The organism is Acinetobacter sp. ACZLY 512, assembly GCF_023614015.1.
In the GTDB taxonomy this organism is placed as follows: domain Bacteria; phylum Pseudomonadota; class Gammaproteobacteria; order Pseudomonadales; family Moraxellaceae; genus Acinetobacter; species Acinetobacter soli.
Genome location: NZ_JAKIVI010000006.1, coordinates 1 through 115343 on the forward strand (window position 1 = coordinate 1; position 115343 = coordinate 115343).

General features: G+C 41.8%; 109 protein-coding genes, 6 tRNA genes and 1 pseudogene (1 of these 116 running past the window's edge). 73 read left to right on the forward strand and 43 right to left on the reverse strand.

All coding sequences use genetic code 11. The annotated features are described in order from the left end of the window. Positions 1–307: 307 nt before the first annotated feature. Positions 308–514 carry a KTSC domain-containing protein gene (locus L2096_RS08090; protein WP_004936538.1) on the forward strand — a complete coding sequence of 69 codons (207 nt, stop codon included), beginning with the start codon at positions 308–310 and terminating at the stop codon, positions 512–514. Positions 515–521: 7 nt separating this feature from the next. On the opposite strand, the gene L2096_RS08095 is transcribed toward L2096_RS08090, so the two are convergent. From L2096_RS08095 to L2096_RS08105, 3 genes are all read right to left on the reverse strand, one after another. Next, complete coding sequence (locus tag L2096_RS08095; protein ID WP_004936541.1) at positions 522–740, reverse strand: DUF1653 domain-containing protein; 219 nt, start codon at positions 738–740, stop codon at positions 522–524. Positions 741–908: 168 nt separating this feature from the next. Next, entirely contained in the window at positions 909–1352 is a 444-nt protein-coding gene (locus tag L2096_RS08100; RefSeq protein WP_149931348.1) for a universal stress protein, read from the reverse strand. Between the two features lie 408 nt (positions 1353–1760). After that, the gene (locus L2096_RS08105) at positions 1761–2030 is read right to left on the reverse strand and encodes a hypothetical protein (RefSeq protein WP_004936547.1); all 270 of its coding nucleotides are present in this window, start codon (positions 2028–2030) and stop codon (positions 1761–1763) included. A gap of 420 nt (positions 2031–2450) precedes the next feature. On the opposite strand from L2096_RS08105, the gene L2096_RS08110 reads away from it, so the two are divergent. Continuing rightward, positions 2451–4649 carry a TonB-dependent receptor gene (locus L2096_RS08110; protein WP_250365210.1) on the forward strand — a complete coding sequence of 733 codons (2199 nt, stop codon included), beginning with the start codon at positions 2451–2453 and terminating at the stop codon, positions 4647–4649. Between the two features lie 52 nt (positions 4650–4701). On the opposite strand, the gene L2096_RS08115 is transcribed toward L2096_RS08110, so the two are convergent. Then, positions 4702–6156, reverse strand: a complete 1455-nt coding sequence (locus tag L2096_RS08115) for a SulP family inorganic anion transporter (protein ID WP_250365211.1) — start codon at positions 6154–6156, stop codon at positions 4702–4704. Positions 6157–6737: 581 nt separating this feature from the next. Between L2096_RS08115 and L2096_RS08120 the strand changes: the two genes are divergently transcribed. The 3 genes from L2096_RS08120 to L2096_RS08130 all read left to right on the forward strand — a co-directional run bounded on the left by L2096_RS08120 (position 6738) and on the right by L2096_RS08130 (position 9716). Continuing rightward, entirely contained in the window at positions 6738–6941 is a 204-nt protein-coding gene (locus L2096_RS08120) for a hypothetical protein (RefSeq protein ID WP_004936555.1), read from the forward strand. Positions 6942–7335: 394 nt separating this feature from the next. Then, on the forward strand, positions 7336–8655 hold the full coding sequence (locus tag L2096_RS08125) for an NCS2 family permease (RefSeq protein ID WP_004936556.1): 1320 nt from the start codon (positions 7336–7338) through the stop codon (positions 8653–8655). 62 nt (positions 8656–8717) lie between these two features. Further along, complete coding sequence (locus L2096_RS08130) at positions 8718–9716, forward strand: adenosine deaminase (RefSeq protein WP_004936559.1); 999 nt, start codon at positions 8718–8720, stop codon at positions 9714–9716. A gap of 38 nt (positions 9717–9754) precedes the next feature. Here the strand turns inward: L2096_RS08130 and L2096_RS08135 are convergent, their stop codons facing one another. Then, positions 9755–10306, reverse strand: coding sequence for a cytochrome b (locus L2096_RS08135; protein ID WP_004946473.1), 552 nt, complete (start codon positions 10304–10306; stop codon positions 9755–9757). A 200-nt stretch (positions 10307–10506) separates the two neighbouring features. Between L2096_RS08135 and L2096_RS08140 the strand changes: the two genes are divergently transcribed. Together L2096_RS08140 and rnhB are read left to right on the forward strand one after the other, a co-directional pair. Next, positions 10507–10887, forward strand: a complete 381-nt coding sequence (locus L2096_RS08140; protein WP_104124812.1) for a hypothetical protein — start codon at positions 10507–10509, stop codon at positions 10885–10887. 23 nt (positions 10888–10910) lie between these two features. Then, complete coding sequence (gene rnhB / locus L2096_RS08145) at positions 10911–11498, forward strand: ribonuclease HII (RefSeq protein WP_004936567.1); 588 nt, start codon at positions 10911–10913, stop codon at positions 11496–11498. A 72-nt stretch (positions 11499–11570) separates the two neighbouring features. Here the strand turns inward: rnhB and csrA are convergent, their stop codons facing one another. The 3 genes from csrA to alaS all read right to left on the reverse strand — a co-directional run bounded on the left by csrA (position 11571) and on the right by alaS (position 16054). Then, positions 11571–11825, reverse strand: coding sequence for a carbon storage regulator CsrA (gene csrA, locus L2096_RS08150; RefSeq protein WP_004925987.1), 255 nt, complete (start codon positions 11823–11825; stop codon positions 11571–11573). A 246-nt stretch (positions 11826–12071) separates the two neighbouring features. Further along, positions 12072–13352: an aspartate kinase gene (locus L2096_RS08155; RefSeq protein ID WP_004936569.1), complete on the reverse strand. Its 1281-nt coding sequence runs from the start codon at positions 13350–13352 to the stop codon at positions 12072–12074. A 65-nt stretch (positions 13353–13417) separates the two neighbouring features. Then, positions 13418–16054, reverse strand: coding sequence for an alanine--tRNA ligase (gene alaS / locus L2096_RS08160; RefSeq protein WP_250365255.1), 2637 nt, complete (start codon positions 16052–16054; stop codon positions 13418–13420). A gap of 466 nt (positions 16055–16520) precedes the next feature. On the opposite strand from alaS, the gene L2096_RS08165 reads away from it, so the two are divergent. The 5 genes from L2096_RS08165 (at position 16521) to L2096_RS08185 (ending at position 21582) form a co-directional block, all read left to right on the forward strand. Next, complete coding sequence (locus tag L2096_RS08165; RefSeq protein ID WP_250365212.1) at positions 16521–17546, forward strand: type I glyceraldehyde-3-phosphate dehydrogenase; 1026 nt, start codon at positions 16521–16523, stop codon at positions 17544–17546. Positions 17547–17710: 164 nt separating this feature from the next. Then, positions 17711–18877, forward strand: coding sequence for an ATP phosphoribosyltransferase regulatory subunit (locus L2096_RS08170; RefSeq protein WP_250365213.1), 1167 nt, complete (start codon positions 17711–17713; stop codon positions 18875–18877). A 69-nt stretch (positions 18878–18946) separates the two neighbouring features. Further along, positions 18947–20266, forward strand: coding sequence for an adenylosuccinate synthase (locus L2096_RS08175; RefSeq protein WP_004936582.1), 1320 nt, complete (start codon positions 18947–18949; stop codon positions 20264–20266). A 109-nt stretch (positions 20267–20375) separates the two neighbouring features. Beyond that, positions 20376–20687 (forward strand): hypothetical protein, encoded by a 312-nt coding sequence (locus L2096_RS08180; protein ID WP_250365214.1) that lies wholly within the window; start codon positions 20376–20378, stop codon positions 20685–20687. A gap of 115 nt (positions 20688–20802) precedes the next feature. After that, complete coding sequence (locus tag L2096_RS08185; RefSeq protein WP_004936586.1) at positions 20803–21582, forward strand: M48 family metallopeptidase; 780 nt, start codon at positions 20803–20805, stop codon at positions 21580–21582. 53 nt (positions 21583–21635) lie between these two features. Here the strand turns inward: L2096_RS08185 and L2096_RS08190 are convergent, their stop codons facing one another. Next, positions 21636–22682: an NADP(H)-dependent aldo-keto reductase gene (locus L2096_RS08190; protein WP_048764015.1), complete on the reverse strand. Its 1047-nt coding sequence runs from the start codon at positions 22680–22682 to the stop codon at positions 21636–21638. 165 nt (positions 22683–22847) lie between these two features. After that, a complete protein-coding gene (crp, locus tag L2096_RS08195; protein WP_004936591.1) occupies positions 22848–23552 on the reverse strand; it encodes a cAMP-activated global transcriptional regulator CRP in 705 nt (234 codons plus the stop codon). A gap of 144 nt (positions 23553–23696) precedes the next feature. Here crp and L2096_RS08200 point away from each other — a divergent pair, with 144 nt between their 5' ends. Further along, a complete protein-coding gene (locus L2096_RS08200; protein WP_004936595.1) occupies positions 23697–24119 on the forward strand; it encodes an OsmC family protein in 423 nt (140 codons plus the stop codon). 91 nt (positions 24120–24210) lie between these two features. Here L2096_RS08200 and gigD read toward each other — a convergent pair whose 3' ends face one another. Continuing rightward, on the reverse strand, positions 24211–24663 hold the full coding sequence (gene gigD / locus L2096_RS08205; protein ID WP_088459513.1) for an Lrp/AsnC family transcriptional regulator GigD: 453 nt from the start codon (positions 24661–24663) through the stop codon (positions 24211–24213). A gap of 147 nt (positions 24664–24810) precedes the next feature. Between gigD and kynU the strand changes: the two genes are divergently transcribed. The 6 genes from kynU (at position 24811) to L2096_RS08235 (ending at position 33893) form a co-directional block, all read left to right on the forward strand. Next, positions 24811–26061, forward strand: coding sequence for a kynureninase (kynU, locus tag L2096_RS08210; RefSeq protein ID WP_104124736.1), 1251 nt, complete (start codon positions 24811–24813; stop codon positions 26059–26061). A 38-nt stretch (positions 26062–26099) separates the two neighbouring features. After that, positions 26100–27512, forward strand: a complete 1413-nt coding sequence (locus L2096_RS08215; RefSeq protein ID WP_250365215.1) for an amino acid permease — start codon at positions 26100–26102, stop codon at positions 27510–27512. Positions 27513–27520: 8 nt separating this feature from the next. After that, on the forward strand, positions 27521–28270 hold the full coding sequence (locus tag L2096_RS08220; RefSeq protein ID WP_250365216.1) for an alpha/beta hydrolase: 750 nt from the start codon (positions 27521–27523) through the stop codon (positions 28268–28270). Between the two features lie 348 nt (positions 28271–28618). Beyond that, positions 28619–31198, forward strand: a complete 2580-nt coding sequence (clpB, locus tag L2096_RS08225) for an ATP-dependent chaperone ClpB (RefSeq protein WP_055414585.1) — start codon at positions 28619–28621, stop codon at positions 31196–31198. A gap of 242 nt (positions 31199–31440) precedes the next feature. Further along, positions 31441–33270, forward strand: a complete 1830-nt coding sequence (ilvD, locus tag L2096_RS08230; RefSeq protein WP_025094824.1) for a dihydroxy-acid dehydratase — start codon at positions 31441–31443, stop codon at positions 33268–33270. Positions 33271–33464: 194 nt separating this feature from the next. Continuing rightward, entirely contained in the window at positions 33465–33893 is a 429-nt protein-coding gene (locus L2096_RS08235) for a hypothetical protein (protein WP_250365217.1), read from the forward strand. Positions 33894–33921: 28 nt separating this feature from the next. On the opposite strand, the gene rlmKL is transcribed toward L2096_RS08235, so the two are convergent. Then, positions 33922–36126 carry a bifunctional 23S rRNA (guanine(2069)-N(7))-methyltransferase RlmK/23S rRNA (guanine(2445)-N(2))-methyltransferase RlmL gene (gene rlmKL, locus L2096_RS08240; protein WP_004936607.1) on the reverse strand — a complete coding sequence of 735 codons (2205 nt, stop codon included), beginning with the start codon at positions 36124–36126 and terminating at the stop codon, positions 33922–33924. Between the two features lie 300 nt (positions 36127–36426). Here rlmKL and L2096_RS08245 point away from each other — a divergent pair, with 300 nt between their 5' ends. The 3 genes from L2096_RS08245 to L2096_RS08255 all read left to right on the forward strand — a co-directional run bounded on the left by L2096_RS08245 (position 36427) and on the right by L2096_RS08255 (position 39584). Then, the gene (locus tag L2096_RS08245) at positions 36427–37443 is read left to right on the forward strand and encodes an aspartate carbamoyltransferase catalytic subunit (protein WP_004936609.1); all 1017 of its coding nucleotides are present in this window, start codon (positions 36427–36429) and stop codon (positions 37441–37443) included. A 10-nt stretch (positions 37444–37453) separates the two neighbouring features. Next, positions 37454–38689, forward strand: a complete 1236-nt coding sequence (locus tag L2096_RS08250) for a dihydroorotase (RefSeq protein WP_250365218.1) — start codon at positions 37454–37456, stop codon at positions 38687–38689. 103 nt (positions 38690–38792) lie between these two features. Then, positions 38793–39584, forward strand: a complete 792-nt coding sequence (locus L2096_RS08255; RefSeq protein ID WP_250365219.1) for a Rossmann-like and DUF2520 domain-containing protein — start codon at positions 38793–38795, stop codon at positions 39582–39584. 113 nt (positions 39585–39697) lie between these two features. Here the strand turns inward: L2096_RS08255 and L2096_RS08260 are convergent. Further along, positions 39698–40550, reverse strand: a pseudogene (locus tag L2096_RS08260) (IS982 family transposase). A 105-nt stretch (positions 40551–40655) separates the two neighbouring features. Beyond that, positions 40656–41828: a hypothetical protein gene (locus L2096_RS08265; RefSeq protein WP_104124744.1), complete on the reverse strand. Its 1173-nt coding sequence runs from the start codon at positions 41826–41828 to the stop codon at positions 40656–40658. 461 nt (positions 41829–42289) lie between these two features. On the opposite strand from L2096_RS08265, the gene L2096_RS08270 reads away from it, so the two are divergent. Continuing rightward, complete coding sequence (locus tag L2096_RS08270) at positions 42290–43042, forward strand: class II aldolase/adducin family protein (protein ID WP_104124745.1); 753 nt, start codon at positions 42290–42292, stop codon at positions 43040–43042. A 3-nt stretch (positions 43043–43045) separates the two neighbouring features. On the opposite strand, the gene L2096_RS08275 is transcribed toward L2096_RS08270, so the two are convergent. Beyond that, positions 43046–43933: a LysR family transcriptional regulator gene (locus tag L2096_RS08275; RefSeq protein WP_171304796.1), complete on the reverse strand. Its 888-nt coding sequence runs from the start codon at positions 43931–43933 to the stop codon at positions 43046–43048. A gap of 431 nt (positions 43934–44364) precedes the next feature. Between L2096_RS08275 and L2096_RS08280 the strand changes: the two genes are divergently transcribed. From L2096_RS08280 to L2096_RS08310, 7 genes are all read left to right on the forward strand, one after another. Then, a complete protein-coding gene (locus L2096_RS08280; protein ID WP_250365220.1) occupies positions 44365–45306 on the forward strand; it encodes a sugar phosphate isomerase/epimerase family protein in 942 nt (313 codons plus the stop codon). Then, positions 45307–46383, forward strand: coding sequence for an isopenicillin N synthase family dioxygenase (locus tag L2096_RS08285; protein ID WP_250365221.1), 1077 nt, complete (start codon positions 45307–45309; stop codon positions 46381–46383). Between the two features lie 10 nt (positions 46384–46393). Further along, positions 46394–47197, forward strand: coding sequence for an ABC transporter substrate-binding protein (locus L2096_RS08290; protein ID WP_104124748.1), 804 nt, complete (start codon positions 46394–46396; stop codon positions 47195–47197). A gap of 22 nt (positions 47198–47219) precedes the next feature. Next, complete coding sequence (locus L2096_RS08295; RefSeq protein WP_250365222.1) at positions 47220–48749, forward strand: amino acid ABC transporter permease/ATP-binding protein; 1530 nt, start codon at positions 47220–47222, stop codon at positions 48747–48749. Positions 48750–49120: 371 nt separating this feature from the next. Next, positions 49121–50080 carry an agmatinase gene (speB, locus tag L2096_RS08300; protein ID WP_104124750.1) on the forward strand — a complete coding sequence of 320 codons (960 nt, stop codon included), beginning with the start codon at positions 49121–49123 and terminating at the stop codon, positions 50078–50080. Positions 50081–50285: 205 nt separating this feature from the next. Continuing rightward, the gene (locus L2096_RS08305) at positions 50286–51275 is read left to right on the forward strand and encodes a LysR family transcriptional regulator (RefSeq protein ID WP_228267699.1); all 990 of its coding nucleotides are present in this window, start codon (positions 50286–50288) and stop codon (positions 51273–51275) included. A gap of 74 nt (positions 51276–51349) precedes the next feature. After that, on the forward strand, positions 51350–52309 hold the full coding sequence (locus tag L2096_RS08310; protein ID WP_250365256.1) for a D-2-hydroxyacid dehydrogenase: 960 nt from the start codon (positions 51350–51352) through the stop codon (positions 52307–52309). Between the two features lie 154 nt (positions 52310–52463). Here L2096_RS08310 and trmB read toward each other — a convergent pair whose 3' ends face one another. Continuing rightward, positions 52464–53192 (reverse strand): tRNA (guanosine(46)-N7)-methyltransferase TrmB, encoded by a 729-nt coding sequence (gene trmB / locus L2096_RS08315; protein ID WP_250365223.1) that lies wholly within the window; start codon positions 53190–53192, stop codon positions 52464–52466. 459 nt (positions 53193–53651) lie between these two features. Here trmB and L2096_RS08320 point away from each other — a divergent pair, with 459 nt between their 5' ends. Then, the gene (locus tag L2096_RS08320) at positions 53652–54263 is read left to right on the forward strand and encodes a glutathione binding-like protein (protein WP_004936615.1); all 612 of its coding nucleotides are present in this window, start codon (positions 53652–53654) and stop codon (positions 54261–54263) included. 41 nt (positions 54264–54304) lie between these two features. Here the strand turns inward: L2096_RS08320 and L2096_RS08325 are convergent, their stop codons facing one another. The 6 genes from L2096_RS08325 to L2096_RS08350 form a co-directional block, all read right to left on the reverse strand. Next, entirely contained in the window at positions 54305–54994 is a 690-nt protein-coding gene (locus tag L2096_RS08325; protein WP_151746198.1) for a hypothetical protein, read from the reverse strand. An 80-nt stretch (positions 54995–55074) separates the two neighbouring features. Next, a complete protein-coding gene (locus L2096_RS08330) occupies positions 55075–55860 on the reverse strand; it encodes a thiazole synthase (RefSeq protein WP_025094830.1) in 786 nt (261 codons plus the stop codon). 14 nt (positions 55861–55874) lie between these two features. Continuing rightward, complete coding sequence (gene thiS / locus L2096_RS08335; RefSeq protein ID WP_004936622.1) at positions 55875–56072, reverse strand: sulfur carrier protein ThiS; 198 nt, start codon at positions 56070–56072, stop codon at positions 55875–55877. A gap of 12 nt (positions 56073–56084) precedes the next feature. Further along, positions 56085–56450, reverse strand: coding sequence for a DUF423 domain-containing protein (locus L2096_RS08340; RefSeq protein ID WP_004936625.1), 366 nt, complete (start codon positions 56448–56450; stop codon positions 56085–56087). A 116-nt stretch (positions 56451–56566) separates the two neighbouring features. Continuing rightward, positions 56567–57436, reverse strand: coding sequence for an RNA polymerase sigma factor RpoH (gene rpoH / locus L2096_RS08345; RefSeq protein WP_004936628.1), 870 nt, complete (start codon positions 57434–57436; stop codon positions 56567–56569). Positions 57437–57567: 131 nt separating this feature from the next. After that, positions 57568–57810 (reverse strand): sulfurtransferase TusA family protein, encoded by a 243-nt coding sequence (locus tag L2096_RS08350; RefSeq protein WP_081402570.1) that lies wholly within the window; start codon positions 57808–57810, stop codon positions 57568–57570. A gap of 372 nt (positions 57811–58182) precedes the next feature. Between L2096_RS08350 and L2096_RS08355 the strand changes: the two genes are divergently transcribed. Both L2096_RS08355 and rhlB read left to right on the forward strand, forming a co-directional pair. After that, positions 58183–58395, forward strand: coding sequence for a cold-shock protein (locus L2096_RS08355; RefSeq protein ID WP_004653893.1), 213 nt, complete (start codon positions 58183–58185; stop codon positions 58393–58395). A gap of 101 nt (positions 58396–58496) precedes the next feature. Further along, positions 58497–59648 carry an ATP-dependent RNA helicase RhlB gene (gene rhlB / locus L2096_RS08360; RefSeq protein WP_004936633.1) on the forward strand — a complete coding sequence of 384 codons (1152 nt, stop codon included), beginning with the start codon at positions 58497–58499 and terminating at the stop codon, positions 59646–59648. Positions 59649–59708: 60 nt separating this feature from the next. Here the strand turns inward: rhlB and L2096_RS08365 are convergent, their stop codons facing one another. Beyond that, entirely contained in the window at positions 59709–60086 is a 378-nt protein-coding gene (locus L2096_RS08365; RefSeq protein WP_004936637.1) for a hypothetical protein, read from the reverse strand. A gap of 207 nt (positions 60087–60293) precedes the next feature. On the opposite strand from L2096_RS08365, the gene L2096_RS08370 reads away from it, so the two are divergent. The 13 genes from L2096_RS08370 (at position 60294) to L2096_RS08430 (ending at position 73093) form a co-directional block, all read left to right on the forward strand. Continuing rightward, positions 60294–60872: a nitroreductase family protein gene (locus L2096_RS08370; protein WP_004946536.1), complete on the forward strand. Its 579-nt coding sequence runs from the start codon at positions 60294–60296 to the stop codon at positions 60870–60872. A gap of 21 nt (positions 60873–60893) precedes the next feature. After that, positions 60894–61967 (forward strand): NAD(P)H-dependent glycerol-3-phosphate dehydrogenase, encoded by a 1074-nt coding sequence (locus tag L2096_RS08375; RefSeq protein ID WP_004936643.1) that lies wholly within the window; start codon positions 60894–60896, stop codon positions 61965–61967. A 56-nt stretch (positions 61968–62023) separates the two neighbouring features. Then, on the forward strand, positions 62024–62479 hold the full coding sequence (gene sixA / locus L2096_RS08380; RefSeq protein WP_076032718.1) for a phosphohistidine phosphatase SixA: 456 nt from the start codon (positions 62024–62026) through the stop codon (positions 62477–62479). A gap of 27 nt (positions 62480–62506) precedes the next feature. Continuing rightward, positions 62507–63646 (forward strand): type II secretion system protein GspL, encoded by a 1140-nt coding sequence (gspL, locus tag L2096_RS08385; protein WP_250365224.1) that lies wholly within the window; start codon positions 62507–62509, stop codon positions 63644–63646. After that, a complete protein-coding gene (locus tag L2096_RS08390) occupies positions 63646–64125 on the forward strand; it encodes a type II secretion system protein GspM (RefSeq protein WP_004936651.1) in 480 nt (159 codons plus the stop codon). Before gspL ends, L2096_RS08390 begins: the two co-directional genes overlap by 1 nt. 92 nt (positions 64126–64217) lie before the next feature. Beyond that, on the forward strand, positions 64218–65222 hold the full coding sequence (locus L2096_RS08395; RefSeq protein ID WP_250365225.1) for a quinone-dependent dihydroorotate dehydrogenase: 1005 nt from the start codon (positions 64218–64220) through the stop codon (positions 65220–65222). Positions 65223–65225: 3 nt separating this feature from the next. Continuing rightward, positions 65226–65816 carry a CvpA family protein gene (locus tag L2096_RS08400; RefSeq protein ID WP_212515475.1) on the forward strand — a complete coding sequence of 197 codons (591 nt, stop codon included), beginning with the start codon at positions 65226–65228 and terminating at the stop codon, positions 65814–65816. A 24-nt stretch (positions 65817–65840) separates the two neighbouring features. Next, on the forward strand, positions 65841–67379 hold the full coding sequence (gene purF, locus L2096_RS08405; RefSeq protein WP_004936661.1) for an amidophosphoribosyltransferase: 1539 nt from the start codon (positions 65841–65843) through the stop codon (positions 67377–67379). Positions 67380–67460: 81 nt separating this feature from the next. Next, positions 67461–69350, forward strand: a complete 1890-nt coding sequence (locus L2096_RS08410; RefSeq protein ID WP_053469653.1) for a M48 family metallopeptidase — start codon at positions 67461–67463, stop codon at positions 69348–69350. 93 nt (positions 69351–69443) lie between these two features. After that, positions 69444–70085 carry a hypothetical protein gene (locus L2096_RS08415; RefSeq protein WP_250365226.1) on the forward strand — a complete coding sequence of 214 codons (642 nt, stop codon included), beginning with the start codon at positions 69444–69446 and terminating at the stop codon, positions 70083–70085. 10 nt (positions 70086–70095) lie between these two features. Next, on the forward strand, positions 70096–71064 hold the full coding sequence (locus L2096_RS08420) for a 2-hydroxyacid dehydrogenase (RefSeq protein ID WP_250365227.1): 969 nt from the start codon (positions 70096–70098) through the stop codon (positions 71062–71064). 138 nt (positions 71065–71202) lie between these two features. Beyond that, positions 71203–72633, forward strand: coding sequence for a M48 family metalloprotease (locus L2096_RS08425; RefSeq protein ID WP_502801294.1), 1431 nt, complete (start codon positions 71203–71205; stop codon positions 72631–72633). 97 nt (positions 72634–72730) lie between these two features. Then, positions 72731–73093: a hypothetical protein gene (locus tag L2096_RS08430; RefSeq protein ID WP_004936674.1), complete on the forward strand. Its 363-nt coding sequence runs from the start codon at positions 72731–72733 to the stop codon at positions 73091–73093. A 9-nt stretch (positions 73094–73102) separates the two neighbouring features. Here L2096_RS08430 and L2096_RS08435 read toward each other — a convergent pair whose 3' ends face one another. Both L2096_RS08435 and rpsU read right to left on the reverse strand, forming a co-directional pair. Continuing rightward, positions 73103–73546 carry a GatB/YqeY domain-containing protein gene (locus L2096_RS08435; protein WP_025094844.1) on the reverse strand — a complete coding sequence of 148 codons (444 nt, stop codon included), beginning with the start codon at positions 73544–73546 and terminating at the stop codon, positions 73103–73105. A gap of 36 nt (positions 73547–73582) precedes the next feature. Further along, a complete protein-coding gene (rpsU, locus tag L2096_RS08440) occupies positions 73583–73798 on the reverse strand; it encodes a 30S ribosomal protein S21 (RefSeq protein ID WP_001136722.1) in 216 nt (71 codons plus the stop codon). Positions 73799–73943: 145 nt separating this feature from the next. Between rpsU and tsaD the strand changes: the two genes are divergently transcribed. Next, positions 73944–74966, forward strand: coding sequence for a tRNA (adenosine(37)-N6)-threonylcarbamoyltransferase complex transferase subunit TsaD (tsaD, locus tag L2096_RS08445; protein WP_119026211.1), 1023 nt, complete (start codon positions 73944–73946; stop codon positions 74964–74966). 65 nt (positions 74967–75031) lie between these two features. Here tsaD and L2096_RS08450 read toward each other — a convergent pair whose 3' ends face one another. Together L2096_RS08450 and L2096_RS08455 are read right to left on the reverse strand one after the other, a co-directional pair. Continuing rightward, positions 75032–76174, reverse strand: coding sequence for a DUF6670 family protein (locus L2096_RS08450; RefSeq protein WP_250365228.1), 1143 nt, complete (start codon positions 76172–76174; stop codon positions 75032–75034). Between the two features lie 117 nt (positions 76175–76291). Next, positions 76292–77167: an ATP-binding protein gene (locus L2096_RS08455; protein WP_250365229.1), complete on the reverse strand. Its 876-nt coding sequence runs from the start codon at positions 77165–77167 to the stop codon at positions 76292–76294. Between the two features lie 166 nt (positions 77168–77333). Between L2096_RS08455 and L2096_RS08460 the strand changes: the two genes are divergently transcribed. The 7 genes from L2096_RS08460 (at position 77334) to L2096_RS08490 (ending at position 82243) form a co-directional block, all read left to right on the forward strand. After that, the gene (locus L2096_RS08460; RefSeq protein ID WP_250365230.1) at positions 77334–78839 is read left to right on the forward strand and encodes a DUF3336 domain-containing protein; all 1506 of its coding nucleotides are present in this window, start codon (positions 77334–77336) and stop codon (positions 78837–78839) included. 3 nt (positions 78840–78842) lie between these two features. Further along, complete coding sequence (locus L2096_RS08465; protein ID WP_250365231.1) at positions 78843–79631, forward strand: protein kinase domain-containing protein; 789 nt, start codon at positions 78843–78845, stop codon at positions 79629–79631. A 103-nt stretch (positions 79632–79734) separates the two neighbouring features. Continuing rightward, a tRNA-Leu gene (locus L2096_RS08470) sits at positions 79735–79819 on the forward strand. Positions 79820–79869: 50 nt separating this feature from the next. Next, positions 79870–79943: transfer RNA gene (locus L2096_RS08475), tRNA-Trp, on the forward strand. Positions 79944–79969: 26 nt separating this feature from the next. Then, positions 79970–80054: transfer RNA gene (locus L2096_RS08480), tRNA-Leu, on the forward strand. A gap of 548 nt (positions 80055–80602) precedes the next feature. Continuing rightward, complete coding sequence (locus tag L2096_RS08485) at positions 80603–81907, forward strand: dicarboxylate/amino acid:cation symporter (RefSeq protein ID WP_048763334.1); 1305 nt, start codon at positions 80603–80605, stop codon at positions 81905–81907. A gap of 150 nt (positions 81908–82057) precedes the next feature. Next, positions 82058–82243: a hypothetical protein gene (locus tag L2096_RS08490; protein WP_055414575.1), complete on the forward strand. Its 186-nt coding sequence runs from the start codon at positions 82058–82060 to the stop codon at positions 82241–82243. 23 nt (positions 82244–82266) lie between these two features. Here the strand turns inward: L2096_RS08490 and L2096_RS08495 are convergent, their stop codons facing one another. After that, positions 82267–82713 carry a DUF2726 domain-containing protein gene (locus L2096_RS08495; protein ID WP_004946574.1) on the reverse strand — a complete coding sequence of 149 codons (447 nt, stop codon included), beginning with the start codon at positions 82711–82713 and terminating at the stop codon, positions 82267–82269. A 54-nt stretch (positions 82714–82767) separates the two neighbouring features. Further along, positions 82768–82843 (reverse strand) — tRNA-Asn (locus tag L2096_RS08500). Between the two features lie 329 nt (positions 82844–83172). Here L2096_RS08500 and L2096_RS08505 point away from each other — a divergent pair. Genes L2096_RS08505 through L2096_RS08515 form a run of 3 tightly spaced genes read left to right on the forward strand, consistent with a single transcriptional unit; the run spans position 83173 to position 85683 of the window. After that, the gene (locus L2096_RS08505) at positions 83173–84549 is read left to right on the forward strand and encodes an amino acid permease (RefSeq protein WP_348886462.1); all 1377 of its coding nucleotides are present in this window, start codon (positions 83173–83175) and stop codon (positions 84547–84549) included. 35 nt (positions 84550–84584) lie between these two features. Then, positions 84585–85064 carry an Lrp/AsnC family transcriptional regulator gene (locus L2096_RS08510; protein WP_048763513.1) on the forward strand — a complete coding sequence of 160 codons (480 nt, stop codon included), beginning with the start codon at positions 84585–84587 and terminating at the stop codon, positions 85062–85064. Then, positions 85057–85683 (forward strand): YitT family protein, encoded by a 627-nt coding sequence (locus L2096_RS08515; protein WP_025094855.1) that lies wholly within the window; start codon positions 85057–85059, stop codon positions 85681–85683. The genes L2096_RS08510 and L2096_RS08515 overlap by 8 nt, the downstream gene beginning before the upstream one ends. A gap of 100 nt (positions 85684–85783) precedes the next feature. On the opposite strand, the gene L2096_RS08520 is transcribed toward L2096_RS08515, so the two are convergent. The 4 genes from L2096_RS08520 to L2096_RS08535 form a co-directional block, all read right to left on the reverse strand. Further along, a tRNA-Asn gene (locus L2096_RS08520) sits at positions 85784–85859 on the reverse strand. 7 nt (positions 85860–85866) lie between these two features. Next, positions 85867–85942 (reverse strand) — tRNA-Asn (locus L2096_RS08525). Positions 85943–86119: 177 nt separating this feature from the next. Beyond that, positions 86120–86746 carry a superoxide dismutase SodB gene (gene sodB, locus L2096_RS08530; RefSeq protein WP_004936712.1) on the reverse strand — a complete coding sequence of 209 codons (627 nt, stop codon included), beginning with the start codon at positions 86744–86746 and terminating at the stop codon, positions 86120–86122. A gap of 209 nt (positions 86747–86955) precedes the next feature. Further along, a complete protein-coding gene (locus L2096_RS08535) occupies positions 86956–87714 on the reverse strand; it encodes a Nif3-like dinuclear metal center hexameric protein (protein WP_025094856.1) in 759 nt (252 codons plus the stop codon). A gap of 174 nt (positions 87715–87888) precedes the next feature. Here L2096_RS08535 and L2096_RS08540 point away from each other — a divergent pair, with 174 nt between their 5' ends. Continuing rightward, positions 87889–89067, forward strand: coding sequence for a trypsin-like peptidase domain-containing protein (locus L2096_RS08540; protein WP_004936717.1), 1179 nt, complete (start codon positions 87889–87891; stop codon positions 89065–89067). A 71-nt stretch (positions 89068–89138) separates the two neighbouring features. Here L2096_RS08540 and L2096_RS08545 read toward each other — a convergent pair whose 3' ends face one another. The 3 genes from L2096_RS08545 to L2096_RS08555 are packed head-to-tail and all read right to left on the reverse strand — an operon-like array spanning position 89139 to position 91094. After that, positions 89139–89747, reverse strand: coding sequence for an OB-fold-containig protein (locus L2096_RS08545; protein WP_004936720.1), 609 nt, complete (start codon positions 89745–89747; stop codon positions 89139–89141). Between the two features lie 15 nt (positions 89748–89762). Then, positions 89763–90071 (reverse strand): Rieske (2Fe-2S) protein, encoded by a 309-nt coding sequence (locus L2096_RS08550; RefSeq protein ID WP_004936723.1) that lies wholly within the window; start codon positions 90069–90071, stop codon positions 89763–89765. Positions 90072–90089: 18 nt separating this feature from the next. Further along, positions 90090–91094, reverse strand: coding sequence for an adenosine kinase (locus tag L2096_RS08555; protein WP_250365233.1), 1005 nt, complete (start codon positions 91092–91094; stop codon positions 90090–90092). Positions 91095–91407: 313 nt separating this feature from the next. On the opposite strand from L2096_RS08555, the gene L2096_RS08560 reads away from it, so the two are divergent. Continuing rightward, positions 91408–94347, forward strand: coding sequence for an insulinase family protein (locus L2096_RS08560; RefSeq protein WP_250365234.1), 2940 nt, complete (start codon positions 91408–91410; stop codon positions 94345–94347). Positions 94348–94367: 20 nt separating this feature from the next. Then, positions 94368–95558, forward strand: coding sequence for a phospholipase A (locus L2096_RS08565; protein ID WP_250365235.1), 1191 nt, complete (start codon positions 94368–94370; stop codon positions 95556–95558). Between the two features lie 43 nt (positions 95559–95601). Here the strand turns inward: L2096_RS08565 and L2096_RS08570 are convergent, their stop codons facing one another. The 3 genes from L2096_RS08570 to ilvA all read right to left on the reverse strand — a co-directional run bounded on the left by L2096_RS08570 (position 95602) and on the right by ilvA (position 99289). Beyond that, positions 95602–96939, reverse strand: coding sequence for a TrkH family potassium uptake protein (locus L2096_RS08570; RefSeq protein ID WP_250365236.1), 1338 nt, complete (start codon positions 96937–96939; stop codon positions 95602–95604). Continuing rightward, the gene (locus L2096_RS08575; protein WP_004936738.1) at positions 96920–97591 is read right to left on the reverse strand and encodes a potassium channel family protein; all 672 of its coding nucleotides are present in this window, start codon (positions 97589–97591) and stop codon (positions 96920–96922) included. Before L2096_RS08575 ends, L2096_RS08570 begins: the two co-directional genes overlap by 20 nt. Positions 97592–97750: 159 nt before the next feature. After that, positions 97751–99289 carry a threonine ammonia-lyase, biosynthetic gene (ilvA, locus tag L2096_RS08580; RefSeq protein WP_004946591.1) on the reverse strand — a complete coding sequence of 513 codons (1539 nt, stop codon included), beginning with the start codon at positions 99287–99289 and terminating at the stop codon, positions 97751–97753. A gap of 105 nt (positions 99290–99394) precedes the next feature. Between ilvA and rpiA the strand changes: the two genes are divergently transcribed. The 7 genes from rpiA to L2096_RS08615 all read left to right on the forward strand — a co-directional run bounded on the left by rpiA (position 99395) and on the right by L2096_RS08615 (position 105841). Then, the gene (rpiA, locus tag L2096_RS08585; protein WP_004936744.1) at positions 99395–100066 is read left to right on the forward strand and encodes a ribose-5-phosphate isomerase RpiA; all 672 of its coding nucleotides are present in this window, start codon (positions 99395–99397) and stop codon (positions 100064–100066) included. Then, positions 100066–100743, forward strand: coding sequence for a YgjP family zinc-dependent metalloprotease (locus tag L2096_RS08590; RefSeq protein WP_250365237.1), 678 nt, complete (start codon positions 100066–100068; stop codon positions 100741–100743). The genes rpiA and L2096_RS08590 overlap by 1 nt, the downstream gene beginning before the upstream one ends. Before the next feature lie 149 nt (positions 100744–100892). After that, positions 100893–101942: an N-acetyl-gamma-glutamyl-phosphate reductase gene (gene argC / locus L2096_RS08595; protein WP_004936749.1), complete on the forward strand. Its 1050-nt coding sequence runs from the start codon at positions 100893–100895 to the stop codon at positions 101940–101942. Between the two features lie 77 nt (positions 101943–102019). Next, positions 102020–102772, forward strand: coding sequence for a DUF6776 family protein (locus tag L2096_RS08600; protein ID WP_004936753.1), 753 nt, complete (start codon positions 102020–102022; stop codon positions 102770–102772). Positions 102773–102790: 18 nt separating this feature from the next. Continuing rightward, positions 102791–103204: an ATP-dependent Clp protease adapter ClpS gene (gene clpS / locus L2096_RS08605; protein WP_004936756.1), complete on the forward strand. Its 414-nt coding sequence runs from the start codon at positions 102791–102793 to the stop codon at positions 103202–103204. Positions 103205–103213: 9 nt separating this feature from the next. Beyond that, on the forward strand, positions 103214–105490 hold the full coding sequence (clpA, locus tag L2096_RS08610) for an ATP-dependent Clp protease ATP-binding subunit ClpA (RefSeq protein WP_250365238.1): 2277 nt from the start codon (positions 103214–103216) through the stop codon (positions 105488–105490). Further along, the gene (locus tag L2096_RS08615; RefSeq protein WP_250365239.1) at positions 105491–105841 is read left to right on the forward strand and encodes a YnfA family protein; all 351 of its coding nucleotides are present in this window, start codon (positions 105491–105493) and stop codon (positions 105839–105841) included. It begins immediately after the preceding gene. Positions 105842–105908: 67 nt separating this feature from the next. Here L2096_RS08615 and argF read toward each other — a convergent pair whose 3' ends face one another. The 4 genes from argF to glnL all read right to left on the reverse strand — a co-directional run bounded on the left by argF (position 105909) and on the right by glnL (position 110288). Then, positions 105909–106829 carry an ornithine carbamoyltransferase gene (argF, locus tag L2096_RS08620; protein WP_004936766.1) on the reverse strand — a complete coding sequence of 307 codons (921 nt, stop codon included), beginning with the start codon at positions 106827–106829 and terminating at the stop codon, positions 105909–105911. A 100-nt stretch (positions 106830–106929) separates the two neighbouring features. After that, the gene (locus tag L2096_RS08625; protein ID WP_004936770.1) at positions 106930–107586 is read right to left on the reverse strand and encodes a TetR/AcrR family transcriptional regulator; all 657 of its coding nucleotides are present in this window, start codon (positions 107584–107586) and stop codon (positions 106930–106932) included. Between the two features lie 130 nt (positions 107587–107716). After that, positions 107717–109192, reverse strand: coding sequence for a nitrogen regulation protein NR(I) (gene glnG / locus L2096_RS08630; RefSeq protein ID WP_004936774.1), 1476 nt, complete (start codon positions 109190–109192; stop codon positions 107717–107719). Next, entirely contained in the window at positions 109179–110288 is a 1110-nt protein-coding gene (glnL, locus tag L2096_RS08635) for a nitrogen regulation protein NR(II) (protein WP_004936777.1), read from the reverse strand. The genes glnG and glnL overlap by 14 nt, the downstream gene beginning before the upstream one ends. A gap of 340 nt (positions 110289–110628) precedes the next feature. Between glnL and rimO the strand changes: the two genes are divergently transcribed. The 6 genes from rimO to ispC all read left to right on the forward strand — a co-directional run. Further along, positions 110629–111972 (forward strand): 30S ribosomal protein S12 methylthiotransferase RimO, encoded by a 1344-nt coding sequence (rimO, locus tag L2096_RS08640; RefSeq protein WP_004936780.1) that lies wholly within the window; start codon positions 110629–110631, stop codon positions 111970–111972. Between the two features lie 53 nt (positions 111973–112025). Next, complete coding sequence (gene pyrH / locus L2096_RS08645) at positions 112026–112757, forward strand: UMP kinase (protein WP_004936781.1); 732 nt, start codon at positions 112026–112028, stop codon at positions 112755–112757. Positions 112758–112834: 77 nt separating this feature from the next. Beyond that, entirely contained in the window at positions 112835–113389 is a 555-nt protein-coding gene (gene frr / locus L2096_RS08650; protein WP_004936784.1) for a ribosome recycling factor, read from the forward strand. A 6-nt stretch (positions 113390–113395) separates the two neighbouring features. Continuing rightward, on the forward strand, positions 113396–114145 hold the full coding sequence (uppS, locus tag L2096_RS08655; RefSeq protein WP_025094866.1) for a polyprenyl diphosphate synthase: 750 nt from the start codon (positions 113396–113398) through the stop codon (positions 114143–114145). Between the two features lie 2 nt (positions 114146–114147). Continuing rightward, complete coding sequence (locus L2096_RS08660) at positions 114148–114972, forward strand: phosphatidate cytidylyltransferase (RefSeq protein ID WP_216198465.1); 825 nt, start codon at positions 114148–114150, stop codon at positions 114970–114972. Beyond that, a protein-coding gene (ispC, locus tag L2096_RS08665; protein ID WP_111812336.1) for a 1-deoxy-D-xylulose-5-phosphate reductoisomerase crosses the window boundary here: on the forward strand, positions 114973–115343 show its 5' portion. The gene runs 826 nt beyond the window's last position; the window shows 371 of its 1197 coding nt (coding positions 1–371); its start codon is at positions 114973–114975; its stop codon lies off the right edge, out of view. It abuts the gene before it with no gap.

Genomic DNA, 115343 nt, shown 5'->3' on the forward strand with positions numbered 1-115343 from the left:
TTCTAAGCGTTCTAGGTAAGTTTTAAGTTGAGTCTTGATATTTTGGTCTAACATGCCTAACAGCTCCAAAGGAGTAAATAATTTAACTTGTTGAGAAGAATAAGATAAATGTATTGATAGGGGAAACGGTATGTTTTTATCAATACAATCGGTTTTTTGAATAAATGTGACTTTTAGTCAGCAAAATTTTATTTAACAGCTCATTCACTTTACAAATATTCTCTTTGTGCGCGATTCAGATTCTTGTAATGTCAAAAGAATAAAAGATGCCTAAAAAGTGATCTTTTTGTATGAAAAAGGAGCTTATATGCAGCAACTGGTGAGTGTTAAGTCATGGCAATACGATGCAATATCACGCCATCTTAAAATTTTTTATGAGAATGGTACAGGGGCCTTATACCATCCTGTACCTGTATTTATCTATGACAATTTATTACGTGCGACCGATAAAGCAGCTTTCATTCACAAGTATATTGAATTTGACTTACACTTTAATCGACTTTCGATTTTATAAGCCAGCGTTAGTCTACACAATGTAAAAACTGAAAGCGTGGTTTGATTTCGTTGTCGTGTTCTACGGTTTCAATAAACATGGTGAGCGGGCGCGCCCAAATGGAGTAATCTCCGTATAAACACTGATAAATCACCAATTCTTCTTCAGTCTCGCTGTGTTTTGCAACATGCAAAACTTGGTAAAGCTGACCTTTATAATGCTGGTATATGCCTTTACGAAGTGACATGATCGCTCGCCTTAAATACTAATGCTGTAGAAGCTACTATGTTATCGTATTCTTTGCAAAGCGGGTAATCGCAGCATTCAATCGTTTGATTGAAGTGCATTAAAATTAATTAATTCGAGTTAAAAATTCGGCTCTGACACATTAATGATGAGCAGAGCCAAATATAGTCTATTTTTTTACAATTAAAACAGGAAGTTCAGTGTTCCCTAGCACATCTTGAGCAAAGCTACCTAAGAAAAACTTTTGAACACCTTTACGACCGTGTGAGCCCATCACAATCAAATCAATCTTCAAATCTTCAGCAGCCTTAATGATACCTTCAGCAGACACTTCACCTTTTACGATCTGTGTTTCGACCTCAATACCATGCACAGTCGCAGTACTCTTTACATGTGCCAAGGTTTCTTGTGCTTTTGCCTGTGCTTCAATGAAGTAGTCTTTCATAATCGGGGATACATAGTAAAAATCGACACCGCTAAACGGATCCTCAGCCAATAAGCTAACTGCAGTCAATTTGCTACCAAAAGCTTTGGCGAGCGATGCAGCATGTTCGAAAGCTGCTAAAGAAATTTCAGAGCCGTCAACGGGAACTAAGATATGTTGGTAACTCATAATGTTTATTCCTATGTTATGCGTAATTGTTATGTAATGTGCGAAAGAGTGATTAAGCTCAGATGGACAATCCAAGCATCATCTCCCTTTAATTTTATAATAAAATCAAATACAAATAACCACAAGACCAATTACAATAAGATAAACTGAGAAAAATGATTTTAAATATCTTTTTGAATTTTTTTCATCTTCTTTCGTTTAACCTGAATGCTATCAGTTTTTTATTAAAATAATGACCAAATTCAAATTGTTAAGATAAGCAACGATAATATTTATAATCGTGTAGATACGCTGAAAAAATAACTTAAGTATCTAAAGTGTCTGCAATTTAGCATGCTCGTTATTGATGGTATCTTTGAAGATTTTTAAACTCAATGCGCAGTTTAATGCGCATTGGATTTTCTAGATTTAATTAAAGCATTTGTCCCATCTTTCTAGACTAAAGCTCTGACCGACAGAGAAACGCTGGCGAATTAATTCGGGAAGGTGGCCTAAATAGCGTACATAAACTTCGGGTGTACGATCTACTTTATGCACAATAGTTAAAATTTCGTAGATGGCGGAGCTCTTATCGTGATCTAGTTCAATCCATTCGCCTACTTGAGGAGAAATACCAATCGTTTTTAATCCCAAGTTTTTCGAGGGAGACTGGCTTAGATCGATCAAAATAATATTCATCTAAATAGGTTCCTTAAATCGTTAACCGTGTTTTAACTTTTAAATTAATTATCAAGTCATAAAGTTTTTAAGGCTTATATTTATAATAAAAATAGAAGAAAAGAAAATTGCAAAAAGCTTCTTTTTTTTATTTTTTTTAATTTAATTAAAATAAAAGATTTATTTGAAATATATTTTTTGATGTATTTGTATACATATATAAATCGAGATCTGTAATGAATGGATAGACTTTAAATATATATTTAAACAAATAAATGATATGTAAATGATTTAAATTCGAATTCTAGGTATAAAACCAAATAAATAATATGAGATTGGTTTGTAAGTAAAATTTAAGAAATTGTATAAAAAAAGTAATGCAAATGGGAATGTTTTTTATTAATATTTGCGCTTTGTATCCCCACTTTGGATATTGCGTCGATGATTCAGAAACGTTTTTTTAAACAACCAGGAACCGCAGCCTTCAGATTGAGCTTGCTTAGTCTTATGATTGTGCAAACACAATACGCTTTTGCCAATCAAAATGAAGATGTTAAAAATTCGACTGCCGTGATGCCAACTCTGACGTTGGAAGCGATGAGCGAGCTTGACCCGATCAAAAGCTATGTGGATTATGCTCAAGCCAATGTGACACGAAATGGTCTAGATAAGAAAGATATACCTCAGACCATTGATACCATTGATGTGCAAAAGTATAAGATTTATGGTGCCAATGATTTAAGTGTGATGTTACAAGGTACACCGGGTGTGACCACCAATTATGATACACGCGGTGATGGGATTGTGCTTAGAGGATTCAACGCCGACACCAGTGATATATATCGAGACGGTATCCGTGACAGCGGGCAAATTCGTCGTAGTACAGCCAATATTGAACGAATTGAAATTTTAAAAGGCCCAGCTTCGGTACTCTACGGTCGTAGTGGTGGAGGTGGTGTGATCAATATGGTCAGCAAATATGCCAACTTCGATTCGAAAAGTACGGTAGGTGGCTACCTCGGCTCTTGGAACAACCGCGGAACAACGATTGATTTAAATCATGCGATTAATCAAAACTGGGCGGTACGCCTAACCAGTGAATATGGCGAAACAGACAGCTTTAGGCGCGGAATTCAGCAACGGCAGGTGATGGCCTCACCTAGTGTGACTTATCGTAATGATGACCAGACAATCACTTGGACCACTCAATATACCTACGACAAATTGCATCGGATTCCAGACCGCGGCCCATCTTATTTTGATTTGGCAAAAAGTGGTGTGTATCCATCAATTAAGCAAGGTTTTGCGCACGATGGTGATTATATCGATGATGAATTACACTTGATTCGCACTGATTTGAAATATCAATATGCGACGAATTGGAACTTTCATTGGGCTTTAAGTTACCGCGAAGCGTCCCAAGATTTTGATAATTATTTTGGTGGAACTTACTGCGCCACAAAAAGCGCGACATGTTTGTATCCGGGCTACATTCGTCAAAGCTATGCATGGCAACAGACCACCAATAAAACCATCACCAATACTTTTGACTTAACAGGTGTGTTTAATACTGGGCGTTTCGAACATCGTGTACTTTTAGGGGCCGATGTTACTAAAGAGAGACGTGAGCCAAGACTGGGGAATTATTCGAGTGGCAGTACACAGTTATATGGGTATTTCAACCCGTACACGGGTGATACCATTGAAACTTTTGATCGTGCAAATGCTCAGATCACCACTCAGAATTATAGTGAAGCATTAAATTTAGGGTTTTTTGCCCAAGATTTGATTCGCTTAAACGCTTCGTTACAACTGATGCTCGGTGCCCGATACGATATCTATGATTCATCTACACAGGTCAAAATCAGAAACAAGCTGGCCGTAGATGAATACTATTCAAAATCTGAAGGCACGTTTAGTCCAAATATCGGTTTAGTTTGGCAGCCTCTCGATGCACATAGTATTTATACGTCGTATAGCCGTAGTTTTGCACCATTTGGTGGTTCAACAGGTGTGAACGCTGTTTCGAGTACTGTGGTCAATGCCGAGCCTCAATACAACGATCAATTTGAGGTTGGAATTAAAAGTGACTGGCTTGATCAGCGTTTGAGCACGCAATTTTCGGTTTATGATATTCGTAAACACAATATTCGCTATCAACCCGATGCCATTAACAACCCTGATCTGTGGGCTGTTGCAGGCGAGCATGAGGCACGTGGAGCAGAATTTAGCTTTATTGGCCGATTACGCGATAACGTGTTTATCCGCGGTGGTTATGGCTATACCGATGCAAAGGTAAAAGAAAATATTCAATATCCGCTGACAGAGAATAATCCTCTAGATAAAGTTTCTAAAAACACAGCAAATCTATTTGTTCGTTATTTGCCAACTGAAAAACTGTATTTTGAGACAGGAGTAACTTATCAAGGTTCGTTTTACGCTTACCAAAATGGTAATTTAAACAGCACGCCTGTACATATCAATGGCTTTGCACGACTCGATGCAGCAATTGGCTATAGCTTTGCACCTTGGAACGTGACGCTTGCAGTAAACAATGTAACCGACAAGCAGTACTGGCGCTCGGCTGAATTACCGGGTACGCCACGCAATGTTTTATTGCGCTTTGGTTATCAGTTTTAAATGAATAATCATCCATGCAGATTTAATCCTGCATGGGTGATCTTTGACGTATTTATATCTTCGAGTGGGTACCATATTGTTCAATCATGATCGAGCTGGCTTCGTTTAAACCTCTTACGCTCACCAAAACGCCATTTTTCTTGAATTTATCTACGATGCTGTCTAATGTTGCCACGGTGGTGACATCCCAGATATGTGCATGGGTCAAATCAATCACAACATGCATAACATCCTCAGAAAAATCAAATGCATGTGCAAAGCGCTCTGATGAACTAAAAAAGAGTTGACCGCGTACATCATAGTGGCGAATGTTGTCTGTATGGGAGGTTTCAATATGTACATCATTTTCAAGTTTTTGTGCCAAAAATAATGCCGACAGTAAAACACCCACCAATACGCCAATCGCCAAGTTATGGGTAGCCACTACCACTACCACGGTTGCCAGCATTACCACAGTACTTGTGGTTGGGTTGCGACGAATATTTTTGACTGATCCCCAATCGAAGGTACTGATCGAAACCATGATCATGACAGCAACCAAAGCTGCCATAGGGATGATCTTGAGCCAGTCACTAATAAACACCACTAAAATCAGCAAAAACACACCCGCAACTAGGGTAGAGAGTCGAGTGCGTGCACCAGATTTTACATTAATCATCGACTGTCCAATCATGGCGCAACCGGCCATACCACCCATCATCCCCGTAACGATATTGGCAATACCTTGACCTTTGCATTCTTGATGCTTGTTGCTGGCACTGTCGGTCAGTTCATCTACAATTGTGGCGGTCATCATCGACTCGAGTAAGCCGACTGCAGCCATTGCACAAGAATAGGGCAGAATGATCCATAATGTATCAAGATTCCAAGGGATATTAGGGATAAAAAAGTGCGGTAATTGATTGGGAAGATTCCCCATATCGCCAACGGTGCGTACATCTACACCCATTAAATAGGCGATGAGAGTAATTAAAACAATACATACCAATGGGGAGGGAACAAGCTTTCCGATCACGGGCAAGTAAGGAAACAAGTAAATAATGGCTAATCCAAGCGCAACGAACACATATACCCAAGATGAGACATGTATCAGTTCGGGGAGTTGAGCCATAAAAATTAAAATGGCCAGTGCGTTTACAAAACCGATTACAACCGACTTAGACACAAAGCGCATCAGCTTGGCCAGTTTTAGCTGCCCCGCAATAATTTGAATAATCCCGGTTAAAATTGTGGCTGCAAACAGATAGTCCAGTCCATGTTCTTTGACCAACGTCACCATGAGCAAAGCCATCGCGCCAGTGGCGGCTGAGATCATGGCCGGTCGACCACCTACAAATGCGATGATCACTGCCATCGAAAAAGAAGCGTAAAGGCCAACCTGTGGATCGACACCTGCAATGATAGAAAAAGCGATTGCTTCAGGAATCAGTGCAAGACCAACAACTAAACCAGCGAGAACATCTCCACGAATATTGGAGAGCCATTGCTGTTGAATTTGAGCAAACATAAAAAGCCTATAAAATTTTTTATTTCGTACAGGCTAGCGATGTGATATTTACACACGACTACACCACATCACCAGACAGTGATGATTTCAATTGATGAGAACTAAAAGAAGATCAATTAAGGTGGCGTAAGGATCATGTAAATAAATCGAGGAGGTGGGTTTTGAAGCGCGTAGATTAACACATGCAGGTATGAAAATACAGGTTGGGCGTGCATGCTGCCAAGAAGTGCTTGAGAGGAAGAGTAAAATAAAGGGCCATATTAAAGCCTAAGCTTGAAGGAAAAATCTATATATCTTAAAAATCTACAATGCGCTCTTTGTGATTTAATGTAATCAGAGTATGATCAACTAAGCATCGTATGATAGAGATAAAATGATGCCTTTAATGTCATGATATAAATGACAAAAATAAGACATTTGTACAGTAACAATGCGAATAAGTGTGAATTAAGTCACAAAAATGTAGTCAAAAAGTGTTGTTTTATAGTTTAATAGCGTGTCTATAAAATGGTAGGCACAAAGTGGCGTTTGCATCAGTCGAGCGCCTGAAAAATTCATTTTACTGATAAGATTTTTAAGGTATGAAAAAAATAGCTGCTGTGTCCGTTGTTGGGCTTGTATTGGTCTTGGGTTATGGGATCTATATAGATTCTCGTGCCAAAAAACGCCAAGAAATATTGCATATCATTAAAGATGCCGAAAAAGGTATAAAAATGATTGAAGCCAATCCGAATCATATTAATCACAAATTTCTAACTGAGCGTGCAACTCAAGAGCAGTTTTAACTTAAAAGTTGACCGCCGGGAAAAATAAGTAATTGATTTGTTGCACGATTAATTTAGAAAAACATGTATTTATAAAAAAATAAACAAAATAAAATCAATCTGTTATAATCCACCGTCAAGTATTAAGTGATTAAAAGACAGCAATTGGGGCTGAATTACTTAATCGTTAGGTTGAAAAAGCCGCATGCTCATGCGGCTTTTTTCTGTTGGGGGAGCCTTTGTCATTATCCAAAGCCAGCATACTGATTATTTTAAATAAATAATAATCAAGCTGATGGCATAGTATTTGCTCAGGCCTAAACAGATTTTTCATGTGCAATACAGTGCTTTTAACGTGGCCTGTAAACATGATCGCAGAATTACGAAATGCTCAATTTTCTCATAGGGCGATGATATGACCACTCCTAATCCTTCAGTAGGTTTGCTTGAGCGCTTGTTTAAGCTAAGCGAAAACAAGACAAACTTCAGAACTGAAGTACTTGCAGGTGTAACCACATTTTTGACCATGTGTTACATCATTATTGTAAACCCGATCATTCTTTCAGAAACGGGAATGAACTACGGTGCTGTCTTTGTTGCAACCTGTTTGGCTGCAGCAATTGGTTGTTTGGTCATGGGCTTGATTGCCAACTACCCAATCGCATTGGCACCGGGCATGGGCTTAAATGCATATTTCACCTATTCTGTATGTTTGGGTATGGGTGTGCCTTGGCAGACAGCTTTGGCTGCCGTTTTCATTTCTGGTCTTGTTTTCTTGGCGATTAGTTTCTTAAAAATCCGAGAAGCGATTGTCAATGCGATTCCAATGTCACTTAAGTTTGCTATTGGTGGCGGTATTGGTTTATTTTTGGCGCTGGTAGCACTCAAAAATGCCGGTATTATTGTAGATAATCCTGCCACACTGGTGGGGTTAGGTAATCTCAAATCTCCAACTGTCTTGTTGGCCTTTCTTGGTTTCATCATTATCGTAGTTTTGCACCAATTAAAAGTACGTGGTGCAATTATTATCAGTATTCTGGCGATTACTGGTCTTTCCACGCTACTCGGCTTAAATGAGCTAAAAGGTGTAGTCGGCGCCATCCCATCAATTGCACCAACATTTATGCAAATGGACTTCGAAGGCCTGTTTACAGCAACCATGATCGGTGTGATTTTTGTGTTTTTCTTGGTCGATTTGTTTGATAGTACCGGAACACTTGTTGGTGTTTCGCACCGTGCCGGATTGCTTAAAGATGGTAAGCTACCACGTTTGAAAAAGGCCTTGTTTGCCGACTCAACTGCAATTGTTGCGGGTGCAGCTTTGGGAACATCTTCAACAACACCATATATCGAATCGGCATCGGGCGTAGCAGCAGGTGGGCGTACGGGTTTAACCGCAGTGGTGGTGGCTGTGCTATTTCTAGCATGCTTGTTTTTATCACCGCTTGCTCAATCTGTTCCTGGTTTTGCGACTGCACCAGCGCTACTCTTTGTCGGTGTGCTCATGATTCACGGTATTACCAATATTGATTGGGACGACATTACAGAAGCGGTACCGGCTTTCCTCACGATTGTATTTATGCCATTTACTTATTCAATTGCCGATGGTATTGCAATGGGTTTTATCAGCTATGCGATTATTAAATTGCTGACTGGTAAGGCTAAAACCGTACCATACATGGTCTGGATTGTTGCTGTTCTTTGGGTTTTCAAATTTGCAGCATTTGGCGGTTAATTTTTGTTTTAAACTAAAGGGTGTAGTGACTTACACCCTTTTTTATTTTGTAAGGAGTTTGGATGAATCAAGCAGAACTAATTCGTGCCCTGCCGAAAGCAGAATTGCATGTGCATATTGAAGGAACTTTTGAACCTGAGCTAATGTTTGAAATTGCCCAGCGTAACCATATCGATATTCCGTACCAGTCGGTTGAGGAAATCAAACAGGCGTATAACTTTCACAATCTGCAATCTTTCTTAGATATCTACTACGCGGGTGCTAACGTTCTGGTCAATGAGCGTGATTTTTATGATCTTGCTTGGGCATATTTTAAAAAATGTGCGGAAGACCGCGTGGTTCATACAGAAATATTTTTCGATCCACAAACACATACTGAGCGTGGCGTTGCTTTTGAGATCGTATTAAACGGCTTAAAACGCGCTTGTGCAGATGCGAAGGAGCAACTGGGAATTAGCTCTGAGTTGATTATGTGCTTCTTGCGCCATTTAAGCGAAGAAGACGCATTTAAAACGCTCGAACAAGCTTTACCGTATAAATCAGATATTATTGCTGTGGGCTTAGATTCAAGTGAAGTCGGACACCCTCCTTCGAAGTTCGAGCGTGTTTTTGAAAAAGCGCGTGAAGAAGGCTTCTTGGTTGTCGCACATGCTGGTGAAGAAGGGCCACCTGAATATGTATGGGAAGCTTTAGATTTACTCAAAGTGAATCGTATTGATCATGGTGTTCGTTCTGAAGAAGATCCGGCACTCATGCAACGTCTGATTCAGGAAAAAATGCCACTCACGGTGTGTCCACTCAGTAACCTCAAGCTTTGCGTTGTCGATGACATGAAGCAGCACAACATTCGCCGTTTGCTTCAGCAAGGCGTGCAGGTTACGGTGAACTCTGATGATCCGTCTTATTTTGGCGGATATATGAATGATAACTTTGTTGCCATTCAAGAGGCTTTGGATTTAAGTCAAGATGAGTTAAAGCAACTTGCGATTAACTCGTTTGAAGCGTCATTTATTGCCGATGAGCAAAAGCAAAAATGGATTGAAGAAATCAAAGCCATTTAAAAGAAAAAAGCATCCTCTCGGGATGCTTTTTTTTGTGTCTAGCGTTGTCTTGTCATACTTCTGAGCACGTTATCTTTATCAATAAAATGATGTTTCAAAGCTGCCAGTAAATGCCCCACCACCAAGAATCCTGCAATCCATGAAATATAGATATGTAGAGGTTTTACAATGGCGGTGACTTCAGGATTTTCTCCAATCAATTGTGGGATATTAAATAAATAGAGTACAGGTGCAGGGTGGCCCGCACTCCAGCTGTACAAGCAGCCTGTAATCGGCATTGCAAGCAAAATAAGATACAGCGCTAAATGCCCGATATGAGCAAACGTTTTCATCGCAGGTGACATCGTCTCTGGTAACTGCGGAACAGGATGTGTATAGCGCCAAAAAAGACGTATTACCACCAGAAAAATAATCGTGGTTGCAATGTTTTTATGCAGCGTAATCACATCTCCTTTAAAGCTGCCATCGTTTTCGTAACTTAAAAAGTTGCCACTATAAAAGCCAATCATCCAAGCGGCAATAAAGATAATCGCCATAAGCCAGTGAAGTATTTGAGCAGTGCGCGTGTAATACTGAGGGGAAGAAGCCATTTTTTTAAATCCCAACAAGGTCATCATTCTTATATCACCATCATAAAAAGTCTTGATGCGATTAAAAACCAAGAACTTGTAACGATGTGTCTTTGAAACAGAACGATTTGATCTGGTTGTCGGATTAAAGCGCATCACGCTATTTCATAAATAGATGGAGTTGGGCACAATACGCTATTTGAATTTTGAAGGTGAAGCACTTGAAAAAGTTAGCGCTGATGGTATTGCCTGTATGTTTGATTTTTACTGCATGCACCACAATGAATACCACAGGAACAGCACAGACCTCTTCTGGTTCATCGCAACTTGGTATGGCAGCTTTAAAAGTTGCGGTCAATGTTCAGTGCCTGAATAAAATTGAAACCTTACCTGCTTGGAAAAGTGCGACCAAAGTGATGTCGAACGAGCAAAAGCAAAGCATTCAAACCGAAGTTTGCGGTTGTGTCAGTGAAAAAGCACCATATAGTGTGACCACGATGGACATTGCAACAGCCAGTCTTGACCCAGCTGCACGAGCAACTATTGTCAATCAGATTGTCACTAAAACCGTGAGTGAATGTGTGGTACAAACCTTAAATTAAACTAATCAATCTGGGGTTTTACTTTGGAACAAACCAACCTATTTGTTGCAGGAGTCGATGAGGCAGGGCGTGGCCCTTTAGTCGGCTCTGTGGTAGCGGCAGCCGTGATTTTAGATCCTGATCATCCCATTGCTGGATTGAATGATTCTAAAAAATTAACGGAAAAAAAACGTGAAAAGTTGTTTATTGAAATTCAGGAAAAAGCATTGGCTTGGTCGATTGCTGAAGCTACACATACTGAAATTGATGAGCTCAACATCCTGCAAGCTACTTTTTTAGCCATGCGACGCGCGGTTGATGGCTTGCAGCAGCAGCCCATGAAAGTGATTGTAGATGGCAATCAGATTCCAAAGGGAATGACAATTGCCTGTGAAGCGATTGTCGGTGGAGATGCAACGCATGCCGAAATTAGTGCTGCGAGTATTTTAGCCAAAGTGACTCGTGATCGCCAAATGGTTGAACTGGATCAAAAATATCCATTGTTTGGTTTTGCTAAACATAAAGGATATCCAACCAAGGTACATTTTGAGGCAATAGCTCAGTATGGTGTCATTGATGAGCACAGACGCAGTTATGCACCCGTTAAACGTGCCTTAAACCAAGACCAATAGAAAAGTGAAATTGCTAAAATGTTTAAAGCGGCTAAATTAGCCGCTTTAATTTGGGAGGGTATAAATAAAACTTTAGCGATTAAAGTTATTTTGAGAGTAGTTATCGTCTTCAAAAGAAGGCTGATAATCTTGATCTAGGTGCTGAAGATGTTCATGCATTGCGCGTTCATGTTGAATACGTTGATAAATTTCTTCACGGTGAACCGATACTTCTTTCGGTGCATTCACACCAATACGTACCTGATTCCCCTTAACACCAAGCACAGTTACACTGACTTGATCCCCAATCATTAATGTTTCCCCGACACGACGGGTAAGAATCAGCATGTTTATCTCCTTGCAAAATGCTAAACCTGCGATAGTTTTTTCAAAAAGTGAAAACACAACCTCGGAATTGAGAGAATTTTAACAGAATTATTAGAAAATGAGAATTTCTTATAAATTCTGTTGAAATTTTCTTAAAAACCTCTAGCGCTAATATAGCAGAGCCACTATAAAAAACACTATAGTGGCCCTGATTTTTTGTCACGATTCTTTGAAAAGTGAACTAACTTCGGCTTAACTGGTTAATCATTAAGCACGTGCGCTGCTTTCACCATGCTCACGGTCTAAACCAAAAGCAGTATGAAGTGTGCGCACTGCAAGCTCTAAATAATTCTCTTCAATCAAGACTGAAACTTTGATTTCAGACGTCGAAATCATCAAAATATTGATGCTTTCTTCAGCTAAAGCCATGAACATTTTACTTGCAACACCTGCATGTGAACGCATGCCTACACCCACAATCGATACTTTTACAATATCATCACGGGTTGAGACTTCACGTGCACCAATGGTTGAAGCAGTTTCTTCAAGAATTTTCTTGGCTTTAGCCAAATCACCACGGTTTACTGTAAAGGTAAAGTCGGTAGTTCCATCTTCTTCAACATTTTGAACGATCATGTCGACTTCAATGTTGGCAGCACTGATAGGAACTAAAATTTTAGCGGCGATACCCGGTTCATCTGGAACACCCAAAATAGTTAATTTTGCTTCGTCACGATTAAATGCGATACCAGAGATAATCGGTTGTTCCATTGTATCTTCCGCCTCAGTTGTGATTAGTGTACCTACGTTTTGTTTAAATTCTTCATCAAATGCACCGTCGTTGTCGTTGTCAAAGCTTGACAATACACGGAGGGGCACTTGATATTTTCCTGCAAACTCTACAGAGCGAATCTGTAGAACTTTTGAACCCAATGATGCCATTTCCAGCATTTCTTCAAAAGAAATACGATCCACTTTTTTGGCTTTTGGTGCAACACGTGGGTCTGTGGTGTAAACACCGTCCACATCGGTATAAATCTGACATTCGTCTGCTTTGAGTGCGGCAGCCAATGCAACACCTGTAGTATCTGAACCGCCACGACCTAATGTGGTCGTGTTGCCTTTTTCATCTACCCCTTGGAAACCCGCAACGACAAGAACACGTCCTTCGTCAAGATCTGCGGTCATCACGTCGGTATCAATCGATTCAATACGTGCTTTATTGTAAGCGCTGTCTGTTTTGATACCAACTTGACGACCTGTATATGATTTAGCTTCGACCCCAATCGAGTTGAGTGCCATTGCTAACATCGAAATCGTCACCTGTTCACCGGTTGAAACCATCTGGTCTAACTCGCGTGGGTCAGGGGTGTCGGTAATGGCTTTCGCGAGAGCAAGTAGGCGATTGGTTTCGCCACTCATAGCCGATACAACCACAACAACCTTGTGGCCGTGATCATGCCAACGCTTCACACGACGAGCAACATTTAAAATGCGCTCGGGAGTACCCATAGAAGTACCGCCATATTTTTGAACGATTAATGCCATAGTTGTTCCATATAAGCCATGACCCTGAGAGGCTTATTCAGGGTCAGTTACACAAAAGTGAAGTTTTAGTGCTGTTCAAGCCATGCAGGTAATGCTGCAATCACTTGCTCAAACTTCTCGTTTAGTGGCGCGCCACCTTGTGCTAAGTCAGGTTTACCACCGCCTTTGCCGCCTAGTTCGGTTGCAAGATGCTTAATGATATCGCCTGCTTTTAGATTGGCAGTGAACTGTTTGGCAACAGAGGCAATTAGGCTCACTTTGTCGCCTTCAACTCCAGCCAATACAATTACTGCATCCTCTAATTTTGATTTCACACTGTCATGTAAGTTGCGAAGTGATTTCGCATCCATATTCTGCACAGTGGTGATCAGTGTTGAACGACCTGCTACGGTCTGAACTTGGCTTAAAAGTTCAGCCGCCTGGAAGTTTGCTAACTTTTGGTTAAGCTGTTCAATTTGCTTTTGCAATGCTGATGTTTGTTCGACAGCAGCGTGAACACGTTCAACAGTTTGATCTTTTTGAGCTTTCAGTAAGCTATTAATTTGCTGAATATCAGTGTCTGCTTTTTGAATAACTTCAAGTGCCTTGGTGCCTGTAACCGCCTCAATACGACGTACACTGGCAGCCACACCGCCTTCAGATGTAATCTTAAACAAGCCGATATCGCCTGTACGCTGTACATGGATACCACCACAGAGTTCAATCGAGAAGTTGCGCTCGTCAATCACCGAACCCATTGAAAGTACGCGCACTTCATCGCCATACTTTTCACCAAAAAGCATCATCGCGCCTTTGGCTTTGGCAGATTCGATATCGAGTACTTCAACACCGACAGCAGTATTGGCAATAATTTCACGATTAACCAGTTGTTCAACTTGCTGTAATTGTTCAAAACTCACAGGTTGATCATTGGCAAAGTCAAAACGCAGGATATCGCTTGCAACCAAAGAGCCTTTTTGCTGTACATGCGTACCTAAAATTTGACGAAGGGCCGCGTGTAACAAGTGCGTAGCAGAGTGATTGCGGGCCGTTGCAGCACGCAAATCTGCTTTAACAATCGCATCAACTTGTTGAGTGGCTTTAAGGCTACCCATGGTGACAATACCTTGATGAACAAAGGCACCGCCAGATTTTTTAGTGTCTTGTACTTCAAAAATACCGGTATCGTTTTTGAAAATACCGGTATCACCAATTTGGCCGCCACTTTCAGCATAAAATGGTGTCTGATTCAGCACGATTAAGGCTTCATCACCTTCTGCAATTTCGTCAACTTGTTCACCATCTTTATAGATGGCAATAATCTGGCCATGACCCGAAGTTGCATCATAACCATCAAATTGAGTTTCGCCATCAACTTTCACAATGCTGTTGTAGTCGACTGCAAACTTGCCCGCATCACGTGCGCGGCGACGCTGTGCTTCCATTTCGCGCTCGAAACCAATTTGATCGATTTCAAGGTCACGTTCGCGTGCGATATCTGCGGTTAAATCTGTTGGGAAACCATAGGTGTCGTATAGTTTGAAAACGGTTTCGCCTGGAATCACTTTGCCAGAAAGCTGAGCAAGTTCGCCTTCAAGTAATTTAAGACCTTGCTCAAGTGTTTTGGCAAATTGTTCTTCTTCTTTAAGGAGTGTGGCTTCGATGCGTGCTTGATCGGTTTTGAGCTGTGGATAAGCATCGCCCATCACATCGATCAATGGCTGTAGCATTTTGTGGAAGAACGAGCCTGTTGCACCCAATTTATTACCATGGCGAACTGCACGACGAATGATACGACGCAATACATAACCACGGCCTTCATTTGATGGATTTACACCATCTGCAATCAGGAAGCAGCAAGAGCGGGCGTGATCGGCAACCACACGTAATGACGGTTGGCCGTTATCTTCAACACCAATAATCTCGCAGGCAGATTTGATCAAATGCTGAAACAGGTCGATGTCGTAGTTGGAGTTGACATGTTGTAATACTGCACTGATTCGCTCAAGGCCCATGCCAGTATCAACCGCAGGTGCTGGGAGCGGATGTAAAACACCATCGGCGGTACGGTTAAACTGCATGAAGACGTTATTCCAGATTTCGATGAAACGATCGCCATCTTCTTCTGGAGAACCCGGTAAACCACCCCAAATATGATCGCCATGATCATAGAAAATTTCTGAGCAAGGACCACAAGGGCCTGTATCACCCATGGCCCAGAAGTTGTCTGAGGCGTACTTTTCACCTTTGTTGTCGCCGATACGAATAATACGCTCAGCTGCAATACCGATGTCTTTATTCCAGATGTCGTAGGCTTCATCATCAGTGTGATAAACCGTCACATACAGTTTGTCTTTTGGTAGGCCTAACCATTGCTCGTTGGTCAGAAAATCCCATGCAAAATGCAGTGCATCACGCTTGAAATAATCACCAAAAGAAAAGTTGCCGAGCATTTCAAAAAAGGTGTGATGGCGTGCGGTATAACCTACGTTATCGAGGTCATTGTGCTTGCCGCCTGCACGGACACACTTTTGTGACGACGTAGCACGAACATAATCACGTTTTTCAAGGCCCAAAAAGCAGTCTTTAAACTGGTTCATTCCGGCATTGGTAAAAAGAAGTGTTGGATCATTGGCTGGGACAAGTGAGCTCGATTCAACGCGTGTGTGGCCTTGCGATTCAAAATAACGCAAAAACGCTTCACGGATTTCAGCTGATGTCATAAAACGAGTACTCACAACCAAGTCACTCCATAAATTCTTAATAGGCTATATGCACGCAATTTGTATTGATCATCGATTTTAAACAAGCACTAAATTGCGGCGTGGCATAAATGTTAAAAGCGCTAAATTATAACGGAAAATACCCATTCGACCAATGATTTTAAAGAGAAATGATGACAAAACTGTGCAATTTAACCCCTGAACTGTGCGTCTTAAATTCTCTAACTCAAGATAAGAGTTATTTTTCAATCAATTGATACAAAATTGCCTCGCTTTGTATAGCAATCTATTTGTTTGAAAAATGTGCATCTATTTTTGATATTCGCTTTTAACTCTAAAATCAGACATCAACATGGCCGGTTAAAAAATAATAAAGCAGCGTTTAAGCACAGTGGAAGGCTATCTTCAATCGGGTCAATCCATTACCATAGATGCAGTTTAAGTTTTGGTGTGTCAAGGATTTACCATGCAACGTATTGCCATTAATGGTTTTGGTCGAATTGGTCGAAATGTTCTGCGTGCTTGGTTCGAAAATCCGAAGTCGTTTAACTTTGAAATTGTGGCATTAAATGATGTTGCCGATGTGAAAACACTCGCGCATCTATTTAAGTACGATACCACGCATGGACCTTTTCATGGTCAGGTTGCCATCGAAATTGAAAATGAGCAGGTTTATTTGTCGATTCAGGCGCATGGGCGAACACTCAAAGTACGGGTGTATCGTGAAGAAGCACCTGAAAATCTGCCTTGGAAAGCGCTTGATGTGGATGTTGTACTAGAATGTACCGGATTGTTTAGATCACATGCCGATGCTATTCGGCATTTGGGCGCTGGGGCAAAACGTGTGATTATCGGTGCAGCGCCATTCGATAAAGTCGATGCAGCGATTGTGTACGGCGTCAACCACGCCGATGTAAAACCAACAGATCGAATCATTTCCAGTGTGTCCTGTACCACGCAGGCGTTGGTTCCCTTGGTCAAGATTATCGATGATGCATTTGGCATCGAAACAGCACTGATGACTGAAATACATGCTGTCACTGCCGATCAGGCTGTTTTGGATCATGCACATCGGGACTTACGCCGGGCACGTGCATCAGGTCAAAATATTATTCCGACTACATCGAGTGCCTTAGGTGCATTAAAGCGTGTTTTGCCTAAAATGGAACACCGTATAGAAGGGTATTCGATTCGTGTTCCAACCATCAATGTTGCCGCGATTGATCTAAGTTTTGTGGCACAATCTGCGGTTACGGTGCATCATTTAAATGAGGTGCTCAGTAAGGCTGCACGCTTCGACTATGCCGAAATCATGGCCGTTACCGACGAGCCGCTCGTATCGAGTGATTTTAATCATTCGCCTTATTCATTGATTGTGGATTTAACCCAGACACTCGTAGTAGGGCGTCAGGCCAAGGTTTTTGCGTGGTACGATAACGAGTGGGGCTATGCAAATCGATTGCTCGATTTGTGCGAATCCTTCCATGGTTGAGGCTTAAGCACCTGAAACAGAATTAAATTTGTGGATATGTAATAAATCCTAAAATTCTCAGGTGCATGCGTGAAAGTATCGTGCTAGACTAGGAGAAATCGGGTGTGTTCCCGATTTTTTTATGCGGGTTATATGCCGCCTTAAACAGATTTTAGGTTTGAAACATGCCGATTTCAGAGACATGGTTGCTCCCTGACGGGGTTGCAGATGTATTACCCGAACAAGCGCAAGTAATCGAAACACTTCGCCGACAAGCTCTCGATTTCCTCGCATCCCGAGGTTATCAACTGGTATATACACCATTTATCGAATATATCGAATCTTTGTCTTTATTATCAGAGTCTAACAATGACCTTGATTTGGTCACTTTTAAGGTGATCGATCAGCTTTCTGGGCGGTTGCTGGGTGTTCGTGCAGACATGACCCCACAAGTGGCACGTATTGATGCCCATGTTCGCTCAATCGACGGTGTAGCGCGCTATTGCTATGCGGGCACGGTCTTACATACAAAACCACAGAATTTCAATTCCACGCGTGCACCATTACAACTCGGTGCAGAGCTCTATGGTCATGAAAGCCTAGAAGCAGACATCGAAATGGTCGATGTGATGCTTGGACTGATTCAGCACGCTATAAAGCTAGATGGTTTACATCTAGATCTTGGACATGTTGGACTGTTTCGTAGTCTGGTTAAACGTGCTGGCCTAAACAAGCAAACCGAACAGGATTTATCTGACTTGTATCAACGCAAGGCATTGCCGGAGCTTGAGCAAGTGACGAAAACACTGCCGTTTGGTTCGGATTTTTATGCACTCGGACGTTATGCAAGTGACTTAAATGCGCTTGAGCAGCATTTAAGCCAAGATGTGTTAAGTGACACCGCGTTTAGCCGTGCACTGCATGATTTAAAAACCACACTGACACAAATTCAAACGCGCTGGCCAAATTTACATATTGGCATTGATGTGGTTGAACTACGCAGTTACCACTATCACACAGGCCTCATGTATGCTGTTTACGCACCGAATCGTGCGGCACCGCTTGCACAAGGCGGGCGCTATGATGGCATTGGTGAGCACTTTGGTCGCGCACGTCCTGCGACAGGTTTTAGTTGTGACTTATACGCACTGTGTGGCGGGCAGTTCAAAGAGATCGATATTGTGGTGGCACCTGCTGGACAAGAACCAGCGTTACAAGCTGCAATTGCACAGGCACGTCACAATGGATTACGCGTGATTCAACTGCTTGGCAACGACGATTTAAGTTCAGTACCTTATGCAACGCATCAGATGGTGTTTGCGCAAGCACAATGGACAATTCACAAGATTTAAGTGTTTGTTTGCCAAGCATGCAAGGCAAATAAATGTTCAATTTTAACAGCATGATGTAATGAGGCTATTATGGGCAAAAATGTTGTGGTACTCGGTACCCAATGGGGCGACGAAGGTAAAGGTAAGATCGTCGACCTGCTCACAGATCAGGCGGCTGCAGTCGTACGTTATCAAGGCGGGCACAATGCAGGGCATACTCTTGTCGTAGGTGGAAAGAAAACTGTATTGCACCTCATTCCATCAGGCATTTTACGTGAAAACGTGTTGTGCTTAATTGGAAATGGCGTGGTACTTTCGCCTGCTGCATTAATTAAAGAAATGGCAATTTTGGAAGAAGAAGGCGTACCTGTGAAGGAACGTTTACGTATTTCTCCAAACTGTCCACTTATTTTGCCAAACCACATTGCTCTTGACCAAGCGCGTGAGAAAAAGCGCGGCAATGCCAAAATCGGGACAACAGGTCGTGGTATTGGTCCAGCGTACGAAGATAAGGTCGCGCGTCGTGCAGTACGTGTTGCCGATTTGGTTCGCGGTGGTGCAGCACTTGAAGAAAAACTTCAAGAAATGCTTGAGCTACACAACTTCCAGCTCACTCAATTCTACGGTGTAGAAGAAGTGAAGTTTGAAGATGTACTTGCACTGTGCAACGAATGGCGCGAAGTTTTGGCACCACTTGTCATTGATGTCACCAAAGTTCTACATGATTACCGCAAAGAAGGTAAAGCGATCATGTTTGAAGGTGCGCAAGGTTCATTGCTTGATATCGACCATGGTACATATCCGTTTGTTACCAGCTCAAACACTACAGCAGGTGGTGTAAGTTCTGGTTCGGGTATGGGGCCATTGCACCTTGACTATGTGCTTGGTATTACCAAAGCATATACCACGCGTGTGGGTTCTGGTCCGTTTCCAACGGAACTGGTTTACAATGCAGCGACCGATGAAGGTGATGCAGTTGGTAAGCACTTGGGTACTGTGGGTCACGAATTTGGTGCATCAACTGGTCGTCAGCGTCGTTGTGGCTGGTTCGATGCAGAAATTTTGCGTCGTTCGGTTGATGTAAACTCACTTTCTGGTATTTGCTTGACTAAACTCGACGTTTTAGACGGTTTAGAAGAAGTGAAGATCTGTGTGGGTTATGAAAATACAGATTCAGGCTGTGCAGGTTCTTCAGATGCGATTTCATTTGAAAGCTTGAAACCTATCTATGAAAGCATGCCGGGCTGGACGGAATCTACAGTGGGTCTAACCAGCGTAGATCAGTTACCTGCCAATGCAATTGCCTACGTAAAACGTATTGAGCAACTGATTGGTTGTCCAATCGACATTATCTCGACGGGTCCAGACCGTGCAGAGACGATCGTATTGCGTCATCCATTTTCTGCATAAGAAAATGCCGTGACCTACGACTAAAGAAAAGCTCCTTAACGGAGCTTTTCTTTTGGATATTGTTAAAATAAAAATAACCATTAAAGATGAACAGAAGCAGAATCGATCAATGAAAATTTTGCCCAATATTGCACAAACTATTTTTTATTCATTATTGTTTGCAATTGGCGGTGCACCCACCATCGGCATGTGGATTGCACGCATTCAAACCCAGAATCCCGATTTAATTTTAACTGCATTTATTGGTCTGACCGTAATTATCGCCTGTGTGCTGGTTCCTGTTGTGCTTATTCAAAATAGCTATTTGCTGGTCAAGCGCAACAACGTGGTACTCGATAATAAAATCAAACCATTATCGAAGTTTTACTTTGTGGTGGACTTATGTTGTTTGGCCTCTTGGGTGTACTTTGTAGTGGTTTAATCACACTGGTTACATAAATCCTATGATGTTTTCTCAATTCTTCGATATGTTTTAAATATAATGCACCCGAAAACAGAGACATACACTCGTTCATGTCGCGTTCTGGAGTAAAACGATGAATAATAAATTTTTAATGGGTTTTTGCGCGGCCACAGCCATCTCACTTTCTGGATGTGCGTCTTTAGGTGAATTTTCAGGCACAGATTCTGCGACCTTAAATGCCAGTGCAGCGCAAAGTTTCTCGCAAATGCGACAAGAAGCACAGCAAAAAGGCATACTCGATACCAGCTCATCGACCTATCGACGTATTAATACTGTAATGCAGCGTATGATTCCATATGCCAACCAGATGAATCAGACAGGTCAGCCGTTCCAATGGCAACTGGCGGTGATCAAGTCGGATACCATTAATGCATATGTTGCGCCAGGCGGCAAAGTTGTGTTTTATACCGGAATTGTCAATAAGCTTAATTTGTCTGACAACGAAATTGCTGCCGTAATGGGACATGAAATGACCCACGCCTTAGAAGAGCATGCAAAAAGTAAGCTTGGTGCTCAAAATCTTACTGGCTTAGCGCTGAATTTAGGCAAAGCCTATGCGGGTGACAGTATTGGTCAGTTTGGCTCTGCTGCACTCGATTTAGGCAGTCAGGTCGGTGTAGGTCTACCGTACTCTCGTAATTTGGAAACACGTGCCGATTACGGTGGTCTCATGCTCATGGCTAAATCAGGTTATAACCCGCAGGCTGCAATTACATTGTGGGAAAAAATGAATAAACTCGAAGGTGCAGGTGGTCCGTCATTCCTATCGACTCACCCTTCAAATTCACAGCGTATTGGTGAAATGCGCAAGAATTTACCTGCTGCAATGGCTGTTTATAACAACCGCCGTTAATAAAATGATGAAAAAAGGGATGCCATCGCATCCCTTTTTTTTGTCTGTTTAGCTTAAGGCGCAGGGTTAGGTTGTTGAATATGGATCTTTTCAATTTCTTGTAATAGCGCTGGATCGAGTGTGAGATCAAACGCAGCAATATTTTCTTTTAACTGATCAAGACTGGTGGCACCAATGATGGTGCTGGTTACAAAGAATTGCTGTTTGATAAAGGCCAGTGCCAGTTGAGTTAGAGTTAGGCCATGTTGTTCTGCCAATTGTGCATAGCGCTCGGTGGCCCATTCGCTTTGAGGGTTACTATAGCGGGTAAAGCGCGGAAAAAGTGTGACGCGTGCATTGGCTGGGCGTGCGCCATGTCTGAACTTACCGGTTAAATAACCAAAAGCCAATGGCGAGTAGGCCAATAGCCCAATACCTTCATATTTGGCAATTTCCGACATGCCTACTTCATAGGTTCGGTTTAGCAGGTTATAAGGGTTTTGAATACTCACAAAACGATCTACACCCAGCTCTTTTGCCAGTGATAAAAACTTCATGGTGCCCCAAGGGGTTTCATTCGATAAACCAATATAACGAATTCGACCATTTTGGATTTCTTTTTGCAGCGCAATTAAGGTGTCATGCATTGCCTGTACATCGTACTCGGCCTCTGCTTGTGCGTTTGCATAACCTAATGTGCCAAAAAAGTTGGTATTACGTTCTGGCCAGTGCAACTGATACAAATCGATATAATCTGTGTGGAGGCGTTTTAAGGATAGGTCGAGTGCTTCGGAAATATGTTGACCAAAACGCGTTTCTCCTTCACGGATATGACTTCCCCCAAAGGCTGGCCCCGCAATTTTCGATGCCAAAAATACCTGATCGCGCTGACCATGCTGTGCAAACCATTGTCCTAAAATTTTTTCTGTGGCGCCGTAGGTTTCAGGCTTAGGAGGAACCGAATACATTTCTGCGGTATCCCAAAAATTGATCCCTTGTTCGAGCGCGTAATGGAGCTGTTCAAAGGCCTCTTGCTGGGAGTTTTGTTCGCCAAAGGTCATGGTGCCTAAACAAATTTCAGGTACTTTTATATCACTGTGACCGAGTCGATTAAATTGCATACTAAGTATTCCCTTAATGTGAGTCATGTCATGCATGAATTGATAAGATTTGAATTAACTTAAAGCATAATTAGAGCTATAAATGTCAGTTTTTCGTATTGTTGTGCATTTAGGGCTGTAAAAAAAAGCAAACCCTGAGGTTTGCTTTTTGGTATTTAGAAAAACTTATTCGTCATCAGTTTCGTCATCGTGATAATTTTGTGCTTCTAAAGAAGCGTCAAAAATTAGGATTGCTTTACCATCGGTTTCAATCATGCCTTGCTCTTCAAGCGTTTTTAAAACACGACCTACCATTTCACGAGAACAACCAACAATCCGGCCAATTTCCTGGCGTGTGATTCGAATCTGACGACCATTCGGTAAAATCATGGCTTCTGGCTGGCTCGCAAGATCGATGAGGCAACGTGCAATACGGCCCGAAACATCGATAAACGCAAGATCGGTCACCTTACGCGTGGTATTTTTCAGGCGACGCACCAACTGAGCAAAAACCGCATAACTTAAGTCTGGAAATTGCTTGCTGAGTTCATGAAAATTATCGTAAGAGATTTCAGCAATTTCACATACATCACGCGTTCTTACTTCTGCTGTACGTTGTGGGTTCGATTCGAACAGTCCCATCTCGCCAAAGAAGTCGCCTGGATTGAGATAAGCCACAACGATTTCACGCTCGTCATCTTCACGTAAAATAATGGAAACTGAACCTTTTAAAATCAAATATAAAGACTTAGATTCTGAACCTGCATCAACGATCGTGGTACGTTTAGGATAACGATTGATGTTTGCTCTTTTTAATAGTGCTTTGACTGATTCAGGTAACTGACCAGGTGATAGAGCATCTGTACTAAGTTGTGAGAAATTTGATGTCATTACTAAAGTTTCCAAAGAGGATAATAAGATCGCACAAGACTCAAATGAGTGTATTCATACACGGGAGATGAAATTCCTTATCAACCCATTTTATGCTAGTGTACAGCTATACTGTAAATTTATAGCTTTTTTTAAGGAGTTGCAATGCAAACAAGTGTACATTGGTTAGAGAATGTCGCCTTCGAAGCAAAATCCGAAAGTGGCCATTCTGTGACCATGGACGGCTCTGCCGCTTATGGGGGTGAAAACCGTGGTCCACGTCCTATGGAATTGATTTTAATGGGACTTGGTGGGTGTGCTTCGTTTGATATTGTGACTATTTTAAAGAAAGCGCGTCAAGATGTGACAGATGTCGTGTGTGAGCTGAAAGCTGAGCGAGCAGACACCATTCCTGCTGTATTCACCAAAATCCATTTACATTTTGTGGTCACCGGTAAAGCGGTCAAAGAAAAGCAAGTAGCCAAAGCCATCGAACTTTCTGCAGAGAAATATTGTTCTGCAAGTAAAATGCTGACCGATGGGGGAGTTGAAATTACCCACGACTTTGAGATCATTGAAGCGACATAAGCATACATCGTTCAAAGTATAAAAACAGTGATAAAAAATGCTGACTTTGAGTCAGCTTTTTTATGCCTTTTGATGTTGTAGCTCAATTACTCTAGATCGGATTTTTCTGAATGACTTTGTCGAGAATGATCTTTGAGTTGATGCTCATGATTCCTTTGATCTTATTGAGCTTATTGATGATAAATTGAGAAAAGTCGGTCAGATCCTTAGTGGCCACATGCAGTACATAATTCGCATCGCCAGTAATAATGTAGGCATGAATGACTTCATCACATTGATCGATTTGATTTAAAAATGCTTTATGCTCGTGCTCGGTCAATTGAGCCAGTTTGATTTCCACAATCGCTTCAATTTTAATGCCCAATTTCTGATAATTGAGTTTTGCCTGATACTTTTCAATAATTCCGCTAGATTCTAAAATTTTTACCCGCCGATGACATGCCGATGCTGAAAGATGAACCAGATCAGCCAGTTCTTGATGGCTCAATCGTGCATTATCTCGTAATAATCCCAGTATTTTTAAATCGATTGTGTCTAAATTCATGTTTGAACTATATCCGTATAAATTCGTTATTTCTCGGATAATATCCTAAAATTTGAAATTTATGCTGATGATTATCGAATAAAATGAAAAAAACGCCGTGCTAAAATCGAATAATAAACGAACAGTTATGCACGGATGGACCAATCAATGATTACCTTGGAACAATGTTTATTTTGGGATCACGAAGATGAACTGAAACATCTTCGTAATGAATTTTCGCTGCCAGAAGGTGTGATTTATCTCGACGGTAATTCGCTAGGTGCGCGGCCAAAAAAAGCCTTGAGCTATGCCGATCATGTTATTCGCCAGCAGTGGGGCGAAGATTTGATCAATAGCTGGAACAAGGCCGACTGGTGGGGGCTCCCAATACGACTTGGCAATAAACTGGGGCAGCTCATCGGCGCGAATCCAGATGAAACGGTGGTGTCGGACTCCACAACGCTGAATCTATTTAAGGTGTTATCTGCGGCAGTCAAAATACAGGCAGAGCAGCATCCTGAACGTAAATTAATTGTGGCAGAAAAAGAATCCTTCCCAACCGATATTTATATCATTGAAGGATTTATCGATCTGATCAACCAAGGATATCGCATTGAATTAATTGATGGTGTGACGGGCTTAGATCAAATACTCAGCACTGATGTGGCCGTAGTGGTGCTGTCTCATGTCAATTATCGAACTGGTTATTTGTATGATATGGCCGAGATCAATCAGAAAATACATACAAATAACGCATTGGTGATCTGGGATTTGTGTCATTCGGTGGGTGCGGTTCCAATGGCGTTAAATGAGACCAACAGCGATTTTGCGATTGGTTGCACCTATAAATATTTAAATGGAGGCCCGGGTTCGCCCGCTTTTTTATGGGTTAATCCAAAGCATTTGCAAAAATTCTGGCAACCATTGTCGGGTTGGTGGGGGCATCAAAAACCTTTTGATATGGCACAGCATTATGAGCCAGCCAACAATATCCGTCGTTATTTATGTGGTACACAGCCGATTATCTCCATGAGCCTGATCGAATGTGGACTGGATATTTTCTTAAAAACCAATCTAGAAAAAATTCGTGAGAAATCCTTAAAGCTCACCGATTTATTTATGCGCCTTATGCAGCAAGAATGTGCTGCTTATGGATTTGAGCTGGTGACACCAACCGAGCATGCCGAACGTGGCAGCCATGTCAGTTATCGACATGCACATGGTTATGAAATTATTCAGGCACTTATTGCGCGAGGAGTGATCGGCGATTACCGCGAACCTGAAGTGCTGCGCTTTGGAGTTACGCCGTTGTATGTGGGCTTTGAAGATATCTGGCAAGCGGTGCAGCAGCTCAAACAGATCATGCAAAACAACGAATGGAAAAATGAACAATATTTGGTGCGGGCAGCAGTGACCTGATGGTCACCTCTAAATGACGCGCAGGCCAGGAGGGCCTTATGGATAGTTTTGAAAAAATTCAATCTCGTGAAGCGGGACTACACAAGAAATTGACCGCAAAACAAATGGCCATGATTGCAATTGGAGGTGCAATTGGTACAGGGCTATTTATGGGTAGTAAGTTTGCCATTAGCTTTGCAGGTCCAGGAGTAATTTTAAGTTATGCAATTGGTGGGTTAATTGCATTTGCCTTAATGGCTTGTCTTGCCGAAATGACGGTACAACATCCGACATCGGGTTCATTTGGTGCCTATGCCGAGCACTATATGGGGCCATTGGCTGGATTTCTGGTCCGATATAGTTATTGGGCGTGTATTGTGCTGGCGGTAGGAACTGAAATTACTGCGGTTGCGGACTATATGAAAATGTGGTTTCCGCATGTTGCTTCATGGATATGGATTGTCTTCTTTTCGGGTACGTTACTTGCGGTGAATGCGTATAGCGTGAAAGCATTTGGGTTGGTGGAGTATTGGTTTTCGACCATTAAGATTTTTGCGATTGTGGTATTTATTCTTCTCGCAATTTCCATTTTAACTCAAAGCCACAACGCAGGACATCAACTGGCGACCAATCTGATTGGTCAAGGTGGATTTATGCCCAATGGTGTTAAGGGTGTCTGGATTGGTGTCATCATTTCTATTTTTAGCTATTTAAGTATCGAAATGATCGCGGTTGCGGCAGGAGAAGCCTCAGATCCTGAAAAAGCAGTAAAATATGCCTTTAAAAGTACGGCTATTCGTTTGGTTCTGTTTTATCTGTTATCGCTGTTTTTAATTGTAGCGTTGGTGCCATGGACAGCACTGATCGCAAAAGATGCTACCAGCCCTTTTGTGATGGTCATGAAAATTGTGGGCATTCCGTTTGCCGACAGTATTCTCAACTTTATTGTGATTGTTGCGGCGCTTTCGGCTATGAATAGTATGCTGTATATCTCCACTCGAATGCTGTTTAGCTTATCGCGTGCTGGAGATGCCCCAAAACTATTTGGAAAGATTAGTTCTCAAGGGGTGCCATTCAATGCCTTGATGCTCTCTGCAATGGGAATTGGGGTAGCCAGCGTCGTGTATACACTCAATCCTGCGTCTGCATTTCCGATCATGATTGCATTATCGATGTTTGGTGCACTCTTTACTTGGGGCAGTATTTTCGTTACGCATCTTTTTTTCAGGGCACGTTTGAGTAAAAGCAATACTGCATTGAAATATCGTATTCCGATGAGCCGTGTGATTGCTTGGTTTGGTTTGCTTAGCATATGCAGTATTACGCTCACAACTTGGTTTACCCAAGAGTTTAAATCCACTTTACAGTTCGGATTACCCTTTATATTGGTACTGGTGTGTTTTTATTATTTCAAACCAAATCCTGCGCGGATGAACCTTCCGCATAAAGAAAATTCGATTGAAAAACTCTGAATGATGCCATGAACAGACCTTACGACAATGCCACAACAGTGCCGAGTGAAGCCGCCATTTTGGCGGATTTTCAAAACCGAAGTAAGCGGGTGTACCGGCACTATGTGCATATGGCCGATATTCGCTATGCCAATTCGCCTCGGGCGATAATGGATGTATTTCCTGTAAAACAGGCGCAAAAAACCGTTATTTTTGTTCATGGTGGCTACTGGCAGTGGTGTGAAAAGTCTGATTTTGCTTTTATTGTGCCAGCGCTACATGAGCAAAATATACAGTGTGTATTGTTGGAATATGCATTGGCACCCCTTGTCCCGGTCGATTTGATGATTGAACAAGTTCATCAAGCGCTAGACTTTATACAACATCAAGACTGGATCACTGAACACGTTGTAGTGGTGGGACACTCTGCTGGTGCTCACCTGACAGCTATGAACCTGACCCATCCACTCGTACAAAAAGCTGTTCTACTCAGTGGCTTGTATGATCTACGACCTTTATGCGATACGCATCTGAATCAGGCGCTTCAGTTAAGTCTGGATGACGCCGAGCGCTTGAGTCCAGTAGTACATACGCTCTCGCATGATACTCCTTGCGAATTGTACTGTGGTGCAGATGAGCTTCAGGAGCTTAAATGGCAAAGCGAGCAGTTTTATCATGCTCTAAAAGGGTTGAATCAAATCCGTGTCGAACTGCATCTGCTTAAGGATGTTAATCATTACAGTATCTTAGATGCCTATTTTAAGCATATCGCAACTTAGCTCTTTAATTTAAAACATAGATGTTAAAACATATGCCAAGCCACAGATCATCTGCCAATATCAAAAGCATAACATGATGATACAAGGCGCCTGAATCGGATGAAGTATGATTACCTTTAAGATTCGGGTATTTTTTAAAGTCTGATCATTGTATTTTGAAAGCGAAGTTAACAAAAACAGCATCGGTATTCACTTGAAATTTTTTAGAAAAGCACCCATATTAAAACCAACTTATATGAATTAAGTTTTGAATATAAGATAATGAAAAATATGAGAATTTATTTGAAATTTTAAAAAACGTTCCCATGTATTAGTCAAGTAGCAAATTGATGATGAGGAATAACAAGAATGCGTTTTGAGAAATTTACCAATCGCCTCCAGCAGGCACTTTCAGATGCGCAATCATTGGCAACCGGTCGAGATCATACCTCGATTGATTCACTGCACATTCTTTCGGTATTGATGGATGAGCCATCAAACCTGAGCCTGTTACAGCAGTCGGGTGCCAGATTACCTGAAATTAAACAAAAACTTGAACAGGCGCTCAAGGATGCGCCGACCATTAGTAATCCCACTGGTGATGTCAATCTGAATCCAGATGCGGTTAAGGTACTTAATCTGGCCGATCGACACGCACAAAAAGCGGGTGATGAATTTTTATCGACGGATTGGGTATTGCTGGCTTTAACTGAAACTGGCAGCACTAAAAGCTTATTGCAAAGTACGGGTGTGACCACAGAGGCACTGCGTAAAGTAATTGAATCTATTCGAGGTAATGACAAAGTCATGAGCAATAATCATGAAGATCAGCGTGACTCATTAAATAAATATACCATTGATCTGACCGAACGTGCTTTGGCGGGGAAACTTGATCCTGTGATTGGGCGAGACGATGAAATTCGTCGTACCATTCAGGTATTGTCGCGTCGTACCAAAAACAACCCCGTACTGATCGGTGAGCCGGGCGTCGGTAAAACTGCCATCGTTGAAGGTTTGGCGCAACGAATCGTTAATGGTGAAGTACCCGAGAGCTTGAAAAACAAGCGCGTATTGTCGCTCGATCTTGGATCATTGCTTGCAGGTGCCAAATACCGCGGTGAGTTTGAAGAGCGCTTAAAAGCGGTCTTGAATGATTTGGCCAAACAAGATGGCCAAGTGATTTTGTTTATTGATGAACTCCACACGCTGGTGGGCGCGGGTAAAACCGATGGTGCCATGGATGCAGGCAACATGCTCAAACCTGCCTTGGCACGCGGCGAGTTACGCTGTGTGGGTGCCACAACGCTAGATGAGTATCGTCAATACATTGAAAAAGATGCTGCGCTTGAGCGTCGTTTCCAAAAAGTACTGGTCGATGAACCGAGTGTGGAAGACACCATTGCCATTTTACGTGGGTTAAAAGAACGCTACGAAGTTCACCACGGGGTCAAAATTCTCGACTCGGCGATTATTGCAGCGGCAAAAATGTCACATCGCTATATCACCGACCGTCAACTGCCAGATAAAGCGATTGATCTGATTGATGAAGCTGCCTCACGAATCAAGATGGAACTGGACTCAAAACCAGAAGCACTTGATCGTTTGGAGCGCCGTATCATTCAGTTGAAAATGCAACTTGAAGCCGTGAAAAAGGACGAAGATCAGGGCAGTAAAACTGAAGTTCGTTACCTAGAAGAGCAGATTGCTAGTGTCGAGAAAGAATATAACGACATGGAAGAGATCTGGCGTGCAGAAAAAGCCCTAGTAGAAGGGACAAAAGATGCACAGGTGAAACTCGATCAGGCGCGGATTGCATTTGAAAAAGCGCAACGTGAAGGTGATTTGGCAGAAGCTGCGCGTTTACAGTATGGTGTCATTCCTGAACTGCAAAAGCAGCTCGAGCAAGATGAAGTGGTTGAAGAAAGTGAAGAGCCGAAACTACTGCGTAATAAAGTTACCGACAACGAAATTGCAGAAGTGGTGAGCGCCGCGACAGGCATTCCAGTGTCAAAAATGTTACAAGGTGAACGTGAGAAATTGCTGCAAATGGAAACATTTTTGCACAATCGCGTGGTGGGGCAAGATGAAGCTGTCATTGCAGTATCGAACGCTGTACGTCGTTCACGTGCTGGCTTGTCAGACCCTAATCGTCCGAGTGGCTCGTTCTTATTCCTTGGGCCAACGGGTGTAGGTAAAACCGAGCTCACCAAAGCATTGGCAAACTTTTTGTTTGATAGTGACGACGCCATGATCCGTATCGACATGAGCGAATTCATGGAAAAACACTCGGTGAGCCGTTTGGTTGGTGCACCTCCGGGCTATGTCGGCTATGAAGAAGGCGGCGTATTAACCGAAGCTGTTCGCCGTAAACCATATAGTGTGGTGCTGTTTGACGAGGTCGAAAAAGCACATCCAGATGTGTTTAATATCTTGTTGCAAGTGCTCGATGACGGTCGTTTGACAGACTCTCAAGGGCGTGTGGTCGATTTTAAAAACACGGTGATCGTGATGACATCAAACCTTGGTTCACAAGACGTACGTGAGCTCGGTGATGGCGCAACTGATGAGGAGGTACGCGCAGTGGTGATGTCGGCGGTGAGTCAGCACTTCCGTCCAGAGTTTATTAACCGGATCGACGAGCTGGTAGTATTCCATGCGCTACAAAAATCGCAAATTCGCGGTATTGCAGATATCCAGCTTGATCGTTTACGTGCCCGTTTGGCCGAGCGTGATATTGGGCTGACTGTCGATGACGATGCCTTTGATATCCTGATCGATGCAGGCTTTGATCCAGTCTATGGAGCGCGTCCGCTTAAACGTGCTATACAGCAACAGGTTGAAAACTCACTGGCTCAGAAAATACTGGCCGGCGAATTCCAAGCGGGAGATAACATTGTGATTAAAGGCGATCAGGGTGATCTACATTTTGATAAGCTCAAACTTAGCTAATCACTTTTAAAGCTTAAAAAAAACAGAACATGTTCGCATGTTCTCTTTTTTATTATTCATCTTTTCTTGTTTACTTCATGAGCAAAAGTCATATAAAAAAGATCGCCTTAAGGCTCTTCAGTTAAAAACAAGTTGTAGTATGATGTCACATTATTTCGGCTGGTTATCTTTTGCGTAACAGTCTCATTCAGCCAGAGAGAATACAGTATTCTTCTCAAGCTCAACTTGTTGGAAACACCTAAATGCCTGATTATCGTTCTAAAACATCGACACATGGAAGAAATATGGCTGGTGCACGTGGATTATGGCGTGCAACAGGAATGAAGGATGAGGATTTTGGAAAACCGATTATTGCTGTCGTCAACTCATTCACTCAGTTTGTACCCGGTCATGTTCATTTAAAAGATTTGGGTCAGATGGTGGCAGAGCAGATTCAGGCGGCTGGTGGTGTAGCAAAAGAATTTAATACCATTGCCGTAGATGATGGTATTGCCATGGGACATGACGGCATGCTGTATTCGTTGCCATCACGTGATCTGATTGCAGACTCGGTAGAGTATATGGTCAATGCACACTGCGCTGATGCAATGGTCTGTATTTCGAACTGTGACAAAATCACACCGGGAATGCTCATGGCAGCAATGCGCCTGAACATTCCGGTCGTCTTTGTGTCTGGTGGACCGATGGAAGCGGGTAAAGTGAAATTCCGCGGCAATGAAAAAGCCATTGATCTGGTTGATGCCATGGTAGTCGCAGCCGATGAAAGCTATACCGATGAAGAAGTCGAAGCGTTTGAACGTTCTGCTTGCCCAACATGTGGTTCGTGCTCGGGAATGTTCACAGCAAATTCAATGAACTGCTTAACAGAAGCACTTGGTTTGTCTTTGCCTGGTAACGGGTCGATTGTGGCAACGCATGCCAACCGTAAAAAGTTATTCTTAAAAGCTGGCGAGCTTATTGTGAGCCTGGCAAAACGCTACTACGAACAAAATGATAGTCGTATTTTACCGCGTTCAATTGCAACTAAAGCGGCTTATGAAAATGCCATGACGCTCGATATCGCAATGGGTGGTTCGACCAATACGGTATTGCATTTGTTGGCGGCAGCAAGTGAAGCAGAAGTGGATTTTACTATGGACGATATCGATCGTTTGTCACGTAAAGTGCCAGTACTGTGTAAGGTTGCACCAGCAAAACAAGATGTACATATGGAAGATGTTCATCGTGCGGGTGGGATTATGTCGATTTTGGGCGAGCTTGATCGTGCCAAATTACTCGATACCACAGTCAGTACCGTACACGAAGAAACTTTACAAGATGCGTTGAATAAGTGGGACATCATCCGTACTGAAGATGCTGAAGTATATGAATTTTTCCGTTCTTCACCGGGCGGTGTTCCTACTCAAGTGGCCTTCTCACAGAACCGTTACTATTCTACACTCGATGGTGACCGTGAAAATGGTGTGATCCGTAATGCTGAACACGCTTTTTCTAAAGATGGCGGTTTGGCAGTATTGTATGGCAACATTGCATTAGATGGTTGTATTGTAAAAACTGCAGGCGTCGACGAATCGATCTTAAAATTTAACGGTACGGCACGTGTGTTTGAAAGTCAGGATGCGGCTGTCGAAGCGATCTTGGGTAATGAAATCAAAGCAGGCGATGTGGTGGTCATTCGTTACGAAGGTCCACGCGGTGGTCCGGGTATGCAGGAAATGCTGTATCCAACCAGCTACCTTAAATCGAAAGGATTAGGTAAAGACTGTGCACTGATTACAGATGGTCGTTTCTCTGGTGGTTCGTCAGGCTTGTCGATTGGGCATATTTCACCAGAAGCAGCAGAAGGCGGTGCGATTGGTTTGGTCGAAGATGGCGATTTGATCGAAATCGATATTCCAAACCGTAGCATGCATCTTAAAGTAGACGACGAAACGCTTGCGGCACGTCGTAAAGTGCAAGACGAAAAAGGCTGGAAGCCAGTGGAAGAGCGTAAGCGTAAAGTATCGAAAGCATTAAAAGTTTATGCAATGCATACCACCAGTGCTGCCAAAGGTGCGGTACGTATCTTGTAATTTTTCTTCATCGTAGCAAATTTTAAACGTGCGATGACATAAGAAATTTAAAACCCAAAGTATCGTGTGCTTTGGGTTTTTTAATGCCGATGATCAGCTTAAAGGCGTTGAATCTTGCGGATTAGACCAAAAGTTGTTAGCTTAAATAAAGAATAAAAATTATACCGAGACATCAGAACAAGGAATGCAATCAAATGAATATATTAATGAAACAGCTCGTGCTTTGCTCACTAGGCATGCTCTCGGGTATGGTTTATGCAGCAGCGCCGCTTAACGATGCAGTACTTGCAGAACAGGCCAGTCAGTCTTCTTCAGTCACACCAGAGCTGGTCGATGCCGTGAAGCAAGATGTGCAACAGCCCGTAACAGTTCAACAGCAACAAAATCGAAAACGCGCAGAAGAATATAGCCGTGAGCGAAAAAAACAAAATATTCAATCTGTAGCATTGTCGCCACATGAAGAACAAAAGAAAACGGTCGATGCGACACAGTCCGGAAAGCTGGTTTACAATCCGATTCCTGTAGTGAGAAATACATCTGCCGATTCATCCATCAATCCACTTTTATTTCGTGGCGCAGATGTGGCAGGTGCAAGAGGAGATGTGAGCGTCACAGTGCGTTAAGTCACCTGACGCTCATGCTTAGTTTAAATTAACCCATGTGCGGATGTTGAATTTTCCATGCACGATGAATTTTTTGATTGCGTTTGAAATCTAGACCGATGGTATCGTTGGTGATTTCCTGTGCATAAAAGACAGCTTCGATCTCTTCGTCTAATTCAAAGCCACGATAGTTGTTTGAAAAGTACAACGTACCTTCTGGGCTTAAACGGTTCATGGCACGTTTCAACAATGACACATGGTCACGTTGCACATCGAATGTCCCGTAAAACTTCTTAGAGTTTGAGAAGGTCGGCGGGTCGATAAAAATCAGGTCATATTGCTCATGACCTTCTTTGAGCCATTCAAAACAGTCACTGGCAAAGAACATATGCTGCTCGTCTGCATGGTCGACAGTGAGCCCATTCAGTACAAAGTTTTCTTTTGACCAGTTGATGTAGGTATTCGATAAATCGACACTGGTGGTACTGGCTGCGCCACCCAAGGCAGCATGCAAGCTGGCTGTCGAGGTATAGCTAAACAAGTTGAGGAAGTGCTTGCCACGGGCTTCATTCGCAATGCGTAAACGCATCTGGCGATGGTCGAGGAAAAGTCCGGTGTCGAGGTAATCTGTCAAGTTCACCAAAATTTTGGCTTTGCCTTCTTGTACGACAAAACGTTTAGACGCGGTACTTTGTTTGGTGTACTGGTTTTTTCCTTCCTGACGTGCGCGTGTTTTGATAAATACGGCATCACGAGGTAAACCAGTAACTGCACGAATCGCAGCCAAAGCTAAATTAAAGCGTTTCTTGGCTTTTTCTGGGTCGATAGTCTTGGGTGGTGCATATTCCTGAACATGCAGGCGATCACCATACAAATCGACTGCGACGTTAAAGTCTGGAAGATCGGCATCATATAAACGTAAGCAATACACTTGTTCCTTCACTGCCCATTTTTTCAAAGCCGCCATGTTTTTTTGCAAGCGATTCGCAAAATCTTGTGCACCCTCAACTTCAACAGGGTCTGCATGCCAATTGGTTAAAAACGGTTGGCTATTGCTTAATGGCTTGATCTGACCAAAACGAATGTAAATTGGCAATTTACCATTCATCAGACGTAGTGTTTCAGGCTCACTTAGCGCCAGTACATCGGCTTGCTCAACTTGAGCAGCAATCACTGCGGTGTGTTGGTTTGGAAAATGTTGTTGCAGTAGGGCAGACAAACCGAGATATAAAGCACGATTCGATGCTTTATCACCTAGACGCTCGCCATATGGCGGGTTTGTCACGATAAAAGCAGTTTTGTTTTCAGCATCGAATGCAGGCCAGTCGGCCAAGGTACGTTCTTCGATCTGAATCTGATCTAGAAGCTGTTCAAATCCGGCAGCGACAATATTCTGACGAGTGGCTTTTACGGCCTCCCAGTCGGCATCGTAGGCAAAGAATTTCGGTAATGGTTGCGCCAAACCTGCTTCATGTCGCTCAGTGGCTTCGGCTTTAAGCGATAACCATAAATCGCGGTCATGGCCATGCCAGCCGTTAAATCCAAAGCGGCGCACCAAGCCTGGGGCACGGTCGGTTAAAATCATCAGTGATTCGATGATAAACGTACCCGAACCACACATTGGATCTAAAATCAGATCAGGATTCAGCGTTTTTAACTGCGCTTTTTGCAAAATTGCAGCAGCGAGGTTTTCTTTGATTGGCGCGTCGGTCATATAACGACGATAGCCGCGTTTATGCAGGGAGTCGCCTGAAAGATCGAGGCAGTAGGTATGTTCGGTTTTACCTGCTAAGACGAACAAGGTAATTTCTGGTTGTTTGGTATCGATGCTCGGACGTCGCCCAACTGCTTCCATAAAGGAATCAACCACGCCGTCTTTTACACGTAAAGTGGCAAACTGTGAATTTACTTTAATTTCGCGTTCAACATGCAAACGGATCGCAAAGGTGCTTTGTGGTGCAAATATAAGTGACCAGTCAAAACTTATCGCACCTTCATATAGTTCCTCTGCAACATCACGTGCATCGTGAGTATGTTCAAGCTCAAAGGTATGAATGGGCTTAAGAACGCGTGAGGCCAAACGCGACCACATACAGATACGATAGGCTTGTTCTAATGTGCCTTGGAGAATTAAACGGCCTGCAAAACGCTCAGTTTTCTCAATACCTAAACCTTGTAATTCTTGTTGAAGTAAGGTTTCCAGTCCATCCGCACAGGTTACCCAATATGTAGAAAGACGTTGTGATGAGTTCATTCAATTTCCCAAAAGCAGCAAAAGCAATCGGTTATTTTAGCGTATTTTGTGCCTTAAAACTTGGTCTTTAAATTCGAAATCCTCTTTTTTATTCAAATGTTGATCATCTTGATTTTACATTTTTAAAATACATAATTTTAAAAAATAGAAAACAAATTTTATTATGATTTATTAGGTACTTATTTTTATTGTATTTCTTTTCATAATTGATCTAGAAAACAACAATTGCCAAAAACAGCATCTGCCTGTGGTGAAAAAATATCTGTATAATGCCTTAACTTAACGTATAAGGAATCTCTCATGCATCTGGCAGCTTTGCATTCTCCGAGTCAGATTCAGCTCAACCAGCAGGGCAATTTGAAGCACTTCCTGACCATTGAAGGTCTGTCTAAAGAAACTCTTACAAAAATCCTCGACACCGCGCAATCCTTTTTCAATGATCAAAATCAACTGATTACCACACCTTTACTTGAAGGGCGCACGGTAATGAACCTGTTTTTTGAAAACTCAACTCGGACACGCACCACATTTGAAGCCGCAGCAAAGCGTTTGTCTGCCAATGTACTGAATATCGATATTGCACGTTCAAGCACCTCAAAAGGTGAGACGCTACGCGATACGCTTTGGAACCTTGAAGCCATGGCAGCGGATATTTTTGTGGTGCGTCACTCGTCTTCGGGTGCTGCACATTTTATTGCCAAAGATGTATGTCCGAATATTGCGATTATCAATGCAGGTGATGGGCGTCATGCACATCCAACGCAGGCAATGCTCGATATGCTGACCATTCGCCGTGAAACCAAAAAACCGTTTGAAGATTTAAAAGTCGCAATTATTGGCGATATTAAACACTCGCGTGTTGCACGATCAGATATTGCGGCTTTACAAACCTTGGGATGTCGTGACATTCGCGTGATTGCGCCAAATACACTACTGCCTGTTGGATTCGATGAATATGGCGATCATGTGCGTTTATTCAATAAAATGGATGATGGCGTAAAAGATTGTGATGTGATTATTGCATTACGTATTCAAAATGAGCGAATCGATTCGCCAGCGTTGTCATCTCAGGCAGAATTTTATCGTATGTATGGTCTGAATCAAGAGCGCTTGGCTCTTGCTCAACCAGATTGTATCGTGATGCATCCAGGGCCAATGAACCGCGGTGTAGAAATTGATTCTGCGATTGCAGATGGGCCACAATCCGTGATTCTGAATCAGGTGACTAACGGAATTGCGGTGCGTATGGCCGTACTGGCGTTGGCCATGCAAGGTCAGGCACAAGCACAAGGTTTAATTGAAGCAATCGCTAACTAAGGGTCTATTCATGAGTAATGTAAAACTTGAAAATGTTCGTTTGTTAGATCCTGTCGCGCAAATTGATGTTACAACAACGGTATATCTTCAAAACGGCCAGCGTGTCGATTCGCTTGATCAGATCGATGAGCAGATTGATGCTCAGGGCAAATGGTTAATGCCGACCATGGTGGATTTATGTGCGCGCGTTCGCGAGCCAGGTCAGCAGCAACACGGCACGCTAAAATCCGAAGGTAAAGCGGCACGTGAAAACGGTATTCTGCATGTGATCACGCCGCCAGACTCTCAGCCGATCGTACAAGATAACGGTGCGTTAATTCATGGTCTAATTGAAAAAGCATGGACTGATGGCAAGTTTCATTTGCATATTATTGGCGCACAAACCCAAGGGTTATTGGGACGTCAGCCAGCCAATATGGCAGCACTTAAAAAAGGTGGATGTACCGCAGTTTCAAATGCCAATGCTGCATTTGAAAACGATGATGTGGTGATTCGGACCTTAGAATATGCAGCCGGTTTAGGTTTGACGGTGGTGTTCTATCCTGAAGAACCACAGATTGCCAAAGATGGTTGTGTGCATGAAGGATTTATTGCATCTCGCCAAGGCCTGCCGATGATTCCTGTCATTGCAGAAACCATTGCAATTGCCAAATACTTAATCATGATTGAAGCGACCGGAGTGCGTGCGCATTTTGGATTATTATCTTCAGCACAGTCGATTGAGTTGATCCGTGCGGCTAAAGCAAAAGGCCTGCCTGTCACGGCAGATGTGGCGATGCATCAGTTACATTTAACCGAAGCGTTAATTGATGGGTTTAATACTTTAGCGCACGTAAGACCGCCACTTCGCTCGGAAGCAGATAAAGTAGCCTTACGTGACGCAGTCAAATCAGGCGTGATTGACGCGATTTGTACACATCACGAGCCACTGAGTAGCTCTGCAAAAATGATGCCATTCGCTGAAACCTTACCCGGTATTAGTGCATTTGATACCTATGTCGCTTTGGGTGTGCAACTCATTCAAGAGGGGCTGTTTGAACCGCTGGAATGGGTAGAGAAGGTGACTGTAGCACCGGCACGCGTGGCCAATATGCAAGAGCGCTGGTTAAATGAAAAAGGCTGGATATTGGTTGATCCAGCGCTTGAGTGGAAGGTTGATAAAACCACCATTTTATCGCAGGGTAAAAATACGCCATTGCTCAATCAAAATCTAACTGGAAAAGTAGTTCAGACCTTTCTACCTTAGATATAGGTTTGATTCATATATAAGATCATAAAAAAGGGCGATTGATTCGTCCTTTTTTTATTGGCATGCTTAGCGCTATTTTGGCGAAATAGATGATTGAAAGATGCGTATTAGTTTTATTGGTTCGGGCAAAGTCGCCACCCATTTAGCCAGCGCGTGTGCATCGCAGCACCAGATCGTGCAAATTATGAGTCGTGATGTTGAACACGCAAAAACTTTAGCGTGCCGTGTTGGTGCAGAACCGATTCATCAATTTGAGCAGCTTGATGCATCTATCGATTTACTTATTATTTCAGTTAGCGATTACGCCATTTCAAGCGTAATTCAGGCTGTGCATCCATATTTGCCCAATACCTTCATTGTGCATACCTCTGGCAGTACTTCAATACAACAGCTCACACAGCAGCATGCCAATGCTGGAGTATTTTATCCGTTGCAAACCTTTAGCTTTGAGCGCGAGGTAGACTGGTCTGAGACACCATTCTTTATTGAAGCTTCAACTGATGAGGGATTAAAACATCTTGAAGCAATAGCAAATAGCCTAAGTAATAAAGTCTATCATTATAATTCTGAGCAACGTTTAAGTCTGCATCTAGCCGCTGTTTTTGCCTGTAACTTTAGCAACTATTGTTATGATGCGGCGAAGCAAATTGTCGATCAACAACACGTCGATTTTTCATTGCTTTATCCATTGATACTTGAAACTGCGCGCAAAGCCACGTTGCACGATCCAGTATTGGTACAAACTGGACCTGCGGTGCGAAATGACCAAAATATTCTAAATATGCATCAAGATTTGCTGAGTCAAGCCAAACGTCCAGATTTGGCAGAAATTTATCAATTGCTGAGTCAAGCAATTATAAATCGTCGTGTTGATCAGGTAGGGGAATCATGACTAAAAATTTGACTTATTGACATATTCTAGATTCATATAATCATCAATTGGTTAAGCCAATTTTAATGGTTAATTATTATATAGTCTGAAACTTTAAGTAACCCGAATCCTGTTTAAGCCGATGATTTCATAATTTGAATTGTTGGCTTATTTCCATGGGTTAATTGATATGCACATAGCGAAGCATAAATCCCACTGAGAAATCCATGAAGACTACATGCTTTACTCGTCACTAAATTGTATTGCCCTTTCAATAAGCTGAATAATGTTTCTATTTTATTGCGTTGTCTTAGGTGATATTCATCTGATGTACAGAGTTGAATAACCTGCATATTCTTCCGATGATAAGTAATTAAATCAATATCTTGATCTTGTAGCTTGCTCTTTAATTCTTGGCTGATGTAACCTCGATCTCCTTAAAGTTTTCCGTTTAGACCATCAACTAATTGCTCAACTATTTTTATGTCAGCAACATGTCCATTTGATAAAGCAGAACAGGCAATTTCACCCAATTGATTCATCGCAATATGTAATTTACAGCCATAAAACCAGCCCATTGAGCTTCTACCACGTGATGCAATTTGGACTAATGATTTATGACGCTGAAACTGGCAGAGTGGTTGAATCAATCCATAAATATTGTGTATCTTGGCCTTTCATCAATGCCACATGTAAAGCATATAGAGCTAATTCATGCCTTTTGATCAGATGAATCATCCTTTGATAGCAAGGCAAGTACTTAAATAAATGGCTTTTATCTTCTTTTAATCAAGTAAAAAAGGCTTTGAAATTATTGAAATGAGAGCATTTGTACCAAATAGCAATAAAGCAGATTTCTGAAATTGTAAGTTGAGCAGTTCTGATTCTTAAGGAACCACGGTCTTGTTTGAGAAACTCCCAATAAGTTAATTCAAATTTAAGAAAAAAATCATCAATTACGCAGAATAATTCGGTACTATTGAACATCAGGACTAGAGTTGTGAGTTTGGTGTGGTAACTCAACTGATAGCTCTAGTCCTCTTATTTTTCAAGTCAATTTCTTATCCACGATTCGGGTTAAATTTCTAAATATTAAAATGAATAAGCAACAGTCATTTTTAATAAATGTTGGGTTTTATTATCATTTCCTTGCACTAAGGAATATTCATTTCCACCAATTAGTAAGTCATTTTTTCCCATAATATATTCAGTCGTGAATCCAAGATTTTTATGATCGACTGATACTCCAATAATATTGCGCGTTGAGGTCTTATAGCTGCCTGTTTTATCATAAGCACTGTACATGGCGTAAGGTGTAATTTTCCCAATTTTTCCGACATCCTTAAATGTATAACTGATATCAGCTGTATAGAAATTACCTTCATTTGCCAAGTAGTTATAATAATCAAATGAACCTGCTACGGATACATTTGGATTTAATGGATCTTTGTTGTCAATTTTGTGATGACCACCTGTTAAGGTGACTTGAAAATTTTGATAACCTAACTGGCTGAATAATGCCCAAGCTTTGTGACGACCTGTTTCATTATTGGTTTTATTTTTAATGTCTGAAAACCAATATGAACCTCCCAATGAAGCAGATAAATCTGGATCATCAAATTTTAGTTTATGATTGACCCGCGCTACCCACATATTTTCTTCTTTGAGATAAGTTTGAATTTCACTGCTTGGATCAGGTTTTACAAAGTTAGATGAGTAACGTGCTGAATCTACACTTTTCCCATGATAGTCGCCGCCATCAATTGGGAAGAAACCCAGATCTACATCTGTATTTGAAAAAAGATTGGTACGGTAATTTATCCCGACATTATGCACATCTTCAAGTCCGACTTGAGTTACGATGCCTCCATAATTATTGCTTTCCCAGAAGCGACCTGGACCAAATGGCATATTTTGTAAACCAACCGTAACTTTGTTGGTTTCATTGATCTTATAGCCTAAATAACCGTCTACAAGTGCAGAGAAATCACAAAGTTTATCGTATTGATAACAGCGATATTCAATACGTCCAAACATTAAAGATGATTGATAGTCGATATTGATTTTTGCGACATCAAAAGTCAGTTTTTGATCATTCTTAGACCAGCTTTTATCTTCATATTTTGCTCTTAAAAATCCAGAAAGTTTAAGTTCACCCTCAACTGATTTTGCATCACCAATGCTAAGATCGGCAGAGTAGCCAACTTGGCAAAGACTCAAAAATCCTAAACAGCTCAATGAAAATTTTAATTTACGATATTGCATAAGCGTAACCCCAAGGTATTAAAAATAAAAAATGATCCAGAATAGCTTTCATTTGAAAATACTTTCAAAGACTAATAATTCAATCAAACCCTTAAATCAGAGCAGTTTGAGCATAAATAATTGATTTTTTGTCTCTAAAAATGGTATGAATACATTTTTAACAATCTGATATTGTTAAAAATATTGAAATTTACTTGCCTTCTAGCTACTTTCGTTGTCGAAAAAATGAGCTGATTGAGTTCAAATCAAGGCAGGTAAAACTTCAAAAATGTCTGAGTATAAAAATCAACCATAAACTCTTGTTGAAACTTATACCGAATAAATTTTTTTAATTAAATTCTGAATTTTTGAATGGGATTCAGTAAATACGAATCAGCAGAACTATAAATTCAACGATGATAGGAACCAGATAAGATTTCCTTAAAATTTAGCATGGCATATTTGAGTCAAAGAGTATTGAAATGAATCAACATCTCACTATAAATCCAGTTGAATGGGAGGCACGGTGTCAACTAGCAGCCCTTTATCGCTTAATTGCACACTATAAAATGACCGATTTAATTGATACACATATCAGTCTGCGTGTGCCTGAAGAGCCTAATCATTTTTTAATTAATCGCTATGGCGTCATATTCGATCACATGCGCGCATCCGATTTGGTCAAGATTGATCATGATGGAAAAATTGTTGAGAGTTATGATCAAGGCAAGAAGGTAAATGTGGCGGGTTTTGTCATTCATTCTGCTATTCATCATGCTAAACCACATCTTGATTGTGTGATTCATACGCATACTGCAGATGGTGTTGCTGTGTCAGCTCAGAAAGATGGGTTGTTGCCTATCTCACAGCATGCGCTTAAATTTTATCGTCGTTTGTCTTATCACGATTATGAAGGAATTGCATTATCACTTGAAGAGCGAGAGCGATTGGTCAATGATCTAGGCAATAACAAAGCCATGATTTTAAGAAATCATGGTTTATTAGCAGCAGGTGAGTCGGTTGCACATGCATTTCATGAAATATTTTTTTTGGAGCGCGCCTGTCAAATTCAGATCAAGGCATTATCAGGACAAAACTTAATTTATCCTTCCCATGCTTTAAGTGAGTTTACCGCATCTCAATTTGAACAGGATGATGCAGAAGGAATTATTTGGGATGCATGGCATGCTGCTTTATCATTGATTGAAAAAGACAAAGCAGACTTTTGTTGTTAGATGTTAAATATATTTTGACATAATATTGCGAAATTTCTGGATAATTGGATCTTTACTGCGACCGCGTCGCATGATTAAGGAAAATGGTGCTCGATAACCAAAAGTAGAAGGCAGTAGTACTTTAAGCCGCTTTTGATCTACCCATGCTTGCGCAAAATGTTCAGGTAAATAACCAATATATTGTCCAGATAAGATCAAAATGAGTTGTGCTTCCATGGATTCTACAGAGGCAGATGAATTGTTGAATCCATGTTTAGCCAATTCGCTATGGCTCCAGTAACCTCTACGAACCATTTTCTCTTGCGTAATTATATTTTCAGTCAAATGACGTTGTTCGAATAAATGATGTTTGTCACTACAAAATAACCAGTGCTGCTCTTTGTGCAAAGGGTGATAAGTAATACCATTCATTTTTAGGAAAAAAGCACCCACCGCCAAATCATAACGATTTTCTAAAACACCCATTTGGAGTTCGTATGGACTCTGAACCTGAAGTTGTATGTAAATAAAAGGATTTTCCTGAGAAAACTGTCCAATAATCTGATCAATTGGGAAATGCTTTTCAGTCACAATCGAGTCTAATATCCCAATTTTGAGTATACCGTTTAACTCCCCTTTGACTTGAGCACTATAAAGCGCAAATTTGTCGATTTCCTGAAGAAGCCTCACAGTCTCTTGGTAGTAAAGCTCTCCTTTGTAGGTAAGAGAAAAACCACCACGACCACGTTCACATAGCTTCATCCCAACATTGGCTTCAAGCTGACTCATGTAGGTACTAATGGCGGATGTTGATAAATTAAGTTCCTGTTGTGAGTTTGCAAAACCTTGATTTTTAACAACAGTTTCAAAAACGCGCAGGAGCTTAAGATCAGGAAAATGTTGAAGATCCATAACATAATTGCCGATAGAGGTTACCTTTAAAATAGATTACTTAGTTTAGAAATGTCAAAACTAAATACAAACTCAGAAAAATTATTTGGCATAAACGTCTGATTTTTTCGTGACATCTGTATCAACCTTATCGATAAAAATATAAAGAATGATGATGTTAGTTTCAGATACTTTGCTTTTCTAACAGCTAATATTTTTTGAGATTGATATTCTGTCTACATACATTTGTTCAAGCTCAAGAACCAAGTTCAAATAAGATGTTGACAGTTGATCTCAATTTTCTAAATCTGAGAAGGTATAAAGCAATGATGTAATTTAAAGCTCATTTATATAGTTTAGAAAACTCAAAACTAATTATTTAGAAATTGCTATTTAATGCCTTATTACTTTGAGAGATAACATTTATAAAACAGCTCGATACAGATCTAAAAATGAATCAGCATCTTGGTCCATCTCGCTATAGAAATGAAATCGCACCTATTGAGGATGTCACATCTCAGGGAAGTAGTAGGATACAACTTAAAAAATTTCGCACCTTATGGGGAGTTAACTCCTCTTGGGAACAGACACTTCGTGAATTACAGACAGCGGGTTGTGCAGGAATTGAAGCACGTGTGCCGTTAACTTTAGATGAACAGCAAGCCTTAGCATCAGATATTCGAGCCGCAGAACTTGAATATATTGCGATTGTATTCAGTGGTGGTGATGTCATACCCAAGCAGCAAGAAACACCAGAACAGCATCTTGAACGATTAAAAGAACGTTTCGATGCAGCGAAACAATTGCAGCCATTATTCGTCAATTTACTTGCAGGAAATGATCGTTGGCCTTTGGCACAACAAGTTGATTTTCTTGGAAAAGCACATGAGCTAGCAAAGTGTTTTGAGCTGAATTGTAGCTTTGAAACGCATCGAGCAACGTCGCTTTATAGTCCTTGGCTTACATTGGAAATTATACAGCAGCTTCCACAACTACAATTTACTGCTGATATTAGCCACTGGATTGTTGTCAGTGAACGTTTGTTAAATGATCCGTGTGATGATTTCACTGCATTTATTGATCGTGTTCATCATATTCAGGCTCGGGTTGGATATGACCAAGGACCTCAGGTTCCACATCCAGCCGCTCCAGAATATCAAACCGCTCTCAAATTTCAGCAAGATTTCTGGCAGAAAATCTGGCGGTCGCAGCATCGTCGTGGTTATCAGCAAACCACACTTACGCCTGAATTTGGCGCTGATGGTTATTTACACCACTTACCATTTACCAATGTGCCTGTGGCTGATTTGTGGTCAGTTAATGCATGGATGTTGCATGAGGAGCAACAGCATTTTAACGAATTTTTATCTTCAATTGAAAAGGAGGGCAACTAAATGACTAACGTTAAAGGCGCTTTTACCGAACTCCCTGTGATTAATATACAGAACTTAAACAGCGAAAATCTTGCCGAGCGACAAGCCGTTGCAGATGCAATTGGACAAGCATCGCGAGAAGTTGGATTTTTTTATATCACTGGTCATGGTATTGCACCAGAATTAATCGCAGGTGTGCGAGCAGCGGCAAAAAAATTCTTTGCTTTGCCAATGCAAGAAAAAATGAATTACTACATTGGCCAATCGAAAAGTCATAAGGGTTATGTTCCTGAAGGCGAAGAGATTTATGGTTCTGGAAAACCAGATTTGAAAGAAGCATTTGATGTCGGCTTTCAGGCTCCAGAGGATCATCCTTTTGTCGTATCCAAAACCCCACTGATTGGTGCAAATGAATGGCCAGAACTTGCAGAATTTAAGTCACAGGTTTTGGACTATTATCAGGCGGTTTTTGCGTTAGGACATCGTTTATTTGATGCTTTTGCACTGGCACTTGGTTTGCCAGAAGGCTATTTCAAGTCAATGGTGACTTGCCCACCATCAAAACTACGTTTGATTCACTATCCTTTTGATGCAACAGCAGAAGATAAGCCAGGCATTGGTGCACACACTGATTATGAATGTTTCACACTATTACTTGCAGACCAGCCAGGCTTAGAAGTACTCAATGAAGACAGAATCTGGATTGATGCACCGCCATCTAAAGATATCAATGGTGAAGAGGCGTTTGTTATTAATATTGGTGACATGCTGGAAGTGTTGAGTGCTGGCACCTTTATTGCTACTGCACACCGTGTTCGCAAGGTACCCCAAGAGCGTTATTCATTTCCACTGTTCTTTGCCTGTGATTATCACACATTAATTCGCCCGTTACCGCACTTTTTAAAAGCAAATGAGGTAGATCAATATAAAGAGTTAAGTATTGGTGAACATATGTGGAGTCAGGCGTTACAAACTTATCGTTATTTACGTGAAAAAGTTGCCAGTGGTGAGTTGCAATTACCTGAACGAGCAAGTGCAACCAACACTTTTGGTCATTTGAAACAACAAGCAAAGCTAAAAAGCACTATCAATGAGTGAGGAGTAATTTATGAAACAAATACTTAAAAAATTCACATCCCAAGTGGCAATATCTGTAACTGCGATCGCATGTTTCTCATCAGTCAGTCATGCTGCACCATTACTGACCAATGGCGTATTTAAAGTTGGATTAGAGGCAACTTATCCACCTTTTGAATCGTATGACAGTCAGAAAAAAATTGTAGGTCTTGATCCAGATTTTGCTGCGTTGATTGCCAAAGATTTAAATGCCAAGCCTCAACTCATTGATACCAAGTTTACCAGTCTGATTTTGGGTTTAGGTAAAAAGTATGATGCAGTCATTTCAGGATTATATGTCACTCCAGAACGTTTAAAACAGGCAGATGCTATTCCTTATGCCATGACAGGTGCTTCAATTATTGCGCTTAAAAATAGTACGACTTTGCCTAAGACCGAAAATGACTTATGTGGTGTCAAAGTGGGTTTGCAACAGGGCACAGCATGGGTTGCCAGTCTTAAGAAACATTCAGAAGCATATTGTCTCAAAAATAAAAAACCTGCTATTCAGGTGATGGAATTCCCAACAGCTTCTGAAGTGTCTCAGGCGCTTATATCAAAAAACATCAATGCCCAACTCGAAATTGCGCCTGCTGCAAAGATTTTGGTTGAGAAAAGTCGAGGCCGCCTAATGGTGAGTTCTTCACGTCTGATCTATCCGCTCCCACTTGGAATTTATGTCACCAAAGGCAATACAGCGCTCGCTGCTGCGATCAAGTCATCACTGGCGAAAGCCAAAGCAAATGGTCAATATGACGCACTGATCAAAAAATATAATTTAGAACCTATTCATTAATTGATTGAGATTGGGAACCGGTATGGAATTCGATTGGGAATATTTTTTCTCATTATTTGGCTTTGCAGAGTTTTGGCAGGCTTGCGTAACTGTAATTATAATCAGTTCGTTGTCTTGGTTTATTGGAATGATATTAGGATTTTTTCTGGCGTGTGCGAAGATATCTGCACCACGGTGGATTAAAATACCAGTCGAACTTTATATCTGGTTTTTCCGTAGTATCCCCTTAATGGTGCTACTGGTTTTTGTGTACAATTTGCCACAGATGTTTCCAGTCACTCAACCTTTGCTGGGCGTCCCATTTATTGCGGGTCTGATCTCAATGACTATCACTGAAGCTGCGTATATGGCAGAGATTCATCGAGGTGGTTTACTGTCTGTGACTAAAGGACAAAATGAAGCTGGACATGCGCTTAGTTTTGGTTTTTTTGGTATTCAACGTTTAATTATAATTCCACAGGCTTTTCGAATTGCATTACCAACATTAATTAATGAATATATTACTATTATCAAACTGAGTTCAATCTTATCTGTTATTTCACTGCCAGAGTTATTACTCATAGGTCAGCGCTTATATGCAGATAATTTTCTGGTTATGGAAACACTGCTTGCAGTTGCAGTATATTATGTGATGATTGTAACGTTGCTTACTTGGTTATTTAAATGGCTTGAAAATTTCCTTAATCTACAACGCAGATCACCACAAACACTTAAAGAGAGTGAATGCATTGCATTAAAACAAAACCTGAAAGCCCCAATATTTAAAATAAATACTATAGAGTCGGCCTCTGGAAGTCCTGTTGCACTTGATTTACGAGATATTCATAAATCATGGGGGCAGCATCAGGTTTTAAAGGGAATTAATTTAAAAATAAAAAATGGTGAAGTATTAAGCATCATTGGGCCGTCAGGTTCTGGTAAAACGACGCTTATTCGAACCATCAATGCACTTGAAAGTATCGATGATGGGGAAATTGTATTGTATGGCGAGAGTTATATCAAAGGTGGCGCGGTAATCGATAAACAGAAGATGCGTGCTGGAGTTCGTCGTATCGGCATGGTGTTTCAGGGGTTCAATTTATTTCCACACCGCACTGTTTTAGATAATGTGATGCTTGCACCGATGTACCACAAGCTATTTGATCGTACTGTGGCGAAAGAGCAGGCACTTTATTTACTCGATCGTGTTGGTTTACTTGCACATATCGATAAATATCCACATCAGCTTTCTGGTGGTCAGCAGCAACGTGTCGCAATAGCAAGAGCATTGGCACTCAAGCCCGATATCATGCTGTTTGATGAGCCTACCTCTGCACTGGATCCGGAGCTGGTTGGCGAAGTTCTCAAGGTCATTCAATCACTTGCTAGTGAAGGCATGACCATGCTGATTGTCACACATGAGATGGATTTCGCATTATCTATTTCTGATCGGGTGATTATGATGGAACATGGTGTCGTGCAGTGTGATGCATCACCTGAGGATATTCGTGGTTCTTCATCTGCTTCGTTCAGTCGGATACGTGAGTTTATGCAAGTAAAACCAGAGGGCTAAGCCTTATCTATCTAAAAATTGAAGATATCATTCAACGCTATATAGGTGTAATACAAGATTAAATCACGCTATTATTATCCTAACCAGACGGCTTCAGATCAATATTCTCCTGATCTGAAGCCGTTTAACTTTTAATCTCAACTAAATTTCAATCTCAACTAAATTTCAATCCTAAATTGCATGTGCATTCAAAATGACGCATTCATAATTCATAGATCACATTTTAGCATCAGGTCCTCAAGTAAAGCGTTAGGTCATATTCTGCATTCAATTAGTTTATAAATATCAAAACTAATTATTTAATAAATACTATTTAAGCTGACGTGTTTTTATTAGATAAATAATGAAAACAAATAGATATAGGTATACACATGGCCAAACATTTACATCAACCTCTGGGTGGAAACGAAATGCCGCGTTTTGGTGGCATCGCATCCATGATGCGTTTACCTGTCATTGAAACGCCTGAGGAGTTGGCTAAATTAGATGCTGCATTTGTGGGTATTCCTTTAGATATTGGAACCTCACTTAGATCTGGAACACGCTTTGGACCGCGTCAGATTCGAGCCGAGTCCGTCATGATCAGACCTTACAATATGGCAACAGGCGCGGCACCGTTTGATTGTATTAATGTGGCAGATATTGGTGATGTTGCAATCAATACATTTAACCTACTACATGCTGTTGAAATCATTGAACAAGAATATGATCGCATTTTGTCATATGGAATTATTCCCTTAACACTCGGCGGTGACCATACACTAACATTACCGATTCTACGGGCGCTTAAGAAAAAACATGGCAAAGTCGGTTTGGTACATATCGATGCGCATGCAGACGTAAATGATCACATGTTTGGTGAAAAAATTGCGCATGGAACCACCTTCCGTCGTGCGGTAGAGGAAGATCTTCTAGATTGTGATCGTGTCGTACAGATTGGTTTAAGAGCACAGGGCTATAGTGCCGATGATTTTAACTGGAGCCGTCGTCAGGGATTTAGGGTGGTACAGGCAGAGGAATGCTGGCATCAATCTTTAGCTCCGCTTATGGCTGAAGTCAGAGAAAAAGTAGGTGGTGGGCCTGTTTATTTGTCTTTCGATATCGATGGAATTGATCCTGCTTGGGCACCAGGAACTGGAACGCCAGAGATTGGTGGGCTGACTACTATTCAAGCGCTCGAAATTATTCGTGGATGTGAGGGGCTGGATATTATAGGTGGCGATTTGGTCGAGGTATCTCCACCTTATGACACCACAGGAAATACCTCTTTGCTCGGTGCTAATCTCTTGTTTGAAATGTTATGTGTTTTGCCAAATGTCGTGAAGAAATAAAGTTTTTAGTAAGTTATATAGGTAAATATCAATAAACTTACTTTAAAAACATGACAGGCAAAGACATATTTTCCTTGATGAAAGTCGATTGTAGTTTCAGTAAATCATCTTAACGTTTTAAACAAAACATAAATCATGAATGACTCATTTTTATGAGTTGGATTTTCTATTTATGTTTGATCTTTAAAATATGGAGAGAACAACAGTGTTGAATCGCATATCTTTTAGACAAATGGAATATTTTGTTTCAACTGCACAGCATGGCAGTATTATTGTTGCATCGGAGAAAATACATGTATCTCCGCCTTCAATTTCTGCTGCAATTTCCCATATTGAATCGGAATTAAAAGTTAAATTATTTATTCGGCAACACGCACGTGGCTTATCGCTAACGACGATTGGTGAGAAAATTCTCAAAGAATGTTTGTTTATTTTGGGACAAACCAATGCACTATATACACTTGCTTCTGAGTATTGTGGTTTAACACAACGGTTTTTACATATTGGTTGTCATCAAGTTTTAACGCCATTGATTTATTCAGATATTGTGCATGATTTTGGTCTCTTACATCCAAAAGACGATATTCGATTAGTAGATGGCAGTCATGATGAGCTAATGAACGCATTATTGTCAAATAAAGTGGACATGGCAATTACTACAAATTTACAAATTGATCATAACCTTATCTGTTTTGAGCCGATAGTGAGTTTGCCTCCTCATGTGTTGGTGAGTGAACATCATCCATTGGCAAAAATGAAAAGTGTTCGCTTAGAAGATTTAACTCAGTTTCCGATGATTTTGCACGACTCTCCCTATTATAAAGATTATTGCACTGATTTATTTACACAGCATAACTTGGTGCCACATATCAAAGATACCTACAAAAACTATGATCTAGTACGAACCATGGTGGCTGATGGATGGGGTTACAGCATGACCAATTTACGACATAAGCTTGAGCATACATTAAATGGTAAAAAACTCATTCGCATAATGTTAGAAGGAAATCATGCACCAATAAGTATAGGAATTGCCACACTCACCAGTGTGAATTTGAATGCAGTCACAGAAAAATTTATGAGCTACTGTAAGAATTTTATTTGTGAGTATTATGATGATCGTGAACATGCTTCATCCAGTTTCACTTTAACTTCTTCAATTGAAAAAACGCGATCTATACCAAGAGTGGCTTAAACAAATCATTTATTGAGTCGATCAGTATTGATACTTAACTGATGTTTTGAATTGTTAAAATTGAGATGAGTGATATGCAGCACGTCAGAATAACATGTACTGAAAAACAGTATTTGGAGGAGCAAACCTTCAGTTTTAATTTTCCTGTGAACTACACCGAATTTGAAAAGTTAACCCAACAGCAATTTTATGATCAAGTGAAGGATCAGCATGTTTTAATCGTAAATGATTTAAAAGTTGATCAGCAAGTGATGGATAACAATCCAGAGCTTCAACTGATTGCACTCTGTTCGACTGGTTTTGATCATATCGATATTGGGTTAGCAAAACAGAGAAATATAAAAGTGTGTAATGTTAAGGAATATGCAGGCGATACAGTCGCCGAACATGCTTTTTTATTAATGTTAAATTTGATAAAAAATTTGCAGTTTTATGAGAATTCAGTTGTTTCAGGATTATGGAGTGACAGCAATAGTTTTTGTTATCAAGATCATCGCTTTCCAATTTATGATCTGAAAGACAAAACATTGGTAATTGTAGGTCGAGGTGAAATAGGACAATCCTTAGCATTAAAAGCACAAGCATTTGGAATGCAGGTGTTTTTTTCTGAACGTCCGCATCAAGCAAGCTGTAGAGAGGGATATATTCCGTTTCAGACAGCACTTCAAATTGCGGATGTACTATCATTGCATTGCTCACTAAGTGCTGACAATCGATATATGCTTAATCAAGAAACACTGAATTTAATGAAACCGAGTAGTTTTATTATTAATGTGAGTCGAGGTGGGTTGGTAAATGAACACGATTTACTCATCGCACTTCGTACGGGCCGCATTGCGGGCTACGCAGCGGATGCCATGGCCCAAGAACCTCCTGCTAAAGATGATCCACTTTTAAAGAGTGAATTACCCAATATATTGCTTACACCTCATATCGCATGGGCAAGCGAAGAAGCGAAACAGCGTATGATTGATATACTGGTTCAGAATATTCATTTAAATCTAAGTGGAATAGATCACAATAGAGTTGTTTAGGAGCGTTGAACATCTAGATCAGCGATGTGCAAATCTGCATGTAAATGAGGAAAGTTGGTTAAGCGTAAGAAATCGAAATGACCATGCTGTAAAAAATAAAAATCGCATTAAATCATTAATATTTAATGCGATTAAACATTTTATCAGCTATGTTTTAATTAACTTGTGAATCAATTTTCTTAAAAATAAAATCATTAATCTTGTGGCCAGCTTCTAAACCGCGACGTTCAAACTTGGTTTGTGGGCGCCATTCTGGGCGTGGATAACTATAACCCTTACCTGCAAGGTTTTCTAAAGCAGGCCGGTTGTCAAGAACATCCAGCATCCACTCAGCGTAGGGTTCCCAGTCTGTTGCAGCGTGGAAAGTACCGTTAAGCTCCAGTTTTTGTTCGACCAGCTCCATACGCTCATGAGCAACAAAACGACGCTTAAAGTGGCGTTTTTTCTGCCACGGATCTGGGAAGTAAAGCTGGATACAGTTAATGCTGTTGTCTGGCATTTCTCGCAATACCTGAATGGCATCTGCGTCAAGTACACGTAAATTTTTAAGTTCGGCCATTCCTGCTTCATAAACGCATTGGGCGATCCCCGGTACATGTACTTCAATACCAACAAAGTTACGCTCAGGATTTGCTTTTGCCATTAAGACCAAAGAGCGCCCCATTCCAAAACCAATTTCGACTGTCAATGGGCGTTCAGGATGTTCAAAATGCTGGCGTAAATCACCTACCGGATATTCCAAAATCAGCGCTTGATATTGCTCTAAAGCTGTACGCTGTGAAGTATTCAATGGCGCAGCGCGGCGCATAAACGTCACAATTTCTCGGTGTTCAGGCAAATTATCCAGTTCAGTAATCTGCGTTTCTAACTGATCGGTCGACATGATTTTGATGATACTAAAAATTCAGATGCCGTATTTTAAATGCTTAGGGGGGTAAGTCAAACGCTAATCACAGCTTCAACAAGACTAAGCAAGCATGAATAGGAAAAGACTCGGCTCATTGGATGCCTTCATGTATTTGTCACGTGTATCTTGTAGATTGTTTTGTATACAAACTATAGGCGGTTGGTCATCAAATATAACCAATCATGTGTAGTGGTCAGATAAGCTACTTATGCTGATCTCTATGTCTTACATTCTCTTACCCAGCCAGAAGTATTGTGTTCACTCATATTTTGAGCAGATCACACACAATATCGCTTGCGTGACGAATTTTTTTTGATTAATAGTAGAGTATAAAGATTTTTCTTAGATCGACTTTTGTAAGGAAGTTTATAAAGCCCTTGCATGTGACTTCGAAGCGTTTTAGAACATAAAATAGTTAGATAACAAGGATCTCATATGAAGTTGTATTATTCACCAGGCGCATGTTCACTCGCAGCACATATTATTTTAAATGAAATTAATGTCGACTTTGATTTAGAAAAAGTTAACCTTAAAACGCATCAAACAGAAAAAGGTGCAAATTATTACGACATCAATCCAAAAGGATATGTACCAGCACTGGAAATTAATCCTGGATTGATCTTGACTGAAAATGTTGCAATTTTACCCTTTTTAGCCCAGCACGATCCGAAGCAAGATTTAATTCCACCATCGGGAATGGGGCGTGCCAAAGTACTTGAATGGCTTGGTTATCTGAATTCTGAATTGCACGATGCCTATGCGGTATTTTTTGGCGGGCCACTTGAAGGTGAAGCAAAAAGCAAAGCCTATAAAGAAGTCGATCGTCTGCTCACGCACATTGATAAAACCATCAGTGAATCTGAAAATGATTACTTGGTCGATGATAACTTTGGCCCGGCAGATGCCTATTTATTCGTCATTACCAACTGGTCAAAAAGTATTGGACATGATTTGAGTCCTTATCAACATATCAATGCGATCCGTGATAAGGTTGCAGAACGACAGTCTGTACAAATTGCGATGCGCGATGAAGGCTTGATTGCATAACTATACGCAGAAAAAATGCCTCAAGTAATTGAGGTGTTTTTTTATTCAAATTCTGGTGGTTCTTTAAAATTAATAGATTCCAATTTTAAATCATATTGTTTTTTTAGATTTTTCCATTCGAATTTTGCGGGCTGAATACTCTCCTCAAACTCATTTTTATCTGTGGTTTTTTTCATTTTTCCAGTAGAAAAATTAATGCTCAATGAACTTTTCTCACCAGAAGCCCGATGAAAACTCATTTGATCAAAACCAATTAATTTGAAACCTTGATTCTGGTAGCGGAAGCTAAATGTATTGTTGGTCACATACCACGAGCCGCAACTGAGCCAATAATGTAAATTGATTTTTAAAATACCTTTTGTAATCGTTACAGCACCATCATCGAGTGGATCTGCAAGACAAGGCGAGTCTGCATCATTTTCACTAGGAAGTTTTTTATTTTTACTGATTAACTGATAACCCTGAGCTGTTTTGAATAACACCAACAAAGCTCTTGGATTGGTGTTGAGATTAGGGCTTCCAAATCCATCATTATGAATTATATTTTTGCGATTATTTTCCTCAATTACCAAGACGATATCTTCCATGCCATCATGATTTAAATCACCACGAGCTATTTCGATGATCTTCCAGTCTTTAGGTACAAACTGTTGATAGTTTTTCTGATCGGAACTCGCAAAAGTAACTGTTGTAAAACTTACACTTAAAAGACCCATTATTATTTTTCGCATTTGTGCTTGCTCTCATTCTTCTTACGAAAAAGGATTCCGAAGAATCCTTTGAAAATTTTCAATATAATTAATAGTACGTACTATTTAAAGAAATAACCAGTTTCTGGGGAACTGGCATTAGCCATACGTTTACGTGGCATACGACCTGCCAAATAAGCTTCACGGCCTGCTTCAATTGCTTTTTTCATGGCAGATGCCATGAGAATAGGTTGCTGTGCAGCGGCAATTGCCGTATTCATCAAAACACCATCACAGCCGAGTTCCATGGCAATGGCAGCATCACTTGCTGTACCAACACCCGCATCGACCAGTACAGGAACTTTGGCATTTTCTTTGATAATCGAAATAGTATGTGGATTTAAAATCCCCAGTCCTGATCCGATTAGGCTGCCCAAAGGCATAATGGCAACACAGCCCATGCTTTCAAGTTCTTGCGCGACGATTGGATCATCAGAGGTATATACCATGATCTCAAAGCCATCATCAATCAGCGTACGTGCAGCTTTGATGGTTTGTGTGACATTCGGATAAAGTGTTTGCTGGTCGCCAAGGACCTCAAGCTTCACCAAATTGTGGCCATCGAGCAGTTCGCGTGCCAACATGCAGGTGCGAATTGCACTATCTGCATCAAAGCATCCGGCTGTATTGGGTAAAATCGTGTACTTTTCGGGTGGAATGACCGAGAGCAGGTTAGGTTGGTCTGCGTGTTGTCCGATATTAACGCGACGAATTGCAACGGTGACAATTTCGGCACCACTGGCCTGGATGGCCAAATCGGTTTCATGTAGGTCTTTGTATTTACCTGTACCGACTAAAAGACGAGATTGAAACTGGCGTGAACCAATAATCAAAGGGGTGTCTTGCATGAAAAGCTCCGTTTTTAACCGCCACCAACAGCGTGAATAATTTCAATTCGATCTTGATCTGATAACTGGTATTGCGCCAATTTGCTTTTAGGAACGATTTGTTCGTTCAGTTCTACCGCAAACCGTTTACCTTCAAGCGCAAGCTCTTGTATGAGCTCATACAGGTTTTGGCACGCGGTATCTTTTGGCGCGCCGTTGAGATAAATCTGCATTAATATTCCTGATTACTTTGCGTATTTCGTCGCATTCCAAGCCAGTACAAGCCAGCCTGCAATCATGAGTGCGCCACCAATTGGCGTAATCGCGCCCAAAATACGGGGCATGCCAAGCGCCATGATATACAAGGAGCCACAGAAAAATAGAATTCCGGTCTGAATCAAAAGAAACGGAAGCTTAATAGGGAGCTGTGAATAGGTTTTGGAAAGTACGCCCAGTAGCAAAAGCCCCAGCGCATGATAAAAGAAATAGTCGGTTGCGGTCTGCCACCAACCAAGCTGATCTACAGATGCATGTGCTTTTAAACCGTGCGCACCAAAGGCGCCTAATATCACGGCTAGAGCCAGATTAACCGCTGAAACTGCGATCCACATAAGCGCACTATTCTTAAGAAAAAGACGCTAGAACCTTAGCATAAAAAGGGAAAGCTCAAAATAGTCAAACAAAACAAAAGGGCACTTGGCCCTTAAGTTTTTCATCATCGGTCAAACTAGGTTGCAGACATTGCTACCTTGATTTTTTCCATGGCATTTTTTTCTAGCTGACGAATACGCTCTGCAGATACATTGTACTCGGCCGCAAGTTCATGCAAGGTCGATTTATCGTCGTCTAGCCAGCGTCGTTGCAAGATATTTCTCGAACGATCATCAAGCTGGTTCATTGCTTCGTGTAACGCGCTTGAACTTTGCTCTTCGTAGTCTTCATCTTCAACCAGTCGTGCAGGGTCGTAACGACTATCTTCCAAATACAGTGCAGGTGCAACGTGGGTGGATGAATCATCATCATCGTCGCCTTGCGCTTCAAAAGCCGCATCGTAGGCAGTTAAACGACCTTCCATTTCCAATACTTGCTCTGGTGTCACATTCAAATCATTGGCGATTGATTGTGCTTCTTCGAGAGTCAGTTTTTTGCTGGATTTTTTTAAGCTACGCAGATTGAAAAACAGTTTTCGCTGGGCTTTCGTGGTGGCGATCTTAACAATACGCCAGTTGCGAATCACGTATTCATGAATTTCTGCTTTAATCCAATGCACAGCAAAGGAAACAAGACGCACGCCCATATTTGGATCAAAGCGTTTTACCGCTTTCATCAAACCTAGATTTCCTTCCTGGATAAGGTCGCCTTGAGGTAGGCCATAGCCTGCATAACTACGCGCGATGTGCACCACGAAACGAAGATGAGACATCACCAGCAATTTAGCTGCATCAAGATCTTGATCGTAGTAGTAACGTTCAGCCAGCTCTTTTTCCTGCTCGGCAGTCAGAATTGGGATTTGGTTTACGGTGCTGATATAGGCACCTAAATTTACACCGGGCGCAGATAATGACAGGGGCATCAACTGATTGCTGCTGTCACTCATGAGTACTCCTTATAGGATGGTATAACCAATAAAAACATCTTAATGTGAAGCATCTTCATAATTAAGAAAGATTGGGTAGAGAAATGTAAAGTTTTATAGGCACTAAGCGCAATATGTTAAATAATAAATGATTAAGATTCAATCAAGTAATGAAATTCGTGGTCTGATATTTTAGTCAATTTACAAGCCAGTTGATTGATTTGGCAATATCGTGTTACATCAATTTCACTGTGCGGATCAGATGACAAAAGTTTAAAAACTCGAGGGCCGGTTGTCTTTTTAAGTTGACGTTTAAGCATCAATAACGGCATAGGGCAGGGTTGACCCATGGCATTAATCTCAATAACAGAAAGTGAAGAAACTGAATCTTGCATCAATAAAAACGATGGGTTGCACACTTGAAAAGCTACTCTAGCAGAAAATCAAGCACAGGTAAAAACCACAATCAAACTGCTAAAAAAATTCCCGATCAAGTCGATAAAAAATTTAATTAAAAAATGAAGATAAATAGCAAAAATAAATCTATTAATTGTGATCAACCCATGTTAATCTCGAGTGGTTTTAGGATTTATGCGTTATCAAAAATAATTGTTATTAACCCTTTAACAAATGGATGTAACCGGGAAATTGTTGATAGTTTTACAGAATGATTACAAGCTTTGAAATAACAAAGAATTTTGAATCTTGTTTGCTATGCTGTTTGCAACACCGGAAGGTCCTTTAATTTAACTTCTGAGGATTGACTTATGACAGCTCGTGAACAAGGTGTAGTAAAGTGGTTTAACGATACCAAGGGCTTTGGCTTTATTCAACGCAATGGCGGTGATGACGTATTCGTTCATTTCCGTGCAATTATGGGTGATGGCCATCGTTCACTTCGTGATGGTCAACGCGTAGAATTCAGCGTTGTACAAGGTCAAAAAGGTTTTCAGGCTGAAAACGTTCAGCCTTTAGACTAATCAATCTAATTGATTGACTGACGCTCCAATTTTTTAAATTGGAGCGTTTTTGTTTTATACTACTGACTACATCAGAGTGATTAACGTTAGAGCACGAGTTTATGGTATCTGGTTTTGAAACCTTGAATTTACATCCGCAACTGAAAAAAGCGATTGATGCATTAGGGTTTACACAAATGACCCCAATTCAGCAAAAGGTTTTAAAATATACATTGGCAGGGCATGACGCAATTGGTCGAGCGCAAACGGGAACGGGTAAAACCGCTGCCTTTCTGATCAGTGTAATCAATGATTTGTTGAATAACCCCATTAAAGAACAGCGCTACCGTGGTGAACCACGTGCACTGATTCTTGCACCAACGCGTGAACTGGCTTTGCAAATCGAAAGTGATGCAAAAGAGTTGACTCGCTTCACAGGGTTAAATTTACTCACTTTGGTGGGTGGTGTCGATTTCGACAAACAAAAGAAACCCCTCAACGAAAAAGTTCTGGATATTCTGGTGGCGACCCCCGGTCGTTTGATTGATTTTGTCGAGCAAAAAGAAGTTTGGTTGGATCAAATCGAATTTCTGGTGATTGATGAAGCCGATCGCTTACTGGACATGGGATTCATTCCATCTGTAAAACGTATTGTGCGTTTTTCGCCACGTAAAGAACAACGTCAAACCCTCATGTTCTCGGCAACATTTAGTTATGATGTTTTAAATTTGGCGCGTCAGTGGTTGCATGAGCCGGTTACAGTAGAAATTGAACCTGAGCAAAAAACCAATAACGATGTTGAGCAGCGTGTTTATGTGGTTGCAAAACAGGACAAATATCGTCTTTTGCAAGATATTTTGCGCGAAGAGCCGATTGATAAAGTCATGATTTTTGCCAATCGCCGTGATCAGGTACGCCGCTTGTATGATCATCTTAAAAAGGATGGCTACAAAGTGGGAATGTTGTCGGGTGAAATTGCTCAAGATAAGCGTCTTAAAATGCTCGAACAGTTCAAGCAGGGTAAGAACAACATCATGATTGCAACCGATGTTGCTGGTCGCGGGATTCATGTGGATGGTGTATCACATGTGGTCAACTTTACTTTGCCAGAGCAGTCTGATGACTATGTGCACCGGATTGGTCGTACAGGTCGTGCAGGAACGCAAGGTGTAAGTATCAGTTTTCTTTCAGAAGACGATGCGTTTTATTTGCCAGAAATCGAAAAAGCGATTGGAAAGAAATTACCGCTGACCCGAATTGAAGGTTATTGCTAAGCTTAAGAGGCTGAGCTAAAAAAGATCCCTAAAGTGGGATCTTTTTTGTTTTTGGAGTGCTTAATTGGACTTACAGTAAAATTTAAGCGTGGTCTGATAGTCATCATCTTTAGCGAGAGATGCATTTTTGCCTGCTAGTGTACCAATCACGCCAGCAGCGGCTTCCACTATTTTACCGGTTTGCTCGTCGACGACACCTTTTAACACGCCATTGTATTCGGTTTTTTCATCTACAATCACTGGTGTGCTACGCACACAGGTTTTATTTGCAGCAGCCACCGCATTATTTTTTGCAATTAAATTAGATTTGCCAATTCCGGTGACTTCGTATTGATTATTTGCCAGCATGATGGCATTTGTTGCAGATGGGGTGGTGGCACAACCAGACAGCACCAAAATACCACCTGCCAGCAAAGTACTTAATATTTTGTAGTTCATTTTCTCATTACTCGATTTTTAAGACACTTCTGTATTTGAACATTTTTTTTGCAGCTTACGTTTTAGGTGTTGTATAGGTTTTGATGCGGTTATGCATCTTGGATGAAATGACAATAGAAATCTTGTGAAAAGCCCAAGTTGAACATAGAGCAATACATTATGAATGTGCTACTCTAACTTGAGTTTTATGATTTAGATTTAATATAAATGACAGAGTTAGACGCCAGCCAAATTCATCATGTAATTCATCAACGTCAATCGATTGGACAGCTAACTGAGCCTGCACCTTCAGCACAACAGTTAAATCAAGCTTTTCAAGCTGCATTGACCGCACCTGATCATCATCGATTAAAACCGACACGTTTTTTTGTGATTGATACAGAGCAGCGTGCTGCATTTGGCGAAGCGTTAGTACAGGCATTAGAAGATCTTGGTGAAACCGATCCAAATCAGTTAGATCGTGTGAAGCAGCATCCATTTCGTGCGCCATTACTGGTGATTGCAGCAACGCACTATCAAGATCATCCTAAAGTCCCTTTATTTGAACAAACTTTAAGTACGGGTGCTGCCATTCAAAACTTTTTGTTGTCATTACAGGCACAAGGTTTCTCGACAATGTGGCGCACTGGTGCAGTGATTGAATCAACTTGGTTAAAACAGCATTTAGGTCTTGAAGCGCGTGACTTAATCTCTGGTATTATTTACGTCGGAACAGCTGCTAAATCTATTTCACCGCGCGCTGAGGTGAAAATTGAAGATTACGTGACCCAGTGGCCGACTCGCTAAAAATAAAAAACAGGATTAAGCATGACCGATTTGAAATTTACTGATCTCGTAGAGCCCGTTGCAGTGGATCAGAAAACCGCGCTGCGTGTAACCGTTTTGGGTGGGGGAAGTTTTGGTACGGCAATGGCCAATCTGGCCACCCGTAATGGCTGTGACACCATGATCTGGATTCGTGATCAGAGCATGGCAGATGAAATCAATCATACACACATTAACCAGCGATACTTACCAGACTTTAACTTAGAGGCAGGATTAAAAGCAGTTTCTGATCTTGAGCTTGCGGTGCGTGATCGCGATATTATTTTGGTGGCTATTCCAAGCCATTCTTTTCGCGAAGTCATCAAGCAGATTTCACCCTTTATTAGTGCGCAGGCTGTAATTTCACTCACTAAAGGCATTGAAGCCAATTCATTTAGCTTTATGAGCGAAATTATTCGAAACGAGTTACCCGAAGTCCCTTATGGTGTGTTATCTGGTCCAAATCTTGCCAAAGAAATTGTCGCCGGCATGCCGTCTGGTACTGTTATTGCAAGCGACTCCGAACTGGTTCGTTATGCGGTTCAGCATGCATTGCATAGTGCTCTGTTTCGTGTGTTTGGAAGTGACGATGTACACGGCGTAGAGCTTGGTGGGGCGCTCAAAAATATTTATGCAATCGCTATGGGTATGGCGGTCGCGCATAATATTGGTGAAAACACCAAAAGTATGATTATTACCCGTGCACTGGCTGAAATGAGTCGCTTTGCCGTGAAGCTGGGAGCTAATCCATTGACCTTTTTAGGGCTTTCTGGTGTGGGCGATCTGTTTGCGACCTGTAATAGCCCGCTGAGCCGTAATTATCAGATTGGTTATGCTTTAGGTTCAGGTAAAACCTTAGATGAAGCCGTTAAGGCTCTAGGACAAACCGCGGAGGGCATCAATACCATCGTGCAAGTGCGTACTCGTGCACAGGAGTTAGATGTTTATATGCCGATTACCAATGCATTATATGAAGTGATTTTTGAAGGTGCGCCACCTTTAAATATTGCTTTGGCCCTCATGAAAAACGGACACCGCAGTGATGTTGAGTTTGTATTACCGCATCATCAGGTTTGAAGAATAAATGTAACAAACAGCCGATATAATAACGCGATAATTTTTAAGGAATTGTTATGCAACTTACTTTAGTTCGTCATGGAGAAGCATCTCCAGCGCTTGACGGAAATGATATGACACGACCACTTACGGCACTGGGGCATGCACAGGCCAAACAAACTGCCCAGTTTCTTAAAGAGCAGGTTAATCCTGAGATTTTTGTGGTGAGTCCTCTACTTCGTGCGCAAGAAACACTACAGCATATACAGCAGATTTTTCCAAATGTGCCAGTTTTGATATGTGATAAAATCAAGCCTGAAGATGATGCCAAAGATGCAATTGAATGGCTGGCACAATTACCTTTTGAGTCGATTGTGGTGGTGTGTCATATGAATGTTGTGGGACATATTGCAGAGCAATTGACCCACGAGCATTTTAATCCTTTTGCGCTTGCAGAAGCACGTCTTTATCATCAAACTGTGATTGCCAATGGATTGTCATCGCAACAAAAAAGCTTTGTACCTACGATATAAAGAAAATTAAACGGTAGTAAAAAATTTATGCTGTATATATGGATGCCAGAAACGGACGGGGCATGGCTGTGGTCAACAGGTAATGATTGGCAATCGGCAAGCAATCTTGAACAGCTTATACATGAGCTTCAGCCTTTTCAGGGGCAAGAAGCAGTCGTGTATTTTTCGAGCCGAAACATTCAGCTTATACAGCAGAAAATCTCAAAACAGCATGTAAAGCAATTGGGTCCAGATGGCATACGCTATTTGCTCGAAGAGTATGTGACTTTACCTATCGATCAAATGCAGATTGTGCATCATTTCAAGGCACCAGATTCGCTCACTGTCATGGGGGTTGCTTTATCATCATTGCAGCTTTGGCAGCAATCTTTAAGTTTGTTGCCTATAAAGCTGATTGCACTTTTACCAGACTTTTTATTATTACCTGTACCTCAGCCCGATCAAATCATACTTGCAAACGTACATCAGCATACATTAGCCAGAACGCATGAATTTGCTGGCGCAAGTATTGAAGATGTGGGGTTATTTTTAAGCTTGACACCTTTGGTTGCACACTATAAGTATGCCAATCTGAGCGAAGCACAGTTTGATGCACTTCTTACCTCGACTCCTGAAGCTGAGCACGAAGTATTTGAATATCAGTTTCAGCCAGTTTTAAAAGCCAAACAGCATCCGCTGAATGTGTTGCCTAAACCTAAAAGTACCGTCACAGTCTCGTCATACTGGAAAGTATGTGCAGTAATATTGGCGGCGGTAATATTGGTGCAGTTTAGTTATGATTTGCTTCGTTGGGTACAACTTAAAAAAGTGGCGAACCAAACCGCAGAGCAGTCAATTGCCCAGTACAAAGAATGGTTTGGCGATAATGGCCGAATCACTGAGCAAAATATAAAAAGTTTATTTGAAAGTCAGCTTCGCCTGAATCAGGCTGGCGATACCAATGCATTAAACTTGTTAAGTCGGGTTGGCCCGATTCTGATGCAACGCCAGATTTCTGCTCAACAAGTGAATTATGAGGCCAATGTGTTGACGATGCAGCTTAAGGCAAATTCGTCAGATGATTTACAAAATCTGACCAAGCAGCTTAATCAGCAAGGTTTCAAGGCCGAATTGGGGCAAGTACAGGCCAATGGTGCAGGCTCATTGGGAATGGTAAAAATACAATAATGAAAATCATGAATCAGTTGCAAAGTGCTTTTGAGCAAAAAATGGAAACCGTACAGCAGGCACTCGAACGAATGTCGGTGCGAGAACGCTATCTGGTTATCTTCACCAGCCTTTTTGTTGCAATTGTTGCGATTGGCTGGTCACTCTGGATGATGCATCACCTTGCAGATGGACAACAGCAACGTTTGAATGTGCTCAAAGACCAAATGGTCTGGATGCAGACCAATGCAGCATCACTTAAACCCTCGACCGATACGCAATTGAGCCTTACGGAAAAAGTGCAACGCGTTTCTCAGCAGCAGGGGGTGAGTGTTTCGGCACAGCAAGTAGGGGAAACGTTACAAATCGTTGCGCAACATCAAAGTTACGCAGTCTTGGCGAATTTTTTAATGCAGTTAACTCAAACGGGCTTAAGTATTGAAAAGATGGAGTTAGTTTCCGTAAATAATCAGATTAAATTAACGGCGACAGTGCATTAACCCGCTAAAATAAAGCCCCTGCAAGCATGGCGTTTTGTGGCGCCTGTGCCTATAATAGATGCACCTCAAAAAGCTATAGACTTTGACTGCTTATGTTATATTCGCTTGCTCGCCCTTTGTTGTTTTCTATGGCACCCGAGCGTGCACATGACTTAACGCTATCGCTTTTAAAATCTGCCCATAAAATGGGATTCATTCGTCAGAAAATTGACGCAAAACCAGTCACCTGCATGGGGATTGAGTTCCCAAATCCAGTGGGCTTAGCTGCCGGGCTCGATAAAAATGGTGCTTATATTGATGCGCTTGCGGCACTTGGGTTTGGATTTATCGAAATCGGGACAATCACGCCTCGTCCGCAAGCAGGTAATCCGCAGCCGCGCTTGTTTCGTATTCCTGAAGCCAAAGCCATTATCAATCGCATGGGTTTCAATAATGATGGTGTCGATCAGCTCGTCGAAAATGTGAAGGCTTCAAAATTCAAAGGCATTTTAGGGATTAATATCGGAAAAAATGCCGATACACCTGTTGAAAATGCAGTCGATGACTATTTGATTTGTTTAGAAAAAGTTTATAATTACGCGTCCTACATTACAGTCAATATTTCTTCTCCAAACACCAAAAATTTACGTAGTCTGCAAAGTGGCGATGCACTGACCGAACTGTTAGATACATTAAAACAACGTCAACTTGAGCTTGCAGAGCAGTATCATCATTATGTGCCATTGGTACTTAAGGTCGCGCCAGATTTAAGCCGTGAAGATATCGAATTTATAGCCGAACAATTAATCACCTTTAAAATTGACGGTCTGATTGTCACGAATACCACATTATCACGTGATGGCGTTGAAAATCTTGCATTTGGAAATGAAGCGGGTGGTCTATCGGGTGCACCTGTTTTTGAAAAGAGTACTGCTTGTCTGCGTCAATTTGCAGAGGTGCTCAATGGACAGATTCCTTTGATTGGTGTGGGTGGAATTACGCAAGGTGAACATGCTGTAGCAAAAAAAGAAGCAGGTGCCACCCTTGTACAAATCTATAGTGGCCTCATCTATACAGGACCTGAATTAGTTAAACAATGTGTGAGTGCCTTAACTTAAACGATGAATACGCTTGATATCATCATTCTGATATTTCTGCTCATTGGAGGGCTTAACGGTTTGCGACAAGGATTTATTAAAGCCTTTGCGAACTTGATTGGCTGGATATTTGCGCTGATTGTCGCGGCAAAATATGCCAATCTCCTTGCACCGAGCATGATGATGTTAAGCCATGACCCCGTGGTTCAGAAAATCGCGGCGTTCGCTTTCATTGTGCTGGTTATTATTGTTTTGACCTGGTTGGTCACTGCACTACTAGATACATTACTCAAGAGCATGAAATTGGGACCGATCAACCGGATGGCAGGCGGTGCTTTTGGTACGTTAAAAGGCCTCATGATCGTTTTGATTACCATGCAAGGTGTAGGTCCGTGGGTCGAAACCTCTCCACATTGGAAACAGTCTAAAGTCATTCAAAACTTATTGCCGTATGCGCCTTTGGCAACAGAGCTGTCGAAAGATGTAGCCAATGAAGCGATACGTGAAGTGACATCGGAAGGTCGTTTATTTCATCGACCTTCAAATGAAGTGGCAGAACTAGATCGAGTCGACAAAGACCATTCTGACCATTCAACGAAAAATCCTTTTTATTAATCCTAGCTTGTCTGCGAGGTTGCTATGTGTGGAGTAGTTGGTATAGCCGGTAAATCGCCAGTTAACCAAATGTTGTTTGATGCATTAACGATGTTGCAACATCGGGGACAAGATGCAGCTGGGATAGTGACTTGTCATGATGGTCGTTTATTTTTGCGTAAAGACAACGGTATGGTGCGTGACGTTTTTCATACCCGTCACATGCGTGCACTGATCGGGAACTATGGCATCGGACATGTACGTTACCCAACAGCTGGTTCTTCAAGTAGTGCAGAAGCACAGCCGTTTTATGTGAACTCACCTTACGGAATCACGTTGGCGCACAATGGTAACCTGACCAATGCTGCGGATATTCATGACGATTTGTTTAAAACAGACTTGCGTCATATGAACACCGATTCTGATTCTGAAGTATTACTGAATGTTTTTGCGCACGAATTGCAAAAAAGCGGCAAGTTATCGCCAACAGCAGAAGATGTCTTTCATGCGGTTTCCCGTGTTCATGAGCGCTGTAAAGGTGCCTATGGCGTTGTCGCGATGATCACAGGACACGGTCTGGTGGGCTTTCGTGATCCAAACGGTATCCGTCCGCTGATTTATGGCTCGCGTGAAACAGAAAAAGGGCTTGAGTACATCATTGCGTCTGAATCTGTTGCGATTACAGCACTTGGCTTTAAAATTGAACGTGATATTCAGCCAGGTGAGGCGATTTTCATTAACGATCAAGGCGAAATGTTCACCAAGCAGTGCGCGGCAGATCCACAGCATCGTCCATGTATTTTTGAATACGTCTATTTTGCGCGTCCAGATGCGATTATCGATGGCATTTCGGTTTATAAAGCGCGTTTGAAAATGGGTGAGAAGCTTGCCAGCAAGATTTTAAAAGAATGGGGTGAGGATCATGGAATTGATGTGGTCATTCCAATTCCAGATACAAGCCGTACTTCTGCGCTCGAACTGGCCAATATGCTGGGTGTGAAGTTCCGCGAAGGTTTCATGAAAAACCGTTATATCGGTCGTACCTTTATTATGCCGGGGCAACAGCAGCGTAAAAAATCAGTACGTCAGAAACTCAACCCGGTCGAGCTTGAGTTTAAAGGCAAGAACGTCTTGTTGGTTGATGACTCGATTGTACGTGGTACCACGTGTAATGAAATCATTCAGATGGCGCGTGATTCAGGTGCAAAAAAAGTGTATTTCGCTTCAGCTGCGCCTATGGTCAAATATCCAAATGTCTATGGTATTGACATGCCGGCGAAAACTGAGCTGATTGCCTCTCAGCGTAGTGTTGAAGAAATTCAAGAAATCATTGGTGCCGATCGTTTGATTTTCCAAGACTTAGATGATCTTAAGAGTGCAGTACGTACCACAAAAGTACCAGATTTGCGTGAGTTTGATTGCTCAGTATTTGATGGGGTGTATGTCACAGGTGGTATTGACCATACTTACCTAGAAAACCTTGAACAAAAGCGTAATGACACTGCGAAAAAGAAATCCGATGGTTATATTGATGTGAATATCGATGCGGCCTCAGTGGATTTAACTGGAATTCACGAGCACTGAGTTTCCTTGATAAAAAAGCGGGTTTTTCCCGCTTTTTTATTTTATGATGAGGCAAAACAAGCGCAGTAAGGTTGTTTCAAGTTGAGAGAAGTTCGTCACTATCTGATAGAAAATAAAAATATCATGTGGTCGATCAGTATGTGTTTTCTTGCCATGCTGCTTACCATCTTTATTCTCAATGTTACGCTTGGGCTTGCGGTTCATTTTTTTGATTATACCCAGTCAATTGTCTGGCATGTTTTAAGTCCTTATTTACTCATTTTACTGTTTTTCATTATTGGTGGCTCGGCCGCTTATGAGTTTTATGTGTTTCGTGAAGGCGGACATTCACTGGCCAAACAGCTCAATGGGCGCCGCTTGGTATTGCTTAAAAGTACGCCTGAAGAGAGTTCCGCTTTAAAAATTTCCGATCAGCTGGCCAAAAAGTTTGCTCTCGAACCTCCTGTGCTATATGTACTGCCCGATGAGGTAGGGGTAAATGCCCTGACTGCGGGTTTTCATTCAAAAGATATTGTCATTATATTAACTTGGGGTGCCTTGCAAAATCTGGACGAGCTTGAATTATATGGTTTGTTGGCGCATGAGTTTAATCAAATTCTTTCCGGTGAGGCTGTTGAAAATACCAAGTTAAAAATTCTCTATAGTGGTCTAACCACTTTTAGCCAGTGGGGCAGTAAAATTGCCAAATTGGGTTTTAAGCCCTATCAGAAAAATAAACGACATAGATTTGAAACCATTTTGGTGGCCATTGGTGGCGTCATTTGGCTCACTGGCAGTATGGGGATTTTAATTACTCGTTTTATTAAATATCTCACCCTGAGCCGCCGTACCTTTCGAAATGATCTGAAAACCTTGCAATTGATGGATAGCCACGCCAATTTGCAAACACTACTACGAATTTACGTACACCACGCAGGGTCGCAAATTCATAGTGTGTATTCTGAAGCCATTGCACATATGTGTTTTGCCAATTCACTCAGTCCACAAAGCTGGATGAATATCCACCCGAGTATTGAAGATCGTATCCATCGGCTTAATCCTTCAATTTTACAAGATTCACAACTTGAGAATTTAAAAAAACTACGTAGCCGAGCACTGTTTAGTTTGTTTATGCCACTTGAAGACGAACATGATGAATTTCATATTACTTGGACATCACCACAGCCTTTACCGCTGCTGCGGTTATCACCGATCAGCTTTTCTTTAAATGATGCCATCAAGCCGTTAAATCCTGAAATTCGTCAAGGTATGCCAAGACCTGAGCTACTACAGCGAGCACTCCAAACTGCAACAGGCTCGCGTGAGGTTATGGTGGCGATTTTAATGATCCGGCAGTATCGTGAATTTATTCCGCAAGATGCTGCGGTCAGTCAGGCCATTGTAGATGCGCTGCTCCATTTGGATGGTCGTGTGCATGTGCAAATTTTTCATGAGGCATGTCGTAACATTGGTAATATGCCGGCGAGTATTGCACGTCAGTTTCTGACTCGTTTGGCTCTAATTATTCAAGAGGATGGTGAAATTGGATTGCTCGATGCGTTGTTGCTTGAGCGGGTAAAGTATGAATTGAACCTGATGCCTAATCATACGCCTTCTGCATTAGAAGATGTCAAACCGCAGATTGTGCGTTTGATCGATGCTTTACTGCATGTGCAGCAAATCAATAGCCCTAATCAGCTTGAAGTGCGCGAGCGTATCTTGCAAAGTATTTTAACGTTTGAGGATATGCAGCTCTTTTCCGAAATATCCGATGAGCCGATTGACCTAGCAGAAATCTTAAATGACATCGCAGGGCTTTTGTTGCGTGATCGTCTGAGTATTTTAGGTGTGGCTGAGATGTGTCTCTGGAATGATCGTATTATTACCCAAGATGAAATGGATGTTCTAGAGTTATTGTATTGGCGCTTTGGATTTGAGTCTGCCAATATTGTGGATGAAATGCAGAAGAAAAATAGCCTCATGATTATCTAAATGCTATGTATCAAAACAGGCAAGAGAAAAGGCTGCAAAGCGGGCCGAGACACGTTAAAATGCGCGTTGAAATGAATGTATAGATAGAAACGAATGGTCGGTCAGCAGCGGAATATTTTAGCAGCAATGGGTGTGGATGTATGGATACCACGTCATCACGTTGCTCAAAAAAATACAGCGGCGTCCATATGGCGTGATCAAATGCCCGAGCAACAACTGGCCATACCTAAGTATGTAGATGTTGCTGTCAATATTCCTGAAACAAAATCTTTACCTGTATTGGAGCCGGTTCAGGAACAACCGGTTCATGTTGAAATTACAGCACAACACCCTCTGTCTCAACGACCTAAAGTGCCGCTCGAAGTTGAAGCACTGGTCGAATGTGATGCGTTTCAGCTTGAAGCATATTGCTTTCAGGACAAAGTGTTAGTGATTGATGCAACTGGATTAACCGAGGCTGAAAGTCAGCTTTGGTCAAATATCCAAGCCGCTATACCGGGTGAGTATGCTGAACTGAGCTGGCCATTTCCGCGCTTAGATTTTAGAGATTCACGTGGGGTGCAGGCCTATGTTCAAGGGTTTTTAGATGCCATAGCAATCGATAAAAAAGTGTTATGCTTGGGCAAGCTGAAGTTTTCAACACATACGGATTGTATGTATCTGGCCAGCTTAAGTGAAATGTTGGAAAAGCCGATACTCAAAAAACGTTTGTGGACATTAATGCAGTCATCGTAAAGGGAAAGAAATGAAAAAAAAGGTAGTGGTATTTAGCCAGATCGACTCAAAAATATTAGCAAAATTACAAGAACTCTATGACGTTCGGGTTTTAGATCCTAAGCAGGGCGATATCAATACTCAAATTCGTGAAGAAGTTGTCGACGCGCATGGCATGATTGGAGCGGGGCGATTACTCAAGGAATCAAATCTGGCGCAAGCCAAGCACTTAAAAATTATTTCAACGGTAAGTGTTGGTTATGACAACTACGATGTGGATTATCTCAATCAGCGTCAGATCTGGTTGGCACATACACCACATGTATTGACCGAAACCACAGCCGATCTGGCATTTACCTTGTTAATGAGTGCAGCGCGTCAGGTGCCGCATCTAGATCGATGGACCAAATCAGGTGAATGGAAGCGTACTGTTGCTCCAGCACAGTTTGGTCAGGATATATACGGAAAAACACTGGGTATTATTGGACTGGGTAATATTGGTGCTGCTATTGCGCGCCGTGGCCTGTACGGCTTTAATATGAATATTCTTTATCATAACCGCCGTGAAAAGTTGGCGCTTGCCCAACCACTAAATGCAACGTATTGTGATTTAAATACACTGCTACAATCGTCTGATTTTGTGGTGGTGGCAGTAGATCTCAATACGGAATCTGAAGCATTAATTGGTAAAAATGAGCTGGCTCAGATGCAGTCTCATGCTGTGCTGGTCAATATTTCTCGTGGTTCGGTGATTGATGAGGCTGCGCTGATTGACGCCTTAAAGCAGCAACAGATTTTTGCAGCAGGTTTGGATGTCTATCAAAAAGAGCCTTTACAATCTTCAGAGTTGTTTGAACTAAACAATGTGGTGACATTACCGCATATTGGTTCGGCGACTGCGCAAACACGCTATAAAATGGCAGAGCTCGCGTTTAAAAATTTACAGACAGCACTAGATGATCAGACACCAGCCTATCTGGTCAATCCGGAATTTAAATAATTTTTAAAGCAATAACGGCTTCACTGTAAAAGAATCATGATTAAACTCTTCTAACACTTTGTAGTACTTTACGAATGTTGTGGGTGCTATAGTACTAAAAATTCGTTCGGCCTGAGTGTGAAGTTGAAACGTAGCATCATGATTCTGGGAGTCACTGCGGTTGCCACCATAGCATCGGCACATTCCGATTTTAATTTTGCTGATCGTAGCGTGCATTTTGATGTGCCTGAAATTTCAAGTGGCGTGGGTTTGATCGATCAACAAAAAGAAAAACAGATCGGTGAAAAAGTATATCGGGAAATTCAGAAACAATTACCTGTTATGCATGATCCATGGTTGCAAGATCAATATGCCCAGATTTTTTTCCGAATTTTAGGGCAAACTCAAATGAGCCAGCCCGTCGGTTTAGTGATACTGAAAAGCCCTCAAATTAATGCCTTTGCTGTGCCCGGTGGCTTATTTGCACTCAATACTGGCCTCATTGCCAATGCGCAAAATATTGATGAAGTCGCTGGTGTGATGGCGCATGAAGTGGCACACGTTACGCAGCGGCATTATAGCCGTTCTCAAGAAGCATTTAAGGGGCAAGGATTACTGGCACTCGCAGGCATATTGGTGGGGGCGGCACTGGCGACTAAATCGAATGGTGAAGCAGGTTCTGCACTGATGTTGGGAACGCAAGCAGCTCTCATTGATAAACAACTGACCTATAGCCGTAATCAAGAGCGTGAAGCAGACCGAATTGGCATGCAATATATGTATGCTGCTGGTTATAATCCGCAAAGTATGGCTGATTTCTTTGAAACCATGCAGCGCTCTAGTGTCGGGATTGGGTTTTTACCCGATTTCTGGATGACTCATCCACTCACCACCGAGCGAATGAGCGAGGCACGATTAAGAGCCAATCAATTGCCTAAAGTGACGCATAGTTTATATGATCCGAATTTTCAAATATTAAAATGGTACACAGCGGCCGTTTCGAATCAAGCGACGGAAGAACAACTTAAAACAATCGTAAAACAAGGCAACAATGAAGCGAAGTTTGGGTTTGCTGCGTTTTATTTAAATCGGGGTGATAGTCAGGCTACGCAAAATGTCCTCGATAGCCTTCCAGATTCGCTCAAGCAGCATACTTTGTTTGCTCTAATTCAAACCGATGTGTATTTGGATCAACATAAGTACGAGCAGGCTTACGCTGTTATCAATGCAGCACAGAAGGTAATGCCAGAAAATCGTGCACTGAGTTATAAGCTTGCAACTGTTTATATTCAACAAAGTAAACCATCGCAGGCGCAACAACTGGTACAAAAGTTTATTAATCAAAATCCGAGAGATATCGAGGCATGGCGCCTGATGCAGCAAGCCGCAGCACTTCAGCCACAGACTTCAGTCAATCAAATCAATGCTTTGCGTTATCGGGCTGAAGTACAGTTTTGGTCAGGCAATGAAGAAAACGCAATTAAATCGATGTTGCATGCTCAGCGTTTGGCGACAACTAATGCTGCTTTATCTGCGCGGATTGATCAACGTTTAAAAGAAATGCAGGCTGACCATGCTTTAAACATTTAAAAATAAATGTTAAAAAGCATCATGAGTAAGTAACAGCTCTCTAAATCTTTTATACTTTTAAAAATTAAACCGAAGATGAATGAAATAATTGAAAATAATGAAATTGAATCAGATACTCGTTGTGGTTTTTTGTGTAGTGATGCAGCAGGGGCATGCTGCAATGCCTGAACGCTATTTAAATGCGGTAGATAAAATATCCAAGCAGTACAGTGAACAAATGAAAACTTTCCTGCGATCACTCAATCCGAAACAAACTGGATTTAACGACGCCCAAAAAGCACAGTATTGTGGCATGATCGATCAGTACATTGATCATATGTACGCAGTTACAGAGAAGTATCGTGGAGATTTACCGCTATCTTATGCTCGTTTGACCAAACAGGATTTGATTCAACAAGTATTGGCATCGAAGGAGATGCAACTGGTAAAAGCCTACAATATTGAGTGTACGTTTAATTAAGTTTTTCTATTAACTCAATTTGGCTTTGATTTTGGAAGAGACTTGTGCAGGATCGGCACGCCCGGCTATGATCGGACGTAGAGAATTCATCACCTTACCCATATCTTTCATGCTAGTAGCACCTTGAGCAGCAATCGTTTGCTCAATGAGAGAGTCAAGCGCTTCCTCAGTCATAGCTTCTGGTAGAAATTGAGAAATAACCTCAATCTCGGCTTGCTCTTTACTAGCTAAATCATCACGACCAGCGCCTTCAAAGGCTTTGATCGATTCTTTACGCTGTTTAATTTGCTTTTCAATGACCGCAAGAACTTGCGCGTCGTCAAGCTCTTTGCGCTCATCGACTTCGATTTGCTTAATTGCTGCCTGAAGACCACGAATCACCATTACTGTTGCCATTTCTTTGGCACGCATTGAAGTTTTTAATACGTCAGTAATCTGGTCTTTTAAAGTCATCGTCGTCATCTTTTTAGGCAGTCAATCACAAATTAATTAGTAAAGGCGAGTAGTGCGAACAGATTCACGCGCCAATTTCTTTTGGTAGCGTTTAACAGCAGCAGCTTTTTTGCGTTTACGTTCTTGAGTCGGTTTTTCGTAGAACTCGCGCTTACGAACGTCAGCTAAAACACCCGCTTTCTCGCATGAACGCTTGAAACGACGGATTGCTACGTCAACTGGCTCGCCTTCTTTCAACTTAACTTGTGGCATGTAAAATCCTCTAGATTATGGATAACATCTAACGCACGATTGCACTAGATGACAAGTGAAGGTCAGTATTTTACTCATTTACAACTGATATCACAAGTCTATAATAGCGATGACACAATTTTTGTAGCATGTAATAGGCGGTTAAATGATTGTTTTGGGTCTTGAAACATCGTGTGATGAAACGGGTCTGGCGCTTTATGATAGCGAACGAGGGCTACTCGGACAGGTCCTCTACAGTCAGATTAAACTCCATGCAGAATATGGTGGTGTGGTGCCTGAGCTGGCATCACGCGATCATGTCAGAAAAATGATTCCACTTCTGGATCAGCTTTTAAATGACAGCCAAATTAAAAAATCACAAATTGATGCAGTGGCCTACACCCGTGGTCCGGGCCTGATGGGCGCACTCATGACCGGCGCCTTATTTGGTCGTAGTTTGGCATTTGCTTTAAATAAGCCGGCAATTGGAGTGCACCATATGGAAGGTCATATGCTTGCACCGCTGCTTTCTGCAACACCGCCCGAATTTCCTTTTGTTGCGCTGTTGGTCTCTGGCGGCCATACCCAGTTGATGGCGGCCTATGATATTGGCAAATATGAATTATTGGGTGAGTCTATTGATGATGCAGCAGGTGAGGCCTTTGATAAAGTTGCGAAAATGATGGGGTTGCCTTACCCGGGCGGGCCAAATATTGCCAAACTGGCTTTACAAGGCAATCCCGAAGCATTTGAGTTTCCGCGTCCAATGTTACATCAAGGACTAGATTTTTCTTTTAGCGGTCTGAAAACAGCGGTTTCGGTGCAATTGAAAAAATTAGGAGAAGAACAACGCGATGCCGATATTGCGGCGTCTTTTCAAGAAGCGATTGTTGATACATTAGTAAAAAAATCTGTTAAGGCACTTAAGCAAACCGGCTTAAAACGCTTGGTGATTGCGGGTGGTGTGAGTGCCAATGTGCGTTTGCGTGAACGTTTAGAGCATTCGTTAGCTAAAATTAAAGCACAGGTCTATTACGCAGAACCTGCACTCTGTACCGACAACGGCGCCATGATTGCGTTTGCAGGTTATCAGCGTTTGAAATGTGGTCAGCATGACAATCTTGTCGTGACCACAACACCGCGTTGGCCCATGACCGAGTTGTCTCATCCAGCTCAAACCAATCAATGATCCTGACCATGTTGTAAAAAGGCATCTTTATCAAGATGCCTTTTTTATTGTATAGCAGGAGTATCCTAGGTTTTTGGCATGAATTCACCGCCATACTGCTCATTGAATGATTTCTGATCTAAATTTTGTGGATCCATTATATCGACATGCGCCATCATGCCATGACCATGGCTTACAGAATTGAGCTGTTGTGCTTTAAATTTAAAACCTGCGATGTAGCCTTGGCCATAGCCTGTGTAAGGCAGGGAGTTGAGTTGGGCATAGACAGAAAGCCGCACATCACCATTATTGTCATAAACAGTCCATTCGAATTGCTCAGCCACTAAGGTGCCGTGTCCGTTGGGGGATTGCATAGGAGACGGTTGATACTGAATGACAGAAAAAATAACATCATCATAGACCTCGCATAAACCACCGCTATGCCGTATCAATACCGTATTGCAAAGCGGCTTGCCTGCTAAATCCATACGATAAAAAATCACTTGTGTCTGCGCATCTAAATTAAGCATATGCTGCGTAACAAAATAGACGGGCAAGCTGCCGATAAGCTCTCGTGCATAACTCTTGGGTGTAGATGCAAGCGCACTTCGCACAAAATCAAAAGTGCCTGTTCCTTGCACCTCATCATGTTTTGAATTGGTCTGTATATAACCGCTATAACGTGTCATACAATTTAAATGATCGTAGAGCCAAGATTTGGCTAACCAAGATACAGGGCTGCATAGCGAAACCTCAATTTCATAGCGAAGCGATGAAGATTCACCTTTAATTTTAAAGGTGGGAGAGTTGCCCTCAATCAATAGCTGTTGTCCCAAAAGTAATTTATCTGTGCTCGAGATTACATCAGCCTTATGAAATGAATCGCTGGAGTTGATTGTGCTATCCAATAAATGACAGTTATAGGCTAGCTGAACATCTGCAATTGGATCTGTGGCAGAGGCGTTATGTGTATCTAGACCATAAAGCCCAGATTCTCCAAAGCTTGCACGTACATTCAGAAATGTTTCAGGCTGAATCAGATTGGGAAAACAAAACTGATATTGGGCGTAATGGTAACGCTCATCATTGAGATAAGGTTGAATAATCGATCTGAGATCTGAATGCGAACTGGATGCTTCTGAAAACTGAAAGATGGGGTAGAGGTGATGTATGGCTCTAGCAAGCCATGCTGTTCTAGCATTCTTATTGGGCGCAGAGAAAATATTCATTGGATTGCCTATCTTCTTATCATGTCTATGGCTATTTTAGAGGCGATAACAAGACAGGCTACAGGGCTATTGATGTCAGTTTCGGGTCATAACAGGACGTAAATTCAGATGAATTGTCTAACAATTTTGGTGAAGTTGCTGCGATCCGATCCAGTGCTTGGAAAACTGATACGCTGCTCGGCCTGAACGTTGTCCGCGTGATTGACTCCAGCGTAAGCTTTCGGCACGAACTGTTTCATCAAATGCAAGACCTGCTTGTACAATATAGTGCTCGACAATTTCAAGATATAAGTTTTGATCCATCGGATAAAAAGAAAGCCATAAACCAAAGCGATCTGAGAGTGAAATTTTTTCTTCGATGGCTTCTTGAGGGTGTAGTTCTTTGTACTGAGGAACATCAACTTTAGTGACCGGTGTATTTTCATGCATAAATTCAGGCAGTAAATGACGACGGTTACTGGTGGCATAGATGATAAAATTGTTTGAACCAGACTGAAGTGAGCCATCTAATACACTCTTCAGGCTGCGATAATTTTCATCTTCAGCGTTAAATGCTAAATCGTCGCAATAGACAATAAATTTTTCTGGCCGCTCGGCAATGATTTTCTGAATAAGCGGAAGATCGCTTAAATCATCACGCTCAATTTCAATCAGGCGTAAACCCTCAGCCATATATTCGGTTAAAAGCGCGCGCACAATTGAAGATTTTCCCGTGCCTCGTGAGCCCGTGAGCAAAATATCGTTTGCTGGAAAACCGTGCAGAAATTGTAAGGTATTTTGTACGATTTTTTTCTTTTGAGCTTCAATGCCTTTTAAGTCATCGAGTCGAAATGTCTTGGGCGTATAGATCGGCTTTAACTGTCGATCTTGCCATTTAAATGCGGGCGCCGAAAAATCGGGTGCTTGAGGTAGCTGAGGTAAAGTCTGCTGTAACTGATTTAAAACACGAGATAAGGTCTCAATCAGATGATCGGGTAAATCGAAACTTGCCATAGTAGAGGTCGATATGTATCAAACAGAATAGCTCAAAGAGTATATCGACTTGCGTGGCTTTTAAAGGGTTGATTGTGAATCAATTGATCACAAGAACATTTTCGCAATTGATCAAATCCGATTGCTGTAGCATAGTTTTGAAACCACTCATCCTATAGGACATGGTATGTTCGCTATGAAAAAAACGGATATGAATCCCTATCAGGCATATCGTATCAAGAAGTTAAAATATCAATTAAAAAATGCTGAAACCTATTCGGAGTGGAAGTCGATTGCCTTGCAACTCGACGAAGAAACAGGATCGCAAGAGTGGAAATTTGATAACAGCTCGCCTTATTTCGATGCGGAACTGATCTCGTATCGGTTGAATTTACTACGTAAATTTAGGTTGCAACAACATGTGTTAGATACGGTTTATTTGCTACAAGAAGGATTAACACACGACATTGCCAATATTGGACACCCGATGCTGTTTGCCTCGACTTACGTAGGCACCAAACAAATTATTGAAGATTATATTGAAGAAGTGTCTGCGTCACTGGCGTTTGTCGCAGGCAGTCAATGCCAGACGCTTACCCATGCAGAAAAAATCCGTTTTTTTAAAAATTGTCAAAAAACCTATGGACAGCCGGCACTGATGTTCTCAGGTGGTGCGACATTGGGCTTATTTCATAGTGGTGTATGTAAGGCACTGATGGAACAGGACTTAATGCCGAAAGTACTATCGGGTTCGAGCGCAGGTGCCATCATGGCCGGTATGCTTGGAACATCGAGCCCATCGGAGTTTCAGCGCATTTTGGCCGGCGAGACTTTTTTTAGTGAGGCTTTTCGCTTTCGGGATACAAAAGATTTGCTTAGAGGTAATGGTGGGCTTGCAGATGTCAAATACCTTAAAACTTTTCTGATTGAAAACTTGGGAGACCTGACCTTTTCTGAGGCTTTAGAAAAATCAGGCTTGCATATTAATGTAGCGGTTGCGCCGTATGATGGCTCTCAAAATGCCCGCATTATGAATGCTTACACGGCACCAAATCTGCTGGTCTGGAGTGCTGTGCTGGCCTCATGTGCTGTTCCGGTGCTCTTTCCGGCAGTTCGCCTGACCAGTAAAAACCGTGATGGTGAGCATACGCCCTACATGGCCAATACCAGATGGGTGGATGGCAGCGTAAGAAGTGATTTCCCGCAAGAAAAAATGTCGCGTCTTTATAATTTGAATTACACCATTGCCAGTCAGGTTAATCCGCATGTGGTGCCGTTTATGCAAAGCGACATTTCTCGCTATCGAAAGGATATTTTAAGCTGGCCTCAGCGAATTCTTCGTCGCCAAGGAAAAGTCATATCGCTGGGAATTATGGATTTTACTCGCGAGCGCTTAGGTACAGTAGCACCGGTACGCCGCTTGCTTGATCATGGTTATGGAATCGTGGGACAGCGATATTATGGTGATGTGAATATTATTGCACCGTTCAATCTGCGCCAGTACAAATACATGTTACAAAACCCACGCCCACATCTGTTCAAGCTACTTCAGCAGCAAGGAGAGCGTGCAACATGGCCAAAACTTTCTGCTATTGAAACTTATGCCCGAATTGGTAAAACCATTCAGCATTGTATTGAAGTGCTTGAATATCAAGAGGGAAGTACGACTCAGCCTAAGCCACTTAGCGCATAACCGATGTTTAACGATCATGAGCTGATATTACACACGCATCGTCATCGTTTTGCGCTAGGGCGCCGTTTATATCAATTTCGTGCAGGAGGTCAGCAATACTGGCTCAAAGCACAAATTGCAGAGACTCATGCTGAGACAGAAGCAGGCTTCCACAATGAGCTTGGATTTTATCAATGGGCCAGTAACCGTATAAGCCATATTCTGCCAGCGCAAATTGAGACATTAGGCATGCTTGGTCAAGAGCGAACCACTGGAAATATTCTGATTTTACCGCATGCAAGTTCAATGTTTGCTGTAAGCGTGCATGAACTTTCATTTGACATCGTGGTAAAGCGGATTGAGCAGTTACTCGATTGCTTGCATGACTATGAACAATCTGGCTGCATTCATGGCGATCTAAAGCCAGATCACTGTGTAATATTCAATAATCGCGTTTGCTTGATCGATTTTGAGCAAAGTGATTCTGCCTCCATGCATCCACCACCGGGTATAACGGCAACCCCGCGCTATATGGCACCTGAGTTGTTTCATGGGGCACAAAAGAGTATCGGTAGTGATTTATATGCACTGGGAGTGATGCTTTATGAGTGGTTGAATCACACCCGATTAACTGCGAAAAGTTATCGAGAGTGGGCATATTTGCATTGTCAAACATTCGATTTACAGCTAGTACATGAATATTCAGGGCTTTATCCTTTACTTGATGGACTTTTAAAAAAACAGTTTTCACAGCGATTTACATCGGTAAGTGAAGCAAAATGTACATTTGATCAGCTAAAATTGACGATATAATAAACATAAGCCTTTGATTTGATTTTTATTTAATCAACCGGTTGTTTTTTTGAAAAAAAGACTTGTCATCATGAAACCTTATCGATAATATACACAGCCATCGGGGGGCGTGGCGAAATTGGTAGACGCACTGGATTTAGGTTCCAGCGCCGCAAGGTGTAAGAGTTCGAGTCTCTTCGCCCCCACCAACTTAAAACTGAAGTGGTTTTAAGTGACCTGAAAACAGGTCGGATGTTAAAGAGGATTGGTGTAATGGTAGCATGACGGTCTCCAAAACCGTTCGTCAAGGTTCGAGTCCTTGATCCTCTGCCAGATATTGTTGTAAATACCCAGGTTTTGGGGGCGTGGCGAAATTGGTAGACGCACTGGATTTAGGTTCCAGCGCCGCAAGGTGTAAGAGTTCGAGTCTCTTCGCCCCCACCATATAAAGCAGTGTGCATAAGCAGACTGTGAAGACCTTGAAAAGGTCAATAAAAAACCCATCATGTATATGATGGGTTTTTTGTTTTTTAAGTGTTTAAAATTTATCATCTCATCACTTATAGCTAAAACCAATAATTCATATAAGAAATTACGTGAATATCCAAATTTATTTAAATTTCAATATGTTAATTTTTAAGTTGTTTTTTCTGCTCTAAGCACTGCAAATGTTGAAAATGCACGATTCAAGATTTATTGCATGGTTAAAGTTTTATCTATAAAACACAAATCGATCGAATAAAAACTGAGATCATTCTTATTTTAAATATTTATTAAATAATTCATGTATGCATTTTTTGCATAAATAATCTGTTTTTTGCATTTTTCTTTTAAAACAAAACCAGTAAAACTTGCCCAAAATATGGTGGAATCGAATATTTCGTAATCAGCTGCATCGTTGCTTGCGAGTTTGATCAACATGGAAGATCGCATCGGATTAGGTTTGTCTAGCTTAATAATCGAAGCGAACTGCTTGTGAAAAGGAAATAGATATGAATCAGAAAAAATTGCTCAAATATATTTTGATTGCAATGATCCTAGGTGTTCTTGTTGGATGGGCTTGTCACAGTGCATTTGATGCAGCGCTCACAGAAAAAATCGCCTCCTACTTTAAAATTTTGACCGATGTCTTTTTGCGTTTAATTAAGATGATTATTGGTCCGCTGGTATTTGCAACCATTGTTTCTGGTTTAATCTCAATGGGCAAATCGTCTTCATTGGGATCGGTTACATTAAAAGCAATGAGCTGGTTTATTGGTGCATCGTTGGTATCATTGTTGCTGGGTATGGGATTGGCAAACTTTTTCCAACCAGGTGCAGGCATGAACTTGGCAATTCCTGTTGAGCATGTGGATATTGGTGTTTCAGCTTCAAATTTAAGCTTACAAAATTTTATTACACATATTTTCCCTCGTAGTTTTGCAGAGGCGATGGCGAACAATGAAATTTTGCAAATCTTGGTATTTTCAATTTTCTTTGGTGCAGCCTTGGCTTATGTCAATCATCAAAGTGAAGAGGGTACAGTAATTGCTCGCCTGATCGATGAACTCGCACGTATCATGTTTAAAATCACGGACTACGTGATGGCATTTGCACCTGTTGCGGTATTTGCTGCAATTGCTGCTGCGATTGCAGTGAAAGGTCCAAAGCTACTGATTGACTACAGTATCTTTATTGGGCAGTTCTATACAGGTTTAGCGCTTCTTTGGGCGGCTTTAATTGCGGTAGGTTATATTTTCTTGAAAAAAGATGTATTTCGCCTGCTTGGATTTATGAAAGAACCAGCTGCACTTGCATTTGCAACATCAAGCAGTGAATCTGCATACCCAAAAATTATTGCAGGTTTAAATAAGTTTGGTGTACCAAAGCGTATTTCAAGCTTCGTATTACCACTCGGTTATTCTTTTAACCTTGATGGCTCGATGATGTATATGTCATTTGCAGTATTGTTTATTGCTCAGGCCTACAACATCGATTTGAGCTTTACACAGCAAGTGCTGATCTTGTTAACCTTGATGATTACGAGTAAAGGAATTGCGGGTGTATCACGTGCTTCTATCGTGGTGATTGCAGCAACCCTGTCTATGTTTAAGCTGCCTGAAGCTGGTATCTTGCTCATCCTTGCAATTGATCAGTTCTTGGATATGGGTCGCTCTGCAACGAACGTGATAGGTAATAGTATTGCAACTGCGGTGGTAGCAAAGTCTGAAGCTCATGATGAAGAAGATCTGGTTGAAGCACAACCTCAGCGAGCTGATGTGGTTACACCGACTCAGTCGAGCGGTCAGTTCAGCTAATCTTCCAGCCGTGTTAAAAAGCCTACATGATCTGTAGGCTTTTTTATTTATAGTGATGCTTGGTCATGATTTTGGCATGGCATGCCATCCGTTTTTAAGTTATTGTGCTTCGGTGAATATGATCTAAATGTTGTAGAGGTAAATATCTAGATGAATCAGTCATCTCCCCCAAAAAAGAAAGTACCTTGGTTGTTGATGGCGCTGGGGCTTTTGATTCCAATTGGTGTTCTGGGTTTGGCATTCTTGGCGGCAAAAAGTGATGCTGAGAATCATCGCAAGTATCAACAGCAAAAAGAAGAAATTGCGAAACGACATGCCCTAAACAAAGCAGAATAAACTATTCTGATTCTAGCTCGCATTTAAAGCTGAATGTCTTTATGAAGCTGGCGTACCGACGGAATTTGAGTGTAACGCAGCACGCGATAGCCGGCTTCTTGGAGCATTTGATCTCGAAATTTATCTTCTTGTTGTTTGCTAAGGTGGCTCGGATCATCGAGTTCAATAATAACTACAACGTCTAATTTCTGATTCAAAATAACAAAATCTGTCACCTTTCGATTAAAGCGCCCTCGAATTTTGTACTGATCGCTGGTAATGAGGGCACTAAATGCAACTTGAGCCAATACATTTAAATCTGGAAAAGCGGCTTTGAGCTGCTTAAACATCTTGGCTTCAAAAGGTGTAATGACAGGGCGCGGGTGATATTGTTTTTGTAATTTTAGATAAGGCCTAACGCAAATAAACAAGAGTGTAAGGCTTGAAAGAATACCTACAGTAACAAAGAAAACCTGAAAAAAATCAAACACACTTTACTTCGCTTAAAAAGAAAACCCACTCAAAAGAGTGGGTTTTCAGAATCTTGGCTCTCCCACCTGGGCTCGAACCAGGGACCTGCGGATTAACAGTCCGTCGCTCTACCGACTGAGCTATGGGAGAATCTGGAACGCATTGTATGGGGCGAAGCCAATGTGGTCAAGCCATAATGATGAAATAATTCAAAAAATTGCGTGAGTGTTGTTTAAATCAGCAATTTTATAAGATTTGGCCATAAAGGTCGGTAAAATTTAAGTTCATAAACACTCAATATGCTGATTTGGCTTGTGCATCATATTAAGGCGTAATGTCACATTTTGATGCACAGCTTGGTGTGAACCTTATTAGTAAAATAGGATTAAATTTCACAAATATAATAAAAATGATCATTTATCCTAAAATGGCACATCATTTGCATCATTATTGCGTAAATATGGATGGGGTGTTTTACGTTGTCAGATTCTACAAGTCATGAGTTAAAAAAAGGTTTGTCTAACCGGCATGTGCAATTGATTGCTTTGGGTGGTGCTATAGGTACAGGTTTATTTTTGGGGATTTCTCATACCATTCAATTGGCTGGTCCATCTGTGTTGCTGGGATATGCCATCGCAGGTTTGATTGCATTTTTAATTATGCGTCAGTTGGGTGAGATGGTAGTTGAAGAGCCAGTAAGTGGCTCTTTTAGTCATTTTGCCAATAAATACTGGGGACCAATGGCTGGCTTTATGTCGGGCTGGAATTACTGGGTACTGTATGTTTTAGTTAGTATGGCGGAGTTGAGTGCCATTGGAATTTTTGTTCAGTTTTGGTGGCCACAAATTCCGACATGGCTGACTGCATTGGTGTTTTTTATTCTGATTAACGGAATTAATTTTATCAATGTAAAATTTTTCGGTGAACTTGAGTTCTGGTTTTCGCTTGTCAAAATTATTGCAATTATCAGTATGATCGGCTTTGGCGCCTATTTGTTGTTTAGCGGTGGTGCGGGGCCACAGGCAGGTGTGCAAAATCTTTGGCAACACGGTGGTTTTATGCCAAATGGATGGTCGGGCTTGATTATGGCGATGGCATTTATCATGTTTGCATTTGGTGGGCTTGAGCTGGTGGGAATTGCTGCTGCTGAAACCAAAAATCCTTCAAAAACGATTCCTAAAGCCACCAATCAAATTGTGTACCGTATTTTGATTTTTTATGTAGGGGCCATTGGTATTTTGCTCAGCTTGTTCCCTTGGAATCAGGTTGCTCAGGGTGGGAGTCCATTTGTCATGATTTTTCAGTCACTCAATAATTCTGGTGTCGCGAACGTCTTGAATCTGGTGGTGTTGATTGCGGCTGTTTCTGTCTATAATAGCTGCGTTTACAGTAACAGCCGTATGTTGTTGGGCTTGGCGGAGCAGGGCAATGCACCAAAAATGCTAAAGCGTGTCAATCAGCGCGGTATTCCGGTCAATGCATTATTTGTCTCAGCAGCAGTAACCGCATTATGCGTACTGCTTAACTATCTGATGCCGGAAAGTGCCTTCAATATTTTGATGATGTTAGTGGTCACTGCGCTTGTGATTAATTGGTTCATGATTTCGGTGACACATCTTAAGTTTCGTCAGCACATGCAACAGATGCAGCGTGTGACCTTGTTTAAGAGTATTGGTGCGCCATTTACCAACTATGTCACCATTGCATTTATGTGTTTTATTCTTTTCATTATGAGCTTTACGCCTGAAATGCGCATGGCTGTCTTTTTAGTGCCTGTCTGGCTGATATTGCTCTTTATTCTTTATCGCGTGAAGTTTCAGTCGGCAAAGCCAGCTGTAAGTATACTGAGTAAGTAGTTGGATCTATCTAAATTTTATTTGGGGTTGTCTGAATGAGCCACAGTCTTGATGATTATGATTACAAGATTCTACAGCATTTGCAAAGTAATGGCCGCCTGAGTAATCAGGAATTGGCTGAGATTGTGGGTTTATCGACATCACAATGCTCAAGACGACGTATTGCGCTCGAGCAAAAAGGCATGATTATGGGATATTACGCACAGTTGCACCCACATGCAGAAAAACAACCGATTATGGGAATGATTGAAATTAAATTTCAACATTACAGCCTAGAAACACTGGAAAAGTTCCTAGGATTTGTAAAAGACGAACCGATGATTCGTGAAGTCTATAAGTTGACAGGGAGTTATGACTACGTATTGAAGGTAACTGTTGAGGATTTGGAGCAAATGAGCCAGCTGATTAATCAATTGATGTCGCTGAACATCAATATAGGTAATTTTAATACCTCAATTGTATTGGAGCGCGTTAAAGAAAATCATCAAATGATGATAGGCGTAGCACATGAGTAATACAGCTGATCTGACCATGCAAATATCTAAACCTTCGCATTCTTCAGTTGAAGATATGCTTGCCATGATCATTGCCACGTTTATTATCTCGTTTGGCATGATGCTCATGCAGCAGTCTGGTACCTTAACGGGTGGAACAGCAGGGTTGTCATTGCTCATCCATTACATTACGGGCATTAAATTTGGTGTGGTGTTTTTTACCATCAACTTGCCATTTTATTATCTGGCCTATAAGCGCCTAGGTATGCCGATGGTTATAAAGACATTTTTGGCAGTGGGGTTGCTTTCCGTACTCACTGAGGTGCATCCACTCTTTCTTCATCTCGATAAGCTCTCACCACTATATGCCACCGTATTAGCCAATGTATTTATGGGCTTGGGTTTTCTAATTTTGTTTCGACATCGCTCTAGTTTGGGTGGCTTTAATTTACTGGTGTTGTTTATCCAAGAGCGTTACGGAATTCGAGCAGGCAAAGTGCAAATGGCTTTAGATGTCACGATTTTGCTGGCCTCAAGCGTCTTTGTGAGTGTGACACTTTTAGCGATCTCTATTTTGGGTGCCATTATTTTAAATATGATTCTTACACTGAATCATCGACCAGATCGATACGTGGTGTAAGATAAAAAACTAAAAACAGTGCCTGAGGTGCTGTTTTTTTTGCAAAAACTACAGCCATTAAAAAACCCTCAAGCATGAAGTACTTGAGGGTTTTTGAATCTGGCTCTCCCACCTGGGCTCGAACCAGGGACCTGCGGATTAACAGTCCGTCGCTCTACCGACTGAGCTATGGGAGATTAGTTTTGGCTCTCCAACCTGGGCTCGAACCAGGGACCTGCGGATTAACAGTCCGTCGCTCTACCGACTGAGCTATTGGAGAATCTGATGCGCATTTTATGCAGAAGCTTTTACTTGGTCAAGCAAATGTTTAAAAATATCTATCTATTTGATTTAATTATAATCAAAACATGAACTTGTGTTGCTTAATTGCACATTTTTGCTTAAAAAATAAAAAAGCTGCTCTAATGAGAGCAGCTTTTTTTGAAAAATAGAGAACTTATTTTTCAACGCCAGCAGGTTGGCCAGCAAGTTTCGCGTTTGCATAATCCCAGTTCACTAGGCTTTCAAGGAAAGTCGAGATGTACTTAGGACGCGCGTTACGGTAGTCGATGTAGTAAGCATGTTCCCATACGTCAATGGTCAATACAGCAATTTGACCGTGTGCAAGCGGAGTGTCTGCATTTGAAGTTTTAGTAATTGAAAGTTTACCATTGATTTCGTCAGCCACTAACCACGCCCAACCTGAACCAAATTGAGTGGTTGCAGCAGTGGTGAATTCTTCCGCAAATTTTTCGTATGAACCAAATGCTTCATCAATTTTTGCAGCAAGTGCGCCTGTTGGTTTACCACCGCCATTTGGAGCAATCGAGTTCCAGTAAAAAGTGTGGTTCCATACTTGTGCAGCATTGTTGAAAATACCTGCTTTAGATGAATCGCCTGCACTTGCTTTAATAATGTCTTCAAGTTCCTGACCTTCAAGATCTGTGCCTTTGATCAGGTTGTTCAGGTTAGTCACATAAGTCTGGTGGTGCTTATCGTGATGGTATTCTAAAGTTTCTTTAGAAATATGTGGTTCAAGTGCATCGTAAGCATAAGGTAAAGCAGGTAAAGTAATGGTTGTCATGTCTAATTTCCTTGCGTTCGCTGGGTATTTGAGGGACTGTTATCGTATCTCGATTTTATAGCACACAAATGCTAAAAAAAGCTTACAGCCCCTTCATTTAGGTGGCTCTAGTGTAAATCATTCTATGTGCAAAAGGTCATCAATTAAAATAACAATACACAATAAAGCTCGAATTAATACGTATAAGGCCTACATCTCGTTTATACGTCCTAAATCGGATTATTCAACTCAAAATAGGTGTATTTGAGCGAAAAATGCTCGCTTAGTGCTTTGCCTAGACGCTGCACACCGTAGCGTTCTGTTGCGTGGTGCCCGCAGGCAAAATAATGTACGTTTAATTCTTGTGCTTCATAAAATGTTCGTTCGCTCACTTCGCCTGAAATATAAGCATCACAGCCTTGTACTGCTGCTTTGGCAATAAAGTCCTGCGCACCTCCGGTACAAAATCCAATTTTTTGTATCGATTTAACCTGTGCTGGTAAGTGAATAATATTAAAATCAAACGTATCTTGCAGTTTGGCTTTAAATGTTTCAGGTGAGACAGCCTGCGTTAAATAACCGATATTGCCTATTGGAAATTTTTCGTTTGGATCGAGCGCTTCAATGCGTTCAAGTTCGAGTAGGTCTGCAATTGCAACGTTATTGCCCAGTGTTGGGTGTGCATCGAGTGGCAAGTGATAAGCAAGTAGGGAAATATTGTTTTGAATGAGCTTTTTAATGCGATGACCGCGCATACCAGTAATCGGGTAGGGTTCGCCTTTCCAGAAATAACCATGATGAACCAGCAATACATCGGCCTGCATGGCAATTGCAGCGTCAATTGCCGCTTCTGAGGCAGTAACTGCGCACAGCACATGTTTTACTTCGGATGTACCTTCAATTTGCAAACCATTCGGTGCGTAGTCTTTGAATTGAGCGGAACTTAATGTTTGATCGCACCAGCTGACGATTTCATTTAACTGGGTCATGAATCAACCTTTTTTACATCTATATGATTAAAGATCTTATTACAGCATGCATTTGAATGTAACTAAAGCTAGACAAATCTTTTGATGTGTTCTGAGCTCGTGAGTAAGTTATGCTTTAAAATAGCCAAAAATATAGTTGCTTCAATACATTAAAAACTTTTTGAGGATATATTCGTGCGTCAGACGTTCAAATGGTTGCCCTGGGTATTACTCGTCATTGTCACTTTAAGCTTTCTCGCTTGGCAAAAATTCCAGCAACCGAAGCCGCCAATTGCGGCAGACGGCGTTCAAATGCCAGCAGAAAAAGTTGAGTCTTTAGTCGATACATCAAGATCGGGTGGGGTGGTGTCATATAATGCTGCCGTTAAAGTGGCAGCTCCTGCGGTGGTTAATATCTTTACCACGCAAAAAGTCAAACAACTTAACCATCCTTTACTTAACGATCCTGTTTTTCGGGAGTTTTTTGGTAATCAATTACCGAATCAAACAGAGCAGAAAAATGAAAACAGTCTGGGCTCAGGTGTGATTGTTCGTGCAGATGGGTATATTCTGACCAATAATCACGTGATTGCTCAAGCTGACCAGATTGTGGTCGCACTCTATGACGGACGACGTGCCGAAGCAAAAGTTGTGGGTACAGATCCAGATACCGATTTGGCAGTCATCAAAATTGATCTGGATAAACTACCGGTTTTACCCTTTAAACTCAGCGGAAATGAAGTGGGTGATGTAGTACTTGCAATTGGAAATCCCTTTGGTGTAGGGCAAACCGTCACTCAGGGGATTATCTCTGCAACCGGTCGTTCAGATTTAGGCATCAATACCTATGAAGATTTTATTCAAACCGATGCAGCAATCAATCCGGGTAACTCAGGTGGTGCCTTGATTGATGTAGCAGGAAATCTGGTGGGAATTAATACCGCTATTTTCTCGCAAACAGGTGGCTCACTCGGTATTGGTTTTGCTATTCCTGCACGTGTGTGTCAGCAGGTATTAAATTCAATTTTAAAAGATGGACGTGTTGTACGCGGCTGGCTCGGCATTAGCTTGGTTGCGCCTACACAAGATGATGTACTCGCGCCAAAACAACCGGGTGTGGTTGTGGCCGATGTTCTTCAAAATGGCCCGGCGGCACAAGCGGGTGTGAAGGTCAATGATAAGATCATTAAGGCGAATGACGAGCAGATTAATTCGGTATCGCATCTGATTAACTATGTTGCACTGCAACAACCCGGCAGTAGCATCACGCTCGAGGTTGAACGCAATGGTCAACGTCAAAATCTACAAGTGAAAGTGGGTGAGCGTAAGGTTCAAAACCAGAATTCGCAGTACATTCCATTGCCTCAGCGCTAATTAGAAGTAAAAAAGGAATACAGATGTATTCCTTTTTTTTGCCTGTAAAACCGAAGTTATTGAGTAGGCTTTTAATCTGAATTAAACAGTTGATTTGAACTGGCAATTCGCTTAGCAATGTAATGTGTCTGACGAAAACGAATTAAAATAACTTGAGACTGTACTTCAAGTTCACCAAATTCAGGTTCCACCTGTACATAATGGACTTGCCCAAACTCATCTCGAACACGGGCTTGCGCAGAAAAACCAGGTCGTGCATTACCACTGGAAAGGGTGGCTAAGCGCCCGAGCAAAGTACCAAATTGATGATCCACTTGCGGTTTGATCACTTGATCTAGGCAATGAATCATAAAGACGGTAAAGAAAATGGCAATGATCAATGCAGGCAAAATCAGGTAAAACGGAGAGATAAAAAAGTGTTGTTTAGCAAACACAGATAACTGTAAAAAATAGCCTGCAAAACTGAAGTTGATGAGAAAGAAAACCAAAATCAGTACTTTAGAAAATTTAACATTAAATAGGGGGGAGTGGCTTAACCAACGCGGTAAAAAGCGTTTAAGAAAAATACTTGGTCGAATGCCAATATATATTCCGATGGTTTCGGCCATGCTGAGGATTACCAATGCCATGACACTTAAGTTAAATGGCAAAAAGTAATAGTTGAGTAAAAACTCCACCATGACCGAAGCTCCTTCTTATTCTGCTAAATAAATGCCGCCATCGGAATGCACCTTAATTTCGACTTTGGTTAAAGCCTCTCCAAGGCACGGACCCGAAATACATTCACCTGTTTCGACATTAAACAAGGCGCCGTGTGTCGAACATTGAATATATTCATGATCGTAATCGAGGAACTGGTTTTCCAGAAACTCAAGTTCGACCTGTAAATGCGGGCATATATTTTTATAGGCGTAAAACATACCATCACGTTGTGTGATAAAAATCGTTTCACCCTCGACCTGATCAAAGGCGCGAGCTTCACGTTCAGGAATGTCTTCCGTCATGCAGATCTTTTCCATATATCAAGCACATTCAGTTTGAAAGTTTGTCAAAAGTGTAGCATAAGTTGTGACGTCCAAACGTGGGCCATATTGTGAAACCACTTCACTTGAAATCAGAATAGACAACTGCGCCGCATCTTCAAGAGACATGCCATGATTTAATGCAAATAAGAAGGCACCTGCAAATGCATCACCAGCACCATTGGCATCGATTGCAGTAACACGACGGCCATCTAGATGAAAATGTTGAGATGGTGTCGATACAGTTGCACCTTTTGCACTTTGTGTAATGACAACGCTATGATTTTTGGCCTTTAAAACCTGAAATGCAGCTTCAAGCGTTTCTGTAGCGGTATACATCAGTGCTTCTTGTTCATTACAAAATAATAAATCCACACCATCTGCAATCATTTCATCAAGCCCTTCACGTGCATATTGCACCATTGCTGGATCAGATAACGATAACGCAATTTTAACACCATGTGCTTTGGCAATCTCACGGGCGTGCATGACAGCTTGACGCGCGCTTGGGCTAGTCGATAAATAGCCTTCGATATATAACCACTTCGCGCTTTTTAAAGGTTCAAAGTCAATTTGATCGACTGAAAGTGCGGTGGTAATACCGAGATAGGTATGCATAGTGCGCTCAGTATCTGGGCTAATGAGTACCATGCACGTTCCAGTTACACCTTCCGTGAGAGATTTTTCCGAGGTGACGATATCCGCATCGTTTAATCCTTGGAGGTAAATCGAGCCCAACTCATCATGACCAACGCGACAACCATAAAAAGCCCGTCCACCTAAGGCACTAAATGCCACTGCGGTATTGGCAGCCGAACCGCCACTGGCTTGACCTTTATATTCTTGTGATGCCAAAAGTTTTTCGTAGAGCGCAGCCTGAGTATCACCCTCGGTCAATTGCATGGTGCCTTTTTGCAAACCAACATCAGCTAAAAACTCATCCGACACTTTAAATTCTTGGTCAATAAGCGCGTTTCCAATTGCAAAAAGATCAACTGTTGCCATGGCGTATGTTCACATCTCGATTTAAAAATCCAAATTTTACACGATCATGATCGCAAGCTGTAGTTTATGGCGTGAAATACCTATTCATCGTCTATGAACAACACAAGATCAGCTTAGATGAGGGGAATATTAGATATCCATGCATTCTTGCATCGATATAAACGCAATAAGACTTGATCAGATCGAGAATTTAATAAAAAAGATTCATTTTTTGGAAAAACTTAGTATTTGAGTCGGATTAAAGCTATCAATTTCAGTAAAAACTAAGGCTATAATGGGGACACGTTAGAAATTGAAAATAGTAGGAGATCACATGACTGTAGATGTCACTGGAACCATTAATCAAACTGTCCATCCTGCGTTTCAGTTGGTACGTCAACACCATGTTGAGGCCTTAGATATTTTGGTCTCTGAATATGCTCATAAGGTGACGGGAGCAGTTCATTATCATTTGGCCACCTCTCACGATGAAAATGTATTTCTGGTTGCATTTCGTACGCAACCTATGGATTCCAAAGGTACAGCGCACATCTTAGAGCACACGGCACTGTGTGGATCGGAAAAATTTCCGGTACGTGATCCATTCTTTTTGATGATTCGCCGTTCACTCAATACCTTTATGAATGCGTTCACGTCAGCAGACTGGACTGCCTATCCATTTGCAACTCAAAATAAAAAAGATTTTCAAAACTTACTTTCTGTTTATCTCGATGCAGCGTTTGCAGCGAATTTGAATCCGCTTGATTTCGCACAAGAAGGAATTCGCGTTGAGCTTGAAAATGACGAACCTGTCTACAAGGGTGTGGTATTCAATGAGATGAAAGGTGCGATGAGTGCACCTTCGGATCAGTTATATCATCAGCTTGCGCATCATTTATTCCCTGAAACAACCTATCATTACAACTCTGGTGGTGATCCTAAAGACATTCCAGATTTGACCTATGACCAGCTGGTGTCATTTTACAAATCGCATTATCACCCGAGTAACGCCGTATTTATGACCTTTGGCAATCAAAGTGCTTATGAGTTACAAGAGCAATTTGAAAAATTGGCACTGGCGAAGTTTCAAAAGGGTACGACATTGTACTCAAAACCTGAAAAGCGTCTTGCAGCGCCTATTCAGGTCAGCGAGCATTATGCGGTCGATAGCGATGATTTATCAGATAAAACCTATCATGTACTGGCGTGGTTACTTCCTGAAGCAAGCGATATCAAACTACGCTTAGGTTTGCGTTTGGTCGAAGGCATTTTACTTGAAAACTCGGCTTCACCACTGCGTCATTATCTTGAGACCTGTGGCTATGCGCAATCGACAGGCCCACTGATGGGTGTCGATGATTCAAACTTTGAAATGACCTTTTACTGTGGTGTTCAGGGTTCAAATCCGGAACACGCAGAAGAGTTTAAAGCAGGTGTGCTCAAGATTTTAAGCGATGTGGCTGCTGCACCAATCGATCCGGCTTGGGTTGATGCGATTTTGCATCAGATCGAATTACATCAGCGTGAAATCAATGGTGACGGCATGCCGTATGGTTTGAGCTTAATCTTAAATGGATTAAGCAGTGCCATTCATCATAATGACCCGATCCACGTTTGGGATGTCGACAGTGCCATTGAGCAAGTGAAAGAAGAGCTTAAAGATCCGATGTGGCTGTCAAATCTGATTCAGACACATCTTTTAGATAATCCGCATCGAGTTCAAATGACGTTGATACCCGATGCAGAAAAATCGGCCAAAGAACAGGCAGAAGAAAAAGCACGTTTGGCGGCTTTGGGTGAAACTTTAACTGATGCAGATCGTGCTCGAATTCAAGCTGAAACCGAAGCATTAAAACAGCGTCAAGATACACCAGACAATCTCGATTTACTGCCAAAAGTAGGATTAGAAGATGTACCTGCCGATTTGCATATAGTGCAGGGCCAGTTAAGAGAAATTATTTCCAACCGACATGATTATCCGCTCAATTTGTATCATGCGGGAACCAACGGTCTGTACTATCAACAAGTATTGATTCAAATTCCAGACGCTGTGGTGCAATCGCCGTACTTTAATTTACTGTCTATTTTGATGGGTGAGGTGGGCGCTGGCGATTACGATTATCTTGAGTTGCAACAATTGCAAACCGCTGTCAGCGGTGGCCTAGGCATGGGCGCTTCATTACGTAGTAAAGTCGATGATAAAGGCAAAATCAGTGCATGGTTGACTCTAACCACTAAATCACTGAATGAAAAATATGATGCCATTGAGCTACTCAAGCTTGCGTTTGAAAAACTGCGCTTTGATGAAAAAGATCGCATTGTTGAGCTGTTACAACAGCGTGCAACGCGCTGGAAATCACGTCTGTCGGGCTCTGGTCATAGCTATGCAATGCAAGTGGCATCACGTAATACCAGTGCATTAGCGCAACGTGATTATCATAATACGGGCTTGGGTGCACTCAACTGGTTAAGCGATCTGGTCGACCAAATAGAACAGGATGAGCAGGCCTATACCGCCTTGATCGATGCATTAAAACAGATTCACCTTGCACTTTTGCAAGCCCCGAAACAGTTTTTACTGGTTTGTGAAGAGCAGTTTTCTGAAACGCTGGTCGAGAAAATTCAGACGGTATGGGATCATCTTGACGTAGACACGCAAGCGGCGCAAGTTGAACAGTTTACGCACTCGAATGATGATCAGGATGAAGCTTGGCTGATTCAAACCAACGTACAGTTCTGTGCAACGTCATACCCAGCGGTTGAGGTTACTCACCCAGATGCAGCACCTTTAATGGTACTTGCAGGTTACTTACGTAATGGTTTCTTGCACAGTGCGATTCGAGAGAAAGGTGGTGCATATGGTGGCGGTGCAAGCTATGACGGTAATGCATGCGCATTTCGTTTTTATAGCTACCGGGACCCACGCCTAACAGAGACCTTTAAAGACTTCGAGGCGAGTATTGAATGGTTGCTGAATACACCTCAGCAAGCACATCAGTTGGAAGAGGCGATATTGGGGCTGGTCTCGAGTATGGATAAACCAGGCTCACCTGCTGGCGAAGCAATTACGGCTTGCTATGCCTTGCTTCATGGCCGTACACCTGCTTTTAGAAAAACCCTGCGCACACGTTTACTGCATGTCACATTAGAAGATTTGCAACGCGTGGCACGCGAATATCTCATTCAGCAAAAACCAAGCAAAGCAGTGGTGGCTCCGGTAGCGAAACGACAGGAACTTGAGCAGCTTGGTTTTAAAGTTAAACAAGTGAACTAAAAGAAAAACGGAGAGCGTATATGTCGTTCAATTTTGTTGAACGAACACCGTTACAACTCAGTATGCTGAGCATATTGGGTTGTCTGGGGGTGTCGGCAGCCTATGCAGCAGATGTAAAGAGTACATTTCAACCCAAAGCGGTTGCTTCTACGACAGTAGAAGCATCGCCTAGTCCAGCAAGTGCCAAGGCGTGTGTTGGATTAGATTCAAATGCAGACCGCTTAGCCTGTTATGATGCGCTGTTTAAAACGCCTATCGATACCAATAACATGCTGGCGGCTCAGGCAGCCGCATCTCTGGCTCCAGAAAAAAAGTCAACTCCAGAAACTCTTCCTGAAAAAATTCAGGAAAAGGTTGGGAATGTATTTTCTTTAGATGCCGGTCCGATCGATCCAACGGTTTCTTTGTTGGATAAGCGCTGGGAGCTGTCTGAAAAAGCCAAGCTTGGAACGTGGAATATTCGTGGCTACAAACCGGTGTATTTGCTTCCAGTATTTTGGACCAGCAAAAAAAATGAGTTTCCATCAAGCCCTAACCCAAATAACACCGTTACTCAGGATCAAAACTTAAAGTCGCTAGAGTCGAAGTTTCAGTTATCGCTTAAAACCAAAGCGTGGGAAAACATCTTTGGCAATAATGGTGATTTATGGCTTGGCTACACTCAGTCATCACGTTGGCAAGTCTTTAACGGTGAAGAATCGCGTCCTTTTCGTGAAACCAATTACGAACCTGAAGCGAGTTTGATGTTTCGTACCAATTATCGGGTATTTGGTCTAGATGGACGATTGCTTGGTGTCACACTGAATCATCAGTCGAATGGTCGTTCTGATCCATTATCTCGTAGCTGGAATCGTGTGATATTTAATGTGGGTTTTGAGCGCGACAATTTTGCTTTAATGTTGCGTCCATGGATTCGCATTGAAGAAGCTGCTAAAGATGACAATAACCCCGATATCGAAGATTACGTGGGCCGTGGTGATCTAACGGCATTTTATCGCTGGAAACAAAATGACTTTTCGTTAATGTTGCGTCATTCTTTAAAAGATGGTGATAAATCGCATGGAGCCGTGCAGTTTGACTGGGCTTTCCCAATTACCGGTAAATTGCGTGGCAATTTCCAACTATTTAACGGTTATGGTGAAAGTCTGATTGATTATAACCACCGTGCGACTTATGTCGGTCTTGGCGTTTCATTGCTAGATTGGTTTTAATTTGATTTTGAATAAGAAGAGGAAGCATGATGCTTCCTCTTTTTTATCCAATTTGAATATCGGCATTTGGATGTTTCAGGCGACTTTTACGTGGTGTGGCAATCAGGTAGGCCAGCGTGAGTGGGCCTAAACGTCCTGCAAACATCAATAAAGTCAATACAAATAAACTGCTGTTGTTGAGTTCGCCGGTAATGCCTCTCGAAAGACCAACCGTACATGCCGCAGAGACAATTTCGAAAAATAGATCCAGAAAGTTCTTATGTGGCTCTAAAATTAAGATTGTAAAAAAGCCGACAAAAATCAGAATTAAAGTAATAATGGCAACAGCCAAAGCCTTAAATGTACTTTCATAAGAAATCGAATGATTAAAAATGCGTACTTCATCGTGGCGTTTTAAAAAGGCAATCACGCTAAAAAGTAAAATAACTGCCGTACCGACTTTAATACCACCTGCTGTACTGAGTGAACCACCACCAATAAACATCATAAACATGGTCAGTAAGGTAGAGCTATTGGTCATTGAGCCAATATCAATGGTATTAAAGCCTGAAGAACGTGGGACGGTTGCCTGAAACCATGCATTGATTGCCTGTTCGCCGAAACTCATGTTGTACAAGGTGAGGGGATTATTGGCTTCCAAAAGCCAAATCATCAGAAAGCCAACAAGATTAAGCACTCCAATACTCACAATAATAATTTTGCTATTAGGGCTGAGTTTTCGCCAGCGTTTGTGCTGCTTGATATCCATTAAAACCAAAAAACCCATTCCGCCTAAAATATATAAAAAACTGATGGTGAGGCAGACGATATAATGATCATAAAAGTTGATTAGATTGTTAGGAAATAAAGAAAAACCCGCATTGTTAAAAGCTGAAACACTATAAAACATGGCGTAGTACAGCGCGTTTAAAAAACCAAATTGCGATGTCCAGACCACAGTCAAGATCACGGTGCCAATCAACTCAAAAATAAGGGTATAAATAAACACGGCTTGTGCCACAAACGTTACTTTAGACAAGCTGGTATGGCCGATTGAATCTTGCGCCATGATTTGCTGTTTAAGTCCCAATTGAGGCGCCAAACTAAGTGCGGCCAAGATGGCAAAGGTCATGAAGCCTAAACCCCCAATCTGGATCAAAAACAGTAAAATAATTTGTCCCGTAGTGGTTAAGGCGTGCCCGATGTTAATGACTGACAGACCGGTAATGGTCACTGCCGAGGTTGAGGTAAATAGGGCATCCATCCAGCTCAGGTGGCCGTTGTTGGCTACAGGCAGCTTAAGTAAAAAAGTACCAATAATAATAAAACTTAAGAACCCTAAAGCCAGTAGAGAGGGCGGACTTAAATTAAATGATTTTTGCTTAAGTTTTTGTTTTTTCATGAGGCAAAAACCGTACTGAAAGTTTTTTAAGTTGATCGATGTGTCCTTCAACAATCAAGATATCCTTAGATTGCACTGGGCAAGTCGGGTCAGGTTCGTAAATAATATCTTTGCCGCGTTTGAGCAAAATTGTTTTAACATGACTCATATCATTGATTAGCCCCAAAAGATGAATGCCATTTAAGTGCTTAGGAATTTCAACTTTTACAATATAGTGATCATCATCGAGTGCCATATAGCGGCTGACCATCGGGTAGTTCAATGCTTGAGCAATTCGGACGCCCATATCCTCTTCGGGATGAATAATTTTATCGACATGTAAATGCGACAAAATCATGCTGTGTGCTTTGGTTTTGGCTTTTACCCAAATTTTGGGCACGCCCATATTTTTTAAATGCAGCACACATAAAATACTGGCTTCGATGTCTTCGCCAATTGCAACAACGACTGTTTCACAACTTTGAATGTTCAACTCTTCAAGTACATGTTCGTCACTGGCATCGGCGATCACTGCATGGGTAAGTTGATCACTTAAATCTTCAACATTTCGCTTGATGGAGTCGATGCCAATCACATCATGATTTAACTTCACCAGTTCGGTTGCAACAGTTGCACCGAAACTTCCCAGTCCAATTACTGCAAATTGCGCCATATAAAAAACCTTATTGCTATTTTTCGGCTATAGTTTCATAAAAATCAGTGTAGTAGTTTTTGTTTGGGTTTAAAGCACATAAATGTTACGAAACAGAGTATAGAAGTCGGTCATAAAAAAACCAGCACATACGGCTGGTTTTTTTATAGCTAGATCGCTTTATTTAAGAAAGCGTTTATAGCCGGCATTGTGAGTAATTTCTTCATATGGATAATTGATTTGTTCGAGCGTCTGAATCAATACGTCAGGATTTTCCTGCACATCAGTTGCCTGTAATCCAACCAGTACGCGACCTTCCGCTGCGCCGTGGTTTCGATAATGAAACAGACTGATATTATGTGATGGACCTAAACGTTCCAAGAAGGTTAATAGTGCACCCGGGCGCTCAGGGAATTCAACACGAAATAGACGTTCGTTAGCAATGTTGGCATGACCGCCAATTAAATAGCGAATATGGAGTTTAGCCACCTCATCGTCAGACAAATCATCCACATCATATTGGCTTTTGAGTAATTCATGAATGTCATGACGCTCTTTTTCACCCGATTTTAAGCTAATGCCGACAAAAACCTGAGCGGTATCACTGTCACTGGCACGGTAGTTAAACTCAGTAATATTACGACCATGGAGTGCGCGGCAGAAATTTAAAAATGCACCTTTTTGCTCTGGAATGCTCACCGCAAAAATTGCTTCTTTACGTTCACCAAGTTCGGTACGCTCTGCGATATAGCGCAGACGGTCAAAATTCATATTGGCGCCGCAAACAATCGAGACAATATTTTTATGACTTAAATTATGTTGCTCGATATATTTTTTGATGCCTGCCAGCGCCATTGCACCTGATGGCTCAACGATACTGCGGCACTCGTCATAAGTATCTTTAATGGCTGCACATATTTCATCAGTATTGACCAAGACCACATCACGCTCAACGATTGGGCCAGAGTTGTCAGATTTTTGCAATTGAATCACTTCAAAGGGTTTTTCACCAATTTGTGCAACTGCGGTTCCATCTGCAAACAGCCCCACCTGTGGAAGCACCACACGCGCATTGTGTTCAAATGCCGCTTTCAAACATGCAGATTCATCATATTCAACTGGAATGACTTTAACATGGGGGGCTACATCGCCTAAATACGCCGCAACACCTGCAATCAGGCCGCCACCGCCCACCGCCACAAACACATATTCGACATCTCGCCACTGGCGCAAAATTTCATTGCCAATCGTTCCTTGACCTGCCATGACCAGTTCGTCGTCATAAGGAGGAATAAACGTCATGCCTTCATCTTGAGCACGCTGAATGGCGTATTTATTGGCAACATCAAACGAATCGCCATGCAACACCACATCGCCACCCAAACGTTTAACCGCTTGAACCTTAATGTCTGGCGTTGTTTTTGGCATCACGATAATGGCGCGAATTCCCAGTTTTTGACCAGATAGCGCCACGCCTTGTGCATGGTTGCCTGCCGAAGCCGTAATCACACCGCGTTCAAGCTGTGATTTGGGTAACTGGCTGATACGGTTATAGGCACCTCGTAACTTAAACGAAAAAACGGGCTGTAAGTCTTCACGTTTAAAGCGAATATTGTTGTTTAGTTTTTCACTAATTCGTGGCGCTGCTTCGAGTGGAGTTTCGATTGCAACGTCATAGACCGTTGCTTGTAAAATTTGTCGAACCAAACGAGACAGCATGTTAATTTTCCATGTAACAGTTTAAAATAGCCGCTTATTGTAACAAACCCCTGCACATTTGCGTTTTAAAATTGCGCAAAAGGTGAAAAAAAGTTGAGTGATGTCATGAGTCTATATGCTACCCAAGATGAGAAAAAACAAGCAGCAGCGAAAGCTGCTTTAAAACACTTACCTAAAGGGGGCATTTTAGGAGTGGGAACCGGAAGTACAGTCAATTTTCTGATTGAACTTTTACCTGAACTTCAGCTTGAGGCGGCGGTTGCCAGCTCGGAAGCCACAGCTAAACGCCTAAAAGAATTGGGCATAGAAGTGCTCGACATGAACCATGTGGGCGGTTTAGACGCATATGTCGATGGTGCCGACGAAATTGATCGTCACATGCACATGATTAAAGGTGGCGGTGCCGCGCTCACACGTGAAAAAATTGTGGCATCAATTGCAAAGAAATTTGTATGTATCGTAGATGATTCAAAATGGGTTGAACAGTTGGGTCGTGAGTTCCCGTTGCCTGTTGAAGTGATCCCTATGGCGCGCTCTGCTGTTGCGCGTAAACTGGTGAGTCTTGGCGGCGATCCTGTTTACCGTGAAGGTGTAGTCACAGATAATGGTAATGTGATTTTGGATGTATACAACCTGAATATCCTCAACGCGATTGAGCTTGAGAAAACCATTAATGATATTCCAGGTGTGGTGACCAATGGTATTTTTGCCCTAAATGCTGCAACCATTGCAATTGTTGCAACAAATAATGGCATTGAAGAGCGCACAGCGTCTTAATGATGACTGATCTTCCTGAGATCAAAATTGTCAAACACGTAAGGGCAAAACGCTTGCGCTTACGTGTTGAACCAGACGCGGTGCGCCTCACTATTCCCGTTTTTTGTACTCAAAAACAGATTCAAGCGTTTTTAGCGCAATCACAAACATGGCTTGAAAAAACGTGGCAGCAGCAAATGCAGCAACGAAATGCTGCTATTTCCAGTTCATCTGAAGCCCTGACTTTTTTTAATGATTCGACTTATCGAATTGTTGAGCATGAGGCGATCAAACTCTATCATTTCGATCACGACAACCAGCAATTACTCATTAACGCGGCCCATCGGGCATACGCCTTAAAAGAGGCCACCTTTAATTACGCCAAACAAGTTTTGCCTGACTACTTAATGCAGATCAGCCGCGAGACTACACTTTCTTTCAATGGATGCACAATCCGTCGACCTAAAACACGATGGGGCAGTTGCACCGCTCAAAAAGATATCATGCTGCATGCTGGCTTGGTGCTCATGGATAATGCTGTTGTACGGTATGTGTGTATTCACGAATTAGCACACACGCGTCATTTCAATCATGGACCCGAGTTTTGGACAGAAGTACAGCGTCATGACCAAGCCTTTCAAAAACATCGACAACGCCTGAAACAGACGCAGTTGCCACACTGGTGGTACAGCGCATAACGTAATTTGGTTGGTGGATTGCCAGTAATAAATACGGATTCACTTCAATCATTCCAATAAAAAATCACAGTGCGTTCGATAAATAGTTTTGAAAATCAGTACATCCTGTCATACTAGGCAACATTCTGTTGAACTTTGAGGTAAGACACGTGATTTCTGTCGGAATTGTAGGTGGAACTGGTTATACGGGCGTTGAATTGCTGCGCTTATTGCTTCGTCATCCACAGGTAACTGTTCGTGTGTTAACGTCACGTACAGAGGCAGGAAAGCGCGTTTCAGAGATGTTTCCAAGTTTACGAGGACATACTGACCTTGAATTTTCCGACCTCAATGAAGATCTTTTAAAACAATGCGATGTGGTCTTTTTTGCGACACCGCATGGTGTAGCCATGAAGCATGCCAAAGTATTGGTTGAGTCGGGCGTAAAAGTGATTGATCTTGCCGCTGACTTTCGTTTGCAAAATCTTGAGCAATTCGAAAAGTGGTATGGCCTACAGCACGAATGTCCAGATGTTTTAAAATCATCGGTCTATGGTTTACCTGAATTAAACCGTGAAAAAATTAAGACGGCGCAGGTGGTGGGTAATCCTGGATGTTATCCGACTACGGTACAGTTAGGTTTGGCGCCACTTTTACAAGCCGATGTAGCACTGATTAAGCCATCAAGTATTATTGTGGATGCCAAATCGGGTGTTTCTGGAGCAGGGCGTAAAGCCAGCCTAGGCATGATTTACACTGAAAATGCAGATAACTTCAAAGCGTATGGAGTTGCAGGGCATCGGCATCATCCAGAAATTGTGGAAGCGCTTGAAAATATCTCAGGGCAAACTGGCGTATTCGATCAGCTTTTGTTTGTACCGCATTTGGTGCCAATGATCCGTGGCATGCTTAGCACCATTTACGTCGATCTGACCGATGAAGGTGCAAACAGTGATTTGCAATCTTTATACGAAGTGTATTATGCACACGAACGATTTGTCGATGTGATGCCAGCCAATAGCTCGCCAGAAACCCGAAGTGTTCGTGGTTCGAATGAGCTTAGAATTGCGCTGTACAAGCCTCAGCCAAATAAACTGATCATATTGTCGGTACAAGACAATTTGGTGAAAGGGGCTGCTGGCCAAGCAGTACAAAATATGAATTTAATGTTCAACTTCGATGAGGCAACCGGTCTGGACGGGATTGGTTTGCTGCCATAAAAACAGCTTAAGACTTCACACACATTTAAATTTCGATTTAAATGTGTGTCAGGCACTATCTTTAAATCGAGATTGCGATGCAAGACACCGAACACGTGGCGACTTTGTCTGATCAACGATCACCCAAAAAGCCATTTTTGAAAACAAACTTACCTCTGGCGATTGCGGCAGTTGTTTTGATTGCAGGAAGCTTTACCTTGGGGTATACAGTAGGTAACCGCCAAGGCTTGACTGTTGTTGGATACGACGCCGATGCAGCTCAACTGGTGGATGTGGTTCAAAAGCAAAAAACATCACTTGATTCAGTCAATAAGAGCCTGAATGCGGCGGTGCAAGAGCGCGATGTTGCAGTAGACAATGCCAATAATTTGTATCAAGCATTAACACAAGCGAAAAATGACAATGCACAAATGATGAATATGAGTGCATTTTATCGTGAAGTGTTGCGTTTGAGAGGTGGATTGCCTCTGACGATTCAAAATATTGCGGTGAAACCTTTGCCTGAAAATGCCTATGAATATCAGGTAGATTTGGTTCAGGTGAGTCCGGGTAAACAACGTGCGATCGGCAGTATCGAATTGCGCTTGATTCAAGGTACTGAAGTGTTGGTCGTTCCAATGAACGACAAAAACTTCAATTTTTATGATTATGAGCGTTTAACAGGGCGCTGGACAATGCCTAATGGATTTACACCGCAATTTATTGAGGTGCGAATTACAGATAATGGCGCGCCAGTAGTTAAACGGTTTAGCTGGCAGCGAGGGAAACCTGTCGAGTCATCTTCGGCCTTTGTGGGCGAGATCCCACAAGCTGAAGCAAATGCAAATTAATTGTGAATACAAGAGTCTATGCGAACATACAAGCGCCAAATTAGTTTAAATGAAGTCAAAGCCTCCTTTTATCAGACAGGATATGTTGACTGGCACATCAATCCACGCTTGGGTGATTCGCAAACCGATGCACCCGATGGTGATCTTGCTGTCAAGACTGCTCCCCCAGAATTAAAGCGTCCCCCCCTTTATGCTGTCGTTTTAATGAACGATGACTACACCCCAATGGACTTTGTAATTGAAATTTTACAACAATACTTTGCATTGAATCTTGACCAAGCCACTCAAGTAATGCTAACAGTACATTATGAGGGAAAAGGTGTTGCTGGCGTATATCCAAGAGACATCGCGGAAACGAAAGCAAACCAAGTTAATAACTATGCTCGGTCTCAAGGTCATCCATTACTTTGTCAGATTGAGCCCAAAGATTAAGGGGGTCGTATGCTCAGTCGTCAATTAGAGGTGTCCTTACGTTTGGCTGTAAGCATGGCTCGTCAAAAAAGGCATGAGTTTCTCACTGTAGAACACTTATTGCTGGCTTTGCTCGATAATGATTCAGCAGTCAATGCACTTAAAGCATGTGGCGCAGACATCGTGTCATTACGTAAAGAACTAGAAGAATATGTGGAGCAACATACACCAAAACTTGGGGAAAATAGCGAGCAAGCACCGCACCCGACTGAAAGTTTTGATCGTATTTTGCAGCGCGCGATTTTCCATGTGCAATCAAGCGGTGGAGATCGTACAGTCGAAGGTGCCGACGTGCTGGTTGCGATGTATTCCGAGCGCGATTCCTTTGCGGTTTATTTGCTCAAACGTCATCAAATTAATCGTTTGACCCTGACTCAGTATTTATCTCACGGTACACGTAAAGATGAATCGCAGTCTGAAGAAGAAGTAGAAGACATCGAAGGTGAAAGTTCAGCTTCGTCTAATGCAGGCCCTCTAGAGCAATTTACGCTTAATCTGAACAATGAAGCGCTCAAAGGCAAAACCGATCCGCTGATTGGTCGCGAAAAAGAAATTGAACGCACGGCTCAAATCTTATGTCGTCGTCGCAAAAATAATCCACTTCTAGTGGGTGATCCGGGTGTGGGTAAAACCTCAATTGCAGAAGGATTGGCATGGCTAATTGTAAATGGTAAAGCACCTAAGCCACTAGCTAATGCTGAAGTGTACAGTCTTGATATCGGTGCGTTAGTCGCGGGTACTAAGTACCGTGGTGATTTTGAAAAACGCCTTAAACAGCTACTCAATGCACTCAAGAAAAATCCAAATGCAATTTTGTTTATCGATGAAATTCATATGATTATCGGGGCTGGCTCAAGCATGGGCAGCACCATGGATGCTTCGAATCTCATCAAACCAGCGTTAGCAAATGGAACTTTGCGTTGCATTGGTTCGACCACTTTCCAAGAATATCGTCAGGTATTTGAAAAAGATCATGCTTTATCGCGTCGTTTCCAAAAAATCGATGTAAACGAGCCAAGTATCCAAGAAACGATTGATATTTTACGTGGTCTAAAAACGAAGTTTGAAGACTTTCATCATGTGGAGTATGACGATAAGGCCTTAGTTGCTGCCGTAGAGCTTTCTTCGAAATTTATTAATGATCGTTTCTTGCCAGACAAAGCAATCGATGTGATTGATGAAGCCGGAGCGCAGCGCCGTCTGAAAACAGAACTTGATGACAGCTTGATTACGGTCGAGAATATCGAAGATATTGTTTCTAAAATTGCGCGTATTCCGCCTAAAACGGTATCGAAAGATGACAAAGCAGTGCTTGAATATCTGGAGCGCGATTTAAAACGCGTGGTATTTGGTCAAGACGAAGCCATTACTGCACTTGCTTCTGCCATTAAACTGTCTCGTGCAGGTCTGAAAGCACCAGATAAGCCTGTCGGTAATTTTGTATTTGCTGGCCCAACCGGGGTGGGTAAAACCGAAGTCACCAAACAGCTTGCAAAACTTTTAGGTGTCGAACTGGTTCGCTTTGATATGTCGGAGTATATGGAGCGTCACGCGGTATCTCGTTTAATCGGTGCGCCTCCTGGATATGTCGGTTATGATCAAGGTGGTTTACTGACAGATGCAATTCATAAAAATCCGCACTGTGTATTGCTACTCGATGAAATTGAAAAAGCGCATCCAGATGTTTTTAATCTGTTGCTTCAAGTGATGGATCATGGTTCTTTAACCGACAACAACGGACGCAAATCTGATTTTAGAAACGTGATTATCGTGCTCACGACGAATATTGGTGCTGAAAGTATTTCACGCAACAGTATTGGTTTTACCGAGCAAGACAACAGCAACGATAACCAAGAGGCCATGAAGCGCGCATTCTCTCCAGAGTTCCGTAACCGTCTTGATGGTGTGATTCAGTTTAAAGCATTACCAACCACTGTGATTGAGTCAGTAGTTGATAAGTTTCTTACTGAGCTTCAAGCGCAACTCGATGATAAGAGAGTGGTACTTGAGGTGGATCAGTCTGCACGTGACTGGCTCGCGGCCAACGGTTATGATCGCTTAATGGGTGCGCGTCCTATGCAGCGTTTAATCCAAGAGCATTTGAAAAAGCCACTGGCTGAAATGATTCTATTTGGTGAACTGGCCGATCATGGCGGTAACGTTGCGGTATCAGTTAAAAAAGAAGACGGTAAAGAGGTTGGCTTACAGCTTTCCGTATTTGAGGACCAAACGGCAGAACCTGCATAAATGTTATTAGAAGACTTCTCTGCAACCCGAATACTCAGTGTATTCGGGTTGTTTTTTGTGACTGCGGTTGCAGAAATTCTTGGTTGTTATTTCCCTTATCTGATTTTAAAAGAGGGCAAGTCGGCTTGGCTCTGGATTCCAACGGCCTTGAGTTTGGCTCTTTTCGTTTGGTTGCTGACGTTGCATCCCGCAGCGTCAGGGCGTATTTATGCGGCTTATGGTGGAATCTATATTTTCACTGCACTCATGTGGCTGAGGTTTATAGATCAAGTTGCTCTAACGCGTTGGGATCTATTGGGTGGAGCAGTGGTTTTACTTGGTGCAAGTCTGATTATTTTGCAACCCAAATAGCGCTCAATTAAATTTTATGCAAAAAAAAGCCTGATATTGGAGATCAGGCTTTTTTAAAAATTTATGCTTAAGATCGCTTTAAATTTTCATTCAATAAAAATTCCATCAATGCTTTTTGTGCATGCAATCGGTTTTCAGCTTCGTCCCATACCACAGAGCTTTTATGATCGAGCATGTGTTCAGAAATTTCTTCACCACGATGTGCCGGTAGGCAATGCATAAATAGACAATCTGGATGAGCAAGTTCCATCAGTTTTTCATTGACTTGAAATGCGGCAAAAGCTGCTTCACGTAACTTTTGTTCTTCTTCTTGTCCCATGCTAGCCCACACGTCGGTCACGATCAAATCTGCATTTACAGCCGCATCTTCAGCATTATTAAATACTTCAACACAGTGCGCAAATTCAGCCATAAATTCAGGTTTTGGTTCATAACCTTTAGGTGCACCAACCTTTAATTTAAAGCCCATCATGTGCGCAGCTTCAATATATGAATTACACATGTTATTGCCGTCGCCAATCCATGCAACGGTTTTGCCTTGAATACTTCCACGATGTTCTTGATAGGTTTGAAGATCTGCAAGTAACTGACATGGATGATGATCATCTGTCAGACCATTGATCACAGGGACAGAAGAGTAAGATGCAAAACGCTGCACAACATCGTGACCAAAGGTGCGAATCATGACAATATCAAGCATGCTTGAAATAACGCGTGCAGAATCTTCGATCGGTTCACCACGGCCTAGTTGTGTATCACGTGGTGAAAGAAAAATTGCACTTCCACCAAATTGAGCTATTCCTGCTTCAAATGAAATTCGAGTTCGTGTGCTTGATTTCTCAAAAATCATTCCCAACACTTTACCTTTAAATGGTTGAAACAGTTCATTATTGTGTTGCTGGCGTTTTAGTTCGCTTGCTCGATCAAGGAGATTCTTTAATTCAGTAGAAGAAAGATCGCGTAAAGTAAGAAAGTGCCGTAGAGCCATGGTTACTCCACAATAATTGTTTTATAACAATTAGTTGCTGGTTGGTGAACGAAAAAAACAATCGATTAATATACTATATGATATAAAAAATGCAAAAAAATTAGTTTAATTTGTGCGCGTTTAAAAAAAGATCAACGCAATAATCGATGTGTTCGTGAATGTCCTCACAATCGGTCGTTAAAGGAACCCCCATAATAATCTTCCATTCAATATTTCGAAGGATACCAAAGTACATCATGGCTGAATTTAAGGGTTTTTTGCACTCAATCTGTCCTTTTTCTGCGGCATATTGCAGTGCATCAGCAATGCATTTTTGAATATATTCTGGACCTTTTTGGTGCAAGTACAGGGCTAGATCTGGATTACGCTGTGACTGCTCGATTAATAAACGCATAAAAGCAGAATTTTCTGTGCAGGTAATTTTTGCAAAGAAGTTATATAAGGTGCTGGTTAAAAAGGAACGAAGATCATCCTGTTGAGCGTCGTAAGAGGCACAGATATTTTTGAAAAACAGTTCGCGACGATAATCACAAATCGCAGTAAACAAACCTTCTTTACTACCAAAGTATTTATAAATCGAGGCTTTCGATCCACCTGCATGATTTACGACATCATCTAAGGACACCGCATCATACCCTTTTTCAAGAAACAGTTCTGTTGCACTAAGTAATAAAGCCAGCCAGCGCTCATGCCCCCGACGTGTTAAGGGGAGATCGCACTTTGTCGGGCAGGTTTGTCGTGTCATCTGTTTAGACATAAAAAAGGAGGGTAATACTAATCGTGTATTTAAGTATAACAAATTGTTTGATGTTGTGCTTTTGGGGCTGGTGCAGGGGCTGAGAGGTTTTTAAAGTGAGAGCCCACATGTGACTCTCACTTTAAAGTATTTAGATTTCAGATTCTTCTTCTACGTCGTCTTCAGCCGCAATACCGAGCTCTTTGAGCTTTCGGGTGAGGGTGTTTCGACCCCAGCCAAGTAACTCAGCAGCATGGCGTTTTCGACCACGAGTTTGTTGCAGTGCCGCGTTAATGAGTGTTCTTTCGAACATTGGCGTGGCAATATCCAAAATTTTCATCTCACCATTTTTGAGCTTTTGAATCGCCCATTGGCCTAATAGCTCATCCCAGTGATGTAGAGAAATGCGATCAAAGTTTGGTGTCGCAATATTTGTATCTGCTGATTTCTGGATCGGGATTTGTTTGAGTTCAGAAGGTAAATCTTCCGGATAAACTTCTCGACCAGTAATCATGACCGTCAACCAGCGGCACGTATTTTCGAGCTGACGCACATTACCTGGCCATGGCAGTTGCTGCATATAGTCAGTTGTTTCGGTACGCAAAATCTTGGGACTCACCCCAAGCTCTTTTCCAGCTCGGGCAAGAAAGTGCTGCGCCAGCATTGGAATGTCTTCGCTGCGGTGGGCCAGCTTAGGAATATGAATACGAATCACGTTTAAACGATGATACAAGTCTTCACGGAAGCGTCCTTCATTCACCAGTTTTTCCAGATCTTGATGCGTTGCTGCAACAATACGTACATCGACCTTAACTGGAATATGGCCACCTACACGATAAAACTCGCCATCTGCAAGTACGCGAAGTAGTCGTGTTTGCGTTTCAAATGGCATATCGCCAATTTCATCTAAAAATAACGTACCACCATTGGCCTGTTCAAAGCGGCCTTGACGCTGTGTATTGGCACCAGTGAAAGCACCTTTTTCATGACCGAACAACTCGGTTTCAATTAAGTCCTTTGGAATGGCGGCCATGTTGAGCGCAATAAAGGGTTTGCTGCTACGTGGCGAATGCTTATGCAGTGCATGTGCAACCAGTTCTTTTCCGGTTCCCGATTCGCCATTGATCAACACAGTGATATGCGACTGAGAAAGGCGCCCAATTGCTCTGAATACTTCCTGCATGGCAGGCGATTCGCCAATGATTTCAGTTGATTGAGCAACCGATGCTGACTTGCTGGCTTCTTGTTGCTGTAATTTATTGATATGCAAGATGGCACGATTGACCAGTGCAAGAGCTTCATCGATATCAAATGGCTTAGGTAAGTATTCAAAAGCACCCGTTTGATAACTAGACACAGCCGATTCAAGATCTGAATGCGCTGTCATAATAATCACAGGTAAATCTGGATTGCTGTTTTTGACTTTACCTAGAAAAGTAAGGCCATCGATACCTGGCATACGGATATCGGTTAAGATCACATCCGGTGCATCGTCGAGTAATTGGTCAAGCGCAGTTTGAGCTTCTTCAAAACTGGTGACATCAAAACCTTCTTCTTTAAAGGTTTTCTCTAAGACCCAGCGCATGGCGCGATCGTCGTCAATTACCCATATTTTATTTCGCGACATGGTCTGTCTCCCAAGGTAGATATAAGCTAAATACAGTTTTTCCGGGTACAGATTGGCATTCAATCATCCCGTTGTGTTGATGCATAATATTTTGAGCAATACTCAAGCCCAGTCCTGTGCCTTTGGCGCGCCCAGTAACCAGTGGGTAAAATACAGATTCAATAATATCTTGCGGAATACCTGGGCCATTATCTTCTATATCAATTCGAATGGCTGAGCGATTTAATACCCCATTAATGGTCACTAGTCGTTGAATACGCGTACGTAAAGATAAATGTGGCGCTTCTTCAACGAAAAATTCCTTATTTTCTGTCATGGCTTGAATGGCATTTACACTAATATTCAGCATGACTTGAATGAGTTGATCGCGATCTGCTTTGACATCTGGCAGTGAAAGATCGTAGTCGCGTGTAATCTTAATTTTCTTTTTGGTTTGATTGACTATTAGTGAGCGCACACGCTCTAAAGGCTCATGTACATTGACATCTTCATAACTTGGTAGCTGTCTCGAACCCAGCATGGTATCGGCCAGATTACGAAGACGATCCACTTCGCTGATAATAATATCGGTAAACTCTTCGTATTTCGGATCGTTAAGACTACGTGCCAGAAGTTGAGTTGCGCCGCGAATACCACCAAGCGGATTTTTGATTTCGTGAGCAACGCCACGAATCAGTTGCCGTGCAACTTGATGTTGCTGAATAAAGTTTTCTTCTTTAGAAATTTTCAGCATCCGATCAATCGGATTTAACTCGATCAATAGCAATGGATGATACGGTTTGCCGGTATTGAGCTGTGAAACGGTGTAGTCGACATGAATGTCTTTGAAATTGACATTAATTACCGCTTCACGCCGCGTATAATGCTGCCCAGAATTCAGGGTGTTTAAAAGCGCCTCGTAGGTATTAAAGGTATCATCAGGTGCATGCATTAAGTTAATGGCAGGTTGACCGGCAGCCCTTAATAGGCTGATGTCGAATAGTGCTTCACAGGATGAGTTCAAATAAAACACATTCAGATTGCTATCGACCAATAAAATAGCAGTGGTCATATTGTCCACTAAAAGTCGGTAATCGATAGTCGGTTGGTGATCCATTAGCGGAAGTATCCTGTTTTAAAATGGCGCAATGGCATCTTGTTAAAAAATATCTGTCCTTGTTATGAGGTATATCCGAAGCAAAATGCACGCCAACTTTGCCAATTAAAGTGCAATAGCAATATTTTTGAGTTAAAAATGTGCTATGTGGTCTATCAGTGAATTTTTTTAACACATTCTTAGCGTCATGATCTGTAATTATGCATTTAATTGGTGCATTTTGATGAAAATATAAATTTTTATGAATTATTTTGGTGCGCTAATGAATCGTTAATGAATCGACCTGTTTTTCTTTTCAGAAACATCATACAATACGCGGATTCTAGTGGAGTGCAGATTCATGAAATCCCCCAAAGTCGGTTTTGTATCTTTAGGTTGTCCTAAGGCATTGGTAGATTCTGAACGAATTTTAACTCAGTTGCGTACTGAAGGTTATGAAGTAGCATCAAATTACGATGGTGCAGATTTAGTTGTTGTGAATACCTGTGGTTTCATTGAATCTGCAGTACAAGAGTCATTAGATGCGATTGGCGAAGCCATGAATGAAAATGGCCGTGTAATTGTGACAGGATGCTTGGGTAAAGACGAAGACAAAATCCGTCAAATGCACCCAAATGTGCTTAAAGTCACTGGTGCAGCAGCGTATCAAGATGTGATGGAAGCGGTACACGAGTATGTGCCTGCGCCGCCTAAACATAACCCGTTTATCGATTTAGTTCCAGAGCAAGGTATTCGTCTTACACCAAAGCATTATGCGTACTTGAAGATTTCAGAAGGCTGTAATCATCGTTGTACCTTTTGTATCATTCCAAGCATGCGTGGTGATTTAGTATCGCGTCCAGTTGGATCGGTGCTTGAAGAGGCCGCAGCGCTTAAGCGTTCTGGCGTTAAAGAAGTTTTGGTGATCTCACAAGATACGTCTGCTTATGGTGTCGATACCAAATACAAGCTTGATTTCTGGAACGGTCAACCTGTAAAAACCAAATTTTACGACATGTGTGAAGCCTTGGGTCAGATGGGTATCTGGGTACGCTTACATTATGTTTATCCCTATCCGCATGTCGATGCCGTAATTGATTTGATGGCTCAAAGCAAAATTTTGCCGTATTTAGATATTCCTTTTCAGCACGCCAGTCCGCGCATCTTAAAATTGATGAAGCGACCAGCCCATAGTGAAAATACTTTAGAGCGTTTAAAAGTATGGCGTGAAAAATGCCCGGATCTCGTCATTCGATCAACCTTTGTGGTCGGTTTCCCAGGTGAAACTGAAGAAGATTTCCAAATTTTATTAGAATGGCTTAAAGAGGCCCAGCTCGATCGCGTAGGTTGCTTTACCTATTCACCTGTTGAAGGTGCGACAGCAAACGATTTGCCAGATCATGTTCCAGAAGAGATTAAACAAGATCGTTACGAGCGTTTTATGCAAGTTCAGCAAGAAATTTCGGCTGCCAAATTGCAAAAGCGTATCGGTCAAACCATGACTGTTTTGGTGGATGATCTTGAAGATGAATTTCCAGTAGCAGTGGCTCGCTCTTATGCTGATGCACCTGAAATCGATGGGAACGTATTTGTCGAAGATATTGATAAGTCCATGATTCAGCCTGGCCAGTTGCTGGAAGTGGAAATTACCGACGCTGACGAATATGACTTATATGCCAAGCTGATCAAGATCAAAGCAGCTTAGTTGCGCGTTAACAAACAGAATTCAATTTAAACATCGCATTTTGGAGCATAATTATGGCTGATACGAACAGTCCTCGTTATTCACGAATTTTGTTAAAGCTGTCGGGCGAAGCATTGTCAGGCAATAAAGATATGGGAATCGATGCTCAAGTGCTCGATCAAATGTCTTTATCGATTGCACACTTGGTCGGCTTGGGTGTGCAGGTTGGTATCGTGGTTGGTGGTGGTAACCTATACCGTGGCAGTCAATTGCAAAAAGATGGCTTGGTAGGCCGTGTAACTGGCGATCAAATGGGCATGCTGGCGACGGTCATGAATGGTCTAGCGATGCGCGACGCACTAGTACGCCGTAACATTAAAACTCGTTTGATGTCTGCTTTGTCGATTGGTACTGTAGTAGAACCATACTCAAGTCGTGATGCAATTCGTTATTTGGGTCAGGGTGAAGTCTGTGTATTTGTAGCAGGTACCGGAAATCCATTTTTTACAACGGATACAGCTGCATGTTTGCGCGGTATTGAGATTGAAGCTAATCTTATTTTAAAAGCCACAAAAGTTGATGGTGTTTATAATAAAGATCCAAGTAAATACGATGATGCTGTTAAGTACGATCAATTGAGCTTTGATCAGGTGCTTGACGAAAAACTCGGTGTAATGGATTTGACTGCGATTTGCTTATGCCGTGATCATAATGTGCCGTTACAAGTATTCGATATGAATAAGCCAGGTGCATTATTGTCGGTTATCATGGGTGAAAAAGAAGGAACCCACGTCACCAACAGATGACGGCGCCTTTAAAGCTCTTTATACTAGCCCACTAATTTAGTTTTACACTTTTTGAATGAATAAGTAAGGAAGATCATATGATTAACGATCTCAAACAAGACAGCGAACAGCGTATGCAAAAAACTCTAGAATCGCTAGAGCAAGGTTTTGCAAAAGTTCGTACAGGTCGTGCACATCCATCAATTTTAAATGGTGTCATGGTTCCTTACTATGGTTCAGATGTGCCGCTTAATCAGGTTGCAAACGTGGGTGTTGAAGATTCACGTACGCTTATTGTTCAGCCATTTGAACGTACGATGGTATCTGCAATTGACAAAGCGATTCGTGAAAGCGACTTGGGTTTAAACCCAATCACTGCAGACGCGATTCGTGTGCCGTTACCCGCTTTGACTGAAGAAACACGTCGTGACATGCAAAAAGTTGCACGTACAGAAGCTGAAAATGCCAAAGTTGCGATCCGTAATATTCGTCGTGATGTACTTGGTGATATCAAAGCATTGTTGAAAGAAAAAGAAATTTCTGAAGATGATGAGCGCCGTGCAGGTGATGATATTCAAAAAATTACCGATAAATATGTTGCTGAAGTTGATAAGCGTTTGGCAGCAAAAGAAGCAGAATTGATGAAGGTCTAAGTTTTTATGACCTTATTAGAAGAGCACCATCTTCCAAAACATGTTGCCATCATTATGGATGGCAACAACCGTTTTGCCAAAAAAAATCAAATGCAAAAAGGAGATGGTCATCGAGAGGGTAAAAATAGTTTAGACCCGATTGTTGAGCATTGTCGTTCAAGAGGAATTCAGGCCTTAACGGTCTTTGCTTTTTCGAGTGAAAATTGGAATCGTCCGCAAATTGAAGTCGATTTGCTGATGAAGCTTCTCGAGGAGGCGATTCATGAGCAATTGCCTCGCATGCGTAAATTCAATATTCAGTTGCAGTTTATTGGTGATCGTTCGCGGTTATCTCCTCATTTACGTGATCTTATGCGAAGTGCAGAGCAAGAAACAGCAAGTTTTAGCTCCATGACGCTAACCATTGCTGTGAGCTATGGTGGGATGTGGGACATTGCAGAGGCGGCAAAACAAATTGCCAGTGATGTACACACGGGTCATCTGGATATTGGGCAAATTGACGCTTCCTTATTTGGTCAGTATGTTAGTCTGAACGAGCTTCCACCAGTCGATTTATTGATTCGAACTGGAGGCGATTATCGTTTGTCTAACTTTTTGCTTTGGCAGGCTGCCTACGCAGAGCTTTACTTTACAGAAACATTGTGGCCAGAGTTTTCAACTCAAGAGTTCGACCACGCATTAGATGTTTTTGCTGGCCGTGAACGCCGTTTTGGTAAAACATCAGAGCAAATCCAACAAGATAAAATTGAGAATTAATAATGTTAGAGCGGATCCTAACCGCGTTGGTGTTAGTGGCAGTGGTGCTGATCTGCATGTTTGCTACCCAATCGCATTATCCTATGTTTGGATTGATGATCTTAGCGGCAGGTGTTGCAGGCTATGAGTGGTTCAAGCTTATGCCAAGAACCACACCACATGTGGTCAAGCCTAAAGCATGGTGCTATGGTGCTGTAGTTGCACTGATTGCAGGGCTGGCGTTATTTTATAATGACGTGGCACTCTTACTATGGTCGGCATCCATTTTGACATGGTTGGTGAGTAGCTTCTGGGTGAAATCTTATCCGGAGTACGATGGCTGGTACAACGCGACATTGTATATACTTGGTCTAATTCTGGTGAGTGCTGCTGTTACTGCGATCTTTGAGGTATGGAAAGCATCTCCGTGGTGGCTGATGTATCTATTTCTTCTGGTTTGGGGCGCAGATACTGGTGCTTATTTTGTTGGGCGTAAATTTGGTAAGCGAAAACTTGCACCAACGGTCAGTCCAAATAAATCAATCGAGGGGTTGATTGGTGGTGTAGTGATCACGGTTATCGTGATTATTGTGGTTGAGTTCTTTTATCTAGATCTATCCCTTGCACAACATATTCTTTTTCTGATTTTATCTTTATTGACTGTATTTGCCTCTGTTTTAGGTGATTTGTTTGAATCCATGATTAAGCGTCGAGCGGGAATCAAGGATTCAGGACGTATTTTGCCAGGTCATGGTGGTGTACTCGACCGAATTGATTCATTGTTGGCTGCTGCTCCTGTTTTTGCTGCAGGAATTTATCTATTGAAGCTCATTGGTGTAGATTTATAAATGACACAATCTGTTTGTATATTGGGTGTGACCGGTTCGATTGGGCAAAGCACTTTAAGAGTTTTAGAGCAGCATCCAGATCAATATTCAGTATATGCCGTTACCGCATATAGTCGAATTGATGAACTACTGGCGATATGCAAACGGGTAAATCCTCAAGTTGTGGTGATTCCTGCTGAAAAATTTGTTCAGCTTAAACAGCTTTTTATCGATGCTCAACTTGAACACATTGAGATTCGGGTCGGATCTGAAGGTTTGATCAGTGTGGCTTCTGCTCCGGAAGTAGACATTGTGATGGCGGCGATTGTAGGTGCGGCGGGTTTGCTGCCAACACTCGCAGCAGTTAAGGCAGGTAAGCGTGTATTGCTTGC

Coding starts and splice junctions, on each gene's coding strand:
- L2096_RS08115 (WP_250365211.1), bottom strand. CDS start 6,156: ATGTTTGCTCAAATTCAACAGCAATGGCTCTCCAATATTCGTGGAGAT.
- L2096_RS08420 (WP_250365227.1), top strand. CDS start 70,096: ATGAAAAAAAAGGTAGTGGTATTTAGCCAGATCGACTCAAAAATATTA.
- L2096_RS08515 (WP_025094855.1), top strand. CDS start 85,057: ATGAGTAATACAGCTGATCTGACCATGCAAATATCTAAACCTTCGCAT.
- ilvA (WP_004946591.1), bottom strand. CDS start 99,289: ATGCTGTCTCGTTTGGTTCGACAAATTTTACAAGCAACGGTCTATGAC.
- rhlB (WP_004936633.1), top strand. CDS start 58,497: ATGGTATCTGGTTTTGAAACCTTGAATTTACATCCGCAACTGAAAAAA.
- L2096_RS08450 (WP_250365228.1), bottom strand. CDS start 76,174: ATGAATATTTTCTCTGCGCCCAATAAGAATGCTAGAACAGCATGGCTT.
- L2096_RS08330 (WP_025094830.1), bottom strand. CDS start 55,860: ATGCAAGACACCCCTTTGATTATTGGTTCACGCCAGTTTCAATCTCGT.
- pyrH (WP_004936781.1), top strand. CDS start 112,026: ATGGCTGATACGAACAGTCCTCGTTATTCACGAATTTTGTTAAAGCTG.
- kynU (WP_104124736.1), top strand. CDS start 24,811: ATGATTACCTTGGAACAATGTTTATTTTGGGATCACGAAGATGAACTG.
- rlmKL (WP_004936607.1), bottom strand. CDS start 36,126: ATGAACTCATCACAACGTCTTTCTACATATTGGGTAACCTGTGCGGAT.
- L2096_RS08570 (WP_250365236.1), bottom strand. CDS start 96,939: ATGAAAAAACAAAAACTTAAGCAAAAATCATTTAATTTAAGTCCGCCC.
- L2096_RS08485 (WP_048763334.1), top strand. CDS start 80,603: ATGAATCAGAAAAAATTGCTCAAATATATTTTGATTGCAATGATCCTA.
- purF (WP_004936661.1), top strand. CDS start 65,841: ATGTGTGGAGTAGTTGGTATAGCCGGTAAATCGCCAGTTAACCAAATG.
- L2096_RS08395 (WP_250365225.1), top strand. CDS start 64,218: ATGTTATATTCGCTTGCTCGCCCTTTGTTGTTTTCTATGGCACCCGAG.
- frr (WP_004936784.1), top strand. CDS start 112,835: ATGATTAACGATCTCAAACAAGACAGCGAACAGCGTATGCAAAAAACT.
- L2096_RS08435 (WP_025094844.1), bottom strand. CDS start 73,546: ATGACTTTAAAAGACCAGATTACTGACGTATTAAAAACTTCAATGCGT.
- trmB (WP_250365223.1), bottom strand. CDS start 53,192: ATGTCGACCGATCAGTTAGAAACGCAGATTACTGAACTGGATAATTTG.
- glnL (WP_004936777.1), bottom strand. CDS start 110,288: ATGGATCACCAACCGACTATCGATTACCGACTTTTAGTGGACAATATG.
- L2096_RS08180 (WP_250365214.1), top strand. CDS start 20,376: ATGAAAATTTTGCCCAATATTGCACAAACTATTTTTTATTCATTATTG.
- gigD (WP_088459513.1), bottom strand. CDS start 24,663: ATGAATTTAGACACAATCGATTTAAAAATACTGGGATTATTACGAGAT.
- rpoH (WP_004936628.1), bottom strand. CDS start 57,436: ATGAGTGACAGCAGCAATCAGTTGATGCCCCTGTCATTATCTGCGCCC.
- L2096_RS08615 (WP_250365239.1), top strand. CDS start 105,491: ATGTTATTAGAAGACTTCTCTGCAACCCGAATACTCAGTGTATTCGGG.
- L2096_RS08590 (WP_250365237.1), top strand. CDS start 100,066: ATGATGACTGATCTTCCTGAGATCAAAATTGTCAAACACGTAAGGGCA.
- L2096_RS08490 (WP_055414575.1), top strand. CDS start 82,058: ATGAATCAGTCATCTCCCCCAAAAAAGAAAGTACCTTGGTTGTTGATG.
- argF (WP_004936766.1), bottom strand. CDS start 106,829: ATGGCTCTACGGCACTTTCTTACTTTACGCGATCTTTCTTCTACTGAA.
- L2096_RS08565 (WP_250365235.1), top strand. CDS start 94,368: ATGTCGTTCAATTTTGTTGAACGAACACCGTTACAACTCAGTATGCTG.
- L2096_RS08375 (WP_004936643.1), top strand. CDS start 60,894: ATGACCGATTTGAAATTTACTGATCTCGTAGAGCCCGTTGCAGTGGAT.
- L2096_RS08390 (WP_004936651.1), top strand. CDS start 63,646: ATGAAAATCATGAATCAGTTGCAAAGTGCTTTTGAGCAAAAAATGGAA.
- L2096_RS08430 (WP_004936674.1), top strand. CDS start 72,731: ATGAAATTGAATCAGATACTCGTTGTGGTTTTTTGTGTAGTGATGCAG.
- L2096_RS08125 (WP_004936556.1), top strand. CDS start 7,336: ATGACCACTCCTAATCCTTCAGTAGGTTTGCTTGAGCGCTTGTTTAAG.
- L2096_RS08280 (WP_250365220.1), top strand. CDS start 44,365: ATGAATCAGCATCTTGGTCCATCTCGCTATAGAAATGAAATCGCACCT.
- L2096_RS08310 (WP_250365256.1), top strand. CDS start 51,350: ATGCAGCACGTCAGAATAACATGTACTGAAAAACAGTATTTGGAGGAG.
- L2096_RS08255 (WP_250365219.1), top strand. CDS start 38,793: ATGCGTATTAGTTTTATTGGTTCGGGCAAAGTCGCCACCCATTTAGCC.
- L2096_RS08235 (WP_250365217.1), top strand. CDS start 33,465: ATGAATATATTAATGAAACAGCTCGTGCTTTGCTCACTAGGCATGCTC.
- L2096_RS08365 (WP_004936637.1), bottom strand. CDS start 60,086: ATGAACTACAAAATATTAAGTACTTTGCTGGCAGGTGGTATTTTGGTG.
- uppS (WP_025094866.1), top strand. CDS start 113,396: ATGACCTTATTAGAAGAGCACCATCTTCCAAAACATGTTGCCATCATT.
- sixA (WP_076032718.1), top strand. CDS start 62,024: ATGCAACTTACTTTAGTTCGTCATGGAGAAGCATCTCCAGCGCTTGAC.
- L2096_RS08355 (WP_004653893.1), top strand. CDS start 58,183: ATGACAGCTCGTGAACAAGGTGTAGTAAAGTGGTTTAACGATACCAAG.
- L2096_RS08465 (WP_250365231.1), top strand. CDS start 78,843: ATGTTTAACGATCATGAGCTGATATTACACACGCATCGTCATCGTTTT.
- L2096_RS08250 (WP_250365218.1), top strand. CDS start 37,454: ATGAGTAATGTAAAACTTGAAAATGTTCGTTTGTTAGATCCTGTCGCG.
- L2096_RS08100 (WP_149931348.1), bottom strand. CDS start 1,352: ATGAGTTACCAACATATCTTAGTTCCCGTTGACGGCTCTGAAATTTCT.
- L2096_RS08560 (WP_250365234.1), top strand. CDS start 91,408: ATGACTGTAGATGTCACTGGAACCATTAATCAAACTGTCCATCCTGCG.
- L2096_RS08185 (WP_004936586.1), top strand. CDS start 20,803: ATGAATAATAAATTTTTAATGGGTTTTTGCGCGGCCACAGCCATCTCA.
- csrA (WP_004925987.1), bottom strand. CDS start 11,825: ATGCTGATTCTTACCCGTCGTGTCGGGGAAACATTAATGATTGGGGAT.
- sodB (WP_004936712.1), bottom strand. CDS start 86,746: ATGACAACCATTACTTTACCTGCTTTACCTTATGCTTACGATGCACTT.
- alaS (WP_250365255.1), bottom strand. CDS start 16,054: ATGACATCAGCTGAAATCCGTGAAGCGTTTTTGCGTTATTTTGAATCG.
- L2096_RS08510 (WP_048763513.1), top strand. CDS start 84,585: ATGAGCCACAGTCTTGATGATTATGATTACAAGATTCTACAGCATTTG.
- L2096_RS08425 (WP_502801294.1), top strand. CDS start 71,203: ATGATTCTGGGAGTCACTGCGGTTGCCACCATAGCATCGGCACATTCC.
- L2096_RS08200 (WP_004936595.1), top strand. CDS start 23,697: ATGCAAACAAGTGTACATTGGTTAGAGAATGTCGCCTTCGAAGCAAAA.
- L2096_RS08110 (WP_250365210.1), top strand. CDS start 2,451: ATGATTCAGAAACGTTTTTTTAAACAACCAGGAACCGCAGCCTTCAGA.
- L2096_RS08105 (WP_004936547.1), bottom strand. CDS start 2,030: ATGAATATTATTTTGATCGATCTAAGCCAGTCTCCCTCGAAAAACTTG.
- tsaD (WP_119026211.1), top strand. CDS start 73,944: ATGATTGTTTTGGGTCTTGAAACATCGTGTGATGAAACGGGTCTGGCG.
- L2096_RS08340 (WP_004936625.1), bottom strand. CDS start 56,450: ATGTGGATCGCAGTTTCAGCGGTTAATCTGGCTCTAGCCGTGATATTA.
- L2096_RS08370 (WP_004946536.1), top strand. CDS start 60,294: ATGACAGAGTTAGACGCCAGCCAAATTCATCATGTAATTCATCAACGT.
- ilvD (WP_025094824.1), top strand. CDS start 31,441: ATGCCTGATTATCGTTCTAAAACATCGACACATGGAAGAAATATGGCT.
- L2096_RS08165 (WP_250365212.1), top strand. CDS start 16,521: ATGCAACGTATTGCCATTAATGGTTTTGGTCGAATTGGTCGAAATGTT.
- L2096_RS08325 (WP_151746198.1), bottom strand. CDS start 54,994: ATGCGAAAAATAATAATGGGTCTTTTAAGTGTAAGTTTTACAACAGTT.
- rimO (WP_004936780.1), top strand. CDS start 110,629: ATGAAATCCCCCAAAGTCGGTTTTGTATCTTTAGGTTGTCCTAAGGCA.
- L2096_RS08215 (WP_250365215.1), top strand. CDS start 26,100: ATGGATAGTTTTGAAAAAATTCAATCTCGTGAAGCGGGACTACACAAG.
- L2096_RS08600 (WP_004936753.1), top strand. CDS start 102,020: ATGCAAGACACCGAACACGTGGCGACTTTGTCTGATCAACGATCACCC.
- L2096_RS08090 (WP_004936538.1), top strand. CDS start 308: ATGCAGCAACTGGTGAGTGTTAAGTCATGGCAATACGATGCAATATCA.
- L2096_RS08660 (WP_216198465.1), top strand. CDS start 114,148: ATGTTAGAGCGGATCCTAACCGCGTTGGTGTTAGTGGCAGTGGTGCTG.
- L2096_RS08170 (WP_250365213.1), top strand. CDS start 17,711: ATGCCGATTTCAGAGACATGGTTGCTCCCTGACGGGGTTGCAGATGTA.
- L2096_RS08460 (WP_250365230.1), top strand. CDS start 77,334: ATGTTCGCTATGAAAAAAACGGATATGAATCCCTATCAGGCATATCGT.
- L2096_RS08270 (WP_104124745.1), top strand. CDS start 42,290: ATGAATCAACATCTCACTATAAATCCAGTTGAATGGGAGGCACGGTGT.
- glnG (WP_004936774.1), bottom strand. CDS start 109,192: ATGTCGCGAAATAAAATATGGGTAATTGACGACGATCGCGCCATGCGC.
- L2096_RS08130 (WP_004936559.1), top strand. CDS start 8,718: ATGAATCAAGCAGAACTAATTCGTGCCCTGCCGAAAGCAGAATTGCAT.
- L2096_RS08155 (WP_004936569.1), bottom strand. CDS start 13,352: ATGGCATTAATCGTTCAAAAATATGGCGGTACTTCTATGGGTACTCCC.
- thiS (WP_004936622.1), bottom strand. CDS start 56,072: ATGCAGATTTATCTCAACGGCGCGCCAAAAGATACCGCGTGCCAAAAC.
- L2096_RS08550 (WP_004936723.1), bottom strand. CDS start 90,071: ATGACGGAAGACATTCCTGAACGTGAAGCTCGCGCCTTTGATCAGGTC.
- clpS (WP_004936756.1), top strand. CDS start 102,791: ATGCGAACATACAAGCGCCAAATTAGTTTAAATGAAGTCAAAGCCTCC.
- crp (WP_004936591.1), bottom strand. CDS start 23,552: ATGACATCAAATTTCTCACAACTTAGTACAGATGCTCTATCACCTGGT.
- L2096_RS08220 (WP_250365216.1), top strand. CDS start 27,521: ATGAACAGACCTTACGACAATGCCACAACAGTGCCGAGTGAAGCCGCC.
- L2096_RS08175 (WP_004936582.1), top strand. CDS start 18,947: ATGGGCAAAAATGTTGTGGTACTCGGTACCCAATGGGGCGACGAAGGT.
- L2096_RS08095 (WP_004936541.1), bottom strand. CDS start 740: ATGTCACTTCGTAAAGGCATATACCAGCATTATAAAGGTCAGCTTTAC.
- L2096_RS08555 (WP_250365233.1), bottom strand. CDS start 91,094: ATGGCAACAGTTGATCTTTTTGCAATTGGAAACGCGCTTATTGACCAA.
- L2096_RS08575 (WP_004936738.1), bottom strand. CDS start 97,591: ATGGCGCAATTTGCAGTAATTGGACTGGGAAGTTTCGGTGCAACTGTT.
- L2096_RS08275 (WP_171304796.1), bottom strand. CDS start 43,933: ATGGATCTTCAACATTTTCCTGATCTTAAGCTCCTGCGCGTTTTTGAA.
- rpiA (WP_004936744.1), top strand. CDS start 99,395: ATGAGTCTATATGCTACCCAAGATGAGAAAAAACAAGCAGCAGCGAAA.
- rpsU (WP_001136722.1), bottom strand. CDS start 73,798: ATGCCACAAGTTAAGTTGAAAGAAGGCGAGCCAGTTGACGTAGCAATC.
- L2096_RS08290 (WP_104124748.1), top strand. CDS start 46,394: ATGAAACAAATACTTAAAAAATTCACATCCCAAGTGGCAATATCTGTA.
- L2096_RS08120 (WP_004936555.1), top strand. CDS start 6,738: ATGAAAAAAATAGCTGCTGTGTCCGTTGTTGGGCTTGTATTGGTCTTG.
- clpB (WP_055414585.1), top strand. CDS start 28,619: ATGCGTTTTGAGAAATTTACCAATCGCCTCCAGCAGGCACTTTCAGAT.
- L2096_RS08415 (WP_250365226.1), top strand. CDS start 69,444: ATGGTCGGTCAGCAGCGGAATATTTTAGCAGCAATGGGTGTGGATGTA.
- L2096_RS08350 (WP_081402570.1), bottom strand. CDS start 57,810: ATGCAAGATTCAGTTTCTTCACTTTCTGTTATTGAGATTAATGCCATG.
- L2096_RS08455 (WP_250365229.1), bottom strand. CDS start 77,167: ATGGCAAGTTTCGATTTACCCGATCATCTGATTGAGACCTTATCTCGT.
- gspL (WP_250365224.1), top strand. CDS start 62,507: ATGCTGTATATATGGATGCCAGAAACGGACGGGGCATGGCTGTGGTCA.
- clpA (WP_250365238.1), top strand. CDS start 103,214: ATGCTCAGTCGTCAATTAGAGGTGTCCTTACGTTTGGCTGTAAGCATG.
- L2096_RS08190 (WP_048764015.1), bottom strand. CDS start 22,682: ATGCAATTTAATCGACTCGGTCACAGTGATATAAAAGTACCTGAAATT.
- L2096_RS08245 (WP_004936609.1), top strand. CDS start 36,427: ATGCATCTGGCAGCTTTGCATTCTCCGAGTCAGATTCAGCTCAACCAG.
- L2096_RS08545 (WP_004936720.1), bottom strand. CDS start 89,747: ATGGTGGAGTTTTTACTCAACTATTACTTTTTGCCATTTAACTTAAGT.
- L2096_RS08265 (WP_104124744.1), bottom strand. CDS start 41,828: ATGCAATATCGTAAATTAAAATTTTCATTGAGCTGTTTAGGATTTTTG.
- L2096_RS08400 (WP_212515475.1), top strand. CDS start 65,226: ATGAATACGCTTGATATCATCATTCTGATATTTCTGCTCATTGGAGGG.
- L2096_RS08320 (WP_004936615.1), top strand. CDS start 53,652: ATGAAGTTGTATTATTCACCAGGCGCATGTTCACTCGCAGCACATATT.
- L2096_RS08295 (WP_250365222.1), top strand. CDS start 47,220: ATGGAATTCGATTGGGAATATTTTTTCTCATTATTTGGCTTTGCAGAG.
- L2096_RS08535 (WP_025094856.1), bottom strand. CDS start 87,714: ATGACCCAGTTAAATGAAATCGTCAGCTGGTGCGATCAAACATTAAGT.
- L2096_RS08285 (WP_250365221.1), top strand. CDS start 45,307: ATGACTAACGTTAAAGGCGCTTTTACCGAACTCCCTGTGATTAATATA.
- L2096_RS08135 (WP_004946473.1), bottom strand. CDS start 10,306: ATGGCTTCTTCCCCTCAGTATTACACGCGCACTGCTCAAATACTTCAC.
- L2096_RS08625 (WP_004936770.1), bottom strand. CDS start 107,586: ATGTCTAAACAGATGACACGACAAACCTGCCCGACAAAGTGCGATCTC.
- speB (WP_104124750.1), top strand. CDS start 49,121: ATGGCCAAACATTTACATCAACCTCTGGGTGGAAACGAAATGCCGCGT.